We start from the raw sequence: 86,856 nt of genomic DNA, 5'->3' as shown, positions 1-86,856 counted from the left end.
ATACTACGCTGCATCCAATAAAGAACAGCCTGCCACAGCCCAGGGGTCTCCACCAGGCTGAGAAAACCAGCTTTGTGGCAGTAAACTGAATCTCGGAAAGATGGGAGTGGGAAACTTGAATGGACGGAGGAAGCGTAGAGCAGAGCTGAGTATTTACTTACCTTTCCGGAGTGTTTTTTGGCGGATAGTATTCGACTGGCTCCCATCGGATACTAAGCGGGTACTGAACCGAGAAATGCATCAGGGTTTCTCGGTGAATACCCGCGTGCCGCCAAAAAGCGCTTCGGAAAGGTTAGAAAATACCAGTTCTGCGGCTAGTTGACGGAGTCCATACAAGTTTCCCACTCCCATCTTTCCGTACACTACCTACATCTACAAAGCGTCCTTCCTCAGCAAAACCCCAATTCAAGAAATTATTCGCTGTAGTACTAGATCGTGTTTTAAAACGGCAAATACTTCCACCCAATTTTATACTCACTCTTCTTCCAGGAAAATAAACTGTCATACTCATCTTCTGTCAACACATTTTTAAGCTCTTCTTTTTCATCTTCCGGTACTACCGCATGTATCGAATCAATAAAGCACAGGTTTGGATACAGTACGCACCACCAGTTCTTTCCTTTGGCTTCTCCTATCTGTATGCGGAGTGCTTCATAATCACCGGCAGGAAACGTAATGTCACCATATGATTTAATGGGAAAATAGCACCAGGTAAGGCTGGCTTTAGCAGGATATGCATAGCCTTCCCTATTTATGATTTCAACTGCTTTTTTTTGTATTTTATCCATGTTATCTTTGATGCAGGCTCTTGTGGCATCAATTGAATGTGCGTCCTTTAAAAGGGTTTCCATATATGCTACCACTTCATTCTTTACCTTCATTTTTAGTGCCTGATCCTCATCGCTGTCGCTGTTTGCAATAACATGAAAACGTATTATTTGATCTGCAATTCCCTTTTGCAGTGATGTTTCCTGAGTCATTCTGCCTGCCAGAAACATGCAGATCAAAATCCCGCTTACAATTCCCATACCGCCAATTACAAGATACCATTTTTGATAAAATCGATTTATTATACTCATATTCCTATGTACCCTCCTGTTTTTACTTTGTTGTACCAAACTGTTTGTTAGTACAATTTAAGTATTCACAGGATTTAGGGTTTTAAACAAGGTTATCCACATTATTTTTGAGATGTACAATCTAAATTCCATAGATTTTGTATCTGCCATCTAGTGCCTCCCGGCGTAAATACGTCGATATATAGTGCCTGTGGCGTATTTACGCCGGGCGACACCAGTAGGTACAGGGGCATTGTTCGAAGAACCAGCATTATGGACTGCTGATAAAAACAACTTCTCCGTCTACTACCGGTTTGTCTTTCTTCAGATGAACCTGGGGAATTGTCACTTCTTCTTCATTATTATGCCAAAAATTAAGAAGATCCCCTAGTGTCGTTCCTACTCCCTTTTTATCCGGATTATTTTTTATCAGATCCTGCAGATAGGTTCCCAGTGAATCTATAGAAGAAGCGGTCTTGGTAACCAGGCTTTCTTCTCCTTCATCGTCATATACAAAGACGGAAATGCTCCTGGCAAATGAGGTATGACTTTCAAAATATGTCAGCATTTCTTTTCTGGTATTTGCATCTTCCAGCATTTCCGGGCCCAGGATAATTGCCTTTGTGTGACCGGAATCAATATATTTGTCTACATAAGCTGCATAAGCTTTTGCTGCCTCCTCTATGGTCTTCCCCACAGCGCTTTCTTCTTTGGTATCCTTTTCTTCCTGTTCTGATTCCTCTTCCCCGCCCTTTTTCTGTCCCGTCTCTTCTCCCATATTTGGAAGGGCATATTCGATCCGATATCCTTCTTCTTCTTTGTGTACTTCAACTGCTAAAGGAAAATAGCGGTCTTCCAGCTCTCGTTTGGTACAACCTGACAGGCAGAGCATGATTGCCATTAAAACTACTGTCACAAAACATTTTCTCACTTGCTACGCCTCCTCTTTTCCCATTCCAGTATCGCAAAGATGACTGTGAATACCGCCATAATCGGTATCAGTAGATAACAGTTTACGGTTAAAAAAAGTTGTTGGGCTATCTCAACATTTTTGCACCAGAGAACACCTGCGATACTAAGTATCAGCATTAAAAGGTGATAGTGCTTTTCTTCCGGCTGCTTAAACATCTCCTTAAAGATCAGATTCAAATAGAATATTCCCGTACTGGCTGCTACAAAAAAGCTCATAAGAAGAAGCGCCAAAAACAAAATATCGAACCGCTGCAGAAAACCTCCCGGTATATCTACATTACTCATCAAAGTAACAACAGGCCATCTTAACGCTTTCATTCCCTGGTCTCCAAAAGAACCAATCCCAATAAGGATTGCCGCACCAATACCAATTGCAGTTATCATCAGCCCTTTTAATGTAGTTCTCAGACGCATCCCACTTTTCTGTATAAACGGTGCTTCAAATAAAATGAGGCTCACGCCACCAAATGCAGTAAATACCTGGAAGCTCTGCTTCATCGTTACTGCATTAAAGTTGGCACTTTCATAAGTAAAATACTCACTTTGAACACCGAAGGACGCTATTACCAGAAGTATCAGAAGCGGAATAAGCACAAAAGGATAAAGTACTTCTGCAATACGACCTCTTCTCTCTTTTGGATCCATAGAGGCATAAAATCCTCCCAGAAGCATAAGAATACATGGAATATTTTCGGACAATTCCGGAAGCATATACTGCCTGGTTACTGCTCCGAATACCCGGGTGATGTAAAGCAGATTGACAAACATATAACTCCAGTAGACCAGACACAGCGCAAATGCAGAAGCCCTTCCCAGACGGAGTTCTACGTAACCTCCAAAACTCCTGGTGATATATCGGCTTAAATAGCAGACAATACAGGTATATACTGCCGTAATCCCAACTCCCAGAATCAGGCTCAATATTAAATCTTTTCCGCTTGACTGCACAATAAACCGGGGCAGCAATAAGCTTATTTTACCAATCCAGTCCATGACTAAAAGCCTTTTCAATTGTCGTACCGAAATTTTCTGGTTATTGGAAAACATGAGCATTTCCTTTCTTTATCACTTTATTTTTAACCGGGTTCTTGATTGTCTTCTGGCAAAAACAGGACGGCTTTTCAGTCTGTCTAACGGGGCCCGTACCAGCGCATCCTTCTTATCCATTCCCTGGTTGATATCAGCTGCCACAAATGGCATCAGATAAGGTATATTATAACTTTTCAGCGCACTCAGATGGGTCAGCAGGACAAACCAGCCCAAAACCAGACCGAGGATTCCAAAAAAAGCGCTTCCGAGAATCATGGCATATTTAATCAGACGCAGTGCTTCTGACAGTTCTTCATTCGGTATGGAAAAAGAGCTGAGCGCCGTCAAAGCAACAATCACAACTACGATGGGGCTGACCAGATTGGCACTGACCGCTGCCTGTCCGATAATTAAGCCGCCTACGATACCAATTGTATTTCCAATGGGCCCCGGCATCCGTACCCCTGCCTCCCTAAGAAGCTCAAAGGATAATTCCAGCAAAAGCACCTCAATCACACTTGGAAACGGTACCCCCTGCCTTGCTTCAGCCAAAGAGAGTATCAGGTTTGTCGGAAGAATCTGCGTGTGGTAATTCGTAACTGCCACATACAGCCCAGGCAGGGAAACTGCCAGAAATGCCGCAACAAAACGAATAATTCTTAAAAATGATACAATTCCAAAATGGCGGTAGTAGTCATCGCTTGTCTGGAAAAAACTGTTTATGGTTGTAGGCAGAATCAATGCCTCCGGAGAATTGTCACTTAATAATACGACTCTTCCATCCAATACTGCCATCGCAGCTTTATCAGGCCGTTCTGTTGTCTGATACTGGGGAAACGGCGAATACCAGGTATCCTCTGTCAGCTGTTCTATTACCCCGCTGTCCATGATTCCGTCAATTTCAAAAGAATCCAGCTTTTGTTCCATTGCCTCCAGCAAATCCGGATAGACCAGTCCTTCCATATAAATAATGGCGGTCATTGTATTTGATCGCTTTCCAATCGGACGCTCTTTAATCTTCATTGTTGTATCCCGGACACGTTTTCGTACCAGGGCTGCATTTAATTTAACAGATTCTGTAAATGCCTCTTTGGAACCTCTTAAAACTTTTTCAGACTCAGATTTGGATACACCCATTCCAGGATATCCTTTACTGCTTACTTTTAGTGCTTTATCATATCCGTCAATAAAGAAAATGGCATTTCCCGCCAGCATGGCTGCCATAGCTTCTTCCATGGTTGCAAGTTCTTTTGCATCGGTAATTCCAAGTCCGTCTTCATTTACCGTTCGGCGGATTTCATCCGGTGACATTTCCTGCATCTGAATTAACAAACGCCCGATCATGGATTCTTCCAGAAGCATATTGCTGACTGCCACCTCAATAAATACGGCAAGACAGTCTACCTTTGGCGGAAGCCCCAGGCGCATTGGACGAATGATGATATCATCACAATTTTCACACCAGGCTTTGATTTTCGTTTCATTATCCGATAAACGTGTGGAAACGTTATCACTCATTTTTCAGCCTCCTCTCCGGGCCTTTGTATAAAATACAGCGAGTTTTCATAGAAATAGCCATAAAATAAGCGCTGTCAGGCCACAAAAAAAGGATAAGAAGATTCTTATCCTTTTAGGTGTAGCATATGTAATTATTTACATTTTATTCTTTTTCGCGAAGACTATTAATAATTGATTCTTTTTGATTTTCAATATGGGTATGAATTGCATTTCCTGCTTTCTCTTTATCATGCTTTTTCAGAGCCCGGCGGATTGCATCATGTTCCTCCAGAAGATTCTTATGCATCGACCGGTCTTTCAGATATTCCATACGGTAACGGTACATCTGTTCCCGAAGATTGCTTAAGATCTGTAATAACCTGCGGTTGTTGGTTGCATCATAGATAATTTCATGAAAATGCATATCCGCTTTTACACAATCGATAATGTCTGAGCCATCTAAGGACCGTTTAAAATCATTTGCAGCTTTCTTAAGTTCTATGAGCTGCTCGTCCGTAATATGGTCACAAGCATCTTTGACCGCCAGTTCTTCTAGCGCACAACGTACTTCCAGTACGTCTTCCAGATCACGTATAGTAATCTGCGCAACTTCTGCACCTTTTCTTGGAATCATCAGAACCAGCCCTTCTAATTCCAGTTTACGTATCGCTTCTCTCACCGGAGTACGGCTTACTCCCAGTCGCTGTGCCAGCTGAATTTCCATCAGGCGTTCTCCCGGTTTTAATTCGCCTTTTAAAATTGCATTTCGCAGAGTATTAAAAACCACGTCCCGCAGTGGCAGATATTCATTCATATCTATGTGAAAATTTTCATTCATTTGTAGACCTCCATACCTATCCTGTTGTGTATCCATAACATTTCTTCTGTGGTTACATATTGTGGGTTATTTTACCGAATTATTAAAAATGCCTGTGAGGTAAACCTGCTTTGCAAGGTCCCCCTGATATAATACATCATAAGCTTTTTTGGCTGCTTTTTTGTCATCAAAGATTCCAAAAACAGTTGGTCCGCTTCCACTCATCATGGCATTTAATGCGCCATGTTCCAGCATTATATTTTTAATATCCGCAATAATCGGATATTCCGGAACGGTAACCGTTTCCAGAACATTTCCCATAAGTGCTGCCGCTTTCTTCAGATCGCCATTTTCCAGCGCCCGAATCTGTCCATCTATATCCGGGTGGTCGGTAATCTCTCCGGCATCCAGCGTTGTATAAACAAATTTCGTAGAAACATGTACGCCCGGCTTGGCAATTAGTATATGACATGCAGGCATTGGCGGCAGGATAGTGAGTTTTTCCCCAATTCCTTCCGCCAGTGCTGTCCCCCGCATGATACAATACGGTACATCTGCACCTATCTTCACCCCGCGTTCCATCAGTTCTTCCCTGGTAAGGCCGAGCTTGAACAAACGGTTCACTCCTACCATTACTGCCGCCGCATCAGAACTGCCGCCCGCCATTCCTGCCGCAACAGGAATAAATTTCTTCAAATTTATGGACAACCCTTTTTTGATTCCAAATTCATCCATCAGAAGTTTTGCTGCTTTATACACCAGATTATCTTCATTAACCGGCAGATAATATAGATTTGTCTTTACTTTAATTCCGGGTTTCTGCAGCTCATGGATCCGGATCTGGTCATACAGATGAATTGTCTGCATAATCATTCGTACTTCATGGTACCCATCTTCTCTTTTTCGTACCACATCAAGGCCCAAATTTATCTTTGCAAGAGCCTTTAATTTCATCTCTCTCATCGTGTACCCCCGTTGCACTTTGTATACAATCATCTTGATTAGCAATATTGTATCTCATTTCATACACAAAAGTCAATGGTAAATCACTCAAAATTCAACAAATTTTCCGGAGAGTTTACAATTTTTGTCAAAAGATCAGCTCAAATTCTCAACAGCCTTCATAACCAGCAGACACGTACCGGGTGAAACCTCGTCTTCTTCAATTTCATTTAACTCCCGAATCCTCTCCGGAGTCGTATAATATTGTTTTGCTATACTCCACAAATTATCATCTGCCTGAACAATATATCCTACAATTCCCGGCAGTTCCTGGAGCTTCTTCATATCTAAGTCATGCTCTTCCACATCAATAATACATTGTTCTTTATGAACACGGATGACCATTGCATTCAGATTTACACAGACCTTTACTTCCAGTTCTTCACTGTCGATCATGGTCGTTGACAGCTGCTCCAGCTCGCTTTGCAGCGTAAATCGGCAGTCCTTATCAATCTCAGGCACTTCTATGATATGCTGGAATGGCACAGCGCCTTCCATCAGGGCATAAGGCAGCGTATCATCCGATGTAATATACAAAATGGTTATAAATACTGCACCTTCTACTTTTATTCCATTTTCTGTAACGCTGGTGTCATCAATCTTAACCTCACCCTGGCTGTGGCAGATCTGAAGCATCCTTGGCTGGCTGCTTTCCATTCTCATACGGTCACTGGCTCTGCACTTGGAAAAGTTTTTTACTACCAGACTTTCACATACCTGTTCCATCGTAACCGGGATTAAATCCTTTACCGGTGTGTAGACATCTTCCAGAATCTGTACCTTTTCTTCTTCATAGAGGCGGATATCCAGATCCAGAACCACATCAACCTGCACAAGGCGCTCTTCGCCATCATAATCAGGTCTTACTTCCAGATTCGCCGAAGCAAGGGAAACTTCCACATTGGCAAGCATATTCTGGGCACAGCCCGGACAGTCCACCGTTCCCTGGAAGGGAAGTACAGTTTCCAGCCATTGTTTTGTACCATTTTCATCATCTCCTGCGTAAAGCACAAAGATGAACAGTTCTCCTTTAATATCCAGCTGACCGTCTAAAACACGGATATCAGTTCCCCGAAGCTGCACATTTTCCCAAAGCATTTCCTGGATGTTAGGTTTATTGGATGGGATGGCAATTTCATCCTTTACCCTTAAAATATCTTTTTTCTGAACAGTTAACTGCAGCAATTCCAGGTTCTTGGACTTTGTACTAATATCACCCAGCCCATGAATCTCTACAGCCGCCTGAGCATCGTACAGTTCCTCTACGGATGCATTAAAGGACAGCAGTGACTTCATACTCAGCTTTCTGGAATTGATCAGCGAAACAGAGATATCTTCCACATCCCATTTCAGGCAGATATTGTCTCCCGGCTCCACACCGTCCAGATTCATCTGCTCTTCAAACGGAATCTTAGATTCCAGCCTATGTATCTGTCTGTCCGGTGTATCTGCTACATACAATACCCAAACTTCCAGTGCTCCGGTTAAAAGTACATGATCCGTGCTTACCTTCATATCATCCAATTTGATATTTGCTTTCTTTTGTATCAGTTTTCCCACATCCGGTTTGCTGTCAGATACGTTGTAGTCTTCCTCCAGGGTTACCTGGCTGGATGCTCTGCTTTTTTCATGATTCATATGAATATTCTTTTTTAATAATTCCACAAAAAATCCCTCCCAGCATGATCTCTTATAATTTTATGCCGGGAGGGTGTAAATTATGTGGAAGGCTTTGTCTTTTTATTCAAAAGTCACAGATCCTTCCATAAATGGGATTTTAATTACTACAAATGGAAACGATGGTTCCTGCTGTATGGTCTTTTCATGTGACGGGCCAATCAGACTGGTATGTACCATGATTCCGTCCTTCGTCAGATAGCATTTGTCGACCTGAATGCTGTAACCGCCTGTTTTCTGTTCTCCGTATCCGCGGATCATATACAGGTACTTATCGCTTTGGTATGTCATCTTTATTTCTGTTTTTTTGTTCTCTTCTATTGTCTGTGCCAGTTCTTCCGGCATCTCTTCCGGAGTAACAACGGTAAATTCCAGATCCTTTATTTTCCCCTTATCACTGTCATCCTGGGTGCCGCAGCCCCCTGCCAAGCATAGTGTCAGCAGAAAGCAGATACTAATGGTAATGGATATTACTTTTTTCACTTACTCTCCTATCCTTTTCCTTGCCTTATTATTAATATCTTATGCAGGATGAGCAAGGGAACATTCATCTTATTCCATTTCCCTCCAGAATATTTGATTCCACCGCGCTGCAATGGTTCTTTGAGGAAACGTATAACCATCTAATGAAGTAACGGACATCAACCCCATCAGGGAATTCGTGAGAAAGCATTCCTCATAGCCGGAAATCTCATGAGGATATATCACAGTCTCAACAATCTTTTCTCTGCGCATCAGATAGTCTCTTATAATTCCGGGAAGCAGTCCGCAGGACACTCGGGGTGTATATATGACTTTATCTTTTACAAAAAAAATATTGCTGGAAGTCCCTTCACAGACCTCTCCTTTGCTGTTGCAGAAAATAAACTCATCATATCCTTCTTCTAATGCTTTCCTTTTCTCCAGAATGCAGTCTCCATAATTCGTAGTTTTATGATAGGTGAACCCGGAAGTCTCATTTCGGATTACCTGGCTGAACTTTGCCCGAAACCCTTTTTGAAACCGTTCATCTCCATATGGATTTTGTCTGTGCGTTAAAATCATATTTTCATCTGATACAGATATTTTAAGAACTCCATGTGACATAGGATGCTCCATCAGATATTCCACAATCTTTTCTTTGGAAACATACATTTTTAACTTAAGAAAGTGTATTCCCTTTTCCATCCGTTTTAAATGTTCTTCAAGAAGTACCGCCCTGCCATTTACTACCGCTATTGTTTCAAATACTCCAAGGCCAAACCAATACCCTTCATCTAATTTGATATCCATTATTTTCTACTCCGTCAATAATTTCTCCAGCATTTGAACGGAATCCGCAATTTTATCTGCTCCGCTTTTTTCCAGTTCTTCCCGGGTTCCATACCCAAACAGCACACCAATGCTTTCCAGACCGCATTTTTTTGCGCCGATTATATCGTGTTCCCGGTCTCCGATCATAACAGCCCGGTTTTTGTCGGAAATATGATTTTGATCCAGGGCATAACTGATTACTTCATCTTTTTTCGTTCGTCTTCCATCCAATTCACTTCCCTGAACATCCTCAAAGTACTTTATCAGCTCAAAACGTTCCAGGATCCGCTTTGCATATACGGTAGGTTTTGATGTTGCCACAATCAGTACTTTCCCCTGTTCCTTTAAATGCTGCAGCATCTCCGGTATGCCGGGATAAACTTTATTTTCAAATATTCCGTCCTCGTTAAAGTATTCTCTGTATTTCCATACCGCTTCCTCTGCCTGCTCATCGGAAAACCCATAATATTCAACAAAAGAATCCTTCAGGGGAGGTCCTATGAATTTGTTCAGTGCTGCCTTTTCCTCTATATGGATCCCATATTGTTTCAAAGCATAGGCAACGGAATTGGTAATTCCCTCCTGCGGGTCTGTCAGCGTTCCATCCAGATCGAATAACATATAGTTCTTATTCATCATAAACCTTTCTGCGCTACTGTAAGGCTTCCAGTATCGCTTTCGCCTTTTGCAGCGTCTCTTCATATTCAAATTCCAGTTCCGATTCGTAGGTGATCCCTCCGCCTACTCCTAAATGATATATGCCGTCTTTGTGCACGGCAGTCCGTATCACAATATTAAAATCACAATCTCCGTCCAGCGTCAGATATCCGATTGAACCAGTATACAATCCTCTTCTGCCATGTTCCAGCTCATCAATAATCTCCATGGCACGCAGCTTGGGGGCACCGGTGATGGAACCTCCCGGAAATGCCGCTTCTATCAGATCCATCACCGTCATTCCAGGCTTCAGATCTCCTGTGATGTTAGAGACAAGATGAAAAACCGTTGCATATTCTTCTACGGTAAAAAGTTCCGTTACCTGAACACTTCCGTGCCTGCATACCCGGTTCAGATCATTCCGCTCCAAATCTACAATCATCAGCAGTTCACTTTTATCTTTTTCCGAAGATGCCAGCTCTTCCTTCAGCATTTTATCCTCTTCAGGTGTAGTTCCCCTTTTTCTGGTCCCCTTGATCGGTCTGGTTTCCACATGCCCCTTTTTCATTTGGAGAAACCGTTCCGGAGAAGCGCAGATGACCTGAAAATCGCCATAATTCAGATATCCGCCAAATGGAGCAGGATTATTTCCCCGTAACTTACTAAATACTTCATACGGAGATTTGCTGCTTTTTATGCTAAGCCGCTGGGTCATATTCGCAATATAAATATCACCTTCGATAATATATCCTATCATATCATCAATTGCTTTTAAATAATCTTCTTTTTGAAAATTAGGGATTACCTCAATTTCTCTTCTCTCCTCCAATGGGTGTGCGATACGAATACCATTAAAAATGGACTTCTTTAACTCTTCCAAACGAATGCTGCTGTCTTTCAGCTTCCCATTTGCGATCAGCGAAACTTCCTTTTTCTCATGATCCTCAATAATAAATACATCATAGAAATTCAAAATGCAGTCCGGGATATCTGCTTCTATTGGATCTTTTGCTTTTACCCCTTCTTTTTTGCGCCCGTAATCATAAGAAAAATATCCGATTGCTCCGGAAATAATAGGAAGTCCCGTTACATTTCCTTCTTTATTTTCTTTTAGATAATTTCTCATAAATTGTTCAAATGAAACACTGCCTGGTTCTCCGTTGATCGTAAAAGTTTCCCCTTTTACCAGCTTCAGATAGGGGTACAGACCGATAATGGAGTATCTGCCGAGCTTATTTCTCAGAGACGAGTCCAGAAAAACGGCGTCCTTTTCATTTTGAAAAACCATATGGATGTCCTGAATCGGGATATACGGCTGTAATTTCTGAATTTTCTTAAGCATGTCTGCACCACCAGTCTTTACTAATATTTATAAAGTTATCTAAAAGTTCATGTCCGAAATCGGTCAGCACAGCTTCCGGATGAAACTGTACACCGAAAACAGGGGCTTCCCTGTGGGATATTGCCATAATATCCCCATCTTCTGTCCAGGCATCCACCTGAAAATCAAGCGGCAAAGTAGTCTTGTCTATCACAAGGGAATGATATCTGGTTACCCCATATTCTTTTGGAATTCCACGGAAAATCCCCCTTCCACTGTGGTGGATTCTGGTAACTTTTCCATGCATGGGCCGATTTCCTTTCACTATATCCGCACCAAAAGAATAGCCTATAACCTGGTGACCCAGGCATACACCTAATATTGGTATCTCATTTTTAAATTTCCGGACAATTTCATTGGATAGCCCCGCTGATTTCGGGTTTTTAGGACCTGGCGAAATTACGATCCCCTCCGGTCTCATACCGGAAAGTTCCTCTAACGTAACCTTATCATTTCGCACTACGAGAATTTCCTGACCCAGCTCTTCAAAATAAGCGGACAGATTGTACACAAAAGAATCATAATTATCAATACACAAAAACATAGACCTCTCCTCACTTTCGTTTTTAAAACCAAGTCGTTATCCTAAAGTGAGTCTAAAGGTCCGTAACTTGCAGATGCCCCTATTATATACAAAATATGCGAATTCTTCAAGTATAAATTTATCTGTTCTTCTTGAATCCCTTTCAAAAGTCCAGTATAATAAAAAGCATAGTACGTATAACGTAAAGGAGAATTTTATGGTTAATACAAGTAACGAAGAGGATATGCGCCGTCTGTCGGGCATTCTGGTGCATCCTACCTCCTTTCCATCCCCTTATGGCATTGGCGACCTGGGAAAAGGCGCTTATGATTTCATCGATTTTCTCCATGAATCCAGCCAGCACCTGTGGCAGGTTCTTCCACTTGGTCCTACCGGCTTCTGGAACTCCCCCTATCAAAGCCCTTCTGCGTTTGCAGGGCAGCCGTTATTGATCAGTCTCGATGATCTGGCTGATATGGAACTGTTGGAAAAAAGTGATATTGAAAAGATTCCTCAATGGAAAGATCCCAGAAAAGCTGATTACATTGAGGTCCGCAAATACAAAGAAACACTGTTTCTGCAGGCATATGCCGCATTTAAGCACACACCCAATAAAATGCTCCTGGAAGAGTATGACGATTTCTGTATGGCAAATGCAGATTGGCTGGAAGATTACAGCCTCTTTATGGCACTTAAAGATACTCACGAAGGCGAATGCTGGGCAGACTGGGAAGAAGAACTAATTTCACCCATACCAGAAGTAAGGGACAGTCTGAAAAAAAGCTTAAAAGACCAAATCCGATATCACCAGTTCCTGCAGTTTATCTTCTTTTCCCAATGGGCGAAATTAAAAGCCTATGCCAATGAAAAAGAGGTCTTTATTATCGGGGATATCCCCATCTTCGCAGCATACGACAGCGCCGATGTCTGGGCAAATAAAGGGCTGTTCCAGCTGGATAGTACTGGTCATCCCACCAGAGTATCCGGAGTTCCTCCTGACTACTTTTCTGCTACCGGACAGCGCTGGGGCAATCCGCTCTATGACTGGCCTGTTCACAAAAAAGATGGTTATCAGTGGTGGATCAGCAGAATTGCACATCAGCTGAAGATGGTTGATTATCTTCGTATCGACCATTTCAGGGGCTTTGAGGCTTACTGGTCTATTCCTGCGGAGGAAGAAACTGCCTTGAATGGCAAATGGGTGAAGGGTCCCTGCGAAGACCTGTTTCTATGTATCCAAAAAGAACTGGGGGACCGGCTTCCGATTCTGGCGGAAGATCTTGGGATCATCACACCTGATGTGGAATGGCTGCGGGATATGTTTCATTTTCCGGGTATGCGGATCTTACAGTTTGCATTTCAGGATATGGGTGAAAGTACATACCTTCCCCATAATTTCACTACTGTCAACTGCATCTGTTATACCGGTACCCATGATAACGATACCTCTGCCGGCTGGTATCAGGGTCTGTCCGAAGAATTAAAGGATAAAATCCGCAGATACGGAAATACCGATGGCGGCAATATAAGCCTTGATATGATACGTTTCTGCATGGGCACAATTGCAAGATTTGCTATTTTCCCGATACAGGATATTCTCCAGCTTGACAGCAGTCACAGGATGAATACACCGGGTGTTGCCGAAGGAAACTGGGAATTCCGCTACCTGCAGGAAGATCTGGACTCCAGCCGTTCTGAATGGCTGCGTCAGACCTCCCACTTATTTGGGCGGTATTAATTTCATAAGATATAACTAATTAGTAGAAAAGAGAGATAGACATGATACGTTTTATTATTGTTGTAATAGTTGTTGTAGGTTTTCTTATTTTATCCATTCCAATTCTGATATTTGAGTGGATCCTTGGTAAATTCAATCCGAGACTGAGAGATATATCATCTTTACGTCTGGTTCAAAACGTTTTTAAACTGGTATTGTTTGTGAGCGGAACCAAGGCAACCATCATCGGTGCTGAAAACGTCCCCCAGAATGAAGCAGTGCTGTATGTAGGCAATCACAGAAGTTTTTTTGATATTCTGCTTACCTATTCCAGATGTCCGGGGCTTACAGGCTACGTGGCGAAAGATGGCATGGAAAAAATACCTCTGCTCTCCCACTGGATGAAACGGCTCTACTGCCTGTTTCTCAATCGGGAAGACATCAAAGAAGGTCTGAAAACGATTCTTAAAGGAATTGAACAAATAAAAGCCGGAATATCCATGTGCATTTTTCCGGAAGGAACCAGGAACAAAGTACCGGATGCCCCAATGCTACCCTTTAAAGAAGGCAGCCTGAAAATGGCTGAAAAAACAGGCTGTGCCATAATTCCTATGGCCATCACTAACTCTGCCGAGATTTTTGAGAATCATTTTCCTAAAATACGTTCCGCACATGTAATTCTGCAGTATGGAAAGCCAATTTATCCGAAAGAATTAAGCAAAGAAGATAAGAAATTCCTTGGAGCTTATACACAGAAGGTGATTCAGGGGATGCTGGATGAGCATAAAACGCTGTCCATAAAATAAAGTACAGGAAGAATCCGCCATGTATCTGATTGACATGGCGGATTCTTTAGGATTTCCCAAAACTGGAAAAACTACCTATCCCCGATCTCTCTGACTTCCTTTCATGTCACTAAATTTTTCAAACTCTCTCTGGCCGTCTTAAAATACTTATCCTCAGGATTAACCTGTAAAACAAAGTTAATTTTACCAAGCAGTTTCTGAAGATAACGAATATTTTCTGTTGCATCTGTCCCGTATTTTTGATCTTGTACATGCTGTAGATGAGAAGCTGCGCCAAATTTACAGCAATAGTATATTTCCTGGCGCAGTTTCCTTCTATATTCCCCGGATACCTGTGGTTTACAATTGACTACAATACCGGTAACTGCCTGCCTCTGACCGGCTAAAAGTAATTTCGTCTTCTTTTCATTTAACTCTAAACCAATCACCTGTAAGAAACCGCGAACTTTATTTTTTACTTTATATGCCTCAAAGCTGCCGGAAAAGGTCATATCATCACAGTATCTGGTATAGGTTATCCCACGTTTAGCACACCATTCCCCCATGTACTCATCAAAGGGCATCATAACAATATTTGATATTGCAGCTGAGGTGGGTGCTCCCTGGGGCAGACAGCCTTCGTAACAGCAGAGATGTGTCAGCAGTGTTCCTACTGCAGGCGGAAACCGATAACTATGGAAAACCCTCTGATATACCAGTATAAAAGGTATATTTCCGAAAAAATCATGGATGTCCAGTTTTAGAATTTTTTCCTGCCCCACATGGCCGGATACATTTGAGATAAGCGAGACTCCTTTACGGTAAGCAGTTGCGCATGATGATACAGGGATCGGGTCCAGAATATGATGAAGAATATTTCTCTGAACCATTTTCAGAAGTGTGTCAGGTATGCAGAGCTGCCGGCTGGTACCGTCCCTCTTTGGAATTTTTGCAGTGCGATAGTGACTGGGGATATGATTGCTAAGAGCATACAGACATGCAATCTGGCGCTCCTCTGGCCAATTAATCTCTCCAAATAATTGAAACTCCATGATCAGCTGCCTGCAATGTTCCGCCGTACAATATTTCCACAACCTATGATCTCCCATATGTTTTCCTCCATCCTGGAGCGTGTTTTAAAATTGCTGTACCTGGCTGGTTGTTCCAATTTGTGGAATGTAACCGTGCAATTTCAGGTGCGTAGTGGGGCTACGTCCCTTAAATTGCACAATTTCAGCCTGCAAAGTGGAGCGACCAGACGGGTGCAATGAATTTTCAAGCACACTCTACTGTAATTCAAGCCGGATTATTCAAATATAATTGAATTGTCCGGCTTGGTTTTATTAGATGGCAAAGGCAAAACAAAAAGGTGATACGTAAAATGCGAAGTTGTACCAACCGCAGGCCGCACAAGCATTGTGCTGAAGTACATCGCAGCAGTTTACGGTGTGCAGGCAGGCCTGCACCGATCTGTAAGAATACAATTCCAGACAGCGACTCGCTGCCCGGCCAAAATTTATGGAAATACTAATGTCTCTGCCAAATTATATCTCTATCATACCATAAGTATTGGAGAACTGTAAATTTTATTTTTATTCAGATCCCATTTACTTTGAAATACAATCAGATTTACTCCGTTATTAAGCTATAAGGAGTGATCTTGCGTATTCTGCCTGCGATCAAATATCCCAATACATAACTTACCGCAATAATACCCGCTATAATTCCTGTAACCCCCAGTGGCTGGATAATAAAATGCGCATTCATAACCCCCAGGCTTTTGAATAGTACAGAGATAACCCGGTTCATAGCCAGCATGCTGATAATTCCTCCCGCTGCTGCACCAATTACAATTGGAGGCATTAAGCTGAATGTAATCTGTCTGATGATCTGACCCGTGGTAAATCCGATGGACTTTTGAATTCCGTAATACCGCTTTTGCCTGGTAATCATCATCCTTATAATCAGATACAACACCAGTGTAATAACCAGTACTGTGGTACACAAAATACCAATCGCTATAATCGTTGTCATAGTGGAGTATATATTGATCACACTGAACATAACTTCTTTATTTTTCGTCAGTGATATTTCTTCTTCTCCGTAAATTTTATTGATTTCATTTTGGAAGTCCTCCATTGCCCCTTCATCACTTTGATTCAAATATACGTACAGATTACTCTGGTTAAATGACGGCAGAATTTTTTCAATTCCCGCCTTCGTTATCATTATATCCATACCGAGAAAGTTAGATCCCTGTGTCAGCCCAGTAACCAGAAATTCTTTATGCTCATTTCCGGTCTCTACCGTTATGGTATCTCCAATATCTTTCACAAGAACCTCTGCCAATAGCGCACCCATTGCCACTTCATTGTCATGTTTGGGATAACGTCCTTTATAAATTGTATTGTTTTCCACCATATTAAAATCTTCTATCACAGTGGTCATACAGTCCATACCATTTACAAGGGTACTAAGGGTATCAAAATAGAATGTTTTTCTTACATTATCCATTTCCCGAATCTTTTTTGGGAAAGATTCCACTTTTTCATTGTCTGGCAGTACAACCATCAAATCTGCCATTTCTGCTCCTATAATATTTAAAAATGCACTTTTTTCTAATGCTATATTATAATACATCGTCCATGCAAACAATGCTACGAAGGTCAAAAATGAAATGATGATCCCAATCATAATATTCTTTTTGGTATTCTGCAGCGTGTTCTTAACGGCTAACATAAGATTTAGGGTTCCTTTCGAAGTATCCAATGGAATAACATTATTTCGAAAACTGTGAGTCGCTATTCCACCCCGCATGGCAATAATCGGATGCAGGTGATTGATTCTGCCGGAAGCAAAAAATGCAATACTGCCAGTCATAATGATGATAAATACAAAAACGATGCTGCTAATGGCTGCGTGGAATCCCTGGTGCCATACAATTCCTGTCTGTGCAGAAAACAACTCATTAATCAAGGGCAAAACACCATAAGATGCTGATATGCCCAGCACAGCGCCTATACTTCCAATAAGAGCAAATTGCAGGACAAAGGAAATTACAATCTGTCTGCTGGTGTAGCCCAGCGCTTTTAAAACACCCACATTTTTCATATCTTCTTCAATCATATTAATAATCCGGAATCGGATTACCACCATGCTGATCAACACAATAATAAGTGCAAAGCTAATCATGATTGACCCACCGATGTTGGAGGTCAAAGTCCTCGCACGTACCCCCAATACCGCATCCTGACACCAGAAGTTCATAGCCGTACCTTCCAGACGCTGCATTCCCGACAGCTGTTTCTTAAAGTCAGAAGTCAGATTCACAGAATCACGATAGTCTTCCATTCTTGCTGAAACCAGCGTCCCAAGGTTATTCCATTCTTTCGAATCTTCCTGCAGTTTGTCAAAATCCGGTTCTTTTAAGTACGCTCCTATTCCACCTAAGTTAATGGAACTTGTGAGGGACACATCTTCTATAAATCCTGCTATGGTAAATAAATAGCTCTTGTGGTTAAACTGAATGTCAAAAGGCTCCCCTATTTTATGATATCCTCCTGTTTTCATAATATAAGGAAGGTATATTCCGTTCTGTATAGATGTATCTTCCTCCATAATATGAAGTTTTGATATGTTTCTTTTCTCTCCCAGACTGGTAATCAGAAAAACCTGTTCCAGCCTGCTGTCTGCATAGGGAAGCGATGCTCCCGGAAAAATCAGAGCTTTCTGTGTCTCTACCTGGTTTACCCCCTTATAATTCCGGATAAACTCAATATTCTTATCCTGATCATCGCTTTCAGCCAATGCCGCCATAAAATGCGCTCCATTCAGCGCTTCCATTCTGTTAAGAAAAGATTGCTGATAATTAAAAAATACCAATGCTCCCGTATTTAAAATGGTAACTGCAATTACAATCAATAGGAACAACGACAACATCTGGCCTTTGCTCTTTTTCAGGTAAGATTTCATTAACATTCCTGCAGTATCCATCTTACCACCCCATTTCTTCCAGAAAATCACGCAGTATTCCAATCCGGTTTTGATCATCTTCATCATAATCCGTTAATCGGCATTCTCCGCAAATGATGCCGTCCTTCAGATAAATAATTCGATTTCCTCTCAGTGCTGAACGCAGATCATGTGTCACCAGGATAATGCTCTGCCCTTCCTGGTGACAATTGGTAAAGGTATCCAGAACTGCTTTCCCATGGGCAGAATTAAGTGCGCCTGTAGGTTCATCCGCAAACACAATCTCCGGCTTATTAATAAGAGCTCTGACAATTCCTACTCTCTGCGCTTCTCCGCCCGATAATTGAGAAGGAAACTTCTTCCATGAATTTTTATCCAGTCCTACCTGCTTTAGCAGTTCTTTTCCCCTTCCCGATACTTCCTTTTTATTTTTGTCAGCCAATAGTCCAACTGCCATAACATTATCCAACACACTCATATTCTCCAGCAGATAAATCTGCTGAAAAACAAACCCACAGTGTCTGCGCCTGAAAACAGCAAGTTTGTCATTGCTGTAGCCCGAAATTTTCGTATTTCCATAATAGATGTCTCCAAGGGTTGGTTTATCCATACCGGATAACGCATACAAAAGCGTGGATTTACCAGCTCCGGATGCGCCCATAATTACGGTAAAATCCCCTTTCTCAAAACTGATATCCAAATTTCTCAGTACATGCTGCTGGACCCCTTCATTTGAAAACGTCTTGCACAATTTATTGGTAGTTAATATTGTTTCTCCCATTTTCTCTCCTCTTTCAGACAAATACATGCCGGTATATATAAGATTATCTGTTATCATAATCCTATTTTACACAGAAAATTCTTAGCGCGTCTTTAGCTGATTCTTAACCAATCCTTAAAACTTAAAATCCTGACAATAACGCACACTCCCCTTACTCAGCTTACTACCCCCCTTTTATTTTCCACGAGCCAGGTATATAATTGAAGAAAATATAAATTCAGGAGGAAAACAACATGAAATATTTTATGATCGAAGGAATGATACTAGATGCAGATAAAATGACAGATGATATAATGAAAGAACATATGGCATATACACAAAAAGCAATGGATGAAGGAACAACATTACTGTCCGGACTGAAAACCGATATGAGCGGCGGTGTATTTATTATGAAATCCGATTCAAAAGAAAAAATTGAAAAGTATTTATCTCAAGAGCCTTTTAAAATACATGGCATACAAGAATACCGTATTCTTGAATTCCATTCCCATTACGTTAATTCTTCACCCGCAGAATGGTTTGATAATTAATACGTGAACTGCTCTTTTCCTGCAAGTCTTACAAACAGGGTAACCACAAAGCCATCTTCCCGGTTTTCGCAGTTGATACTGCCCCCCATCTGTTCCATAAAATACCGGGCTAAATACAGCCCCAGTCCTGCTCCGTTTATCTCTGCAGTATTTCTGCCCCGGTAGAACTTTTCAAATAGTAATGGTAAATCCTCTTTCGCTGCTCCTTTTCCAAAATCCCGGAAACATACTCTCAGATAATTCTCCTCACAGAAAGCAGAAATCTCAATAGAGGTATTAGCATATTTATAGGAATTGTTCATTACATTATCGATCACCTGCTGAAGCCGTAGTGGATCAGCTGCGATCATGCATTCCGGGATAGATTTCAGATCAGCCAGATGATTGTAATCAGCTGCCGCTATATAAGAACTCAGAATCTGGCTGCCCATTTCTAAAGTTTCCACTTTCAGCTTCTCTAATTCCTCCATAGTTGCCTGAAATAAATTTGTAATCAGTTGATTGATCTGTTCAGCTTTTTGTCCGATTGTTTCCAACTGTTTCTTCTCTTTATCGCTTCTTTGGAATGCCAGCATCAGCTCAGATATGGCTTGAATGGAAGCTACGGGAGTCTTAATATCATGACTTAATGATGCAACCAGCTCTTTTTTACTTTGATTTGCCTGACGCTCATTTTCCTTCGCCCTTTTTAATTCTTCACGCATCAGATCAAAACTTTCTGTAAATGCTCCAAATAAATTTGTATGATCCATTTCCAGCGGAACATTGAAATCCCCTCTTGCTATATTTCTTGCAAAATACTCCATTTTCTGAAATGGTACAAATAATTCCTTTCTCAGATACCAATAATATATTACGATGCAGAACAGAATGCCGCAAATCAAAATCACGCCGCATAAAAGAAATTGTTCTGTTTTTGATTTTAGAAATTCTTGAGAATTATTATGAAATACTGCCTTGCCAAGTAACACCCCATCTTTTTCGATATCCACGATAGTATCCCGATTAATAATCGACATTGACAGGTTCTCTGACAGCCCCTTTTCTGTCGCCATCAGAATCTTCCCGTCCCTGTCAAATATGGAAAATGCAAAAGAATAGGCATGGTTTACAGCCTGTCGGCTTCTTCCCTGTAGTAATTCATCCCAATGATCTGCTGCCTGCATTACAACATCATTCACGGCAGTAATATCCAGGTTCTGCACTTTGGCATCTGTCGCCGTCCAAAACATAAACCCCGCCATCATGACAAGGAATGCTGCTGTCACCGCTATGAATCCTTTATTAATCACGATACTCCTCCTCATATACGTATCCCGTTCCCCAGATTGTTTTTATTCGTTTGGGGTCATTAGGATTTTCTTCTATCTTCTCACGTATCCTTCGTATGTGCACGTTTAGTGTTCCATCTCCGGTTATAGCATCTTTCCAGACCTTTCGGAACAGTTCTTCTTTTGGAATAATGCGGTTTGCATTCTGTACCAGATATTCTAACAGCTGATATTCCATTGTCTTTAATTTTAATAGCGTACCATCTAAACTGGCCCTGGAAGTCTTAAAGTCCACAACCAAACCTCTGTCCTCAAACAAATCTCTGACATTTGACAGCTTCTGACGCCGAAGTACCGCCTTTACCTTCGCCAGGAGAATACTGAGTGAATATGGTTTTTTTATATAGTCATCTCCACCGATATTTAAAGCTATCAGCACATCATCATCGCTGGTTCTGGCACTGATAAACAAAATAGGAACCTGTATTTTTTCCCTGAGCTCTTTACACAATGCAAATCCAGAATCATTCCCCAGATTGATATCCAGAAGAATCATCTCCGCCTGATTCTCTCCAAAAAATTTCAGACATTGGCTTTTTGTATAAACAACCGCTGTTTTCACATCAAACATATTAAAGTATTCACAGGTACTGTCAGCAAGTGCTTCCTCATCATCTACTATCAGGCAGTCATATTTCATCTTGATACTCACCCAGTGCTGCAGGATACATCCTGCAATACTTCCTTTCTACTTTCCGGTATTTTATTTTAAAGTAAAAAAGTGCCCCAAACGGACACTTTTTTATAGCTTTTCTGCTATTATATTACCACAAAATCGCGATTTTTTCAAGTCTTGCAGTTACAATTCTAAGGGTGTATATATTATATACCTGTCAATTTCTGAGGGAATACTCTCCCTCCGAACTTTATAAATAGAAAGGATATTCTTATGAATGAATCCGCACTGACTTCACTCCTGTTAAATGCCGATAAAAAAAATTTTCTCACTAACCTGGTATCCTGTAACCAATACACTCAGCAGTTTGGTATTGCGCTCTCGGAAGAAGATGCTGCACAGCTTATGGAATGCCGCAGAGAAGTACTGACAGAATTTGGACGTATTGAATTTGAGGGTGGTATTCTTCCAAAACTGATCTATGAATTTTGTGACTCTTCTTACATTTATCAGGACAATTATCTGGATACTCTTATATCACTTCAGAATATTTTTTACCTGTACAAAAATGAGTCTCTCGATGAATTAAGTGATGACGACCTTCTTCATTATATGAAAGTACACTTTGAAGGCGAATGCGAAGGTTCACTGGAATACCTGGAAGACACCTGCCTGAATCATTTCTGCCGTAAAATCCGAAAAGGATGGAAAGGACAATTTGATGAATAAAAGCCAATTCCCCTCTGATGTCACCCTGGAAGAAGTGCTTCCCCTTCTTGCAAAAAGGGTTCGAAAATATACCAGTGCTGAAAGTACCTCTGTTACAAACGAAACTGCCAGGCAGATTCTTCTTTCTATTTTGTATTGTCTGGAAGATACAAATGCTTCCTCTATGAATCTTATAACAGGAACAGAGTCTGTCGAGGAGCGTTTTTCATCCGGTTTGAAACACAAACAGCAGTTACTGGATGAGTCACGGTACCTGTTGGAACATATACAGGCACATTTACTTCCCATCGAAAACGATGTTTACAAACGGACCATCTTAACCGGTATTCCTCCATTCTTCCATGATTATGATGTTTATTTTGGAGCACATCTAAGCCCCGGCTCCATTGATTATCCTCTCTGTTTAGAAATAGAGGGACTGACAGGAATTGATTTCATAGCAGAATATCTGCACAGATTTCATTTGGAAGAAACCTTTTTATCTTATTTTTCTGTATCTGTTATCAGGGAGGTATTGCGGGGCTACCATAGTGATTTTGAAAATCTTCTGGTTAACATTTTTCAGATTGTATTTCAAAATGCGATCGGCTGTGTATTATGCAATACCAGCGTTTATATGCTGGACATCCACCCATGGATCAGATCCAGGCTTTACCGCCATTTATCCGCTTTTACCAAGGTACAGCTAAAACGTCTTTTACGGACAGCACTTGCGCATTTAATTCTGGAACTTTCCCTGGAAAAAGAAGAAGAACTGGTTTCCTTTCTTTCCTGTGCACTGGAATTATTCCAGGAATCCCTATATCAATATATCCAATTAGGTCAAATCGGCCATGTCTTTGTTTCACGGTCCGCTGATGTGACTGTACCTGTATCTGAATTTGAAGATGGCGAAATGATGGATGATGAAAAACTGCGGTTATTCATTGAAGAGATGCAGGAATGCCGGTATCTTTCCGATAAGATCGGGATGATACGGGAACAGATCCATTCCCTGAGCGACCTGGAAGAAGTTTTAAAAGAATGTTTCTGGGATGCGGAATATCCGGAAGTATTTCAGCTTCTTTCACCGCCGGAGGCGGATGCTCTGCAAGCGAATATAAAGCTGAAACAAGACTTCGGCAGCCCGCTGGAAGAATGGGAAAAATATTTGGCACGTATATAAAAATTTTGGCACATATATAAAAGCAGGAGCAGCTCAATCGCTGCTCCCTCATAAAATACACTTATATAATCATGACTTCTTCCCCATACTCAATATAAAGTTCATCAATTAACTGCTGTCCTGCCCGGGCAATAAAACCGTTTTGATCCAGTTCTTTTAGGGGCTGGATTTCTACGTCCCTGACATCATTGCGTCCTTTGATAAACACTTTATCTCCCCATTCTTTCATCAGCGAATACTTTGCATCCTCATCAATATAAATCACTTTTTTCTTATCATCTGCTTTTTCATAAGGTCTTAATACTCTGACACACTTAACATCCATTCTAATTTCCTCCTATACGTAATCATATCTGCGCGGCACATCCATCAGCTTCTTGTGTGTAAAATGGAAAATAAAGCAGATTACAGCGCAGATCAGATACCCTACAGCATACGGGAAGGACATTGTATCGATCCCAAATCCCAGCATTGGGGCATGCATAAATCCAAAGAACGACAGTATGGATGCTATGATAAGCGCATATCCTGCCTTATCCAGTCTTCTGTCAATGATGAATACCACAACCGTTGCCCAGAGTATACTGGTAAGAATTGCCCCATGTCGCATTGCTGCAACACCATGCCAGGTGACTCCGTAATTCAGCATGGTCTGAGAAACCGTATCACTGCTGTTCATCGTAAGGGTATCTTCCAAAAAGATTCCAAAAGAACCTAAGGCATCTCGTACATATGTATACAAAACGTCCGCTATATGCGGAATCAGTGCAATGGCAACTGCAGCGCCGTGTCTTCTAGGCACATCTGTGCTGGACTGGACTACCATCAGAATTGCACACCATAAGAAGGTTATGGATGCTATTACTGCAGGCATCAGAGAATTGAAGAATCCATAAACGCCAAACAGCGCAGATGCTCCAAACAGTACTCCGGTAACCCATGAATATCCGGTTCCTGTTCCGCTTTTCTTCAGACCCGGGTGACCCAGCCATACTGTATTTGGTATAATTCCACCAAACAATGCAGATAACATCGTACAGCACCCATCCGCAATCTGAGCATGTCCCACATTGTAGTCATCTCCTGCTGCAATGGCGGATTCCACGTTATCCATGGTTTCGATAAAGTTATATACTTCAATTGGGATAATAACTCCCAGATACGGCACAATCAGTTTAAATCCGGCCAGTATATTTGCTCCGGAGAAATATGGAAGTACTACTCCGACTGTAGAGGTGTCAATCTGTACTCTTCCAAGACAGATAGCGTACACCACACCAAAGACCACGGATACCAAAAGCATAGGGATCTTCTTCTTAAATACATAACCGCCGATTAAACCGATAATTGCAATGATAAGAACCGGCATTCCCAATACGGGATCATGATAAACCTCAAATAAACCAACCGTTGCCATCCATACGAGACCAATTCCCGCAACTGCACCAAGCATAGCTGCTCTGGGAATAATTCTTCTGATATACGGTCCGACAAATCCTCCGATTAACTCAATAAATCCTCCCAGGAAACAGGCTGCAACTGCTGCTGTCCAACATTCTTCCGGTGACAGCCCGGCATAATGAAGCGGATAAATAACTCCATACAGATAGACGAACATCGCCGGAGTGGATACACCGGAAGGTAGTGCGGTGACATCTGTTCTTCCTGTTCTCTTTGCCAGTTTTCTGCCCATATAGGCATAGATAAAACCGCTGGCCATAAGTCCGATGGACAATCCCGGAACCACTCTGCCATAGATGATATCATCTGTCCATCCAATACCCTGTAATGCGTAAATTATAATAATGTAATTGACCAGGTTTCCCACGAAAGAATAAACTACGCCGCCTACATCTTCTGCCTTAAATAAGCGCATTGCTTTTGTATTCATTTTTCTTTCCTCTCTCTTTTGTCCTTTTTTCTTTTTTCAAAGTTCAATACAACTCATCCATTTATTCTAAAACTGAATACCCATTTCTTTAAGTTCTGCTCTTACTTCCTCATACATTGCCAGCCATTCCGGAAGCGGGGTAATTGTCTCCATATCATATGCTTCATTAAATGGCTTTCCGCAGTTTCCGTCTTCCATACGGAATACATGCTCATATTTATCCAGCAGTTTTAATACAATTTCATTTGCCTCTTCACGCGTCATCTTTTGTTTTGCAACCGCTTTGCCCACTTCACCCATAAGGCGCACTTCCAGCCCGGTTCCGTTTGGTTTATTTCCATTTGCAGATCCCAGTCCTTCCAGATGCCCGCCGCTGACGGTAACCACGATTGTATTTGCGGCTACTTCATACAACAGTTCTTTTGTCATAGCGCCGCTGCTTGGCCAAAGATCGCATACTATAATTGCCGGAGCATTCTTGGCAAATGTCTGGCAGAGTACAGACTGGAGCCACAGACAGCCTCTTGCTGTGGTTGCCACATCCTGGATATGGATCGGATGACAGAGATGATAATCCGCCATACAGACCAGATTCGCTGCCATTATGGATGCCAGCATGACAATCGTTGCTCCCGGAGCATCCCCTGCAAGACCACCAACCATGGTACATGCCAGGGATGCATTCTTCATTCCATAGTCCAGTGAATTTGCTGCACGTACTAAATTACCGTTATCAATCATTAATTCATTAAACATTGCAACCAGATGGGAATCGCATGGACGAAGACGCTTTTCTCCAACTGCCGCATAATCTCCAACTTCTGTAACAGCACTTTCTGCCGCTAAAAGCCCCATTCCTTCTCTTCCGACTTCCTTAAGGGCTTTGTGAAGATATTCCATTTCGCGGCGCACTGCCACTACTTCCGTTACATCACCGCTGGTTACCGCATAACCATCTACATCTACTAATGATCCGCAAGTCAAAAGATCAATGACCGGCTCCTTTGCAGCACTTAAAATAATGGGATAATATAAGGATTCCGGTGTCGGACATCCCGGGTTTCCTGCCCATACAACCGGTAAGGATTCATCTTCTATTTTTCGGGCTTTCAAAGTTACCGCATCTTTGCCTTCCCCCATTACCAGCTCGGTCTTCATATTTCTCAGACCTTCTTCAATCTCTTCTTTTTCAAAATGAATGATCCGCTTTGTACTCATATTGTAAATACCAAGATCTACGATCAGTTTTTTTGCTGCTTCGAACATATCATCCAACAGTTTTTCATCATTTGGAATAATGACTTGTTTATCCCAGCTAAAGTCATAATCCTCAACCAAATCCCTCACTCCGTCGATGATGTAGTCCAGATCCCAATCATCTTTTTCCACTGCAGGACCTGTTTTTCCTCTTGCACAAATTTCTAAAAATTTCTTCGTATCCATGTTTTTCCTCCTTCGTTTGTGTAATCATTATAGCAGAAAGCTCCTTCAACTTGCAACAGAATAATCTCTGTGTTAGACTGTTACAAAAGAATCGTATTACTGTTCACAGGCGCCGGTAAACGGTAATTCCGCCTATGAAAAAACAAATATAATTCAGGAAAGGTTTCTAATTATGACATCAAAACAAACCTTATGCGAGGCTGCTTCCGGCAGGATCCCGGCTGATACAGTCTTTAAAAACGGAAAAATTATTAATGTAATTACTCAGGAGATTTATGCTGCAGATGTGGCTGTTTACCAGGGCATGATTGTGGGCATTGGCTCTTATCACGGAAGCAGTGAAATCGACTGCAGTGGAAAGTATCTCTGTCCGGGGTTAATGGATGCCCATCTGCATATCGAAAGCTCCATGGTAACCCCCTGCGAAATGACAAAATCTGTTTTGCCGGATGGAACTACAACGCTTATTGCAGATCCCCATGAAATGGTAAACGTATGTGGAAGCAAAGCTATTGACTATCTGCTGAAAGCCGCCGCAAAGCTGCCGGTAAATTTATTCGTTATGCTTCCCTCTTCGGTACCTGCAACACCATTTGAGACAAATGGTGCCAAATTTGAAGCCGAAGATATTCATACTTATATCCATCATCCCCGTGTGTTAGGGCTGGGCGAAGTTATGTGCTTTCCCCAGGTACTATCAGGGGATGCCTCCATCTTTGAAAAATTAGAGCTGGCTAAAGAAAAAACAGCAGATGGACATGCGCCGGGACTTTCCGGGCAGGAAATTCAGACCTATGCATGTGCCGGAATCGCGACAGATCATGAATGCGTACATTTTGAAGAAGCTCTGGCAAAATGCCGGGCGGGCATGAAAATTCTGGTACGGGAAGGCAGTGCTGCCAAAAATATAGACGGCATCATCCCCGGATTGGTACAAAGCCAGCTGCCATTGGATCAATTTCTCCTGTGCACCGATGATAAGCATCTGGAGGATATCTGGAAAGAAGGCCATATCAGCCACTGTGTACGCCGAAGCATTGCCCTTGGCCTGAAACCTGCTGCTGCCATTGCCATGGCAAGCATACATACGGCCAGAACCTACGGTCTTACCGGTTACGGAGCCATAGCTCCAGGATACCATGCAGACCTGCTGATTCTGGATGACCTGGAAAATTTTGCGGTATCCTCCGTATATAAAGACGGGCGCCTGGTGACCCCTCAGTGGATGGAGCAGTTAGAAGACATTCCCATTCCCGCAGACCTGCTGCATACCGTACATTTCCAGGAAATTACTACCTCACAGTTAGCACTGCCCTATAAAGAAGACATGCATGTTATTGAAATGGTTCCACACCAGATCCTTACTAAAAATGTAATCGCCCAGGTTCCAGCCAAAGACGGACTCTTCTGTCCGGGAGACGGCTATACGAAGCTATGCGTTGTAGAAAGGCACAGGGGAACCGGAAATATCGCCATTGCCCCCTTAAAAGGTTTTGGAATTAGAGATGGGGCAATTGCCACTACCGTAGCTCATGACAGTCATAATATTATAGCCGCCGGAGACAATGACCAGGATCTTGCCGCCGCCATAAACCATTTAAAACAGATTCAGGGGGGATATGTAATCGCTTCAAAGGGCAAGGTCCTGGCATCTCTGCCCCTTCCTTTATTTGGTCTTATGAGCACCGCTTCCGGAAAAGTTACCAGTGAAATCACTTCCAAAATGTTAAAACTGGCACATGAAATGGGTATCCCCGAATATTTTGACCCATTTATAACACTGTCCTTTATGGCACTTCCGGTAATTCCGGAAATCCGCCTTACAGACCTGGGACTCTTTGACAGTACGGCACAGAAGTTCATAAATTAAAATCGAATAAAAAAAACCATCGATTTGTTGCTAAAAACAACTGAAAAAAATGCAGATATTCCAATCGTTCCATACGGGCATTTGATTATACCGTTATGGACAGATCGGAATATCTGCACATTAGTTCCAAAGACTACTGGAATACCTTCTATTTTTTTATCACAATCCTTTTTACTTTACTGTACTTTCCATAGATTTTCTTACCGCAGGAATCCTTTTTATAAGCCCGGACTTTTACGTAATAGGTTCTGCCCTTTTTCAGCTTACTGATTTTCTTGCTCGTTTTCGTCGTGTTTAATGATTTTCTGCTCTTTTTGAAAGATGCGTTTTCTGCATAACAGATCTGATATCCGCCTGCTCCCTTCACATCCTTTATTTTTACAGCCAGCTGCCTTTTCTTTGAATTGGACAGTTTAATGGAACTTACCCTGGCAGTGCTTACCTTTGACCAATGTGCATACAGTGTCTGCTTCTTTTGAAGTGATACTAGGGAACCTGAAGTTATTTTCTTTCCTCCTGTTTTCGCTGTATACCACCCTTTAAATGCATATTTGGATCTCTTTGGGGTTGGCAGACTGCCGTAACGGTTCCCATTTTTTACCCTAAAGGACGATATGTCTGTCTTGCCTCCGTTACCATTCAGGATAACCTGAAATTCCGAAATCTTTTTTGTGGTAACTGACAAAACCTGACTTAATGGACTCGCTTTATAAATTTCATTTTCTTTCGACCTAGCATGAACCCGATAATTTGTATTGGGCTTCAGGCCTGAGAATACACCGCCGTTCTGCCACCTTTTTCCTCCATCGATGGAGTATTCCAGACCATTCACCGTTCTTATGGTAACCACAGTCTCCGTTATTCCTATAGATACGGGCGCCGCAGGCGCCACGGCACTACGTTTGTCAGTTCTCACATCCAATGCCTGGCTTACCGGACTTTCCATTTTGTTTGCTGTCCTGCATACCCTGGTTATAACCCGGTAGATACGATTTGGTACAAGTCCGCTGAACGTACTGCCCTGCTTCCAGTTCTTGCCTTCGTTAATGGAATACTCCTGACCGCTCATTTCCTTTATTGTTATAAAGTCACTTCCTGCAGATTTTAGCTGCGGTACATCCGGCGCTTCTGCCGAAGACTGCAGCGTAAGAACCGGTAAAGGTTCGCTGACAGCACTTTCCATCACTGTATCGGTCTCCGCCTGCTTTGTAAAAATATAGTACCATGCCTGATCTTCCAATCGTTCAAATATTCCGCTGCTCTGCCAAATGAGTGCATCCCCATTTATGCTGCTTTCTGTTGTAATCGCATAGACCTGCCCCGGTACTGTATTTACTATAATGCTGTGATCCAATCGCTGGGCTGCTTCCGGTGCCGCTGGCGCTTGGGGCGCACTATCTTTCGTTCGCAAGGACAATACTTCACTGGTATTTCCTGCCGCAGTTATCCCGGTTTCTGCTATGCGTGTGGCAATCTCATACTCAGTTCCAGGTTCCAGTCTTTCGAATAATCCGCTGTCCTGCCATTGGGCGAACTCCGTTTCCCCCGAAACTTTTATACTGTATTCCTGGCCTGGCTGGGTTTCCACTTCCACAGATATATCTGTACGTTTTATCACTACAGGCGCAGAAACTGCATCTGGCGCCACTTTCCTGGTCTCTGCCACTAGCCCTTCGCTCACTTTTCCGGGCATTTCCGTCTCTGTTCCCGATTTCCTTGCAAAGATCAGATATTCCGTCTTCGGCTGTAACCCTGTAAAAATTCCAGATTCCTGCCAGTTTGCACCATCATTTATGAAATCCTCCGGGTTATTTGCAGCAGCATTCAGAGCATCATCTCCTGCACTTGATAACACATCTATGACCTCTTCCCCACTTACTTGGCCTATTAATATATATTCTTGCCCCGGTCTTGCCTGTACTGTTATACTATTATCCGTTGCATATAATAACTGCGGTTTTTCCACAGCAGCCGGCGGCTCCGCCTTTGTTCTTGCCTGTGCCGGATTACCTGCACTGCTTGCCATGGCAGTATCCGTTTCACAGATTCTGGCTATGATATCATATTCCGTTTCCGGGTTCAGTCCTTCAAAAATGCCTTCTGCCTGCCATTCCCCGTAATTATCTTCCGCTGACAGCTTAATGGCATATTCCTGCCCCGGCACTGTCTGAACCGTAATTTTCCTGTCCAGCCTTTCCAGGACAGCCGGTGCGTCCGGTGCCTGAGGCGGCGCATTCTTGGTTCGCACATGCAGAGGAACGGACGGTTTGCTGGCAGCGGTATCCTCTGTTTCAGCAAATCTCGTAATTACCTGATAATCTGTACCAGGGAGTAATCCTTCAAACAGTCCGCTAAATCCGCCTTCTGTCTGTTCAGCCATCTTCCAGTTTCCTCCATTGTCAATGGAATACTCCTGCCCATACACAACTTTCACCACAATACTATAATCCGTCACTGCATCCGGTAACTCAGCGATTTCAGCCTGTGCAGGTGGATTTTGTGCGCTTTTTTTCGTTTCAGCCACAACATAGTAAGCATTTCCAATGTGATTTACCGGCGCCTGAAGGCCATCTTCCATATCAGAAATCTCGGTCAGGAGATGATCCTCCGTAACCCTTACCGCAAATAGCCTGGTTCTGTCCTCCTCATATTCCAGAGGCTTTGGAAAATGCAGCACGACATTTTCATCACTGGATAAAGAAATTTCATTTCCATCTGCGGTAGTACTGATTGCATAAACAGTAAATAATCTGCCTCCGATCCTGCTCAGGCTCTCACGGATCTCATCATAGATTCCTTCTTCCATTTCACAGACCCGTGCGCTGAAATTCACACCTTTTGGCAGATAACTGCGGCTGTCAGTCAATGTCACCCCGTTATCCGTTAATACCGTATCCGGGACAGTAAACCGATACTTGTAGCAGATGCTGCCGGACTGGCCTTTTCCCACAACCGTTACAATTTTATCCTCGAAAGCCGATCTGGGAATTGCATCCTCCCCATTATAAATCTGATCGTCTATCTGTATTTCAACTTCACCCTGATCTTCCAAAACCGGATGTAACCTTATAAATGCAGAAGCAGGCGGCAAGGTAATCTGAACTTCCTGTGAATCCGACACTTCTGCGCTGATTCCGCTTTCGATTTCCTGCATTCGGGAATCCAGGCTGTCAACCGTAACCGACTTTACCCTGGCGGTAACTGCATTATCTACTGTAAATGCTTTGATCATAACATTTCCGGAATACACATTGTTACTTTTATATGGATTTTCGGCTAAATCCGTCCAGCCATTTCCCTGATTCCAGAAACTTTGCCCTTTCTCTACCTTAGCATTCGTAAAAGCTTCACCTCCGAACACAGGTGACGTAGATGCAAGTTCCAGAGGTACGTAGCTTCCCTTATCTCCGGTGATTAACTGTACCACGGAAAACTGGTCGCCCGTCTGCAGAAGAAGAGGTTTCTCTAATTCTAAGGTATGGTATCCTCCATAGGAAACGGTTTCTGTCTGTTCTGCCACAAGCATTCCACTCTGTGGATTATCCCCCTCAGGATTTTTATAAACCTGAATCCGAACCTCTGATCCTGGCTCTGTGGTAACTGCGGAAACAGCCTTTAATGTTTCATATGCCCCCGCTGTAAATACGTTTGCAACCATCACCTTACTTTGAGGATATCTCAATATACCATAAACGCTTTTCATTCCTAAAAAATCATACTGATAATTGTGATCATACCGGTAATTTCCCTCATTATCCGGCAGATCCAGATAAAAACTGGTGAATTCACAGACAGACTGGTCATAATAAGACAAATAAAAACAGCCTTCATTTCCCCAGTTTTTGCCCCAGCTATTTTTCACGATCCACGCTCCGTTTCCCGGGGGACGGCGGTTCGGCAGAAAATTGTCTGCTGAATAGTCATCATCCCACCCTACTATGGATACCTCATGATTGGCTGTTAAATACTGATCTGTATACTGAGCATAAGTTTTATTGTTAATGTAAGTGCCATTGACCGAAGTCTGATCCGGTCTGCTCTGATCTGCATAATACGATACATCCACTGCCCCGTTATTCATCAGAGCCTTTTTTATTGTATTAACTGCATCCCGGTCCAGCCTATATCCGCTCTTTGCAGCATAGTTATCAAAAACAGCCGTTCCGGGAAGAAAATCTGCATTTTGCAGATGTCCAGCGGAATCGTAAAGTTTTTCCTTATCCACCGACCAGACCTGTGATTTTCCTGTCAGGTAGGGCACTTGCGATTCCAACTCCACGCCTGCCCAGGAAGACAAAAGTCCGGTAGCTATCTGACGGTTTCCTCCTACGTCAAAAGGCTGTCCCTTTGAGGAAATAATTCCTTCCCCTTCCTGCTGCTGATAGGAAAACCAGGTCAGATGTCTTTCTGAATAGTCCGGGATTTCTGCATTTGTATTTCTACTCTCACTTGCCTGTACCATAACAGAACTTTCCATAGCAGAAAGTGTCCCAAATGCCCAGCAGCTGCCCCAGGGGCTCTGGTTCTTGACAGGGGAAGCCAACGCCTGCTGCCGCAGATCAAACTGCTGTGGCAAAACAGATCTGGTCCTGCGTCTGCTTCTCCCCTCATAATTATAAAACTGCTGGTCAATTCCGCTTGGGATATGCCCCATATCAGAAATTTCCGGTTTCTGGTCACTGCCCAGTCTTTCCGGCGTCTCATTCTCAGCAAACGCTGTCAGTGAAACAGCCGATAAGAAAAATAGGGAGAGTGCTGCCGTCTGTGTAAATTTACCGATATACTGTAATAATTTTTTCTCTTTCAAAAAATCCCCCCTTACAAAAAATCTGCCTTTTCAAACGCAATATCCAACATCCCAACAGCCTCTTCAATCTGGGCTATGTTCTTTGGCCCATAGAGCGGCACACAAAAAGTGTCCTGCTGTGTAAAAAAGCCCAATACAACCTGGGAAACAGTAGCGCTGTATTTTCTGGTAAGTAATTTTACCCGTTCTGCCATCTCCACATTTTCTTTTACAAAATAAGGACTGTCCTTTACTGCTTCTGCACCCTGGGTTATATACTTGTGAAAGAATCCCCCGCAGACACCCATATAAGGCATCAGTACATTATTGGCATTCTCCTTGTGATAAGACAACATTTCCTCATCCACTTTCACCATCGTATCATCCGGCAATGGTTTCATAAAACAAGATCCCAGATTATAAAGTGCCTGATTTGCAGCAAATCCCCGATATCCCATCTTTTTACAATATGCATCCGCCTCTTGCATACGTTTGGCGGACCAGTTAGAACAGCCATAATAACGGATTTTCCCCTCTCTCACAAACTGTTCCATTACCTCTGTCAATTCTTCCACCGACTGATTTGTATCATCCCGGTGATAAAAATAAAGATCTATGTAATCTGTCTGTAAAGCTCTTAATGAAGCTTCCAGATCATGGCGCATTTCCGCTTTGCCCATACGGCTTAGATGTAAGTCAGGCTTTTCCACCGTCATATCCGGATGACCGCCTTTGGTCACAATTACCGTATCATGTCTCTTCTTACTTCTGTGAATCCATTCTCCGATCACTCTTTCACTTCTTCCCGTCTCCGGCTTAACCCAGTCAGAATACACTCTTGCCGTATCGATCATATTTCCGCCCAGATATAAAAACGTATCAAAAAGCCTGTCTGCTTCCTGTCCGTCAAAGTTCAACCCGGCTGTAGCTGTACCCAGCCCCAGGGGCAGCACACTCAGGTCTGTATCGGGTATCATGATATTCTTTTTCATAGAATCCTCCTGCTATACTTTGGTTTTCTTTTTATTATAGTTGGTAAAATCTGTTTACACAACCTGAAATCATATCTTACCGGTATCATTATTTTTCGAAATATAAAAGCAGAAAGCCTTCTGTCCGGCCAGGCGCTTCCTGTTACGGAAACTGCCTGTTTGCCGGTTACAGAAGTCTTTCTGCTTTCCATCCCAGTTTAACGATGTGAATTTTCAAACATACTCTACAGCTCGCGCAGCTTTTCTACTACATTTTCAAAATGCATTCCATGAGAAGCCTTAACCAGTACCGTATCACCCTTCTTAATCAATCCCGGCAGGACTTCTGTCAGGCAATCCAGGTTTTCTGCATAGACCACCTCCTGGCAGCCGCCCGCTTCCTTTGCAGCCTGCGCCATATTCTTACTCATTTCTCCCACACAGATCAGGAGATCAATTTTATGTTCTGCCGCATATGCACCCACTTCTGCGTGGAGCAGTGCCGCATCTTCCCCAAGCTCAAACATATCGCCCAGGATTGCAGCTTTCCTCTGTTGTGCATCTTTTAATACGTCTAAAGATGCTTTCATGGAGGATGGACTGGCATTATAACAGTCATCCACGATAGTGATGGTATCTGTCTCAATAATATGGAATCTGCCGCCAAGAGATTCTAACTTCTCAATCCCTGTTTTAATTTCCTCCATGCTAAGCCCCAGGGTTCTTCCCACCGCTGTGGCTGCCAGTGCATTTAGCACCATATGGTATCCGGGAATTGGCACAACTGCCTGAAAGCTTTCCCCTCCGGCATGGATCTCACACTGGATACCCTTAAGACCTCGTGGAATAATGTGATCTGCATAGACTTCCCTACCGCTTTCAACACCGAAGAATATTGGGGTAATCCCCTTTATTTCATTGATCGTGGCAAGTTTATCATCATCTCCGTTTAAGATAATCTTTCCATCTTCGGCAATATAATCAAAAATCTCAGACTTTGCTTTCAGTATCCCATCTCTGCTTTTTAAAAATTCCAGATGGCACAGTCCAATGTTTGTCAGTACACAGATATCCGGCTTTGCCACTTTACTCAGTCTGTGCATTTCTCCAAAGTCACTGATTCCCATTTCCAGAACTGCAATCTCATGTTCCTCTCTTAACCGGAATACGGTCAGAGGCAGACCCAGCTCATTATTAAAATTACCAAGAGTCTTCAGGACCTTATATTTTTCAGCCAATACAGAAGCTATTATTTCCTTTGTGCTGGTCTTGCCAACACTGCCGGTAATACCAACCACTTTCACAGGCAGCTGCTGTCTGTAATACTCCGCAATATCTTTTACCGCCTGCAGAGTCGAATCTACCAGAATGTAAGGACCTGGCTGATTCTCCGGTTTTACTTCCACCAATGCACCACGGGCTCCTTTTTCAAATACCTGGGGAAGGAATCGATGTCCGTCTGCCCGTTCCCCCTTTACCGCAACAAACAGACAGCCGTCTTCTGCTTTACGGCTGTCTGTTGTAATGCTGGTAACCTCTGTTTCACTCTTGTCTTTATCTCCGTAATATATGCCCTGACATACTTTTGCAATCTGACTTAAAGACATATTTTTCATCTCATTTACCAACCTTCCCATGCATCTAGCCGGCTTACCATACTGCGTAAAGAAGCAGCTGCAATCCGGTTTCTATTTCTTTAATGATACTTCAATCAGCTTTTCACACAGATCCGCAAATGACATCCCGAGAGCACCGGCTTCCTGTGGAAGAAGACTGGTAGGAGTCATTCCCGGCAGGGTGTTTGCTTCCAGACAGTACATGTTATTGCTCTCATCCATCAGGAAATCAACCCTGGCATAATTTTCAAGCCGCAATACATGATATGCCATCACCGCATAATCCTGCATTTTTTTCGTAAGATCTGCAGCAAGTTCCGCCGGACAGGTTTCAATGGTACTGCCTGCCTCATATTTATTTTTGTAATCATAGAAGCCCTGTATCGGGGCAATCTCGATGATGGGATACGCTTCACCATCCACAACACCTATAGAGAATTCCCTGCCCTTTACATAGGTCTCAATGATAATTTCATCTTCATAGTGAAAAGCATTCTTTACCGCCTGCTCATATTCTTCCCGGGTATTTGCAATATAAACGCCTACACTGGAACCGCCGCAGCAGGTCTTAACCACACAGGGAAGGCAAATTCCAATTGTTTCCGGTTGTTTCATTCCCTCTGCCTTTTTCAGCATCACACTTTTGGGTGTGGGGACTCCGTTTTCCAGGAACAATTGTTTTGAAATTCCCTTGTCCATAGCCAGTGCACTGCCCAGATATCCGCTGCCGGTATAAGTAATTCCCAGCAGGTCAAATGCTGCCTGAACTTTCCCATTTTCTCCATTTTCTCCATGAAGCGCCAGAAAGACTACATCCGCTGCTTTACAGAGCTCCAGAACCATCGGCCCGAAAAATTCCTTCTGAGTTTTAACAGCCTCTTCCAGTTTACTGTCAAAACTTCTCATATATGCTGCAGCCGCATTTACATCATATGCTTCCGTAAACGCACAGTCTGCCTGCAGCCCTGTATTTCCAAAAAACACATCCAGTAAAATAGCACGGTGTCCTTTTTCTCTCAAAGCTTCACACACTTTTGTACCAGATACGATAGAGATTTCTCTCTCCGTACTGATTCCACCTGCCAGTACTACAATATTCATATGCTTCCTCCTGATACTCAATTCTTTTCATTCAATCCGCCGTCTTCATCCCGGCATAATTCTAATATGATTCTTCTTACTATGTTCTATTTTCAGAACCATCTCATTTGGGACATCTTTACAGTGCTGCTCTGTACCCTTATTCTGAGACTTTTTCTTCCTTTTCTACTCTTCGCCATCCGGACTGTCTGGATTTTCCGGAGAAGGAATATCCGTCTGAGGTGTATTCTCACTTTGGGGTGCAGTCGTTTCACTTTCCGGTGTGTTCGTTTCGCTTCCAGGTTTGTTTGTCTCTCCGTCCGGTTTATTTGTTTCACTCTGGGACGTATTACTTTCACTCTGTGGTGTATTCGTCTCCGGAGCAACCGGCGTAACCGGAGTATTAGGCGGAGCCGCTGTTGAACCCTGATAGCAGATAATCGGTGTACCTACTTCTATATTGTCATAGATGACAGATACAATATTAATCGGCGTATTAATGCACCCGTGGGATCCGTGGGTCTTATACCAGTCCCCGCCAAACACAGGCTGCCAGTTGGCATCGTGAATTCCCACGCCGTTGTAATATGGCATCCAGTAACTTACCGGAGTCCTGTAGTCCTCTCCCACAAGTGTTGCATCCCGTTCTTTATCCTGAAGCGTAAAAACTCCAATCGGAGAATCATAGTTTTTGGAAGTGTTACCCGTAACCACATCTGTATCTATTACGAGGTTTCCGTTCTTATAATACCACATATGCTGGAAATTGTAATCAATTTCTACATAGGTATCCCCGATATCATTTTCTCCCCTTGCGAAGGCAGTCTGTGCATAAACAGGCTCACGGGAAACCGATTTCCCTTCCTTTAATATATTCATCAATTCCTTTTTTTCTCCATCCCGGTCGATCTGCCATCCGTAGGTAACATTCTGAATGGTGACATGCTCCCCGCGGGATGTTTTAAAAGGCTGGGAACGTCCATAGGTATCATAATCATCTGCCAGACGATCCACATAATCACTGACTTCGCTTTCATTGAAGGTAATATTATTATTCACATCCAGGCTCATCCACTGGTTGATCGTATCGCTGCTGATAACCTCCTGATCACTTCCAAACTCATATGTAACTGTCATATTTGAATACTTATTCAGTACTTCAACTTTCTTTGTCAGACTCTCGTCCGTTGCATAAACTGCAGGTTTCAGATAACAGTCATTCTCAACCAGATCCAGTTTGGCATCACCCTCGTCCACAGCTTTTACCAGCAGTTCAAATACCTTTTCTTTATCCAGTTCATTTCCCGCTACCTCGTTTTCAACGCGGTAACCTGTACCGGCCTGTACAATCTTTGCATCTTCCGGTTTTACTATTTTTGTCTCATCAAAAAATTCCAGTTTTTCCATGCTGCTGCGAAGTGCTTCCTTATCATAAGTCGTTTTGGCAACCATGCTGTAACTCTCCGGATTAAAATAAGCATACAGCCACACCAGAGGATTCTGGCTGTCTTTGAGGGCCTGCACCTGACCGTTTGCAACATAGGCAAAGTTCATACGTGCGCCGCTGATGCTTCCTTCTTTCCCATCCATCCCCACTATGGTGATACTGTAATCCTGCACTTTATTCGCTATCATATTTTCTGCTTCTTCCACTGTCTTGGAGGAGCAGTCAATTCCATTAATAATTGATCCCGGGAAAAAGTGTTTCATAAAATATACACTTACCCCCATATAAATTGCAATCATGACAAGCACATAAATAATCGCGCCTATTAATAACATCTTTCGTGATTTTCTCATATTAATTTTCCTTTGCATGTTCATTTTTGTGGCATACACAATTTATCCGTACCTGTTCAGTATCTTCACAGGTATGAGCAAAAATCCATTTTAAATTCGCATATGGCGATGGAATTTTTGCCTGATGTCCCCATATTTTCTCAAGATCAGCGCAGTAAATGCGCAGACCTGCTGAATAGCTACATTTATTCTACCACGTCTCTGCCATTTGTAAATAAACTTCAGGAAATATTAATATAGAGAACGGGAATTTTTAAAATTTCTGCCGCTGCTGCAAAGAAAAGGCCGCAGCCCGTAATACAGGGGCTGCAGCCGGATAATTCTTATTTACTTTCCAATATTTTGTCAATACTTACCAGTTTTACACTGAGCACGAAAATGTCGGTTGCCACTGCCAGCTCTTCCGGAGTAGGATAAGAAGGTGCAATACGGATATTGCTGTCCTGAGGATCTTTTCCATATGGGAAGGTTGCGCCTGCTCCTGTCATAACAAGTCCGGCATCTTTTGCTTTAGCAACGATTGCCTTAGCACATCCCGGAAGTGCATCAAAGGAAATGAAGTATCCGCCTCTTGGACGAATCCAGGTTCCGATCTCTAAACCGCCCAATTCCGATTCCAGTCCGTTAATTACTGCTTCAAATTTCGGACGCATAATGTCTGCATGTTTTTTCATGTGTTCAACCATACCGTGAATATCTTTGAAGTAACGCACATGTCTTAACTGGTTTAATTTATCATGTCCGATGGTCTGAATTGTCATCTGCCTTCTGATCGCTTCTAAGTTTGCAGGAGATGCTGCAATTGCTGCCACACCGGAACCCGGAAAACTTACTTTTGAAGTGGAACAGAATTTATAAACCATATCCGGATTCCCTGCTTTTTTACATTCCATCAGGATTTCAATCAGGTTATCCTGTTTGTCATCATATAAATGGTGGATGCCGTATGCATTATCCCAGAAAATCCGAAAATCTTTTGCTGCCGGCTGTAAACGTGCAAATCTTCTTACTGTTTCATCTGAATAGGTAATGCCCTGTGGATTAGAGTACTTTGGCACACACCAGATACCCTTGATCGCTTCATCTTCGCTTACCAGCTTTTCTACCATATCCATATCCGGTCCATCCATCGTCATGGGAACGTTGATCATTTCAATCCCGAAATATTCGGTAATTAAGAAATGTCTGTCATATCCCGGTACCGGACATAAGAATTTTACTTTATCTAATTTACACCATGGAGTACTTCCCATAACCCCGTGAGTCATGGAACGGGCAATAGTATCAAACATAATGTTCAGGCTGGAGTTTCCGTGGATAATAATCTGGTTTGCCGGTACTTCTGTCATATCAGCCAGTAATTCCTGTGCTTCCGGAATTCCGTCCAATACGCCATAGTTTCTGCAATCAACTCCCGCTCTGCATTTCAAGTCAGAACTGCTGTTTAAAACATCCATCATCCCCATAGCCAGGTCTAACTGTGCTGCGGAAGGTTTTCCACGGGACATATCTAATTGTAAGCCTTTTTCCTTAATTTCCTGGAAGCGTGCTTCCAACTCTGCTTTTTCCTGTAACAGTTCCTCTTTGCTCATTTCCATATACGTTGCCATAATAGTCCTCCTCGTTTCGGCTTTGTCTTTTTCTGAGATACATTTGTGCGTCCTACAAACATATTCTATCGCTATCTGCTATTTTATTACTACCGTCCACATTCGTCAAGTCTTTTTTTCACTTTTATACCGGGCAATTTGGACGGCATCTTCGATTTCCAGATCTCGTTCTCCTGCCAATGACTCCAAATGGTGTCTGAATTCGTGCAAAATAGTCTTACGGAGTTTCTCTTTCAGCCTTTCTTTCGGCAATGTGCCATAAATCCGCTGAAAAGACCCATAGTATATCACAACGTACCTTCCCAGAAAAGGATTCCTGCAATACTGACCCATGATGCTCAATTCTCTGCCAACGCTCTCCGGGTGGCGCTTCTCTTCTTCCTTTAAGATAACACCTCCGCTTAATTCCCGGAAAAATTCTTCCGGAAGTGTGGCTACTATTTCAGACATCATCTCTTCAAATTCCTCGATGGTTACCATGCAGCTCCTCCTTTGCCAGGCATTATTCAAACAGTTCCTTTATTTTAAGATCATTTTTAATATCTTAAAATAGATCCCTTTATATGGAGGGTACCGAAACGGCAGATCAAGCCATCCCGCTTTTTTTAAAATACTCTTCTTGTGAGAAAAGGTCTCAAAACTATCCTTCCCGTGATATCCTCCCATTCCGCTGTCGCCAACACCTCCAAAAGGCATATGGGAACTTGCCAGATGCATTACCGTATCGTTGATACATCCTCCTCCAAAAGAAGTATGCTGCAGAAAATAATTTTCGCGCTTTCTGCTGCAGGTGAAATAATAAGCCGCCAGGGGTTTTGGCCGCCTGGATACCATCCGTATCGCTTCCTGAAGTGTCCGAAAAGTCAGTACCGGCATCACCGGACCAAAAATTTCCTCCTGCATTACCGGTGACTGCCACGTTATTTCATCCAGGATAGTAGGGGCAATCTGCAGCTTATCCGGATTCCCGGTTCCTCCTGCTATTACTTTTTCCCCTTCTATCAGACCCATTATTCGTCTGTAGTGTTTTTCATTTACGATCCTGGTATAAATCTCCACCCCATCTACCGGCTTTTGATAAAGCTTTTCAATATAGCCTTTCATATAGGCTAGAAGCGGCTCCTTTACCTCTTCCTGGACCAGAAGGTAATCCGGAGCTACACATGTCTGTCCGGAGTTCAGATATTTCCCCCAGACAATCCGTTTTGCAGCAAGTTTTAAATCAGCCGTTTCATCCACAATACAAGGACTTTTTCCGCCAAGTTCCAGACTTACGGGGGTAAGGTTTTTGGATGCTGCCTCCATAACCATTTTCCCCACCTGCACACTGCCCGTAAAGAAAATATAATCAAAGCGCTGGTTCAAAAGCGACTGATTCTCCGCTCTGCCGCCCTCTATCACCGCTACATATTTTTCCGGATAAATCTCACCCAGCATTTTCTTCAATAGTCCGGAAACCTCTGGTGAATAATTAGACGGCTTTAAAACAACACAGTTTCCAGCAGCAATAGCTCCTGCCAGGGGATCCAAAGATAACAATACCGGATAATTCCATGGCGACATCACCAGGGTTGCACCATAGGGTTCCTGGTAAATGCGGCTGGCTGACGGGAAATTCGCAAGCGATGTCTTTACACGCTTCGGTTTCGCCCATGACTCTACATGGGATTGTATATACTTCACTTCATCCAGGACAAGCCCGATCTCTGTTCCATATGCCTCAAATTCCGGCTTATTCAAATCAGCCTTTAATGCCAGGTAAAGTTCTTTTTCATATTTCTTTATTATTTTCCTAAGTTTACCAAGCTGTTCGATCCGAAATGAGATATCCAGCGTATGCCCTTCCCGAAAAAAAGTTCTTTGTTCTCTTATGATGGATTCTATTGAATTCATAGACATTTTCCCCCTTTCAAATAATAATACAGACCACTTGCTTCATTAAGTAGTATTATAACGAAGATTCTTAACAAACGCAAATAAAACTATTGTTTATTATACCCAACTTCGCTATACTATAATATTGAGAGTTAAAGTGTGAAAGAAAACTGCTTTCACATGATCTATTAATGCAGTATCGCATCTGAGCCTGCGATATGCAGAGGTATAATTTGACAAATGAAAGATTGGGAGGTGATCACACATGGAAACATTTGAGTATGTTGTGGAAGCTATTGACGGAGATTATGCGCATTTAAAGAGAACGGATCAGGAATGCGGCGAGTTAAAACTGACAGCCCGTGCACTTCTGCCGCCGGAAATTATGGAAGGCACCCATCTTCGTCAGGAATTCTTTGAATACACAATTATAGATTAGATAAGAGGTAACGTTAATGAATAACAGTAATGAATTTCTTGGTACAAAAAAAGTCAGCCATCTGATGCTCCAGCTGGCGCTGCCTGCAATTACAGCCCAATTGGTTAACATGCTCTATAATATTGTAGACCGGATCTACATCGGGCATATGCCGGATGTAGGCCCCCTGGCACTGACCGGTGTCGGGCTTTGTTTCCCCATAATTATCCTGATCACGGCTTTCAGCAGTCTGATCGGAATGGGCGGAGCTCCCCAGATCTCTATGAAGATGGGGGAAAATGACATGGATGGGGCGGAAAAGACCCTTGGCAACTGCTTTGTGATGCTTATTGGCCTGGCCGTTGTATTAACTGCTTTTTTCTTAATCTTTGGTGAACCTTTGCTTTTCCTTTTTGGTGCCAGTGAAAATACAATATCCTACTCACTGGATTATATGAATATATACGTCCTGGGAACCATATTTGTTATGACTGCACTTGGGTTAAATTCTTTTATCACTGCACAGGGATTTGCAAAAATCAGTATGATGACCACTATTATCGGTGCCATCATTAATATTGTACTGGATCCGATATTTATCTTCGGCTTTGGCATGGGTGTGAAAGGTGCCGCACTTGCAACAATTTTATCCCAGTGTGTATCCGCAATCTGGGTACTTCGTTTTCTCACCGGGAAGAAAACCATTCTTCGTATTAAAAAAGCGGATTTTAAAATTAACAAAAAGATCATTATTCCGGTGCTGGCACTGGGAGCTTCTCCCTTTATTATGAGCAGCACGGAAAGCCTGCTGAATATATGCTTTAACTCTTCCCTTCAACGTTTTGGAGGCGACCTGGCTGTGGGCGCCATGACCATTCTGGGAAGTATCATGCAGTTTGTCCTGCTTCCTTTACAGGGGTTGTCACAGGGAGCCCAGCCAATCATCAGTTATAATTACGGAGCCCGCAAACTGGATCGTGTAAAACACGCTTTTAGACTTTTGTTAATTGCTTCGATCCTATATACATCGGTATTCTGGCTGATTATTATGTTCTTCCCGCACCTGATGCCGTCCTTATTCGCAAGCAGTCAGGAACTGCTGGATATCTCAGCCTGGGCAGCGAGGATCTATGCCGGCGGTGTATTTATGATGGGGGTTCAGATTGCCTGCCAGCAAACCTTTATCGCACTGGGACAGGCCAAAATTTCCCTGTTTTTGGCGCTGCTGCGTAAAATAATTCTGCTGATACCGTTTATTTACATACTGCCGCTGTTTATATCAGACAAAGTTTTTGCTGTATTTCTGGCAGAACCCATTGCCGATATCCTGGCCGCACTTACAACCCTAACGCTGTTTATCCTTAAATTCAAAAAAATTCTCAGGGATCACGCAAAACAAAACCCGGATTCCTGCAATATTGCTTAAATGTGAATTTGAATTGTGCATAGCCAGGTATGCCTGCCATCTGGCGCTCTGCTGCTGAAAAAGAGTGGACTGCAGGATAGAAACGTCCTGCAGCCCACTCTTTCAAAAATTGCTCATTCCAAAGCGTCCTCTTATTTAATCCTGCTCAACCCGGTTAAAGAAGCCTTCCTGGCCAATCTCAGCAGTCCGTACCGTAGAACGGTCTTTAAACTGCAGTTCCGGATTCTTGATACTTACCCTTGTATGCGCCGGAACGGAGGAAGTTAAAAAGGCATTACTACCAATTACAGCACCGGTTCCAATTACCGTCTCCCCACCTAATATTGATGCGCCGGAATATACGGTAACATTGTCTTCCAGGGTAGGGTGACGCTTTTTATTTCTAAGGCTCTGACCGCCTCTGGTCGATAACGCTCCCAGGGTAACTCCCTGATAGATCTTTACATTATCCCCGATGATTGTTGTCTCACCAATTACGACACCTGTTCCATGATCGATGAAAAAATTCTTTCCGATGGTAGCGCCGGGATGAATGTCGATTCCGGTGAGGTTATGGGCATATTCTGTCATCATGCGGGGAATCAGTGGTACTCCCAGAACATGCAGTTCGTGTGCAATCCGGTTGATGGTAACCGCATATACTCCGGGATAAGAGAAGATGATTTCATCCGTATTATATGCCGCCGGATCCCCATCATAAGCCGCCTGGACATCCGTCGCAAGAATATCCCGCAGTTCCGGAAGTTTTTGGAGAAACTGCAGTACAATTTCCTCTGCTCTTGCTTCCGCCACTTCTTCCGTTAATTCACCGGTAATCTGCTCATGCTGCAATGCTTTGGCTACCTGCTTTTTCAGTTTGTACTGAATATTTTCCAGCAGTTCACCCACATGATATTCAATGGAACTTCCTTTTAAATTCTTCAATTCAAAATACCCCGGGAATAAAACAAAGCGGATCATTTCCAATATTTCAATAGTCATATTTCTATTCAAACGGTTCGTACAATCAATATTACAAATAACCGGATGCTTCTGATAACTGACCAGTAACGAATCCACTAAATTTTTCATTTCCTCCGGTGTTGCTTTATACATAGTGTTCCTCCTTAAAGCTGCCTGCTTATTTTTGCTTTCGTAATATAATATTGATTATATATCATAAAGTCACTGATTTACAAGCAAAAGTATGGGTTTGTTGATAAAACCTCCACTATTCAGAAAATCGGATTCTTTCAATCATACTTTGTTTTCTGAAATTTTTCATGATTAAATAAGTCAGCAGCAGCTGAATAATAAGTACCACGGCAATCAGAGCAGCCGTCTGCATAGCAGGATAATGGTAACTGATAATCCCAAACATGCGGTCCTTCTTCGCATTCAGGAAGGTCAGATATCCCAGCAGGTTTCCAATCCCCAGAGAAAGTACCAGTGTCCCGGCAGTGTAAAAGATTCCTTCCATCTGAAGCATCCTTACCATCTGCTTTTCCGAGAGTCCGATAGCCTGCATGACCCCCAGTTCTCTTCTCCTTACATAGATACTGTTGATCATGGTGTTCACCAGATTCATGATGCCTACGCCGCCTAAAACAACCATGAAAACATAACACAGCTGAGAAAGAAGCGCCGTTGTCTTTTTATTCGTACTTACTTCCTCTTCATAGGTCTCCAGTTTAAGAAATTCCTGTCCGTCTGTAATTTCCCGCAGCTGCTTTTCCACATTCTTAACTTCTTTTTTGTCTGCTGCTATGGACCAGTGGTAATCCATATTGTATCCCCCCAGCTCATCTGCGACTGATTTCGGGAGCAGAAAGTTGCAAAACTGATTTAAACTATAGGGCATATCAGCAACCGCCGCAACTTCAAATGACTTCTCAATACTGTTGTCTCCATTTCCCACAATTATGCGGATTGTATCACCTAACTTCCAATCGGGTGCCCAGTGCTGCATATTTTCATCCATAATAATTTTGTCACCCTGGAGCAAATCCTCATAGGTGCAGTTTCCCTCCACAATACTCTTTTCCATTTCGTCTGCATATTCTTCCGGTATTCCAATAATACGCGTATTCCAAAGCTCTTCCCCGTCTTTCAGATCCTTTAGCCGGACTTCTGCTTCACTGGATTTTGTGATCTTTTTCACTCCCGGGATGCCGGCGATTTTCTTTTCCATTTCCCCATTTAACGGATTATTCTGGCAGATTGCAGTCCATTCCCGTTCCGGATGCATTTTATCACCTCTGGAACTGTCAATAGATACCTCGAAATCATCAAACATGGCAGCTCTTGCAATCTCTACCGGATCCGCACAGGATAAAACTGTGGAAAGCACCATATATAAAATACCCGTCAGACTCAGCGTGATGATTGTCATTACTGTTCGTTTCTTATTCCGTGAGAGGTTTGCTCCGGTTAAATGTACAAGCCGCATCTCCGAATGGCCTTTTCTTCCTTTTTTCCGGGTCTTCATGCTGCCGTCATACCGCATGGCCTCTACCGGAGATATCTTAGCGGCAATCTGCATGGGACGAACCATGGAAACTGCAACGGTAAGCAGCGTTACAGCCAATGCCATAATATAAATCCATGCTTTAAATATAGGAACATCATGCTGATCGATCAGCTGCCTGACTGCAATTCCTATGGTATCATCCGGTGAGTAAACCGTCATCAAATACCTGAACCCTACAAACGATAATATACTCCCAATGATCAGTCCGATGGGGATTGCTGCAGCTGCCACCAGCATTCCTTCCCGAAATACAATCTGACGGATCTGACGTTTGGTGGCACCCAGCGCTTTAATTTTACCAAATTCCTGTACTTTATAAATCATGGAAATGTAATAGATGCTGTATATGGTCATGATGCCTGCAAAAATCACCACCAGAAGAATAGCCGCAACTCCTGCGTAAAACGCAGGGTCCACATAATTAGCCAACAGATATTCCGAGTTATCCGCTATATCTGCTTCCACAATTCCCACGTCTGCCGCCAAATCCCGGTAGACATTTTTAATTTGATCTTTTGTCATGGAATCCGCTCCTGAGACCCGGAACAGAACCCTGTATTTCCGTTCCTTCACAGGCTGTACCCGCTCCATAAAGTCTTTGGAAACCAGCGCTGAATAAACTTTCAGTTCCTTTTGCTCTTTCGACGTAGGCAGCAGTCCGGTAATCAGAAAATCTTCTCTCTTCTCATAACCGATACCGCCTGTCTCTATGGGCTGATATGGCAGTTCAATGGTATCACCTACACCTGCTTCTATGCCCATTGCCTCTAAAAGTCCGGAAGAAACTGCTATTTCATTTCCGCCCTTTGGAAAACTTCCTTTTTCCAATTCCATTTTACCAAGTCTCAAAGCCTCGTCATCCATATAACACAGCATTCCGGATCCTTCCGGTATAGAAATCTGTGCCGGGTCCTGCCGCAGACCCATGGTCTCAATCTCAGCCCGGTGGGAAATTTCCTCTGCTGTTTGGAAATCTACATTTCGGTACATACCGTGAAAGGTAGGAAAAACTTTATTGATAGCAGCCATTTGAACATCTATGGTTCCAAAACCCACTGTAGGAATGACAAATATAAGTATGGTAGTGAGAACAATTGCTATACCGGCTAAAATATTTTTTCCCTTATTTTGTTTCAGGTTGGACAGCGCTGTTTTATTTACTGTGTTCATTGGCTCACCACCTTACCGTCCTCGATGACCAGAATCCGGTCTGCCATCTGGGCAATGGTCTCATCATGGGTAATCATCACCAATGTCTGCCCATATTCATTTACACAAGCCTTCAGCAGGGAAATCACTTCCAGCTCCGTTTTGGAATCCAGATTTCCTGTCGGCTCATCCGCCAGTATAATCGCCGGTTTTGCCGCCAGGGCACGGGCTATCGCTACTCTTTGCTGCTGTCCGCCGGACAGTGTGTTGGGAAGAGACTTCAATTTATCTGAGATTCCAATCCGCTCCGCCAAATCCATTACAAAGTTTCTGTCCACCCTTTTCTTATCCAGCCCCATTGGAAGGACAATATTTTCCCATACGTTAAGCGACGGAATCAGGTTATAGTTCTGGAATATAAATCCGATTTTTCTTCTTCTGAAAACAGCCAGCTGCTCATCTTTTAAATCAAATACACTTTTCCCCTCAATCAGAATTTTTCCGCTGTCCGGTCGATCCAACGCTCCCAGCATGTGAAGCAGCGTGCTCTTTCCGGATCCCGAACGCCCCACTATTGCAGTAAATTCACCTCTCTGGATATTCATGGAGGTATGGTCGATAGCTTTTACCAGACTCTCCCCGCTGCCATAATATTTACACAAATCCCTTATTTCCAGTAACATCGTGCTCATTAGAACTCTCCTTTTCTTCTCTGTTATTCTTCCTTCATCTTACACGCTTATTCTTACAACAGCATTGCGGATAAGATAACAGATTTGTAAGAAAACTCCTGCCCGTTTAATGAACTCTGCCATACTTCTTTGGAAACGTAATCTGAAAAATACAGCCCTTCATTCCTTTTTTTACACGAATACTACCTCCCTGTTCCTCTAGTATCTTTCTAGTCAGATACAGGCCAACCCCTGTTCCTTCTGTTTCCTGAACCGCAGATGATCTCCCACGGTAAAAACGTTTGAATATCCGATGCATCTCTTCTTTTGGAATTCCAACTCCCTGATCTTCTATTTCGATCAAAAAATAACTCACCATGGGCATCACCCGTATTTCAATGGAGGTTCCCTTCCCTGAATATTTTACAGCATTATCCAGCACATTCAGTAAAGCTTCCTGGGTCCATCCGGGATCCTGCAGTACTTCTTCATCATCAAATTCATTGACCGAAATAGAAATATTCTTATCGAAAGCCTTCATAAAAACTCCGTTAACTGCGCCAAGAAGGGTTTTTTTCAGACTTTCCTGCCTTTTCTCAATCCGTATCATGTTTGCTTCCAGTCTGGACAGCTGTATTAATGATTTCGTCAGATTCTCAAGCTTTACCACTTCATGAAATCCCTGTTGTAAAAATAACTGCTGTTCCTCTTTTGTAAAGCTTCCGGTATCTGCAATCTCATAACACATTTTCAATGAAGCCAGCGGCGTTTTTAACTGGTGTGAAATATCGGTAACCAGAGCTTTTGTCTCCGCTTCCTCCCGTTTCATTTTTTCTCTTAATACCAGGTTCTCTTCACTAAGCTGCTGCAGCTTGTCGTCCATTTCAAATAATTTTATTTCTGCCTGCTGAAATTTTCTCCTCTGGTATAAGACCAGAATCCCAATCAAAAACGTCATAAAAATAAAAGCAGAAATTATTACCGGCAAAAAAGAGGAAAGCGCTGGGGAAAATGACCGATAACCAGATTCATAGCCGTATTTTTCCGCCGCTTCCTGTCCTGCTATGGCAGCCTGACCACTGTCTGCCTCTGTTTTACCCTTGAAAATGCTGACATACTCTCCTTGCGTTCTTGGCTCCATAAGAATGCATTGACCAAGCAGCTTCAGTTCTTCCCTGTGTACCGTATCAACCCATCCTATACAAGCCATTACACACCCTGTTATTACAAGAAAGAGCAGTCCTGCAAAAAGGGCTACTCTTTTATTACTTCCTTTGTCCATATATAACCCATGCCTCTTACATTCTGTATTGCATCATTTTCCAGCCTTCTTCTCAGACGGCTGATGTTAACCGGTACTGTATTGTCATCCACAAACTGCCCGTCAATATCCCAGATGGCTTCCGCAATCTGTTCTCTGGAGAAGATCTGCCTGGGATTTTCCAAAAAGAAAATCAGTAACTGCATTTCTTTTTTGCTCAGAAGCAGCAGCTCCTGTCCCTTCCATGCCTTCATCTCCCTTAAGGACACGCGGATATCTGAGCACAGAAGATAGGAGATCTGCTTTACTTCTACCCGCTTCATCAGCGCATGAACCTTAGACACTAATACCATGAGGCTGAAGGGCTTCGTAATATAGTCATCCGCCCCTACATCATAGCCGTTTACAATATCAATTTCCTGGTCCAGCGCCGTTAGAAATATGAGATAGACACTGCTCTTTTCCCTTATTTTATGACAGAAATCAATCCCATTTCCCTCATTCAAGGTTATATCACTGATAATAAGCTGAATTTTATTCTGTTCAAACAGCTCTTCCGCCTGTGACGCTCCGAATGCGGACAGAACACGATATCCTTCCTTTTCCAGCCGCATGGTAATCCCCCGGTTCAGATTTTCATCGTCCTCCAGAAGCAAAATGGTTTTTCTCACCTGATATTCTCCTTATGCCTTATGATAATCTGATTATAGAGCACCCCCAAGGGTATTGTCAACGTCTCCCAGACTACAGCCGTGCTTTTTTCCAAACACCCCGTGCGTAAAATATGACAGCCATAACGGTGGCAATGGACCATCCCACCGGCCAGGAAAGCCATATGCCTGTTGTACCCAGGAACTTTGAAAATATAAATGCCAGGATAACCCGCAATACCAGATCTGAAAAGGTATCGATCATAAAATAAATCATAGCACCGGATCCGCGAAGGACACCATCAATGATCAGCTTAAGCGCCACTACAAAGTAAAAGGGTGCCACAATCCGCAGAAAATCCGTACCAATTCCCAATGCCACTTTACTGCTTTCATTCATAAATAATCCCAGCATGGTGTCGTTGAAGAAAAAGAATGCTGCAAAAAACGGTACCGTTACTATTTCAACCATAACCAGCCCAGCCTTAAATCCGTCTTTCACACGTTCTGCTTTTCCTGCCCCCATATTTTGCGCCGTGAAGCTGGACAATCCGTTAGAAAGGGTTGTGACGGAGGTAATACAGAAGGTGTTTAGCTTGATTGCCGCTGAATAGCCGGCAATAGTCGCAGAACCAAAACTGTTTACCAGGCCCTGCACAAACATGTTTCCTACCGACACAAAACTCTGCTGTAAAATACTGGGAATCGCTACATATGCAATCTTCCCCAGCATTCTCCCTGAAAAAAGCGGCGGACGGTCTGCTGTCTTAATCTCTCGTATTCTTTTCTGCAAAGTTAAAATGGAAAGGACACAGGATATCCCCTGTGCAATGAAGGTAGCCCAGGCCACACCTGCCACACCCATTTTGAAATTAATTACAAAAACCAGGTCCAATATGATATTTCCAATAGAAGAACCGATCAGAAAATACAGAGGTGTCTTAGAATCCCCTAACGCATTGAAAATGCCCGTGCAGATATTGTATAAAAATAAAAACGCCAGACCGCCTATGTAAATGTTCAGATAAAGCGCCGCATCATGGAATATATTATCCGGCGTCTGGATCAAACGCATTAACGGATGGCAGAAAACCAGCCCCAGAACTGTCAGAACCACGCATAATACTGCGCTGGCTATAAAAGTTGTGGTAACCGCCGTCTTCATTTCCTTAAATTTTTTACCGCCGAACAGCTGGGAAATAATCACAGAACATCCTACATTGCTGCCCATTGCTATTGCCATAAATATCATGGTAATGGGATAAGATGCCCCTACTGCTGCCAAAGCGTCTTCCCCTGCAAATTTCCCGGCAATCATACTGTCAGCTATATTATAAATCTGCTGAAACATCACACTGATTAACATGGGTATGGAAAATGCCCAAAGTACATTTCTGGGCTTACCGCTTGTCAAATCTTTAATCAAATCTATCGCCTCCCTGTTTTCTTTACTCTTATGTATTATATTCCTTTTTATTTATATGTAAAGAAAAACAGCAAAAAAACAAAGGTGCCGGAAATTCCAATGCACCTTTGCTTCTGATTAATCGTTTATTTAGTTCTGCTTTTATTCGTTATCTTCTTTATCCTCCCGCTTCATCCATTTCGAAATTGCAGCTTATCAGTAAATAACACCGCAGGCTATCATTTCTCCTGCATTTCCTGACGGCTGCGTTTTAAAATCATCCGGATTTCTGTGAATGACTACGGTTTTTCCCATTACTTCACGTGCATAAAAGCGTTCTGTAAACACCATCATCCAGGCAAATCCGCCATTGCCAAAAAGCGGTGGAAGATCGCCGGCATGGTCAGGATGCTCACAATCCCGCGGGTTATAGTGACCATCAGTGTCTGCAAACGGATCCGTATTAGTTCCCGTACAGGAACCTCCACTATGGATATGGAATCCAAAAATTTGTTCCCCACATGCCCCCTTCTTCGTAGGCAGCCCGTAAATTTCAGCAATTACAACTGTTCCTCCATCCATCTGATAAAAATATACCTGCCCTTTGATGCCCGGATATTTGCTGCTTCCATGAACAACGGCGCAGGCATCCGGCATCCTATTTATCTCTTGCATTATGATACTTGTACTGGACTGATACAATAATACACCTCCTGATATAGCAGCCCCGGTCACCCCACCAGCTCAGAGCAAGTCTTGAAAATGTCTGTGTCCGGCTGGTTCTCCGGTATTTAAACTACCATGCAAAATATATATATGCCTTAATTCCAGTAATTGTACCACTTTTCAAAAATCCCCTAACCATGTTGAAAAAATTAGCTTTGTACCGGCAGCCGGAATCCCGGAAGTATAGGGCGTAGATCAGATAATATCCACATGGCACATTTTCATTGCACCTAATGCCTGTTCATGGCTTTTCGGGGTTACACCGGCGCAGCATCCTGCATCTACAATAATATTTGCCTCCGGAAGAAACGTCTTGGCAAGCATTGCATTGGAGATTACACAGATATCCGTACACAAGCCTACAAATTCCATTTCTGTCACGTCTTTATATGCCCCATGGGCTAAATCCATTGCAAATCTGTCAGAACCAAATGACGATTTTTCATATTTTTTATATTGTGTAAAATCTACTGCTGATTTCACCTCATCGCAGATATCCCATCCTTTCGTACCTTTTATGCAATGAGCCACGGGGAGTTTTCTTCCCTCCTGCGTATCTGCATAATTATCATCATGGGTATCCATGGTAAATACCATCTCTCTGCCTGCTGCCTCATAGGCTTTCATTTTATCCACTACCTTTGCTACTATGTCCTGCGCCTCTTTGGTACCAAGAGCGCCGTCGATAAAATCATTCTGCATATCCACCACTACCAACATCCTGCTCATGTTCGAACCTCCTCTACCTTGTATTTTTGTATAATTAATCTTAACATCATATAAAAAAACTATCAACCTGATCATTTTGTGTAATTGCACTTTTCCACAAAAGTGATACACTATAGTTAGGAAAAATCAATAGCAACTTCTCATGTAAACTGTACATAATAACCTTAAGTACCAGAGCGTGTTTTAACCGGACGCATCATCTGTCTGTCCGGAAAATGAATAGAAAGGACGTAAGACTATGAAATTTGATCTGCACTGCCACACCAGCCATGGCTCTCTGGATGGTAAAGTCAGCATAGAAAACTATATTCAATTATTACAAAGACACGGATTTGACGGCATGTTAATCACTGACCACAACTCCTATAATGGCTACCGTGCCTACAAAAAACTCCATGAATCCACTCATAAATATGATGACTTCATCGTATTAAAAGGTGTGGAATACGATACCCTGGATGCCGGACACTTTCTGGTTATAATGCCGGATAGAATTAAACTCCCAATCCTGGAAATCCGTGGAATGCCGCTCTCTCTGCTAATGAGAATTGTACATGTGTTTGGCGGAATCCTGGGACCAGCCCACCCTTATGGTGCAAAATTCTTAAGTGCCATGCATTCTAAAAAGTTAAAAAGACACCCTGAACTTATCTACGATTTTGATTTTATAGAAACAGACAATACCTGTAACCCGCATCAGGGAAATATGCTTGCACGGGATCTGGCAAAGAGATACCACAAACCAGCCATTGCTGGATCAGATGCTCATAAAGTCAAATATATCGGCACAGCTTATACTGACATTGATTATACGATAAAGGGAAATAACGATTTTATTAATGCCGTGCGTTTAAAAAAGATAGCAGGCTGCCGTTGCAGGGACGAAGTGTACTCAGAACCTAAGGTCGTTACCAAAATACTTCCTGTCAGTCTGGCCTGGAAAGTTTATAACTATGGACTTGGGTTTCTGAAGGCATATTCCAGAAAGGTAAACCTGAAAAACTTAAAGGAACTTTGGGAAAAATTCAAGCATGAAGCTCTTCCCGAAAGCAAAGCTGATCTGTACCGGAACGGACATCCCCACCATGCTTCCAAATAAAACAAAGACCGCTGCATCCCTTTGCAGCGGTCCTTACTTTCCTCAGGCTTCCGTATATGGTGCCAGAGACAGTCTGATAAAATAACCTTTGTCATGTTTGCACACCGGGCACATGGGAGGAACACTTTCCCCTTCATATACATACCCGCAGTTCAGGCACATCCATCCGGTTTTTACATCGGAAACAAAAAGTTTGTTTTCTTCCAGTAACTTCGCAAATTTTCCAAAACGGTCTCCATGTATTTTTTCAATCCCTGCAATCCCGTCAAAAGAGGCTGCTACTTTCAGGAAGCCTTCTTCTCTTGCTTTTTCCGCAAATGCTTTATAGATCGGATCATGTTCCTCGTATTCATTATGCTGTGCTGCATATAACAGCTGAACCACATCATCATACAAGTCCACCGGGTAACCCCCATCGATTTCAATGGTTTCTCCTGCCAGTTCCTTTAAATGACCATAAAATATCTCCGCATGTTCTTTTTCCTGATTCGCCGTAAAAGTAAAAATTGCTTCTATGACCTGCAGGTTCTGCTTCTTTGCTTCCGATGCGGCAAATGTATACCGGTTACGCGCCTGACTCTCCCCAGCAAATGCACGCATAAGATTCTCTTTTGTTTCACTTGTTTTGAAATCCACTGCCATAATCACTACTCCAATCTTATCAATCATTCCATAACCTGTCTTTAGACCCAGGTTATGTTTTTAGTATGCTCTTACGGCAGAGTTTTATTCCAGTAACTGTAAATTTATCTGTTTGATTAAAATTTATTTTTCACCAGCAGCTTTACTTGTACTACCGTCAAAATAAAACAGTAAATACAAAAAACTGCCAGTGTCTGGATCACCATGGAGACAGAATAATAGTCTTCATTGACAAATCTCTTCACAAATTCTGCTACTGGGGGGAATATCCACATAAAATACCGGGTAACCGGATACTCCTCCATAATGCCCATTTTCACAAGACCTATCAGCATATATAAAAAAGTAATCAGAGCTGCAACCTTTCTATTATGCATAATTCTGGTATGGAGGAAAGCACCCGTAATACCTCCCGTATATGCTGCAAAAATATGTAAGACCAGTGCAGTCAATATATCCGTTACCGTCATCGTTCTGTTAAAAAATGCAAAATGATTCACAGCATTTTGAAAAACCGGAAAGAGTACCGCAAAAAGACTGACCAAAATCCCAATACCTGCAAGGCAGCACAGATTGGTCAGATAATACCTGGTCTCACTTTGTACCTTCAAAATTAGTATCTGCTCCTGAACAGGGCTTATCAATTCATTAAATGTCCATCCGATCCAGGTCATAATCCATATCACAAATACCATGGACATGGTATATCCCTCCAGCACACCCAAAGGTGAAAATGTATAAGCAAAACCCATATACATAGCCAGAACAAGCAGAGGCAGAATATACTTATTTGATTTTTTATAAGATTCAAATATATAGCGAAATAACACTCTATTCTTGTACATTCTGCATCTCCCTTAACTGAAATCCTGCGCTTAACATAAGCCGGATAATCTGATTACTGTTTTCAGCGGATGATCTGATTTTAATATGAAAACTGTTCATTTCCACCATATCAGCCGCATCTTTCACCTCTTTTGGCAGTGTTCCGCCACCAGACTCCTCTTCCCGTTCAAATATCAGGACATCATATTCCTGTAAAAAAGTGTCTTCTAATACCGCCTGTTTTAAGTGTCTGTCCTTTATTTCATAAACAAGATCTGCAAGCCGGTTAATTAATTTCTTCTCATGACAGGACATAACCACAGATCCTCCGTCATTTACATACTTCTGAATCATTGCCATAAATATGTTCTGCGATTCCACATCCTGCCCAGACAACGGTTCATCCATCAGCAGGATATCGGCTTTCGTAAGTAGTGCCTGAATCACTGCTGTCTTCTGAAGCGTCCCTTTCGACAGATACTTCATGGGCTTATCCGCCATGGAATCCATAAAAAACTGCCGGAACAGAAAACTGCCTCTCTCCTTTGCTTCTTCCTTCGTCAGACCATCCAGCATCCCCATACTCACCACGTACTCTCTTGCCGTAAAGTCTGACTTTGGAAAACGCTCAGGAATATATGTAATTTTCCATTTCTTATGATGGATAATTTTCCCCTCTGACACCGTTGTCAAATGTGCAATCATTCTGAGTAATGTGCTTTTTCCACAGCCGTTATGTCCTACTAAAGCGATCGTCTTCCCCTTTTCTATTGAAAAGTTAATATCCTCTAATATCTGGTCTTTTCCAAAGTGCTTTGAAACACCGACTACATCAATTAAATTTTCCGCCATTAAATTCCCCTCTCTCTTCTCCCCTGTTAACGGCACTGGAAATAAAAACTTAGGGGAAACCTACACGCTCTGGAGCCTTTTTTCGGATTACCTGCCTTTATGCTTTTCTTTTTTCTTCTGTTGATGAATCAAAAACTGGCGCCTTTTTTCTTCTTCTCTTTGTTCCCTGCTCATGACGCTTCGTTCCTGCTTCCGCAACTCATGCTGCTGCTTCAATGCCTGCTGTGCCTTGGTTCCAATCCCCTTTTCCTCTACTGCTTTTTTCGCCTTTTTTTGGATACGTTTGAAGTTAATCCTGCGCTCTTCATGCTCATCTGACTCAACCGGAGGGCTGAATTTCAACCGCTTCCAATTTTCCAGATACCATTTGTTTACCTCGTAGTCCTTCGGCTCCGTACCAAATGTAACTTTGGCAGCTTCATATCCATGCTCTGTGGACCGTTCAAAAACACCAATCCAAAAGGGCGGATCGAAAATAATAGTGAGACTGGTCTTTACTTTGTTCATTTAAATTTCCTCCTTTAATTTAGCTGAACAAAGAACGGACAACCAAAGGAGGCAGGTTACTGACAGAATTCTTTATTCTGCGCCCGGACTACCAACCGGACTGTGTTTTTATCTTTGTACTTTAAATACTAGCATTTTTCAAAAATTTGTCAAGTTTGGCAACTATTTTTTTACTTCAAAAAGCCATCCGAAATTCTCCCCTTCCTTGTAATTCCCCTTCATATCTCTTATAATGGTAAAAATAGGTTCCAGTAATTTTTATGGACCGTAACAGGTGGTGATAATTATGAATAAACGTAAGAAGAACGACGTTTCTCTCCATGCAGAGCCAGTACCCAAAAGCGGCGGCTGCATGGAGTAGATATGCCGCTTTTCTGGCTTTGCTTCTGAATTTCAGTTTAAATTAAAGGAGAAAGCCATATGAATTATGAAAATGCGAATACAATTCTTCCGGAACATCTGGTAGAAGAACTGCAAAAATATATCCAGGGAGAATATCTCTATATTCCGGTAAAAAAAGAACAGCGGAAACAATGGGGCGAACGATCCGGTTACCGGCAAGAAATTGCGCAGCGAAATCTGGACATCTCAAAAAAATATGCTGCCGGGTTATCACTTTGGGAACTGGCAGATGAGTATCATTTGTCGGTTTATACAATTCGAAAAATAATCTATAAGAAATAATTTATAGACACACTTGACATTTCTGTTCTATCGCGGTAGAATCATAATATAGAATTCTATTAGAATAGAACATTTTAACTTGCTGACCATCAGCACAGTATAAAAGGAGTGCATGCACATGGATATGAAATTATTTGATTCTGAACTACGGGTCATGGAAATTCTCTGGAAAGACGGGGATACCACAGCAAAAGAAATTGCTAAAATCTTAAAAGAACAGGTGGAATGGAGTAAGACAACCACCTATACCGTGATAAAAAAATGTATCGATAAAGGGGCAATTGAACGAAGAGATCCGAATTTTGTCTGTCACCCGCTGGTAACACAGGAAACCGCCCAGGAGACAGAAACGAACGAACTGATTAATAAAATGTTCGATGGTTCTGCTGACCGCCTTGTAGCATCCATACTTGGCAGAAAAGATTTATCCAAACCAGAAATTGAACGTCTTAAAGAGCTTGTACAGGATCTGGAATAGGAGGCAGTTATGACATTATGGGAGATGAGTTTTTATGCAGCCGTTTTAATTATAGCAATCATTGCCATTCGTGCTATAGCTGTGAATAAGCTGCCGAAAAAGACCTTTTTAGTATTATGGGGAGTTGTTGTCATCCGACTTTTGATTCCGTTTGCCGTTTCTTCCCAACTCAGTGTTTACAATTTAGCCAATCACCTGCAGCAGATGACAGAACATATTCCGGCATCCGGAGATAAAGTAGATTCTGCTTCTTCAGATTTAGAAACGACAGAAATTTCATCCAATGCTGACTATACGTTTCGTACCTTAAGTGAAACAATTGTGAACAATACAGCAGATGCTGCGGAAGCTGCCGCAATGGAATATACCGCCGTCAATTCCATGGGTAATGAAGAGATGGAAGTATTTGACCATACTGTTAATGCTGCCAGTTCCTCTTTAGAAGAGAAGGCAGTGCAGAGTTCTGTCGAACAGGAAACCCCGATGTCCGTTGATAAACAGCCCTTACTGTTTATCCTGTGGCTTGCAGGGGCCTTGATCAGTGCATTGATTTTTATGGTTCCCCATATACGCTGCCGCCTGGAATACCGCACAGCTGTACCTGTTGGCAAAGAGTATCCGGATTTTATGATTAAAAACGGTTTTATCCGCCGAAAAGTACGGATAAAGCAGTACGACCAGATTAAAACCCCTTTTACATACGGAATTTTGAAGCCTGTTATTCTCCTTCCCAAAAACATGGTGAAGCCCGATGACGCGCAGCTGCGATACGTATTAAGCCATGAATATATCCATATCCGTCACTTTGACTCACTGTTAAAATACCTCTTTGCATTTGCTGCCTGCATTCACTGGTTCAACCCATTTGTATGGATCATGTATCTTCTGGCAAATCGCGATATTGAACTTTCCTGCGATGAGTCTGTGGTCCGCAGCTTTGGGGAAGGTTTGAAATCTGATTATGCGCGTACGCTGATCAGCCTGGAAGAATCAAAAAGCCGATTGAACCCTCTATGCAGCCACTTTTGTAAAAATGCAGTTGAAGAAAGGATAAAAGCAATTATGAAAATAAAGAAAACCTCTTTGGCAGGTTCTGCCATAGCCCTGGTATTAACCGCCAGTATTGCCATAACATTTACAACCTCCGCCGCTGAGGCGCCCACAGAAACTGCTCTGGCTTCGGAAGCTTCTTCCAGAAATTTTGGAACAAATTCCGCAGCTGAACGGGGACTGGCTGAAAGTTCATCTGAAAGTGCAGCTGAAAACCCGGCTGAGAGTTCAGCGACAGAAAAAATTGATTTTACGAACATGAGTGAGGCTGATATTGAAAAATTAGTATCAAAGATCACAGCTGAATATGATGCTGTGAAAAAAGAAGTTGCTTCCAATTATACTGACCTGGAAAACCAACTGACTGGGAAATTAGAAAAACTCAAGAAATTAGCCGATGAGAAGACAGATTATCTGGATCCCACATTTTTAGAACAATGGTATACTCTTACAGATGAGGTGTATAGCAGCTACAATAAATATATGGAACAATGCGCTTCCGACTATGAAAAAGTAAATACAAAATATGAGGACATCATGAATTCTTATTTTGATCAGGTCAGCAAACAATACGCTAAAGTTTCCGCCTCTTATTCCGCCAAGATAGAAATGCTATACCAGAAATCTATGGAGGATGATAACAAGGATCTTGAAACTCCGGTTGATGATTATGATGCAAAAATCAATGAACTTCAAAAAGAATTAGATGCCGTCAGCCAAAAATATGACAGTTTTACAAGAATTCTGGAAAACTCCAGTAAAATCCTTGACGATTATTATGCCAAGGCAGAAACCAAGCTGGCTGAAATTGACAAAATAGCAGATCCTGTCTTTGACAGGATTGCAGCAGAACGGCAAAAAGATTATTCCAAATTTGGATTGACCCGGGATAAAAAAACCGGAAGATATTACTACAACGACAAACTGGTGCGGTATTTCGAGGACCGGATTACCTCTAAAGACGATGATCAGACATATGGCCCCTGCTTTTCAACATCCGAAGGTGTGATCGATGTATTTGCTCTTCGTGATAAAGAAGGGAATCTGACGGGTTTTGAAACATTTGCACCGGAACATACAAAAGATTATGTTAAAAAATGGTTTAACCACTCTTGATATTTTCCGCTTCCCTGTTGTATCTTGTTAATGGTTCATCGGAGGATTTTGATTGCAAAATTAATGCTGGATAAGATGGCAGGTACCTACCTGCTGCTTATCCAGCTTTTTTAATCCACAAAACTGATTACATGTTCTAAAAATACTCTGCCATCCAGATGCTCAATCTCATGGCAGAGACATTTTGCCATAAGATCCTCTCCCTCCAGCAGAATTTCCTCTCCAAATTCATTTTGCGCCTGAACCGTTACTTTTTTAGGCCTGACAGTTATCCCCGCCTTATCCGGAAAGCTTAAACATCCTTCTATACTCTCCTGCACCCCGCTGGTTCCGGTAATCTTAGGATTCACCAATTTTATAACACCATTTCCCATATCTATCACAACCAGACGTTTCAAAACCCCAACCTGGCATGCTGCGATCGCTGCCCCATTGGGCATCGTATGCAGCGTATCCAGCATATCATCCAAAAGCTCCCTGATTTTATCATCCACCACTGTAACCTCTTTACATTTTTTCCTTAGTATCTCGTCTCCTTCATAACGAAGCTGCCTTACCGCCATTTCCCTGCTCCTTTCTGCTGCTTTCAGCCCTGGACTTTTTTAAACTTTCCTCAAATAAAAAGACATCCTCAATACTGCATTCAAACACCCTTGAAATATCATATGCCAGCCATATGGAAGGCTCAGATTTCTCTGTTTCAATGGCATTAATTGCCTGTCTCGAAGTACCTACCATATCCCCTAACTGAGCCTGGGTAAGTCCTTTCTTTTCTCTTAATTCTCTAATTCTGTTTTTCATTAATCTCTCCTTGCTAAACAGGCATGTAATGTTAACCTTACATTATAGTAGCATGGAGATTCTTATATGTCAAGTTAACATGACACACCATTTCCCTCTGTTAACATGACACATCTTTTCCCTCTTGACCATTTACCAGATACATGGCATGATAATTAAAATATGAACCTGATAAAAATCACGGTATATACATAGGAGAACACCCATGCAAACATACGAAGAACAACTATTTGAGACTTTGAATCTGGAATCACAGCTCATTGAAAATGCGCATTTTATTGAATGCACCTTTTCTCATTGTAATTTTTTTGAAATGAAAATTAAAAACTGTGTTTTTGACCGGTGTACCTTCCGCAGCTGTACCTGCGCAGGCACGGACTTTAAGTATACGGATTTAAAAAACAACGATTTTCACCACTGTTCTCTGGTTGGAATCAGCTGGGATGAGTTAAAGACCAAAAATGGAATTACACTTCCCTTTACTGCCTTTGAAAACTGTGTCTTAAAATATAATTATTTTGTAAAGCTAAAACTGAATCAATTTTCTTTTCAGGGAAATGTCATGGAAGAATGTTATTTTGAAGACTGCCGGTTGGAGAAAACCAACTTTCAGGGCTGTCAGCTTAAAAATACAAAGTTCACAAAAAATAACCTGGCATTCTCTGATTTCAGAGACGCCAGGGATTATATGATTGATGTTCAGACAAATAAAGTAAAAAATGCACGTTTTTCATATCCGGAAGCCGTAAATCTGCTGACGGGACTGGGGATTATTCTGGATTAACCCCGCCCAAGCCAATTAGCGATCCTACATTTCCTTTTTCCGGCTGTCAAAATAGACAAACTGATCAATGGAATCTAAGATATCCGCAAAATCATCTCTGGGAGCCAGATCTATATATCTGCGCAGAAGTTCTGTCTCCTGGCTGCGGTATCTGCCGTAAAAAATATCATAGAGGTTATGTCCCCTCATATAGATTTTAAAAGTCTCCATATGCTCTTTTATGTCCTGAATACTTTCCAGATCTTTTCCCAGTACTTCTACCAGGTTCTTAGCACTTCTCAGGCGGTACAGATACTCTTTCCACTTTGTAAAAAGAATCTCATAAAATTCTTCTTCACTTTCTATAATTCCAAGCTGAGCCATAATTCCAGGATTTAAAAAGTAATTTTCAAAAGAATAGTATTTTAAAATCAGTACATTTCTCTGGGTTACCTTTGGTAACTGATCCACATCTTCCAGATTTCTCTGATCATAGTACCTGCAAAGCTGTCCCGCAAGCTTTTTGGGATCCTTGCCATCACCGTCCCGAATCATCAGAAACTGATCTCTCAGGTAAATCCGGTTCATATATTTTAAATTGGCATAAGTCTTAATATTTGTACAGCTATTCGTCGTGATAATTGCAATCCGGGACAATTTTCCATGCCTGTCGTACACTTCCGAATAATATTTTTCAAGCAACAGCGGAAGTCTGCTCTTATCCTGCTTCCCCTCAACAATAAAGACAAAACTGACGTCCAGAAGGTCATTTGCAGAGTAGCCCAGATCATCCAGAATATTCCCGATATCCGTGCGCTCCCTTACAATGGAAAAATATTCTCCATCCAGTACTATCTGTCTGATCTGCCTGCTGTTAAAATTAAACAGCATATTTGGTGAATGCGTGGTAAAAATCACCTGGTTTTTCTTGGATAACCGGTAAAGTATTTCACTGGCAACCTTTTGCAGCTGCGGATGAAGAAATATTTCCGGATCTTCCACAAGAATAATACTGGATAAATGATTTTCTCCCTCCACATATGCTTCCAGCAGAGACAGCATGTAGATACTTCTCATACCTTTGCCCAAATGTTCTATGGGGCTAGTCGTGCCCCTCTCCTTACTGTAAGTCCTGGCATTCACTTTAAATAACCGGTCTACATCGCACTCCATTGTATAATGGATTTCTTCCATAAATCCGCCATTTCTGTGAAAGATACGGTTTACCTTTTCGGAAAATTCACTTAAATTCAGCTGATAAAGCTTATATTCCAACAATTTTGAAGTTTCATACGCATTCAGCTCAACCGGACTTTTCTGATTGATCAGGCCTATGCACTGAAAACAGTGATTGCACTGCTTTGCCTGGTCAAACAGACAGCATCCTGAGCGCATCTGAGTTAACAGTTCATCCTCCTGGCACATGAGAAGATCTTCCTGTATCTGCTCCAAGTCTCTTTGTACATCGATGTAGTAAATCTTAGGCATCACTTCCTGTATGTAGCGGTTATGCTTCTTCACACCATCCCCATATCGAATCTGTCCCTCCCGGTTCACGGTAAACAAAAATGTCATGATCTCCCCGTCATAGGAAGGCAGCTTTAAACGGAAATCTTTTTCCCACACATCGTAGCGCTTATACTGGCTGACAATACCATTTCTATGCAGCATCTGCCTGTCATCCGCCGTGATCCGAACCGATACCTCTATTTCTATATTCTGCTTTTTCTCATTAAAATCTTCTTCCGTCACCGCATAAGATCCACAGACCGCACGAATTGCGTCCAGAATCGTAGTTTTTCCGGTATTGTTCTTCCCCACCAGGATTAACGCATTCTCAATATCCTGGATTTTCATATCCCGTATCCACTTGAAATTGCGGATATGCAGGCCTGTGAACTGCATATGAAGCACCTCTTTTCTTTTGAGCGTCTTCCCATTCTCATACAATCCCCGAAAACAATTACATTTCAGGTTCGATTTGATTGGCTCTGCCATTTTGTCCCTCTTCGGTTTAGACGTTGTTAGTTTCATTATAGCAATAATATTGGGGAATATACAACAAATTTAATTTCCTATTGACATTACCACAATGCTAAGGTTTATGATATTCTCAGATCCGGTTCCACTATACTATAAACTTTCAAAAGGAGGCAGATATGTTTACCATTGGAGAATTTTCAAAACTTTGCTGTATCTCTGCGAGAATGCTGCGCCATTATGACAGCATTGGACTGCTTCATCCTGCTGCAACGGGAGCCGATAACGGATACCGTTATTATAAAGCTTCCCAGGCAAAAACCCTGCACATGATTGAAAAATTAAAACGCTACGGCTTTACACTGTCTGAGATCAAAGTTTTGCTGGAACTTACGGATGATGCATTATATATCCAGATACAGCTGCAGCATCAGAAAATAAAGGATCAGATTTATTCTTTAAACACCATACTCAGCCAAATGGAACAGGATTTGTCTCTGACAAAGGAGAAAAAAACCATGAAACAGAACCAATATCACGTTATTACAATGGATACTCCTGCACAAAATGTTTTTGGGATCCGCCGTACGATCAACATTGATGCAGACAGTATTCACCAGTTGTTTGCAAATCTTCATCAGGAAATGGACACGCGGGGTCTTAAGCCGGCAGGTGCTTTCCAATTATTTTATTTGAATGAGGAATTTTCCCATGAAAATGTTGAAGTAGAAGCCCAGGTTCCCGTGAACAGTCCCCACCCGGACATCCGCACCATCCCACCCACACTTTGTGCGGCAGTTACCCATTATGGCTCTCATCAGAATCTTCATCAGGCATATGGGGCTATCCTAAACTGGCTTGCAGATCATCCGGAATATCAGATCTCCGGTCCGGGCATCGAACGTTTTATCAGAGACGAACACAGTGCTTCTTCTGCCGATGACTTAGAAACAGGAATTTTATTTCCATTGGTGAAAAGAAAATAGATGCAAAAAAGGAAAAGCGTGGAAGTTGCTTTTCCTTTTTTCGTAGAAATCTTCTAGTACTACAACGAACCGTTTATAAGTGGCTTATGGCTCACTATTCAAAACAATCTTATGAGTCATTACTTGAAATTGAGACTCCCTGCTGGTTTATTATATTTGGGTTTAGCTGAGGATAGACGCTTTGTGTAATATAGGTAGTGTGCGGAAAGATGGGGGTGGGAAACTGATATGGACTCCGTCAGCTGGCCGCAGAACTGGTATTTTCTAACCTTTCCGAAGCGCTTTTTGGCGGCACGCGGGCATTCACCGAGAAATCCTGATGCATTTCTCGGTTCAGTACCCGCTTAGTATCCGATGGGAGCCAGTCGAATACTATCCGCTAAAAAACACTCCGGAAAGGTAAGTAAATACTCAGCTCTGCTCTACGCTTCCTCCGCCCATACCAGTTTCCCACACCCATCTTTCCGAGATTCATGTTACCGCCACAAAGCTGGTTTTCTCAGTAGGTTGGAACCCCTGGGCTGTGGCAGGCTGTTCTTTATTGGATGCAGCGTAGTATGTTTCGGCTGTTTATGCGTAAAAAAAGATGAAAGTTTGCTACTTTTTCTGGAATGAAGAAGCAAATTACGGTGATAAGTCCAGTTACCCTATGCTACTCGTTCTCAAGATCAGTTGCTTGACATCATAGCTTTATGCCAATAACGTCCAGCATGCCACAACCCCAGGGTTCCATCATGCTGAGAAAACCAGCTTTGTATCAACGAATGCTATCTCGGAAAGAGAAGGGGGCGAGCCAGGACATTGATTTGGAAAGCGTATAGCAGAGCTGAGCATTTACTTACCTTCCCAGAGTGCTTTTTGGCGGATACAATTCGACTGGCTCCCATCGGATTGTAAGCGGGCAGTGAGCTGCGAAATGCATCAGGATTTCGGAGCGAATGCCCGCGTGCCGCCAAAAAGGGCTCTGGGAAGGTTAGAAAATGCCAGTTCTGCGGTAAGCCTTCCAAATCAATGTCCTGGCTCGCCCCCTTCTCTTTCCGTACACTACCTCTATATACAAAGCGTCATTCCTCAGCTAAACCCCAATTTAAGATAAAATTCTTCCCTCTATACCATTTATTTCTTCTTCCCAAGTGCCAGCGTAGCCGTAAAGAAACTATACAAAGCCGCTCCAGCCAAAGCACCCGCACCCAAAATGGTGAGAATCTGTTCATTATTTTTATTCGCTTTTACAATAAAGTAACGGATTACTAATGCTACAATAATCGTAACTCCATTTACAGTGCTTCCAACCAGCAAGCCGGTAGCAAACAGAATACCAATCTGTTTCTTTCCGCCGATAAACTGGATCAATGCGCCTGGGAATGCCCAGATAATCAAACATTTGGCTACCTCTGAACTGGTACCTGCCTCAATTGTTGTAGCAAAAGTCTGTGCAACCGGTGCGAATAATCCCTGGTCAAAATATTTATGAGCCAGAATTGCAACCATTACAAATGCAACGGTAAATGCCAGAATCTCGCTTAAATACTGCTGCTTTCTCCCTGCTTTTTCCAGCTCCGGATCTGCTCCATTACCTCTTAATATATATCCGCATTTCAGATCATATGCCATATCTGAAAATGCAGGTCCCGTAGCAGAAGTGTAGCCGACCATAAGCGCCAGTGGTACCGGCGGAAATCCCAGCAGCAAACCTACCAGCAGGAAAATGAGCGCAGTTGCAAATCCGGGGAACCATCCGGAATGCATTGCCGAAATACCTACGATTAACTCAGATCCGATTGCTGCAAAAGCTGCATAAATAACCCAGAGAACAAATTGCGGAAATGACATCTGTGTTACCAGTCCGCTGATTACAGCCAAGAGCAGCGCTACCACAAGATATGCTATATACCCCAGTCCAAGAGCCTGTTTCATCTGGGACATACTGGTGGTAAATTTACCTGCGTTGCTTGCCTCTTTGCCTTTTCTTTTAAATAGCATCATTCCAACCTGTATGAGCGCAACAATACCTGCACCAATCATGATTCCATGAGGCATATATTTCAGCAGAGCAACATTGTCAAAGCTGTATCCTTCTCCAAACAGATTACCGGCAATGACAAAATCACGTTGAAACAGATTCAAAGAAATTGCATTTGTTTTAACGATTCCGATTACAATACTGCCGGCTCCCAAAGCTCCCATGGCAAAAAAGTCTCCAAACCAGGACACGCCAAGTAAATCCATTGGTATTCCAATCCATTTACCAACAATACCTCCTGCTGCACCTACGATTAACAGCATTGCCTTTCTGCCTTTTTCTACAACAGCCAGGATTGCCTCAGCCGCTGCAACCCCCGGCGGCCATGCGCCGGCAGCCGGAAACATCTCCGTATCAAAAGTTTTATAAAGAATCGTTGCATCAATAATTGTTGCCAGAAATACACCGATCAGCATTGGGAACATCAACTCCGGATAACCCATAAGCACAGGAATTCCGATCGGAAGTATCAAACTGTTAGCAGCTGAAAATGTGGCACCTGAAATCGCGGTCTGAATCAGGTTCTGGCTATGTACATTGCGGTATTTCTGCAGCAGCTTAATCGGTATTCTGGATAAAATAATTGCAAACAGCGCTCCAATAATCGAAGTATTGGGAGTTACACCTGTTCTTACAATCAACTCAAGCCCAATGATGGCACCTATCGCACACATAATCAGATTTAAGATCAGAATATGCGGTGAAAATGCTTTCGGGTGCTCGGATGCAGTAATCTTAATCTCTGTCTGCAGGTCTTTGTTGTCATTCATAATCGCTTCCTCCTTTTGTGTCTTTTGCACAATATAATATCCATAATCGCAAAAGATAGATCCTGTAAGGTTCAAAACTTTACTGTTTTAAACTCTTGAATTAATTGCCATTATATTGATTTTTTCAACAATTGTCAAGTTATTTTTATTTAATTTTCACAAATTATTTATTTTTATTTTACAATTATGAAAACCTGTACATTTTAAATCTTTTTGTGCTTAATGCACAATATACTGCAAATATTTTTGGTCACCGGATGTATCGACTTTACACTTTTTCAATGCTATACTTTTGTTAAATTTTCAAGAAAAGAGGTATCGGATTATGTTAATGAAGCAATTAATTGAAGCATTTGATATTTTAGACAGCAGCACTGTAACTGGCGGGGACGTAGCAGTATACCTGCGGGGCATTCGTCCGGATGCCAATATTGAAGTATATGAATTAAAGGGACCAAAGGGCTCTACCGATATGGTAAAAGTCAGAATTCCGGGAACCAACGGTAAGACAAAGGGGGGAACTGCTCCTACGATCGGTCTTCTTGGGCGTCTCGGCGGCATCGGGGCGCGTCCGGAACGACTGGGTTATGTTTCCGACGGTGACGGTGCTCTGGCTGTAGTAGCTCTGGCCGCCAAACTTTTAGATATGCAGAATAAAGGAGATTTTCTGGATGGTGATGTATTTATCTCCACACACATTTGCCCGGATGCGCCTACCGCCCCGCATAAACCGGTTCCATTTATGGGTTCTCCGGTGGAAATGTCCCAGGTGAATCAGGAAGAAGTATCTCCGGAACTGGATGCCATCTTATCCTGTGACACTACCAAAGGAAACCGTATGATTAATACTCGTGGATTTGCCATCTCCCCTACAGTCAAGGAAGGTTACATTCTAAAAGCTTCCGAAGATCTTCTGGAGTTAATGCAAATCACAACCGGCAAACTGCCCTATGTATTCCCGCTGTCTACCCAGGATATCACACCATACGGCAATAACCTGCACCATATTAACAGTATTCTCCAGCCTGCTACGGCTACAGATGCTCCGGTAGTTGGCGTCGCTATCACGGCTGAAGTAATGGTACCGGGCTGTGCTACAGGCGCAAGCCATATCACAGATATTGAAGAAGCAGCCCGTTTTATGCTTGAAACAGCAAAAGCGTTTACCAGGGGTGAATGCGAATTTTATGATAAAAAGGAATACGAATTAATTCAGTCTCTGTATGGCTCCATGAAGCATATCCAGACACTGGGGCGCGTCTGAAAACGAAGCAGAAAGGATGTTGTGGAAATATGAAAGTTGGGGCAATCACAATCGGACAGGCACCACGGGTTGATGTGACCAGTGATATCATGGAGATATTTAATGGTAAAGTAGAATTGCTGCAGGGCGGCGGTCTGGACGGACTGACCCGCACGGAAATCGAAAAATTCAAACCGGAGGAAGGAGATTACGTATTGGTATCACGGCTCACAGACGGAAGTTCTGTTACATTTGCAGAACGGCATATACTTCCCAGGCTGCAGCAGCGGATTTATGACCTGGAAGAACAGGGGGTAAAATTCATCATGTTTTTCTGTACCGGAGATTTTCCCGATACTTTTAAATCTAGTGTACCACTTATTTTTCCATGTAAAATATTAAATCATATCGTACCGCTCCTGACGAAGACATCGAATATTATTACCGTGACTCCCTCTCCTCTTCAGGTAGCGCAATGCGAAAAGAAATGGAGAAATTATGTAAGCCAGGTCACTTCCGTCCCCGCATCTCCATACGGTGATCAGGAAACCTTAAAGGCGGCTGCATATAAAATCAGGGATATGGATGGAGATCTGGTGATTTTGGACTGCATTGGATATACACAGGAAATGAAAGAGATGTTTTCTGCGATTACAGGCAAAATGATTGTTCTTTCACGAACAATTCTTGCCCGGGTCGTTTCGGAACTGACCGATGTCTGATTCATACAGCAACCGTCTTACAATTATTTCTATTGAAGCAAATGACGCATTTAGGAGATGAATTTTTATGAGTTTAAAAGATAACGCTAAAAATATTTTAATAAACTGCCTGGATGCCAAACCGGAAGAAACGGTACTGGTAGTTACAGATGACTCCCGTTTCCTCATAGGACAGGCAATTTATGAAGCTGCAAATGAACTGGGGTGCGAATCACTGCTTCTTCGGATGAAAGAACGAAACGTATCTGGTGAAGAACCCCCAAAAGCAGTATCTGAGGCTATGAAATGGGCAGATATCGTAATTTGTCCCACTGCAAAATCCCTGACCCATACCAATGCCCGGATAGGCGCAGTAAAAAATAATGCCCGGGTGGCAACCATGCCCGGTATTACGGAAGCAATGTTCGAAAATGGAGCCATGACTGCGGATTACTCTGCTGTAGAACTTCTGACCGAAAAGGTTTCACAGCTTTTAGATCACGCTTCTACCGCCCGGCTAGAGAAAGACGGCTGTATTCTCACCTTGAACCTGAAAGAAAGAAACGGTGTACGAAGTCCCGGCGTCTACAGACATCCTGGCGAAAGCGGAAATCTCCCTTCCGGTGAAGCATACATCGCCCCTAACGAAAACGGTTCCGATGGCGAAATGATTATCGACGGCTCCATGGTTGGAATCGGTAAACTGGACTCTCCGCTGCACGTGAAGATAGAGAATGGAAAAGTCCGGGAAATAACCGGTGAAAAAAGTGAACTGCTTTCTATTTTATTAAAGAATGATAACAATGCCACTCTTGGTGAACTTGGAATCGGAACGAATGAAAAGGCAATCCTAAGCGGGATTATTCTGGAAGATGAAAAGGTATTTGGTACGGTACATATCGCATTTGGCACGAATACTTCCTTTGGCGGTACAAATAAAGCTGATTGCCATATGGACGGAATCATTTTAAAGCCAACCCTGTATCTGGATGATACCCTGGTAATCAAAGAGGGGATTTTTGTCATATCCTGACAGAAAAGCGAAAATAAAAAGGGAGAAAGAATGAAAAAGAATTTTAAAATTGGTCTGATACGAGTTCTGACAACCGATGATACAGAGCTTATGAATATGCATGGCCGCATAATAGAAAAAAATTTCCCGGGTCTGCTCGTAGAATCAAAATGTATTCCCGACCAGCCGGAAGGTATCCACAGCCATGAACTGGAACAAATCGCCATCCCCAAAATAGTTGAAACTGCAAAAAGTTTCCATGAACCGGATATGATTATTGTGAGCTGTGCCGATGATCCCGGTGTCGCTGAAATCAGGGATGCTCTCCCCGGCATTCCGGTTACCGGGGGCGGGGAAAGTACAGCTGCCCTTGCCACAAAATACGGCGATAAAATTGCAATTCTCGGCATCGTAGACTACGCACCCAAAGCATACCTGCGAATGATACCGGAAAAAATCATTGCTGTTGAAAAACCGGAAGATGTCAGCAGCACCCTGGACCTCATGACGGACAAAGGTCACGCTGCCTGCATGGAAGCAGCAAAAAGAATCAAAAGTATGGGTGCCCAGGTCATCGCTCTTGGCTGCACGGGGCTGACCACGATCGGCATTGCAAAAGAAATCGAAAAAGAAACCGGACTGCCGGTTGTAGATCCTGTGCTGGCAGAAGGCCTGTTTGCCTGGTTTGAAGCACTGCGCCGGAAATGACCTGCAGATAATCATGCATCAGATATAATGGCGCATTTTAAGTGCCAGTCCCAATTTAAAAAGATTATCGCTGTCATCCAAACTGTAACCGCAAAGGCTCTCTATCTTCTTAATCCGATACGCAAGTGTATTGCGATGCAGAAAAAGGGACTCTGCAGTAGTATTTCGGACACCCATATGTGCAATTAGCGTTTCCAGTGTTTCCAGGAGATGTCCTTCATTTTTCTTATCGTATTCCAGAAGCTGGCTTAAAATCCCATTGGTGTACTCTTTGTAAAACGGATCCTTGCACATGCGCTTCAGCGCCTGCTCAAACCGGATCTCTTCAATATACATGATATCGGAACTTCTGTGAAGGCGTCCGATGGAGATGGCATCCCTGGCTTCTTCATAGAGCTTGCCAAGGTCAATAAACTGCTCCGCTACGGACGATATCCCGGCGGATACCCGCAGTCCCCCCTTATCGTGAATCCTCTGGGATATTTCTGCGAATACCTGTTTCAGCATCTCCACCGTATAAGACTGGGAAAGAATGCAGGTAAAACTGTCATTTTTATTTACAACCGTACATTTCACCTGTTTCCTGCCAACATATTCTTTAATCATATTAATGACTGCATCTTTTGTATTTTGGATATCTTCTTCATTTTTATTCTGAATGTAGGATTCAAAATCATCGATATCCATAACCACCAGACGAATAGGCGGCTTGATCCAGTTGAGGGCATTTGCCCGGTAATCCGCTTCATCCGGAATCTTGATATTACCGGTTAAAATATCAACAAAAAGATTGTTGTCCATAACCTGTGTACTGTATTCAAACAGCTTTAATTTTGTAAACTCCAACAGATTATTCTGCTTTTCTACAATCGCCACCATAATTGGATAGCTCAGCTCAATGAATGGCAGGTCATCCGGCATAAGAATCAATGGAAATCCCAGCTGCTTAGCCAGCTCCACCACAGGCTCCGGAAAGCTTTCCATAAATCTGGATTTTATTGCGAGGGCTGCTGCATCCTTTTCGTACAGAGCCTTAACGAGACTGCATAATTTATCAGCATCATCACGAAATGCATAGCCAGTTGTAATATAAAAGATATTTTTACGAATCCATGGCTCGATATCCGGCTGTTCAATGGAATCGATAAAGGAAACATCCCTGGCGAGTCCTTTTTCTCCAGCCAGCAGACGGCATCCAAGCCTGGATGCAATCTCATAAGCCTGTGCAACGGTAATTGCCATACTACACCACCTTTTTCTTTTGATGTTACATTTACTTATTCTATACCGTTTATTATACCAAGAAAAACTAGGTTTTCCCAGACTTTTTTAACAAAGGAGGTCTCTATGACTGATGATTTATTAACTTTAATGAAATCCCGACGCAGCTGCAGGCATTTTCTGGATAAAGCAGTCCCCTGCAAGCTTCTAGAAACACTGATAGAAGCCGGGCGCTTCGCTCCCTCAGCCAGCAATGTACAAGCCTGGAAATTTTGTCTGATCACAGATCCGGATCTGGTACGTAAAGTAGATCTTTTCAGCCCGGGCTTAAGCGGCAAACCTCCCGTAATCCTGGCAATCTGCTCTGACCGTGAATATGCAGGAAAACGGGGCGGAGTAGCTGCCAGCGAAATCCTTGCGACCATAGATGCCTCCATGGCAGCTGAAAATATAATGCTGGAAGCAGTTTCCCTGGGTCTTGGAACCTGCGCAATCAAATCGTTTAATAATGCCGCTGTCCGCAAACTGCTAAAGCTTCCCCCGCAAATCGAAATAGAACTTCTGCTCTCCATTGGTTATCCGGATGCCGATCCCCACATTCCCCTTAGGAAACCCCTGGAAGAAATTTTATTTTACAACGAATGGAAGGAGACATGCATTAATGAATGAACAAATCAATAAAGACCGTTGTTTTGAATTATTAGTCTATCTGGTGTCCAGTGCAGCCGGATTAAAAAAAGAGCCGCATATTTACGGCTCCCTCCGTCTCATCGAAGCCTCCAGACAACTTGGACAGATCCTCGCTGATGCGGATGATACCAAAAGTGCTGCTTTTACAGAATTGATAGATACCATTGAAAACAGTAAAAATAAATGTATGACGGATCAGGATGCTTTTTATCAAATGTTAGAAGAAGCATCGTTAAAACTGGTAGACTGCTGTTAAAGTCTCCATGAACAAAAAGGGCTGCAAACCCTTAAGCCGGATTTCGCAGCCTCTTCTATAATTAAAAGTTAAATCTTTTGGCAGATCTTACAAAGTTCTGTATATTCTATGTTCATATGGTCATAGACCTCTAAAACCGGTTCGCAGGTATTCCTCACATTTTCCATAATTTCATCAAAATGTTTAATCATAATATCTACTGTCTGATAACACAACAGCCCGTTCTCTTTCATCTCCGATAAAATACCAACAATTTTCTCTTTACCGAATGCCTCTTTGTAGCTTCGCCTTCCGTACAGCGCACTTACAATATCCGCAATTGCAACAATCCGCTCACTAAGTGTCAGATCATTGCTTTTCAACCCCCTGGGATATCCCGATCCGTCTAATTTTTCATGATGTCGTAAGGCAATTTTAGCAACCACAGGTTCAATTTCACCATTCATAATTTCTTCGGTTATATTTACATGGGTTTTCATAATTTTCATCGCCTGAGGACTCAGCTTGCCCGGATATTCCAGTATTTCAACCGGTATTCCAATTTTCCCCAGATCGTGCAGCAGAGCGCCATAATAAATTTGTGTGACCTGGTTTTCGTCAAGATCCATCAGTACAGCCAGCTCCCGGCTGATACTTGTTGTTGTAATCGTATGTATCACGGTAAACGGACTCCGAAAATCAATAGCATAGACAATCATTTTCAGATAAGTATCAATTTCTTCCTTTGCGTAAGATGGATTCCCCAGGGACATAAAAACCTCTTTAGATATATTAAGCTTTTCCTCATGATTCCTTCTTAAATTCTCTAAAACATGATCTTTTTTCTCTACGGTTAAAAATAAATCGACAACTTCAGAGGAAAACTTTTTCTCACGAAAACGCTCTAAAAAACTCGTAATATCTTTCACCTCACCCGTTTGCATGCACACATCCATCCGATCTGCTAAATTCACAATCTGAGCCCATTTAATGATATCACTTTGCAAATCAGGTATCCGGATAAGCTTTTCATAATCCGTATGATGAAACAAAATTACGGATGACAGCTCCGAAAAAGGTGAAAGGTACTTCAAAAACAGGTAACCATAGATAGAATGATTCCAGACATTTCCTGTTTCGAATTGCACCATATCATTGATTTCTTCTGTTTTATATGCTCCAACATCATGTACCATCGTGAGAAAGCAGAGATCCCTTATCCTTTTTTGGTCTGAAATACCCTCTGCTTCCAGCATTTTAAGAACAATATATGCCACTCTGATTCCATGGTCCACCAGACGCTCGTCCACATGATTCAACGTCCGGCACACGATTCCCGCCATATTTTTACTGCTAATCTGTTTCATTTCACTCTCCTGCAAGCAACCTTAGTAAGTTGTTCATTTCTTTTTATCAGATATAACTTTATTATATATGATATTATTTATACTTACAATTAAAAACTTACAGGAGAAGTACTTTCTTTTTCAATACTTATAATAGATAAGAGCGTATTTCAGACACGCTCTTATCTGCAGATGCTCTTGCGCATTTTTCTTATGCGCTTTATAACTATTTTCTTATTTAAAGTCTCATACAACTCTGGTTATTGAATCCAGAATGTATCCGCCATCAGCAGCCAGTTTGCCCTGAAAAGCTGCATGATCTGCCAGTAACCGGCACCGACCAGACCAAATTCCTGAATCAAACCAAACTTTGCCCTTATACTTCGTACATCCTCAAACCATACTTCATGTTCTGTCCCTCCAGCCATATAGTGAAAAAAAGGTGACTGCGCCACTTCATCATACTGTATCTCTACTCCATATTCGATTGCAATCCGGACAGCTTCTATATTTCCAATTGTCCGTGCTCTGGTAACTCCCCGCTCATATGGAAGCGGCCAGTCATATCCATAATTAGGGATTCCCAGCTTGATCTTTTCCGGCGGAATCTCAGTTATGGCATATTCGACGACTCTTCGCACCATATTTAGCGGGGCTACTGCCATTGGCGGGCCGTATGTGCAGGTACGCTTAAGGTACAGGTATTAATACTGCTCTTTACCATATGGATCTGAGAAATCACATTCCCTGCCATATGTTCTAATAAAAAATCCACCGCTTCGACCGTGCTTCGCAGTAGCAAAAACATATCCCTGCCATTTTTTGTTCCAGTTAACCATGTCGGCTTCGTGTCCAAGACTTGTAAAGTAATCTTTTGCGGTTCTTACCGGAGTTGGCGCCATTGGATTATCACCACTGTAAATATTTGCAGATACACAGAATTTACTTGCCTTTACTGCTTTCAAAAAATCAATAGACATATTATTAGCAGTTCCGTGATGTCCTTTCTTTAGAACAACAGCATCCAGATCTTTAGGGGTGAATCTTTTTAATTTAAATCTGCTAACAGCTGCATCTGCAGTAATATTATACGCAGCTGCAAGGTCTCTTGCCAGATTAATTTTATTTACAGTACTTGAAACTTTTACATTCCAGTCACTGGTATCTGCCGCTTTTCCCAGGAGCAGTTCTTCTGTAAAAAACTCTGCATCCCCCATAAGCAGGAATTTTCTGCCCCCGCAGATAACTTTCATAACAATAGACTGGTTGTTCAGTGATGAAGTTCCATCCGAAGGATTATCTTTTCCTACTGCCTTACGAATATATTTGAGACCCTGTTCATTATCAGCCGGGTTGGAAAGCCATTGAAGCGGCACCTCATCTGCTTTGTACGGGCTAAGGATATTAAAGATAAGGCCATCAAAAGAGACATAGTTTCCTGCACAAACGGTAATTAATTTTCCTACATTCTCTGCATAATAAATCACATTTTTCGCCCAGGAAGAGTTCTGCATCAACGGCTCCTTATAGTTCTTGCTGAGAACTATGTTTGAAAACTGATAACGCACATTTTTATTTGCGAGATTTGCTTTATTGTAAACAACTTTATTTTGCGTCTTATCCCAGCCATAACCGCTTAGTCCCTCAAAACCAGATATGTGGTCATGATGTGGATGCGTATTAAAAAAGTAATCAATGGTAATCACACCATTAACCGGCTTTAATCCCACTACATTTCTTAAGTAAGCATCAATTTTAGCAGCTCCGTAAGAAGCACCCGTATCAATTAAAGCTGTCTTGCCATTTTTAGTCTTAATAAAAATACTGTCTCCCGTTTCCTTATCTCCTTTGGGGTTAAAACCATTTACATTGATCATATGCAGATCCATCATATGGCTCTTCATGCTTGCCGGAATCTTTACATTTGTCTTTTGCACATGTTTTGTAACCACCGTGTCATTCTCTTTTGACGTGTAAATTTCCAGATCACATCCCAGAGTATACAACACATCATTGGACAAATTCTTATAAGTGTATTCATTGGTACCACGTTTGGATTTCAAAACTCCGTTTAACGTAAAGGAATAGCTTTTAATATAAAAGGCATCCGGGACACCCACTACAAAAGTAATTCGCGCATCATTTCCCTTTGCGCCTCTTTCGCTTGTTTTGTCCATGGTAACAACAATATCCGTTGCAGCCGCCACAGCCGAACTATAATCAGCGGCACCTCTTGTCAATACCTCTTTTTCTGCATACAATCCGATTGTTCCCGGTTCTTCCGGCAATTTTACAACTGCCTGATAGTTTGTACCGCTTCCGGTAATTGTAAGCTGAGCTGATTCCCTTAATGTTCCGCACATTTTGATACTGGCAATATCAAATGTATCTGCCGCATTTTCCGAAACGCTGATGCTATAAACAGCCTCTGAACCACCAACCATTCCCTCTTCCTCATGCAGCCGCACAATGGTTACTTCTGGATTATGCCATAATAAATTTGTTGTGTTTTCTGACATACTTTATTACCTCCTAAAATTTTTTATGCAGTGGATTTGAGTATTAACAGTACGTTTATCTTTTTCGTATCAATTACTCAAAATACAAGATTTCGTCGTTCCTGTTACCTCTAACTCCCTTGCATATAAACATTGTATCATGTATTTTTATGCATGCTATGCAACTTGAGATATCTGGTAACTCTTTTACTGATCACACTTTGATCCAGATGGATCTTCCTCTCCACTTCTTTCTGCGTCAAGTTTTCCAGATAGAGGTAACGAAATATCATACGGGTTGTAACATCTTCAATATCCGTAATAAACTCCTCCACCTCCAGCTTTTGTACCTCACACTCTTCCATCTGATGCTTCAGTTTTTTCTCAAGTTCCAGTACGCGTCTCCTTTTATCTTTACTACAGCCCATCGCCTGATTTTTTTTATCTGCAAGCTGCATCTTTAATGACGCAATCTCTTTTCCAAGGACTTTATATTCTTCTAACATCTTCTTGTCCAACATTTCATACTCCTCCCATATTTCAGTTTTATAAATACAAACGTAACGATTTCCACCCTTTGGCATATACTATTTCGAGGTGATTAAAATGCAATCTTGTGAACTGGTAGCAACAATCAGCGCCATCGCATGTGCCATATCCAAAGGGAAATCTCCTGATGAAATAGCCCTTATGGCTACGATCTTCAGCCAGTTAGGTGATACTCTGGCTACGATATCCGCCCAGGAAGCGCTTTGCGCACCAAACAACAGAGCAGCAGTCACGCCAACGGATACGCTAAGGGATACATCAATGGGTACGTCAACAGATGCATCAACGGATACGACAGCAAATGCGTCAGCGGATACACCAAAGGACACGGAATAATTTCTGGGTCCTTTTCTTCAGTTTTTCTTAAGTATCTTTATAAATCTTTTATTCTCCTGCCACAACTTTGACACATTTACTTGTTATATTATGTACATACAAAGCGATAGAGCTTTTTTACATATACTTTTCTCTCCCTCCTGGACTAGCTGCGGCTGGTCCTATTTTTTATTCTTTTTACCATAACGCTCGTGTAAGATATCCCACTCGTCCCACAAACTCTGAGGTATATTACATGCTTTATTTTGCTCTTTTGTCCGTCTTTGCAGTACATAGGATACACTGCCTGCTGACACCTTGGCTGCCCTGGCAATCTGACGGTGAGTATATCCCTGCTCATGCAGTTTTCTGATTTCTTCCTTTTTTTCATTACAGAGTGCTTTCAAATCTGCCTGCCTCCTTTTCCTTCCATCAGGAACATTTTCTTATGCCATCCAGGCATACCAATAATCCAAAAATCTCTTTTACGGTGTAACTTTTCTCTTCATCTATATCTGTTAATGTTTCAAACCACCCCTCAGCAAAGGCAACCGCACATTCCTGTGTAAACCCTTGCGCTTTTGAGCGTTCCTCTATTCTATTGATCAGCATGCGCATATTTCCTTCTCCTTTTCCTATATTTACTTTTTCTGTGGTCATCTGACTCTCTGTGTGAGGTTCATCGACGACGCTGCTTCCGAGGCTGCAATATTTAAAATTTTCCTTACTTCATCATCATTCCTGTCCCGATAATAATCATCGCAGAAACAAACTTTTGTCTCGCCTGTTTCTATTTCTTCTATAATATGTCCCATAAAACCCTCACCACCTCCAGTATTATCTTATGAAGAGACTTCTGTCCTTGTTTCAGATTTCATAAAAAGACCGGTATTACACACCTTTTATTTCTGAAATAACTTTCCTCTCTTCCATTGACACCGAATATATTTAATGGTAAAATATTCCTATATTCGAACATTTGTTTGTTTTTTATTTTTTCCTATCGAATAAATAGTCGGGGCTGTACTTTGGAAATAATACTTTTTGTATTTTCAAAGCATCTTCATAATAAAATCCATTTTTTGTTGCCCCGTTGACAATATCACTGACAGTTTGATAGCGGTACCCCAGAAGCTCTCCCATTTGTATAAAAGTGACTTTTTCAACTTTCATTACCTCTAAAAGATTGTTATACATATTTATCCCCCTTGATTCGTAATTCCGTATTCGATATAGCAATTATATTCTTAATTCAGTATTATGTCAATAGGTTTTGTTCTTAATTTCGAATTTATTCGTAATTTCGAATATTTTCAATTTACAAAATGCGAATTCTAGTATATAATAAAAAGAAAACAAAAGAGGTGAATATCGTGGAAAAAGCAAGAATCTTGGAGAATTTAATTAAGGAGCAGGGCTTTAATCTCAAATCCTTTGCTGCCAAATGCGGCATACCGTATACTACGCTTTACGGTATAATTAAAAATGGAGTTGGGAAAGCCAGCGTCGACAATATCATCATCATCTGCAAAAATCTTGGCATAACGGTAGAATCACTGGAAGATATGGCAAAAGGCGGCTCTCAGAACCAATACGAGCCTTCGTACGATGATATGGAACAGCTGATTGCCCGCAACGGGAATAAACTCACAACAAAGGAAAAAATGAAATTAATCAAACTCTTGTCCGAATTAGAATAATTCGGGAAGGTGAGTTTTATTGGACTATCAATTTATTCAAGAAAAAGTATCTGATGTAATCATAGAGTGTGGGATCAAATCTTTTCCAATTGATACTTTTCATTTATTACGGCTTTATGGCTACAAGATTTATACCTATGATGAAATTCGGTATCAAAACGAGCAATTATACGAAGTTGCCATAAAGTATTCATCCGATGCTTTTCGTTTTAAAGGCATTGTCTGTTACAATTCAAATCAGGCTTCCGGACGCATCTGTTTTTCTTTGATGCACGAACTGGGGCACCATATACTGGGTCATAACGGAGATCAAAAACAAAATGAAATAGAAGCAAACTACTTTGCAAGCAATATTCTGGCACCGCGCATGGCCATTTATTATGCCGGCTGCAAAAATGCAAACGATGTCCACCGGTTATTTAAGATAACATATGAAGCTTCAGAATATGCTTTTGAAGATTTCAGACGCTGGAGACGTTATCTGGTTACTCATGGACACCGGTTTACTCCGGTTGAAATGGCGATATACCATCAATTTTATAATCAAGACCAGGATAAATTCGTATGGAGTATCCGGGAGTGCAGCAAGTGCGGCAGATCCATTTACAATGACCTGTTTGCCAGCCTATGCTGCCGGTGCAAGCAAAAAAAGATATCTCGCAGAAGTAAAACGTTTCTCTGTGATGATCCAATATTTGGACTTTTCTGTGACGAACAGAGCCAACAGAATATTCGAATTGCGGAATACAAATGGCTCTATGGAGACGATTACTAAATGAATTTTCAAATATGCTTTAGAGCGTGTTTTAAAATTGCTTTCTGGCAGCTGTGCGTCACAGTTTGTGGGAGATTTGTCCCGGATGAAGGGCGCGTAGCGGGCTACGTAACCTGAATTCGGGGCAAATATGCCGCAAAGTGGGGCGTGCAGATGGCAGGAATGAATTTTCAAACACGCTCTAGCGCGAACAATTTCTGAATTTAGGTTCAGCTGATTATGGTTCAGCATGATGGGACCCCGGGGTTGTGGCATGCCGGACGCTATTGGTATGGAACATATAAAATGCATAAAGTAGCTGATTATCTGCATCCTCTGCGTATTTGTTTAGTCCGTGTCTTTTACTTTTACTACGCATTAATTATCACTCCGCTCAATAGAATAAACCAGGGGTGATACTATGAAACCTTACTATATCTATTTAAGGAAATCCCGCACCGACCGTGAAGCGGAGCTGCATGGAGAAGGCGAAACGCTTGCCCGCCACGAAAAAGTTCTCTCAGAGTTTGCCTGCCGGAATCAGATGCAGGTCTCTAAAGTATTCCGGGAGATAGTTTCCGGTGAAACAATTGCTGCACGTCCTCAGATGCAGGCTTTACTGCTGGATGTGGAACAGGGATTGTGTGAAGGCGTTCTGGTAATGGAAATTGAACGTCTGGCGAGAGGGGATACAAAAGATCAGGGCATTGTGGCTGAAGCTTTTAAGTATGGAAATGTAAAAATTGTTACACCCATGAAAACCTATGATCCTGCTAATGAATTTGATGAGGAGTATTTTGAATTCGGACTTTTTATGAGCAGACGTGAATATAAAACCATTAATCGAAGAATTCAGAGAGGGCGTATCGCTTCCGTTAAAGAAGGAAAATTTATTTCCAGCATAGCTCCCTATGGTTATGACAAAGTACCAATTGAAAATGATAAAGGCTACACTTTAATGATTAATCCGAAAGAGGCTGAAGTTATAAGGATGATTTTTAACTGGTATACGGCTGGAATCATGCAGCCGGATGGTACCTGCCGCCGATTGTCTACTGCTGCTATATGCCATAAGCTGGATTTACTTCATCTGAAGCCCCAAATAAAAGACCACTGGTCACCATCCAGTATCCGAGATATTTTAAAAAACCCGGTATACACCGGCTCTATCCGTTGGGCATACCGTAAGGAAATGCGGATTCTTAAAAATGGAATGATCGAAAGGCACCGAACCACCTCTAATGACTATATTCAGTGTAAAGGGCTTCACGAAGCTATAATTTCTCAGGAAATCTTTGACACTGCTCAAAAACGAATGCAATCCAATCGAAAATCACCCACGAAATGCAGTAACCTTCTAAAGAACCCACTTGCCGGAATTATAATCTGTGGAAAATGCAATACGCCCATGACACGTCTGGCTCCAAATAAAAAAACAAATTACGCATTCATAAAATGTCCCAACAGAGATTGTGACAATATTTCTGCTCCGCTGGATCTTCTGGAAATACAGCTGCTGGCAGCTTTAGATTACTGGCTTCAAAATTGCGTACTGAACCTGAATCATAGGAATAACCCAACTTATGGTGGTAATGAACTTCATTTACTAAAGAATTCTATTGATGAAATAAAGAAAGAACAGACAGCCTTAGATAAGCAGCTAGATCTTACCTACTCTTATCTGGAACGGGAGATATACACTGAAGTTGAATTTCAGAAAAGAAAAAGTTTTATTTCTTCACAAATAAATGCTTTAAGATCAGACTTATCCACATTACAGTTTGAATATGAACAATTATTGTGTATCCCGCACTCTTCTTCCCCGGAGGCAATAAAGCAGACTAAATATACGTTTGTGGATATTTACTGGCTTCTGGAAAGTGTTACTGGGAAAAATCAATTATTAAAAGCTGTGTTAGAAAAAGTGGAATATCTCAAAACGGAACGGAATAAACGTGGCGAGAAATCCCGGGCAAATTTTCAATTAACTATCTATCCGAAAATTCCCAAGGTATAAATGACCTGCTATCCGAAAATTCCCAATGTATAAATGACCTGTATTCCTGATGTACGTATGTGTATCCCCATTCATAAGTCATCAGCAGAACCCGGTTTGCCGCCGCTCCCAATGCCGGATAATCCTTCCCTTCATACAGCAATCCTGCCTGGTCTGCAGATGTCTTAGGTGCCAGGGCTACCGAAACCTGGTAGCCCAGTGCATTAAAAAAGCCAACAGCATTTTGCACAAATCTGGTAAAAGCATCTCTGTCTTCAGCCAGGATATATTCAAAATCAATATCCAGACCCTGATATCCCTTTTCTGCCATAACAATCCGAAGATTCTCGAACAGCTGCTGCTCGGCAGCCGGATTATTAACAACAGCTGTAATGAGATTATTATTAAACTGCCCATCTTCCCCAAAAGGCGTTAAGGTCAGGATTGGAATTGTTCCAGACTCAATCGCCATCATAATCACCCAGGTATCATCCATGACAGGTGGAACCAGTTCTCCCTGACTTGTAAACCCATAAGAAAAAATTGCTATTTCCGTCAAATAGGGAAGGGTCTGTGCCAGAACCCAGGGACTTATAAAAGGATATGCATAACCGTTAGATACAATTTCCCGTCGATCCGCATTTTCATTTACCCCCGGCATCAAAAGCGCCTGGCCAACAGCAAGCTGATATGGATACTCCAACTGATTGTTATATATCAATGCATCCAAGGATGCTCCATATCTGGATGCTATCGTATTCACACTATCTCCGCTTTGAACTACATATATCCACATTTTATTATTACCTTACACTTTATCATAATTAATATATGAAAAAGTCCCGTAAGCGTTTGAGTTTACGGGACTGAATATTATGATCCATCAGAAATTAATGATTAGATTTCAAAACATTTCTTTGAAATTAGTGTGTTCCTCTATCTGTGCCGTCACTTTAACCATCTTGGAAGTATCCCCCAGTAAAATCGCTCCGCACAATCTGTTATTTGAAAAATAATATTTTTCATAGATCATCTTCATGGGATCTTTGAATTCTACTGTTTTGTATTTTATATCCGGATTCTTGCCATTATCACCAATGGCAAATAAAGCCGTATCCATTCCATGAAATGTTAAAGCTGCATTTACGGTCTCATAAGCAACGCTGTCACCTGCTGCATTGGCTCCGGCTACTTTACCCATCTCCAGTGCCTGAGGCCAGATGGCGTAATTGATGCCTTCGTACTGGGCGCAGTCACCACAAGCATAAATATCTGTAAGATTGGTATGCATTTTTTCATCCACTACAATCGCACGGTCTGTCTGTATTCCTGCTTCCTGGGCAATCTTTGTATTGGCTCTTACACCTGCAGAGACAATAACTAACTCTGCCGGTATCACTTCACCGCCAGCCAGGCGAACTCCTGTAACGGCACCTTCACCTTCAATTTCTTCCACATTTGCTCCGATACGGATATCCATTCCTTTATCCAGTATGATATCCTTCAGCATATCACCGGCTCCTGTATCCAGTTGTCTGCCCATTAACTGATTTGCCACTTCTACAATGGTTACCCGGCATTTTGCTTTACTCAGTTCCCATGCGGCTTCCAGCCCCAGGACACCTCCTCCGATCACGACAGCATGTTTCACATTCGGAAGCATTTTTCCGATCTTAACTACATCTGACAGTCTTCGGATTGCAACTACCTGTTCCTTATCATGTCCTGGAATTGGAGGCACAAAACATTCAGAGCCAAGGGCATAGATGCATTTATCATATTTTAGTTTTAACCCATCGGAAAAAGCGACTTCTTTTGCCTGGGTATCGATACTTTTTACTGTTTTATCCAGTACATTAATTATATTCCTGTCCTGGTACCACTTTTCATCATGAATTGCAAGCTGTGACGGGTTAAAAGATGCCAGCATAGATTTCGTAAGCATTGGACGGTTATAGCTTAGTACTGATTCATTGGATACCATTACGATAGAACAGGTCTCGTTCCTTTCCCGGATAGCTTCTGCTGCACTCACTCCTGCTGCGCCATTACCCAGAATTAAGTAGAATTCACTGGTATTGTTCTTGTAACTTACTTCATCAACCTCTACCGGAACAAAATTTTCTTTTCCAACTCCGCAGACCGGGCATATCTCTATTCCTTCTTCAAAAATTTCACCGCAAACCAGACATTTTACCAGCTTCTTTTTCGCTGATTTTTCCTTTGTCCTGGGATTTTCTTTATCCAGCAGCACACATCCGAAATCATAGCCATAATCATAAGCTTCAATCAGATCATTTTTTCCAGGCTTAAATTTAATCTTCAGACCATCCACAACTTTCATGCGCAGTTGTTTCAAACGCTCCACGATGTGGCTGACACCTTCTCCGCTCCAGCCAAAGCTGCCAAAGGCACTAGCCAGTTTACCGCCATGAGTACATGCGAACATGGAAGTGGTCAGATCCCAGATCGGCTTAAGTGCCTCTCCTACAATAGTTGGTGTTCCAAATAAGATACCATCCGCAAATCCGATATCCGCAAGGACTTCATCTTTATCTGATGTCACCATATCATGCAGATGTACATCTATCTTGCCGCTTTCCCGGATTCCTTTCGCTATCTCTTCCGCAATTTCCGCCGTATATCCATAGGCGCTCACATATGGGATTACCACTGTTTTCTGCTGATTTGGATTGATTACGGTACTCCATTGCCGATAAGTATCCATGATTTCTTGAATATTACAATCCAGAACCGGTCCATGTCCTGTGCAGATCATATCAATATCCAGATTTTCTATTCTATTCAATGCTTTTAACATGTACGGCTTAAAAGGCCCGATTATATTATCAAAATAATATTTAAGTGCTCTCATATAGCCATCTTCATCCGTAACCTGGCTGCGCAGAACACCGTCAAAAGTATAGTGGCTTCCAAAAGAGTCGCAGGTTACCAGCACTTTGTCTTCTGCTATATAAGTATACATCGTATCCGGCCAATGCAGGTTTGGCAGAATCATAAAATGAAGGGTCTTATCTCCCAGGGAAAGGGTGTCATTCTCCTTCACTGCAATGCTGTAGAAGTCCCGGTTTACAATGTTTTTTAGAAAACTGATGGCTACAGCAGTACCAACAATTTTAATATTAGGATTCATTTCTATCAGTTTTTCCACACTGCCGGCATGGTCCGGTTCCGTATGATCCACTATAATATAATCAATCTTATTGATATCCACCAGCTGCTCTAACTCTTCGAGGTAAGTGTCAAAAAATTTAAACTTTGCAGTCTCAAACAAAGCTGTCTTTTCGCTGCCTTTTATCAGATATGAATTATATGTGGTTCCAAACTCCGTTTCCATTATAATATCAAAGACTCTCAGATCCTTGTCTTTAATTCCGGTCCAATATAAATTTTTCTTTAATTCTAAAGTCTTCATACTACACCTCTCCTTTGCGATTGCATTTTATATCTGCTATTTTAACACATATTCCAGTCTAAATATATGCTTTCGAAAAATTTAAGAATACTGCCTAGCGTATTTGAAAATGCTCCCAATCCGGTCCTGACACGCTCTGGATAGTATACTAAAGGTCGTCCACAAGTGCTGTACTTTTGGCATAGGCTGTGCTTCTGGCCTCAAAGAAATCTGTCTTTATCAGATTTGCATTGCTGTACTGGCTCACCCAGGACATACTTGCAGGCTCTTCATCATGTCCTTCATACAGCTTTTTAAAACCAAGATTGGTACAGCGCAGATTCCCGAGATATTTAATATAATCCGTGATCATTTCTTTGGTAAGTCCTGGTATTGCATCTCCGATCACGTAATGTCCCCAGCGGATTTCCTGTTCGCAGCCTTCCCGGATCATCTCACGGTACACATCTACTTTTTCA

The 86,856-nt window shown here is 42.2% G+C and carries 79 protein-coding genes and 4 pseudogenes; 25 read left to right on the top strand and 58 right to left on the bottom strand.

Annotation, left to right across the window (positions count from 1 at the left end; all coding sequences use genetic code 11):
- Nucleotides 1–240 precede the first annotated feature (240 nt).
- The 13 genes from RHS_RS31040 to RHS_RS14115 form a co-directional block, all read right to left on the bottom strand.
- A complete protein-coding gene (locus RHS_RS31040) occupies nucleotides 241–363 on the bottom strand; it encodes a hypothetical protein (RefSeq protein ID WP_395022421.1) in 123 nt (40 codons plus the stop codon).
- Between the two features lie 77 nt (nucleotides 364–440).
- On the bottom strand, nucleotides 441–1,079 hold the full coding sequence (spoIIR, locus tag RHS_RS14170) for a stage II sporulation protein R (protein ID WP_044289222.1): 639 nt from the start codon (nucleotides 1,077–1,079) through the stop codon (nucleotides 441–443).
- Between the two features lie 250 nt (nucleotides 1,080–1,329).
- Nucleotides 1,330–1,989: a hypothetical protein gene (locus tag RHS_RS14165; RefSeq protein ID WP_047833550.1), complete on the bottom strand. Its 660-nt coding sequence runs from the start codon at nucleotides 1,987–1,989 to the stop codon at nucleotides 1,330–1,332.
- Nucleotides 1,986–3,077 (bottom strand): GerAB/ArcD/ProY family transporter, encoded by a 1,092-nt coding sequence (locus tag RHS_RS14160; protein ID WP_047833549.1) that lies wholly within the window; start codon nucleotides 3,075–3,077, stop codon nucleotides 1,986–1,988. The genes RHS_RS14165 and RHS_RS14160 overlap by 4 nt, the downstream gene beginning before the upstream one ends.
- 18 nt (nucleotides 3,078–3,095) lie before the next feature.
- Nucleotides 3,096–4,577, bottom strand: a complete 1,482-nt coding sequence (locus RHS_RS14155) for a spore germination protein (RefSeq protein ID WP_027293094.1) — start codon at nucleotides 4,575–4,577, stop codon at nucleotides 3,096–3,098.
- Nucleotides 4,578–4,719: 142 nt separating this feature from the next.
- Nucleotides 4,720–5,394 carry a GntR family transcriptional regulator gene (locus RHS_RS14150; RefSeq protein ID WP_027293093.1) on the bottom strand — a complete coding sequence of 225 codons (675 nt, stop codon included), beginning with the start codon at nucleotides 5,392–5,394 and terminating at the stop codon, nucleotides 4,720–4,722.
- A gap of 66 nt (nucleotides 5,395–5,460) precedes the next feature.
- A complete protein-coding gene (gene ispE / locus RHS_RS14145) occupies nucleotides 5,461–6,336 on the bottom strand; it encodes a 4-(cytidine 5'-diphospho)-2-C-methyl-D-erythritol kinase (protein WP_027293092.1) in 876 nt (291 codons plus the stop codon).
- A 135-nt stretch (nucleotides 6,337–6,471) separates the two neighbouring features.
- Entirely contained in the window at nucleotides 6,472–8,040 is a 1,569-nt protein-coding gene (locus RHS_RS14140; protein WP_027293091.1) for an SPOCS domain-containing protein, read from the bottom strand.
- Between the two features lie 75 nt (nucleotides 8,041–8,115).
- Nucleotides 8,116–8,535, bottom strand: coding sequence for a protease complex subunit PrcB family protein (locus RHS_RS14135; RefSeq protein ID WP_027293090.1), 420 nt, complete (start codon nucleotides 8,533–8,535; stop codon nucleotides 8,116–8,118).
- 69 nt (nucleotides 8,536–8,604) lie between these two features.
- Complete coding sequence (locus tag RHS_RS14130) at nucleotides 8,605–9,324, bottom strand: aminotransferase class IV (RefSeq protein ID WP_047833548.1); 720 nt, start codon at nucleotides 9,322–9,324, stop codon at nucleotides 8,605–8,607.
- A gap of 6 nt (nucleotides 9,325–9,330) precedes the next feature.
- Nucleotides 9,331–9,984 (bottom strand): HAD family hydrolase, encoded by a 654-nt coding sequence (locus RHS_RS14125; protein ID WP_044294145.1) that lies wholly within the window; start codon nucleotides 9,982–9,984, stop codon nucleotides 9,331–9,333.
- Nucleotides 9,985–9,997: 13 nt separating this feature from the next.
- The gene (pabB, locus tag RHS_RS14120; RefSeq protein WP_047833546.1) at nucleotides 9,998–11,344 is read right to left on the bottom strand and encodes an aminodeoxychorismate synthase component I; all 1,347 of its coding nucleotides are present in this window, start codon (nucleotides 11,342–11,344) and stop codon (nucleotides 9,998–10,000) included.
- Nucleotides 11,337–11,927: an aminodeoxychorismate/anthranilate synthase component II gene (locus RHS_RS14115; protein WP_047833545.1), complete on the bottom strand. Its 591-nt coding sequence runs from the start codon at nucleotides 11,925–11,927 to the stop codon at nucleotides 11,337–11,339. Before RHS_RS14115 ends, pabB begins: the two co-directional genes overlap by 8 nt.
- 196 nt (nucleotides 11,928–12,123) lie before the next feature.
- On the opposite strand from RHS_RS14115, the gene malQ reads away from it, so the two are divergent.
- Both malQ and RHS_RS14105 read left to right on the top strand, forming a co-directional pair.
- Nucleotides 12,124–13,644, top strand: a complete 1,521-nt coding sequence (malQ, locus tag RHS_RS14110) for a 4-alpha-glucanotransferase (RefSeq protein WP_047833544.1) — start codon at nucleotides 12,124–12,126, stop codon at nucleotides 13,642–13,644.
- 41 nt (nucleotides 13,645–13,685) lie between these two features.
- The gene (locus RHS_RS14105) at nucleotides 13,686–14,429 is read left to right on the top strand and encodes a 1-acyl-sn-glycerol-3-phosphate acyltransferase (protein ID WP_027293085.1); all 744 of its coding nucleotides are present in this window, start codon (nucleotides 13,686–13,688) and stop codon (nucleotides 14,427–14,429) included.
- 101 nt (nucleotides 14,430–14,530) lie between these two features.
- Here the strand turns inward: RHS_RS14105 and RHS_RS14100 are convergent, their stop codons facing one another.
- The 3 genes from RHS_RS14100 to RHS_RS14090 all read right to left on the bottom strand — a co-directional run bounded on the left by RHS_RS14100 (nucleotide 14,531) and on the right by RHS_RS14090 (nucleotide 19,161).
- Nucleotides 14,531–15,517 carry a reverse transcriptase family protein gene (locus RHS_RS14100; RefSeq protein ID WP_047833543.1) on the bottom strand — a complete coding sequence of 329 codons (987 nt, stop codon included), beginning with the start codon at nucleotides 15,515–15,517 and terminating at the stop codon, nucleotides 14,531–14,533.
- A gap of 520 nt (nucleotides 15,518–16,037) precedes the next feature.
- On the bottom strand, nucleotides 16,038–18,467 hold the full coding sequence (locus RHS_RS14095) for an FtsX-like permease family protein (protein WP_047833542.1): 2,430 nt from the start codon (nucleotides 18,465–18,467) through the stop codon (nucleotides 16,038–16,040).
- Nucleotides 18,403–19,161: an ABC transporter ATP-binding protein gene (locus tag RHS_RS14090; protein ID WP_047833541.1), complete on the bottom strand. Its 759-nt coding sequence runs from the start codon at nucleotides 19,159–19,161 to the stop codon at nucleotides 18,403–18,405. The genes RHS_RS14095 and RHS_RS14090 overlap by 65 nt, the downstream gene beginning before the upstream one ends.
- Nucleotides 19,162–19,394: 233 nt before the next feature.
- On the opposite strand from RHS_RS14090, the gene RHS_RS14085 reads away from it, so the two are divergent.
- Nucleotides 19,395–19,691 carry a YciI family protein gene (locus RHS_RS14085; protein WP_027293081.1) on the top strand — a complete coding sequence of 99 codons (297 nt, stop codon included), beginning with the start codon at nucleotides 19,395–19,397 and terminating at the stop codon, nucleotides 19,689–19,691.
- Here RHS_RS14085 and RHS_RS14080 read toward each other — a convergent pair.
- Together RHS_RS14080 and RHS_RS14075 are read right to left on the bottom strand one after the other, a co-directional pair.
- Nucleotides 19,688–20,983, bottom strand: a complete 1,296-nt coding sequence (locus tag RHS_RS14080) for a HAMP domain-containing sensor histidine kinase (protein WP_052430736.1) — start codon at nucleotides 20,981–20,983, stop codon at nucleotides 19,688–19,690. The two genes, RHS_RS14085 and RHS_RS14080, sit on opposite strands and share 4 nt — an antisense overlap.
- Nucleotides 20,976–21,662: a response regulator transcription factor gene (locus tag RHS_RS14075; RefSeq protein ID WP_047833540.1), complete on the bottom strand. Its 687-nt coding sequence runs from the start codon at nucleotides 21,660–21,662 to the stop codon at nucleotides 20,976–20,978. The genes RHS_RS14080 and RHS_RS14075 overlap by 8 nt, the downstream gene beginning before the upstream one ends.
- A 249-nt stretch (nucleotides 21,663–21,911) precedes the next feature.
- On the opposite strand from RHS_RS14075, the gene RHS_RS14070 reads away from it, so the two are divergent.
- Both RHS_RS14070 and RHS_RS14065 read left to right on the top strand, forming a co-directional pair.
- Nucleotides 21,912–22,367, top strand: coding sequence for a DUF6323 family protein (locus tag RHS_RS14070; protein WP_052430735.1), 456 nt, complete (start codon nucleotides 21,912–21,914; stop codon nucleotides 22,365–22,367).
- Nucleotides 22,360–23,532 carry a DUF6179 domain-containing protein gene (locus tag RHS_RS14065; protein WP_047833539.1) on the top strand — a complete coding sequence of 391 codons (1,173 nt, stop codon included), beginning with the start codon at nucleotides 22,360–22,362 and terminating at the stop codon, nucleotides 23,530–23,532. The genes RHS_RS14070 and RHS_RS14065 overlap by 8 nt, the downstream gene beginning before the upstream one ends.
- Nucleotides 23,533–23,593: 61 nt before the next feature.
- Here RHS_RS14065 and RHS_RS14060 read toward each other — a convergent pair whose 3' ends face one another.
- From RHS_RS14060 to RHS_RS14050, 3 genes are all read right to left on the bottom strand, one after another.
- Complete coding sequence (locus tag RHS_RS14060; RefSeq protein ID WP_027293076.1) at nucleotides 23,594–23,857, bottom strand: hypothetical protein; 264 nt, start codon at nucleotides 23,855–23,857, stop codon at nucleotides 23,594–23,596.
- Nucleotides 23,858–23,869: 12 nt separating this feature from the next.
- Entirely contained in the window at nucleotides 23,870–25,423 is a 1,554-nt protein-coding gene (locus RHS_RS14055) for a hypothetical protein (RefSeq protein ID WP_044294132.1), read from the bottom strand.
- A gap of 66 nt (nucleotides 25,424–25,489) precedes the next feature.
- A complete protein-coding gene (locus tag RHS_RS14050) occupies nucleotides 25,490–26,866 on the bottom strand; it encodes a monomethylamine:corrinoid methyltransferase (protein ID WP_047833538.1) in 1,377 nt (458 codons plus the stop codon).
- A 172-nt stretch (nucleotides 26,867–27,038) separates the two neighbouring features.
- Here RHS_RS14050 and ade point away from each other — a divergent pair, with 172 nt between their 5' ends.
- Complete coding sequence (gene ade / locus RHS_RS14045) at nucleotides 27,039–28,736, top strand: adenine deaminase (RefSeq protein WP_047833537.1); 1,698 nt, start codon at nucleotides 27,039–27,041, stop codon at nucleotides 28,734–28,736.
- A gap of 148 nt (nucleotides 28,737–28,884) precedes the next feature.
- Here the strand turns inward: ade and RHS_RS14040 are convergent, their stop codons facing one another.
- The 8 genes from RHS_RS14040 to RHS_RS14005 all read right to left on the bottom strand — a co-directional run bounded on the left by RHS_RS14040 (nucleotide 28,885) and on the right by RHS_RS14005 (nucleotide 42,498).
- The gene (locus tag RHS_RS14040; protein WP_047833536.1) at nucleotides 28,885–33,543 is read right to left on the bottom strand and encodes a lectin like domain-containing protein; all 4,659 of its coding nucleotides are present in this window, start codon (nucleotides 33,541–33,543) and stop codon (nucleotides 28,885–28,887) included.
- Nucleotides 33,544–33,554: 11 nt separating this feature from the next.
- Nucleotides 33,555–34,514 (bottom strand): aldo/keto reductase, encoded by a 960-nt coding sequence (locus tag RHS_RS14035; protein ID WP_047833535.1) that lies wholly within the window; start codon nucleotides 34,512–34,514, stop codon nucleotides 33,555–33,557.
- 224 nt (nucleotides 34,515–34,738) lie between these two features.
- Nucleotides 34,739–36,109 carry a UDP-N-acetylmuramoyl-tripeptide--D-alanyl-D-alanine ligase gene (gene murF / locus RHS_RS14030; RefSeq protein WP_047833556.1) on the bottom strand — a complete coding sequence of 457 codons (1,371 nt, stop codon included), beginning with the start codon at nucleotides 36,107–36,109 and terminating at the stop codon, nucleotides 34,739–34,741.
- 72 nt (nucleotides 36,110–36,181) lie between these two features.
- Nucleotides 36,182–37,210: a D-alanine--D-alanine ligase gene (locus RHS_RS14025; RefSeq protein ID WP_027293069.1), complete on the bottom strand. Its 1,029-nt coding sequence runs from the start codon at nucleotides 37,208–37,210 to the stop codon at nucleotides 36,182–36,184.
- A gap of 165 nt (nucleotides 37,211–37,375) precedes the next feature.
- Nucleotides 37,376–38,989: a L,D-transpeptidase family protein gene (locus RHS_RS14020; protein WP_052377723.1), complete on the bottom strand. Its 1,614-nt coding sequence runs from the start codon at nucleotides 38,987–38,989 to the stop codon at nucleotides 37,376–37,378.
- 323 nt (nucleotides 38,990–39,312) lie between these two features.
- Entirely contained in the window at nucleotides 39,313–40,599 is a 1,287-nt protein-coding gene (locus RHS_RS14015; protein ID WP_027293068.1) for an aminotransferase, read from the bottom strand.
- A gap of 105 nt (nucleotides 40,600–40,704) precedes the next feature.
- Nucleotides 40,705–41,079 (bottom strand): metallopeptidase family protein, encoded by a 375-nt coding sequence (locus tag RHS_RS14010; RefSeq protein WP_027293067.1) that lies wholly within the window; start codon nucleotides 41,077–41,079, stop codon nucleotides 40,705–40,707.
- A gap of 39 nt (nucleotides 41,080–41,118) precedes the next feature.
- Nucleotides 41,119–42,498, bottom strand: a complete 1,380-nt coding sequence (locus tag RHS_RS14005) for an aldehyde dehydrogenase (protein WP_395022408.1) — start codon at nucleotides 42,496–42,498, stop codon at nucleotides 41,119–41,121.
- A gap of 241 nt (nucleotides 42,499–42,739) precedes the next feature.
- Here RHS_RS14005 and RHS_RS14000 point away from each other — a divergent pair, with 241 nt between their 5' ends.
- Together RHS_RS14000 and RHS_RS13995 are read left to right on the top strand one after the other, a co-directional pair.
- On the top strand, nucleotides 42,740–42,913 hold the full coding sequence (locus RHS_RS14000) for a hypothetical protein (RefSeq protein ID WP_027293065.1): 174 nt from the start codon (nucleotides 42,740–42,742) through the stop codon (nucleotides 42,911–42,913).
- Between the two features lie 16 nt (nucleotides 42,914–42,929).
- Nucleotides 42,930–44,318: an MATE family efflux transporter gene (locus RHS_RS13995; protein WP_027293064.1), complete on the top strand. Its 1,389-nt coding sequence runs from the start codon at nucleotides 42,930–42,932 to the stop codon at nucleotides 44,316–44,318.
- Nucleotides 44,319–44,453: 135 nt separating this feature from the next.
- Here the strand turns inward: RHS_RS13995 and epsC are convergent, their stop codons facing one another.
- From epsC to RHS_RS13955, 8 genes are all read right to left on the bottom strand, one after another.
- Nucleotides 44,454–45,413, bottom strand: a complete 960-nt coding sequence (gene epsC, locus RHS_RS13990; protein WP_027293063.1) for a serine O-acetyltransferase EpsC — start codon at nucleotides 45,411–45,413, stop codon at nucleotides 44,454–44,456.
- Nucleotides 45,414–45,528: 115 nt separating this feature from the next.
- Nucleotides 45,529–47,997 carry an FtsX-like permease family protein gene (locus tag RHS_RS13985; RefSeq protein WP_047833533.1) on the bottom strand — a complete coding sequence of 823 codons (2,469 nt, stop codon included), beginning with the start codon at nucleotides 47,995–47,997 and terminating at the stop codon, nucleotides 45,529–45,531.
- The gene (locus tag RHS_RS13980; protein WP_200889735.1) at nucleotides 47,994–48,668 is read right to left on the bottom strand and encodes an ABC transporter ATP-binding protein; all 675 of its coding nucleotides are present in this window, start codon (nucleotides 48,666–48,668) and stop codon (nucleotides 47,994–47,996) included. The genes RHS_RS13985 and RHS_RS13980 overlap by 4 nt, the downstream gene beginning before the upstream one ends.
- Before the next feature lie 106 nt (nucleotides 48,669–48,774).
- A complete protein-coding gene (locus RHS_RS13975; RefSeq protein ID WP_395022404.1) occupies nucleotides 48,775–49,929 on the bottom strand; it encodes a sensor histidine kinase in 1,155 nt (384 codons plus the stop codon).
- Nucleotides 49,902–50,579, bottom strand: a complete 678-nt coding sequence (locus tag RHS_RS13970) for a response regulator transcription factor (protein WP_027293060.1) — start codon at nucleotides 50,577–50,579, stop codon at nucleotides 49,902–49,904. Before RHS_RS13970 ends, RHS_RS13975 begins: the two co-directional genes overlap by 28 nt.
- A gap of 73 nt (nucleotides 50,580–50,652) precedes the next feature.
- Complete coding sequence (locus tag RHS_RS13965; RefSeq protein ID WP_027293059.1) at nucleotides 50,653–51,984, bottom strand: MATE family efflux transporter; 1,332 nt, start codon at nucleotides 51,982–51,984, stop codon at nucleotides 50,653–50,655.
- Between the two features lie 195 nt (nucleotides 51,985–52,179).
- On the bottom strand, nucleotides 52,180–52,665 hold the full coding sequence (locus tag RHS_RS13960) for a superoxide dismutase family protein (protein WP_242849064.1): 486 nt from the start codon (nucleotides 52,663–52,665) through the stop codon (nucleotides 52,180–52,182).
- 219 nt (nucleotides 52,666–52,884) lie between these two features.
- Entirely contained in the window at nucleotides 52,885–53,418 is a 534-nt protein-coding gene (locus tag RHS_RS13955) for a cysteine hydrolase family protein (protein ID WP_027293057.1), read from the bottom strand.
- Nucleotides 53,419–53,656: 238 nt separating this feature from the next.
- Between RHS_RS13955 and RHS_RS13950 the strand changes: the two genes are divergently transcribed.
- The gene (locus RHS_RS13950) at nucleotides 53,657–54,517 is read left to right on the top strand and encodes a PHP-associated domain-containing protein (RefSeq protein ID WP_047833532.1); all 861 of its coding nucleotides are present in this window, start codon (nucleotides 53,657–53,659) and stop codon (nucleotides 54,515–54,517) included.
- A gap of 42 nt (nucleotides 54,518–54,559) precedes the next feature.
- Here RHS_RS13950 and rbr read toward each other — a convergent pair whose 3' ends face one another.
- The 4 genes from rbr to RHS_RS13930 form a co-directional block, all read right to left on the bottom strand.
- Nucleotides 54,560–55,159, bottom strand: a complete 600-nt coding sequence (rbr, locus tag RHS_RS13945) for a rubrerythrin (protein ID WP_027293056.1) — start codon at nucleotides 55,157–55,159, stop codon at nucleotides 54,560–54,562.
- A 116-nt stretch (nucleotides 55,160–55,275) separates the two neighbouring features.
- A complete protein-coding gene (locus RHS_RS13940) occupies nucleotides 55,276–56,004 on the bottom strand; it encodes a hypothetical protein (RefSeq protein ID WP_047833531.1) in 729 nt (242 codons plus the stop codon).
- Nucleotides 55,991–56,836, bottom strand: coding sequence for an ATP-binding cassette domain-containing protein (locus RHS_RS13935; protein ID WP_395022400.1), 846 nt, complete (start codon nucleotides 56,834–56,836; stop codon nucleotides 55,991–55,993). The genes RHS_RS13940 and RHS_RS13935 overlap by 14 nt, the downstream gene beginning before the upstream one ends.
- 87 nt (nucleotides 56,837–56,923) lie before the next feature.
- Nucleotides 56,924–57,343, bottom strand: a complete 420-nt coding sequence (locus tag RHS_RS13930) for a YjdF family protein (RefSeq protein ID WP_044294116.1) — start codon at nucleotides 57,341–57,343, stop codon at nucleotides 56,924–56,926.
- 420 nt (nucleotides 57,344–57,763) lie between these two features.
- On the opposite strand from RHS_RS13930, the gene RHS_RS13925 reads away from it, so the two are divergent.
- The 3 genes from RHS_RS13925 (at nucleotide 57,764) to RHS_RS31035 (ending at nucleotide 60,671) form a co-directional block, all read left to right on the top strand.
- Nucleotides 57,764–58,027, top strand: a complete 264-nt coding sequence (locus tag RHS_RS13925; protein ID WP_027293052.1) for a CD3324 family protein — start codon at nucleotides 57,764–57,766, stop codon at nucleotides 58,025–58,027.
- Between the two features lie 118 nt (nucleotides 58,028–58,145).
- Nucleotides 58,146–58,505 (top strand): BlaI/MecI/CopY family transcriptional regulator, encoded by a 360-nt coding sequence (locus RHS_RS13920; RefSeq protein ID WP_027293051.1) that lies wholly within the window; start codon nucleotides 58,146–58,148, stop codon nucleotides 58,503–58,505.
- 9 nt (nucleotides 58,506–58,514) lie between these two features.
- Complete coding sequence (locus RHS_RS31035) at nucleotides 58,515–60,671, top strand: M56 family metallopeptidase (RefSeq protein ID WP_395022397.1); 2,157 nt, start codon at nucleotides 58,515–58,517, stop codon at nucleotides 60,669–60,671.
- Between the two features lie 110 nt (nucleotides 60,672–60,781).
- Here RHS_RS31035 and def read toward each other — a convergent pair whose 3' ends face one another.
- Together def and RHS_RS13905 are read right to left on the bottom strand one after the other, a co-directional pair.
- On the bottom strand, nucleotides 60,782–61,234 hold the full coding sequence (gene def / locus RHS_RS13910) for a peptide deformylase (RefSeq protein WP_044294113.1): 453 nt from the start codon (nucleotides 61,232–61,234) through the stop codon (nucleotides 60,782–60,784).
- The gene (locus RHS_RS13905) at nucleotides 61,209–61,472 is read right to left on the bottom strand and encodes a helix-turn-helix transcriptional regulator (protein ID WP_027293049.1); all 264 of its coding nucleotides are present in this window, start codon (nucleotides 61,470–61,472) and stop codon (nucleotides 61,209–61,211) included. Before RHS_RS13905 ends, def begins: the two co-directional genes overlap by 26 nt.
- Before the next feature lie 205 nt (nucleotides 61,473–61,677).
- On the opposite strand from RHS_RS13905, the gene RHS_RS13900 reads away from it, so the two are divergent.
- Entirely contained in the window at nucleotides 61,678–62,256 is a 579-nt protein-coding gene (locus RHS_RS13900) for a pentapeptide repeat-containing protein (RefSeq protein WP_047833530.1), read from the top strand.
- A gap of 24 nt (nucleotides 62,257–62,280) precedes the next feature.
- On the opposite strand, the gene RHS_RS13895 is transcribed toward RHS_RS13900, so the two are convergent.
- Complete coding sequence (locus RHS_RS13895; RefSeq protein ID WP_027293047.1) at nucleotides 62,281–64,140, bottom strand: AAA family ATPase; 1,860 nt, start codon at nucleotides 64,138–64,140, stop codon at nucleotides 62,281–62,283.
- A gap of 254 nt (nucleotides 64,141–64,394) precedes the next feature.
- Between RHS_RS13895 and RHS_RS13890 the strand changes: the two genes are divergently transcribed.
- Nucleotides 64,395–65,201: a MerR family transcriptional regulator gene (locus RHS_RS13890; RefSeq protein WP_047833529.1), complete on the top strand. Its 807-nt coding sequence runs from the start codon at nucleotides 64,395–64,397 to the stop codon at nucleotides 65,199–65,201.
- Between the two features lie 1,116 nt (nucleotides 65,202–66,317).
- On the opposite strand, the gene RHS_RS13885 is transcribed toward RHS_RS13890, so the two are convergent.
- Nucleotides 66,318–67,994, bottom strand: coding sequence for an OPT/YSL family transporter (locus tag RHS_RS13885; protein WP_395022394.1), 1,677 nt, complete (start codon nucleotides 67,992–67,994; stop codon nucleotides 66,318–66,320).
- 325 nt (nucleotides 67,995–68,319) lie between these two features.
- Here RHS_RS13885 and RHS_RS13880 point away from each other — a divergent pair, with 325 nt between their 5' ends.
- From RHS_RS13880 to RHS_RS13865, 4 genes are all read left to right on the top strand, one after another.
- Nucleotides 68,320–69,258 carry a DUF1177 domain-containing protein gene (locus RHS_RS13880; protein WP_027293043.1) on the top strand — a complete coding sequence of 313 codons (939 nt, stop codon included), beginning with the start codon at nucleotides 68,320–68,322 and terminating at the stop codon, nucleotides 69,256–69,258.
- Nucleotides 69,259–69,287: 29 nt separating this feature from the next.
- Entirely contained in the window at nucleotides 69,288–69,959 is a 672-nt protein-coding gene (locus tag RHS_RS13875) for an AroM family protein (RefSeq protein ID WP_044297904.1), read from the top strand.
- Nucleotides 69,960–70,026: 67 nt separating this feature from the next.
- Nucleotides 70,027–70,971: an aminopeptidase gene (locus RHS_RS13870; protein WP_047833528.1), complete on the top strand. Its 945-nt coding sequence runs from the start codon at nucleotides 70,027–70,029 to the stop codon at nucleotides 70,969–70,971.
- A gap of 30 nt (nucleotides 70,972–71,001) precedes the next feature.
- Nucleotides 71,002–71,658, top strand: a complete 657-nt coding sequence (locus tag RHS_RS13865; protein WP_047833527.1) for an aspartate/glutamate racemase family protein — start codon at nucleotides 71,002–71,004, stop codon at nucleotides 71,656–71,658.
- An 18-nt stretch (nucleotides 71,659–71,676) separates the two neighbouring features.
- On the opposite strand, the gene RHS_RS13860 is transcribed toward RHS_RS13865, so the two are convergent.
- Nucleotides 71,677–72,900, bottom strand: a complete 1,224-nt coding sequence (locus RHS_RS13860) for a PucR family transcriptional regulator (RefSeq protein WP_047833526.1) — start codon at nucleotides 72,898–72,900, stop codon at nucleotides 71,677–71,679.
- Between the two features lie 105 nt (nucleotides 72,901–73,005).
- Here RHS_RS13860 and RHS_RS13855 point away from each other — a divergent pair, with 105 nt between their 5' ends.
- Together RHS_RS13855 and RHS_RS13850 are read left to right on the top strand one after the other, a co-directional pair.
- A complete protein-coding gene (locus RHS_RS13855) occupies nucleotides 73,006–73,548 on the top strand; it encodes a nitroreductase family protein (protein WP_027293038.1) in 543 nt (180 codons plus the stop codon).
- A complete protein-coding gene (locus RHS_RS13850) occupies nucleotides 73,541–73,825 on the top strand; it encodes a DUF6092 family protein (protein ID WP_047833525.1) in 285 nt (94 codons plus the stop codon). The genes RHS_RS13855 and RHS_RS13850 overlap by 8 nt, the downstream gene beginning before the upstream one ends.
- Nucleotides 73,826–73,893: 68 nt before the next feature.
- Here the strand turns inward: RHS_RS13850 and RHS_RS13845 are convergent, their stop codons facing one another.
- The 4 genes and pseudogenes from RHS_RS13845 to RHS_RS13830 form a co-directional block, all read right to left on the bottom strand.
- Nucleotides 73,894–75,171, bottom strand: a complete 1,278-nt coding sequence (locus RHS_RS13845; RefSeq protein ID WP_395022390.1) for an HD domain-containing protein — start codon at nucleotides 75,169–75,171, stop codon at nucleotides 73,894–73,896.
- Between the two features lie 239 nt (nucleotides 75,172–75,410).
- A pseudogene (locus RHS_RS13840) lies at nucleotides 75,411–75,824 on the bottom strand (glycosyl hydrolase family 18 protein); the annotation flags it as partial.
- A 30-nt stretch (nucleotides 75,825–75,854) separates the two neighbouring features.
- A complete protein-coding gene (locus RHS_RS13835; protein ID WP_044297911.1) occupies nucleotides 75,855–77,669 on the bottom strand; it encodes a ComEC/Rec2 family competence protein in 1,815 nt (604 codons plus the stop codon).
- 137 nt (nucleotides 77,670–77,806) lie between these two features.
- Nucleotides 77,807–78,169, bottom strand: a complete 363-nt coding sequence (locus RHS_RS13830) for a hypothetical protein (protein WP_044297915.1) — start codon at nucleotides 78,167–78,169, stop codon at nucleotides 77,807–77,809.
- Nucleotides 78,170–78,254: 85 nt separating this feature from the next.
- On the opposite strand from RHS_RS13830, the gene RHS_RS13825 reads away from it, so the two are divergent.
- Nucleotides 78,255–78,533 carry a DUF6774 domain-containing protein gene (locus tag RHS_RS13825; protein WP_047833523.1) on the top strand — a complete coding sequence of 93 codons (279 nt, stop codon included), beginning with the start codon at nucleotides 78,255–78,257 and terminating at the stop codon, nucleotides 78,531–78,533.
- A gap of 161 nt (nucleotides 78,534–78,694) precedes the next feature.
- On the opposite strand, the gene RHS_RS13820 is transcribed toward RHS_RS13825, so the two are convergent.
- From RHS_RS13820 to RHS_RS13810, 4 genes are all read right to left on the bottom strand, one after another.
- Nucleotides 78,695–78,919, bottom strand: coding sequence for a helix-turn-helix domain-containing protein (locus tag RHS_RS13820; protein WP_027293031.1), 225 nt, complete (start codon nucleotides 78,917–78,919; stop codon nucleotides 78,695–78,697).
- A gap of 25 nt (nucleotides 78,920–78,944) precedes the next feature.
- A complete protein-coding gene (locus RHS_RS13815; protein ID WP_027293030.1) occupies nucleotides 78,945–79,172 on the bottom strand; it encodes a hypothetical protein in 228 nt (75 codons plus the stop codon).
- The gene (locus RHS_RS31030) at nucleotides 79,169–79,327 is read right to left on the bottom strand and encodes a hypothetical protein (protein ID WP_156042821.1); all 159 of its coding nucleotides are present in this window, start codon (nucleotides 79,325–79,327) and stop codon (nucleotides 79,169–79,171) included. Before RHS_RS31030 ends, RHS_RS13815 begins: the two co-directional genes overlap by 4 nt.
- 175 nt (nucleotides 79,328–79,502) lie before the next feature.
- On the bottom strand, nucleotides 79,503–79,709 hold the full coding sequence (locus tag RHS_RS13810) for a hypothetical protein (protein WP_027293029.1): 207 nt from the start codon (nucleotides 79,707–79,709) through the stop codon (nucleotides 79,503–79,505).
- Between the two features lie 176 nt (nucleotides 79,710–79,885).
- Here RHS_RS13810 and RHS_RS13805 point away from each other — a divergent pair, with 176 nt between their 5' ends.
- A complete protein-coding gene (locus RHS_RS13805) occupies nucleotides 79,886–80,212 on the top strand; it encodes a helix-turn-helix transcriptional regulator (protein WP_027293028.1) in 327 nt (108 codons plus the stop codon).
- A 19-nt stretch (nucleotides 80,213–80,231) separates the two neighbouring features.
- A pseudogene (locus tag RHS_RS31025) lies at nucleotides 80,232–80,648 on the top strand (ImmA/IrrE family metallo-endopeptidase); the annotation flags it as partial.
- Between the two features lie 189 nt (nucleotides 80,649–80,837).
- Here RHS_RS31025 and RHS_RS31020 read toward each other — a convergent pair.
- A pseudogene (locus RHS_RS31020) lies at nucleotides 80,838–81,101 on the bottom strand (DUF6783 domain-containing protein); the annotation flags it as partial.
- Here RHS_RS31020 and RHS_RS31015 point away from each other — a divergent pair.
- Nucleotides 81,024–81,188 (top strand): annotated as a pseudogene (locus RHS_RS31015) (DUF6783 domain-containing protein). The pseudogenes RHS_RS31020 and RHS_RS31015 sit on opposite strands and share 78 nt — an antisense overlap.
- Nucleotides 81,189–81,387: 199 nt before the next feature.
- Entirely contained in the window at nucleotides 81,388–82,983 is a 1,596-nt protein-coding gene (locus tag RHS_RS13795) for a recombinase family protein (protein WP_047833522.1), read from the top strand.
- On the opposite strand, the gene RHS_RS13790 is transcribed toward RHS_RS13795, so the two are convergent.
- From RHS_RS13790 to RHS_RS13780, 3 genes are all read right to left on the bottom strand, one after another.
- Nucleotides 82,955–83,758, bottom strand: a complete 804-nt coding sequence (locus tag RHS_RS13790; RefSeq protein ID WP_070041013.1) for a glycosyl hydrolase family 18 protein — start codon at nucleotides 83,756–83,758, stop codon at nucleotides 82,955–82,957. The two genes, RHS_RS13795 and RHS_RS13790, sit on opposite strands and share 29 nt — an antisense overlap.
- Nucleotides 83,759–83,866: 108 nt before the next feature.
- Nucleotides 83,867–86,398: an FAD-dependent oxidoreductase gene (locus RHS_RS13785; RefSeq protein WP_047833521.1), complete on the bottom strand. Its 2,532-nt coding sequence runs from the start codon at nucleotides 86,396–86,398 to the stop codon at nucleotides 83,867–83,869.
- 148 nt (nucleotides 86,399–86,546) lie between these two features.
- A partial coding sequence (locus tag RHS_RS13780; RefSeq protein WP_047833520.1) for a ribonucleotide-diphosphate reductase subunit beta occupies nucleotides 86,547–86,856 on the bottom strand: 310 nt, incomplete at its 5' end.

Origin of the sequence: Robinsoniella sp. RHS (assembly GCF_001029355.1) — a bacterium.
GTDB classification, from domain to species: domain Bacteria; phylum Bacillota; class Clostridia; order Lachnospirales; family Lachnospiraceae; genus Robinsoniella; species Robinsoniella peoriensis.
The sequence above is the reverse complement of the archived record's forward strand: the minus strand, read 5'-3'. Positions and strand labels throughout refer to the sequence as shown.

Coding starts and splice junctions, on each gene's coding strand:
- spoIIR (WP_044289222.1), bottom strand. CDS start 1,079: ATGAGTATAATAAATCGATTTTATCAAAAATGGTATCTTGTAATTGGC.
- RHS_RS14160 (WP_047833549.1), bottom strand. CDS start 3,077: ATGTTTTCCAATAACCAGAAAATTTCGGTACGACAATTGAAAAGGCTT.
- RHS_RS14155 (WP_027293094.1), bottom strand. CDS start 4,577: ATGAGTGATAACGTTTCCACACGTTTATCGGATAATGAAACGAAAATC.
- RHS_RS14150 (WP_027293093.1), bottom strand. CDS start 5,394: ATGAATGAAAATTTTCACATAGATATGAATGAATATCTGCCACTGCGG.
- ispE (WP_027293092.1), bottom strand. CDS start 6,336: ATGAGAGAGATGAAATTAAAGGCTCTTGCAAAGATAAATTTGGGCCTT.
- RHS_RS14130 (WP_047833548.1), bottom strand. CDS start 9,324: ATGGATATCAAATTAGATGAAGGGTATTGGTTTGGCCTTGGAGTATTT.
- RHS_RS14125 (WP_044294145.1), bottom strand. CDS start 9,984: ATGATGAATAAGAACTATATGTTATTCGATCTGGATGGAACGCTGACA.
- pabB (WP_047833546.1), bottom strand. CDS start 11,344: ATGCTTAAGAAAATTCAGAAATTACAGCCGTATATCCCGATTCAGGAC.
- RHS_RS14115 (WP_047833545.1), bottom strand. CDS start 11,927: ATGTTTTTGTGTATTGATAATTATGATTCTTTTGTGTACAATCTGTCC.
- malQ (WP_047833544.1), top strand. CDS start 12,124: ATGGTTAATACAAGTAACGAAGAGGATATGCGCCGTCTGTCGGGCATT.
- RHS_RS14105 (WP_027293085.1), top strand. CDS start 13,686: ATGATACGTTTTATTATTGTTGTAATAGTTGTTGTAGGTTTTCTTATT.
- RHS_RS14100 (WP_047833543.1), bottom strand. CDS start 15,517: ATGGGAGATCATAGGTTGTGGAAATATTGTACGGCGGAACATTGCAGG.
- RHS_RS14095 (WP_047833542.1), bottom strand. CDS start 18,467: ATGATGAAGATGATCAAAACCGGATTGGAATACTGCGTGATTTTCTGG.
- RHS_RS14090 (WP_047833541.1), bottom strand. CDS start 19,161: ATGGGAGAAACAATATTAACTACCAATAAATTGTGCAAGACGTTTTCA.
- RHS_RS14085 (WP_027293081.1), top strand. CDS start 19,395: ATGAAATATTTTATGATCGAAGGAATGATACTAGATGCAGATAAAATG.
- RHS_RS14075 (WP_047833540.1), bottom strand. CDS start 21,662: ATGAAATATGACTGCCTGATAGTAGATGATGAGGAAGCACTTGCTGAC.
- RHS_RS14070 (WP_052430735.1), top strand. CDS start 21,912: ATGAATGAATCCGCACTGACTTCACTCCTGTTAAATGCCGATAAAAAA.
- RHS_RS14065 (WP_047833539.1), top strand. CDS start 22,360: ATGAATAAAAGCCAATTCCCCTCTGATGTCACCCTGGAAGAAGTGCTT.
- RHS_RS14060 (WP_027293076.1), bottom strand. CDS start 23,857: ATGGATGTTAAGTGTGTCAGAGTATTAAGACCTTATGAAAAAGCAGAT.
- RHS_RS14055 (WP_044294132.1), bottom strand. CDS start 25,423: ATGAATACAAAAGCAATGCGCTTATTTAAGGCAGAAGATGTAGGCGGC.
- RHS_RS14050 (WP_047833538.1), bottom strand. CDS start 26,866: ATGGATACGAAGAAATTTTTAGAAATTTGTGCAAGAGGAAAAACAGGT.
- ade (WP_047833537.1), top strand. CDS start 27,039: ATGACATCAAAACAAACCTTATGCGAGGCTGCTTCCGGCAGGATCCCG.
- RHS_RS14035 (WP_047833535.1), bottom strand. CDS start 34,514: ATGAAAAAGAATATCATGATACCCGATACAGACCTGAGTGTGCTGCCC.
- murF (WP_047833556.1), bottom strand. CDS start 36,109: ATGAAAAATATGTCTTTAAGTCAGATTGCAAAAGTATGTCAGGGCATA.
- RHS_RS14025 (WP_027293069.1), bottom strand. CDS start 37,210: ATGAATATTGTAGTACTGGCAGGTGGAATCAGTACGGAGAGAGAAATC.
- RHS_RS14020 (WP_052377723.1), bottom strand. CDS start 38,989: ATGAGAAAATCACGAAAGATGTTATTAATAGGCGCGATTATTTATGTG.
- RHS_RS14015 (WP_027293068.1), bottom strand. CDS start 40,599: ATGGCAACGTATATGGAAATGAGCAAAGAGGAACTGTTACAGGAAAAA.
- RHS_RS14010 (WP_027293067.1), bottom strand. CDS start 41,079: ATGGTAACCATCGAGGAATTTGAAGAGATGATGTCTGAAATAGTAGCC.
- RHS_RS14005 (WP_395022408.1), bottom strand. CDS start 42,498: ATGTCTATGAATTCAATAGAATCCATCATAAGAGAACAAAGAACTTTT.
- RHS_RS14000 (WP_027293065.1), top strand. CDS start 42,740: ATGGAAACATTTGAGTATGTTGTGGAAGCTATTGACGGAGATTATGCG.
- RHS_RS13995 (WP_027293064.1), top strand. CDS start 42,930: ATGAATAACAGTAATGAATTTCTTGGTACAAAAAAAGTCAGCCATCTG.
- epsC (WP_027293063.1), bottom strand. CDS start 45,413: ATGTATAAAGCAACACCGGAGGAAATGAAAAATTTAGTGGATTCGTTA.
- RHS_RS13985 (WP_047833533.1), bottom strand. CDS start 47,997: ATGAACACAGTAAATAAAACAGCGCTGTCCAACCTGAAACAAAATAAG.
- RHS_RS13980 (WP_200889735.1), bottom strand. CDS start 48,668: ATGAGCACGATGTTACTGGAAATAAGGGATTTGTGTAAATATTATGGC.
- RHS_RS13975 (WP_395022404.1), bottom strand. CDS start 49,929: ATGGACAAAGGAAGTAATAAAAGAGTAGCCCTTTTTGCAGGACTGCTC.
- RHS_RS13955 (WP_027293057.1), bottom strand. CDS start 53,418: ATGAGCAGGATGTTGGTAGTGGTGGATATGCAGAATGATTTTATCGAC.
- RHS_RS13950 (WP_047833532.1), top strand. CDS start 53,657: ATGAAATTTGATCTGCACTGCCACACCAGCCATGGCTCTCTGGATGGT.
- rbr (WP_027293056.1), bottom strand. CDS start 55,159: ATGGCAGTGGATTTCAAAACAAGTGAAACAAAAGAGAATCTTATGCGT.
- RHS_RS13940 (WP_047833531.1), bottom strand. CDS start 56,004: ATGTACAAGAATAGAGTGTTATTTCGCTATATATTTGAATCTTATAAA.
- RHS_RS13935 (WP_395022400.1), bottom strand. CDS start 56,836: ATGGCGGAAAATTTAATTGATGTAGTCGGTGTTTCAAAGCACTTTGGA.
- RHS_RS13930 (WP_044294116.1), bottom strand. CDS start 57,343: ATGAACAAAGTAAAGACCAGTCTCACTATTATTTTCGATCCGCCCTTT.
- RHS_RS13925 (WP_027293052.1), top strand. CDS start 57,764: ATGAATTATGAAAATGCGAATACAATTCTTCCGGAACATCTGGTAGAA.
- RHS_RS13920 (WP_027293051.1), top strand. CDS start 58,146: ATGGATATGAAATTATTTGATTCTGAACTACGGGTCATGGAAATTCTC.
- RHS_RS31035 (WP_395022397.1), top strand. CDS start 58,515: ATGACATTATGGGAGATGAGTTTTTATGCAGCCGTTTTAATTATAGCA.
- def (WP_044294113.1), bottom strand. CDS start 61,234: ATGGCGGTAAGGCAGCTTCGTTATGAAGGAGACGAGATACTAAGGAAA.
- RHS_RS13905 (WP_027293049.1), bottom strand. CDS start 61,472: ATGAAAAACAGAATTAGAGAATTAAGAGAAAAGAAAGGACTTACCCAG.
- RHS_RS13900 (WP_047833530.1), top strand. CDS start 61,678: ATGCAAACATACGAAGAACAACTATTTGAGACTTTGAATCTGGAATCA.
- RHS_RS13895 (WP_027293047.1), bottom strand. CDS start 64,140: ATGCAGTTCACAGGCCTGCATATCCGCAATTTCAAGTGGATACGGGAT.
- RHS_RS13890 (WP_047833529.1), top strand. CDS start 64,395: ATGTTTACCATTGGAGAATTTTCAAAACTTTGCTGTATCTCTGCGAGA.
- RHS_RS13885 (WP_395022394.1), bottom strand. CDS start 67,994: ATGAATGACAACAAAGACCTGCAGACAGAGATTAAGATTACTGCATCC.
- RHS_RS13880 (WP_027293043.1), top strand. CDS start 68,320: ATGTTAATGAAGCAATTAATTGAAGCATTTGATATTTTAGACAGCAGC.
- RHS_RS13875 (WP_044297904.1), top strand. CDS start 69,288: ATGAAAGTTGGGGCAATCACAATCGGACAGGCACCACGGGTTGATGTG.
- RHS_RS13870 (WP_047833528.1), top strand. CDS start 70,027: ATGAGTTTAAAAGATAACGCTAAAAATATTTTAATAAACTGCCTGGAT.
- RHS_RS13865 (WP_047833527.1), top strand. CDS start 71,002: ATGAAAAAGAATTTTAAAATTGGTCTGATACGAGTTCTGACAACCGAT.
- RHS_RS13860 (WP_047833526.1), bottom strand. CDS start 72,900: ATGGCAATTACCGTTGCACAGGCTTATGAGATTGCATCCAGGCTTGGA.
- RHS_RS13855 (WP_027293038.1), top strand. CDS start 73,006: ATGACTGATGATTTATTAACTTTAATGAAATCCCGACGCAGCTGCAGG.
- RHS_RS13850 (WP_047833525.1), top strand. CDS start 73,541: ATGAATGAACAAATCAATAAAGACCGTTGTTTTGAATTATTAGTCTAT.
- RHS_RS13845 (WP_395022390.1), bottom strand. CDS start 75,171: ATGAAACAGATTAGCAGTAAAAATATGGCGGGAATCGTGTGCCGGACG.
- RHS_RS13835 (WP_044297911.1), bottom strand. CDS start 77,669: ATGTCAGAAAACACAACAAATTTATTATGGCATAATCCAGAAGTAACC.
- RHS_RS13830 (WP_044297915.1), bottom strand. CDS start 78,169: ATGTTGGACAAGAAGATGTTAGAAGAATATAAAGTCCTTGGAAAAGAG.
- RHS_RS13825 (WP_047833523.1), top strand. CDS start 78,255: ATGCAATCTTGTGAACTGGTAGCAACAATCAGCGCCATCGCATGTGCC.
- RHS_RS13815 (WP_027293030.1), bottom strand. CDS start 79,172: ATGACCACAGAAAAAGTAAATATAGGAAAAGGAGAAGGAAATATGCGC.
- RHS_RS31030 (WP_156042821.1), bottom strand. CDS start 79,327: ATGGGACATATTATAGAAGAAATAGAAACAGGCGAGACAAAAGTTTGT.
- RHS_RS13810 (WP_027293029.1), bottom strand. CDS start 79,709: ATGTATAACAATCTTTTAGAGGTAATGAAAGTTGAAAAAGTCACTTTT.
- RHS_RS13795 (WP_047833522.1), top strand. CDS start 81,388: ATGAAACCTTACTATATCTATTTAAGGAAATCCCGCACCGACCGTGAA.
- RHS_RS13790 (WP_070041013.1), bottom strand. CDS start 83,758: ATGTGGATATATGTAGTTCAAAGCGGAGATAGTGTGAATACGATAGCA.
- RHS_RS13785 (WP_047833521.1), bottom strand. CDS start 86,398: ATGAAGACTTTAGAATTAAAGAAAAATTTATATTGGACCGGAATTAAA.